Below are 113,700 nucleotides of genomic sequence, written 5' to 3' on the forward strand. Positions count from 1 at the left end.
CGTTGTTTTCATGGGGAGTGGTGCGGTAGGCACGATCCAGTTCCGTAAATTGTCCGCTGGGATCGACAGGAAAATCAAGTCCGCTGGAACATTCCTGGAGCACATGGGTATTACCGGAAGATCGATACATGCCACGAATTTTCACTACATCAGGAAAAAGGTCGACCCTCTCTGTTCGCCGCAGGTTATAGTCGATCAAGGCCGATGTTTGCGTACCCTCCAGATCGAGAAATTGAAGGGTATCCGCATCCTTGACCGCGTAGGTTTTCAAGGAGCCCCTTGTTTTGCCGAGGATGATGAGCTTTTCCTTGGGCTCATATTTCCACCGTCGCATCTGCGCTTCACTCTTGGTCGCACTGCCATCGCTATACCAGGTTTTGCGCAGCTGATAGAGTTGATCCGGACGAAGGGTGAGGTCCACCTGGACGTACTCACAGTCAGGACAGGCTATTTTACCGCTATAGGTTGCCGGTAGAGGAAAAGGTTTGTTGGCATCAACCTCGGCAGCATCTTCAGCCATCTCAACCTGTTTCTGTCCACAGCCGTACAGAAGCAGCAAAGAGAGAAAAATCACACTATACGTTGCCCATTGTCGTAGCATTGCAGACTCCATCAGCACCAGTTTCACCGGAAAATTCCTCAGCTGTCTTCCCTTTTCAATTTGCGTCCAAATAGATCATTGACAGCATCCCTACACGGTTTGTCCTCGTAGATTACCTGGTAGACCTGCTCGAGGATGGGCATGTCCACCTGTACATGCCTGGCCAGATTATAGCAGGATTTGGTGGTCTTGACCCCTTCGGCGACCATGGTCATTTCCGCCAGAATCTGGTCGAGTTTCTTGCCGGCTCCCAAAGCCAACCCGACGCTGCGGTTGCGACTGAGGTCGCCGGTACAGGTCAACACCAGGTCGCCCATTCCTCCAAGACCGGCAAAGGTCGCCTTATCCGCTCCTTTGGCTACCCCCATCCTGCCTATCTCGGCCAGGCCCCTGGTGATGAGCGCAGCCCTGGTGTTCAGCCCAAAACCAAGACCGTCAGATATACCGGCGGCAATGGCGATCACATTTTTCATTGCTCCACTTATTTCCAGGCCGACCACGTCGGAGGAGGTGTAGGTCCGAAAATAATCGGTGGAAAACAGTTGCTGCACCGTTTTGGCTGCCTCTTCATCGCTGAAGGCTACGGTTACGGCCGTGGGTTGCTCCTCTGCCACCTCGCGGGCAAAACTCGGTCCGCTCAATACACCGAAGTGAAAATTTGCAGACGCATCACCGCTCTCATCGATCATGATCTCATGCATGGTCATCCGGGTTCCTATCTCTATCCCCTTGACTGCAGAGACAACCAGCGCCTCTTTGGCAAGCAACGGAAATACCTGGCGGTACACTTCCCTGTAGGCATGGGAGGGAACCACCATCACCACGCATGTTGCACCGTCGAGAGCCTCGACAAGATCGCTGGTCAGCAGCAGGCTGTCAGGTAGCGGAAAACCGGACAGAAACAGGCTGTTTTCCCCCTCCCTGCGCAGAAGCTCAATGTGCTCCTGCTCATGTCCCCACAGGTACACCTGCTGCTCCTTTTTTTTCGCCAGAAGAATTGCCAGGGAAGTTCCCCAACTCCCGGCACCAATTACTGCGATTTTAGTCATCTTGTGCATCACCATCACTCACTTCTTCCTCAACAACCGCTTCTTCACGGGCCAGCATGGACATACCAACAACATACTCATCCTGATCAAGATTAATCAGGCGAACACCCTGGGTGTTCCTACCTATAATCCGCACGGCATCCATTGCCATGCGGATAACCTTTCCGGAGTTGGCGATCAGCATGACCTGATCTTCATCAACCACCGGAAGCACACCAACAACTTTCCCGTTCCGTTCACTGGCTTTTATGGCAAAGACGCCTTTGCCACCCCTGTTCTGTAGTTTATACTCCGAGACTTCTGTCCGCTTCCCATAACCATTTTCCGTGACCGTCAAAATAGATGCATCACCTTTGATCACCGCGACCCCAACGACTTCATCGTCCTCGCCAAGGGATATTCCTTTTACCCCAGCTGCTAAACGTCCCATGGTCCTCACGTTGGATTCATGAAAATGGATAGAGAGCCCATTTTTGGTGACAAGGAAAATTTCATCATCACCGGTGGTGAGCGCAGCTGTCAATATTTCATCATTGTCTTTAATCGTCAGACCGAGCTTTCCTTTTCGCAGCGGCCGTTTATATTCGGTAATGGATGTCTTTTTCACCCGACCCAGTTTGGTGACCGTTACCACGGTTGTCGAATCATCCATATTGGCCAGATCGGCTATGGGGAGAATAGCTGCAACCTTTTCCTCTTTTCCCAGCTCAAGCAGATTAACCACCGCTTTGCCCCTTGCCGCTCTTCCGGCAAGGGGAAGTTCATAGACCTTACGCCAGAACACCTTGCCAGTATTGGTGAAGAAGAGGAAGGTATCAAGGTTGGAAGCTGTATAGAGGCTGGTGACAAAATCGTCTTCCAGCGTGGTCATTCCCTTCACCCCTTTGCCGCCCCGACGCTGGGCCCGGTAAAGGTTAAGCGGATTGCGTTTGATGTATCCTGAGTGAGAAACGGTTACCACCATTTCCTCAGGAATTATCATATCTTCAGGCAGGATATCATCAGGGGCATCGATAATTTCGGTTCGACGCTCGTCACCATATTCTTCTCGGATCTGCTCCAGCTCTTCCTGTATAATCTTAACCACCAGCGCATCATCACCGAGAACCTGTCGCAACCAGGCTATCTTCTCCAAAATGGCTTCGTAATCACTTATAATTTTATCCCGTTCAAGACCGGTCAGACGCTGGAGCCGCATATCGAGAATCGTCTGTGCCTGTATTTCGGACAGCTCGAAGCGCCGAATGAGCTCTGCCTTTGCATGGGCCGGATTGGGTGAAGCTCTGATCAGCTCAACCACTTCGTCCAGGTTGGTTATGGCTATTTTCAACCCTTCAAGAATATGGGCTTTTTCTTCTGCTTTGCGCAGCTCAAAAGCGGTTCTGCGGTATACAACTGTTCGGCGATGAACAAGGAAATGTTCCAGAACCTGCTTGAGGTTGAGAATCTCCGGTTTATTATTGACAATACAGAGCAGGATGATGCCAAAGCTTTTCTGCATTGGCGTCATCTTGAACAGCTGATTGAGCACGATATCGGGAATCTCATCTTTTTTAAGGTCGAGCACAACCCGTACGCCTTGCCTATCGGATTCGTCCCGTATTTCCGCAATGGAGGTAATCCGCTTTTCCTTCATGAGCAGGGCAATTTTCTCGACCAGACTTGCCTTATTCTGCTGGTAGGGAATTTCCGTAATGACAATCGATTCACCACCCTTTGCCCGCTGTTCGATATGGGTGCATGAACGGATGGTCACCACTCCCCTTCCGGTTTCATAGGCTTCCCGGATACCTGCTCTGCCACATAGGAAACCACCTGTGGGAAAATCCGGGCCGGTAATCATTTTCATCAACTGATGAATGGTGATATTGGGATCATCGATCAGGGCAACCAACCCATTAATGATTTCCGTGAGGTTGTGTGGCGGTATCTTGGTCGCCATGCCAACAGCAATACCTTCCGAGCCATTGATGAGGATGTTGGGTATTTTCGACGGAAGGACTGAAGGTTCCTGAAGGGAATTGTCGTAGTTGGGAACGAAATCGACCGTTTCCTTGTCCAGGTCAGCAACAATTTCCTGGTCCAGCTTGGTCATCCGCGCCTCAGTGTAACGCATGGCTGCAGGGGAATCACCATCCATGGAGCCAAAGTTCCCCTGACCATCCACCAGAGGGTACCGCATGGAAAAATCCTGAGCCATACGGACTATGGTATCATACGCGGCAGTATCTCCATGGGGATGATACTTACCAATGACGTCACCGACAATACGGGCGGATTTTATATATGGTCTATTGTAGGTATTGCCCAGTTCACGCATAGCAAACAATGCCCTGCGGTGTACTGGTTTGAGCCCATCTCGGACATCCGGCAACGCCCTGCCGATGATCACCGACATTGCGTACTCCAGATAGGATTTTCGCAGCTCTTTTTCAATGGATATGTTCGGTTTTTCCATTTCTATGCTTTCAGACGAATCGGTCATTAGAGTAATCCTGCTTTACGTGCTTAGCGGCAAATGTTCATTGTATCCACGGTAGTTTCGAGGACCATTAAATATCGAGATCAGCAACTTCCAGAGCATGATTCTGGATAAATTCCCTTCTCGGTTCCACCTTGTCTCCCATAAGGGTGGAAAAAATGTCATCCGCGGATTCCGCATCTTCTATTTTTACCTGGACCAGGGTTCTGTTCACCGGATTCATGGTGGTTTCCCATAACTGCTCGGGATTCATCTCTCCAAGTCCTTTATATCGTTGGAGATGACTTCCTTTAAAGGTCTCTGTCCTGATCACCTCAATCAGCTCATGCCAGTCGGAAGCAAGCAGTTCCTTTTCCTGTCCGCCTGTGGAGCGGACTAATTGAAAGGTTACTTTCATAAACTTTCGAATCTTCTCATATACTTCCAAAGCCTGACGGTATTCACCTATGAGCGGGATATTTGGCCCCAGGGTAGACATCATCAGGGACTGCCCGCGGAAAGTCACATCCACCTCCCAGCAGGAAGGCCGCCATCTACACGGTCGTATATTGCCTATTACCGGTTTTAGCGGGGTCAGTTGCTGAACCAGATGTTCGACAAATTCCCGTTCCTTGAACTGATCGGCGGAATGAACCTTGTTTTCCAAAAGAAACAACGTCATCTTTTCCTGGATGTTTAATCGTTCAAGATGACTGATAATCTTCTCAAAATAGGAGAGGTATTGCAGTGCCTCAACCAGCTCAATCCCTTGCAGTTCTTCATCATTGCTGGTGGTAATGGTAAAAATTCCGCTTGCTTGGGAATATAAGTAGTTATTGAGGGTTTCTTCATCTATAAAGTACTTTTCTTTTTTTCCTCTTCCGAGGCGAAAAAGCGGCGGTTGTCCTATATAGACGTGTCCCTGTTCCACCAGGGGCAGCATCTGGCGATAGAAGAAAGTCAAAAGCAGCGTACGGATATGCGCCCCGTCCACATCAGCATCAGTCATGATGATAATTTTATGGTACCGCAATTTTTCCAGTTCAAACTCATCTTTACCGATACCGGTACCCAAAGAGGCTATCAGTTGTTTGATTTCTTCGGAGTTGAGTATCTTGTCGAACCTGGCTTTCTCCACGTTCATGATCTTGCCCCGGAGAGGAAGAATTGCCTGAACTGCCCTATCCCGCCCCTGTTTGGCCGATCCACCTGCCGAATCTCCCTCGACGATAAACAGTTCACGTTCCTCTGGTTTTTTGCTTTGGCACTCGGCAAGTTTTCCGGCCATCATCACTGACAGGCCTTCTTTCTTACGGGAAAGTTCTCGAGCCTTTCGCGCCGCCTCCCTGGCCCTTGCCGCTTCCACCGCCTTGCTTAAAATGCGTTTGGCGACAGCTGGATTCTGTTCCAGGTAGATGGAAAGCCGTTCATTGCATATGGATTCTACTATGGATTTAACCTCGGAATTGCCCAGCTTTGTTTTGGTCTGTCCTTCAAACTGCGGATCAGGAACCCGGGTGGAAATGATGCAGGTCAGCCCTTCGCGCACATCATCCCCTCCCATTTTTTCCTTGAGATTTTTTGGAACCAGGTCATCACTGGCGTACCTGTTGATACACTTGGTCAAGGAAGCCCGAAATCCGGCAACATGACTTCCTCCTTCCCGTGTGTTGATATTGTTGACAAACGAGAAGATACGTTCCGAATAGCCATCAAAATACTGAAAACAGACCTCCACCTGGACCTGATCTTTTTCACCGGTAATCAATATAGGCTCTCCATGAATGGGAGTCCTTTTGCGGTTGAGGTATTCCACGTAGGAAGAAATACCGCCTTCGAAGTGAAACTTATCTTCGGCACCGGAGCGTTCGTCCTTGAGATAAATACGGATGCCTTTATTGAGAAATGCAAGTTCACGCAGTCTATTGCGTATGATTTCGTATTTATAGGTGGTCGTTTCAGTGAATATGGTGGCATCCGGGATAAAAAAGATCGTTGTACCTGTCTTTTCACTGGACCCTATTATTTCCAGGTCGCTGGTACGATTGCCAAACGCATAGGTTTGTTTATATATTTTCCCTTCTCTACGCACTTCAGCAAAACACTGAGAGGACAAGGCGTTCACCACAGAGACCCCAACACCATGGAGTCCCCCGGAAACCTTATAGGTGGATTTATCAAATTTTCCCCCGGCATGGAGAGTTGTCAGCACCAGCTCGAGAGCGGACATATTTTCCGTAGGATGCATATCCACCGGAATTCCTCTCCCATTGTCGGTCACAGTGACTGAATTGTCCTGATGAATCGTCACCCATATCCGGTCGCAATGCCCTGCCAGGGCTTCGTCAATGGAGTTGTCCACCACTTCATAAATAAGGTGGTGCAGCCCCTCTTCAGCGGTGTTGCCGATATACATGGATGGACGTTTTCTTACAGCTTCAAGTCCATCAAGAACTTTTATCTGCTCAGCACCGTAGGACGAATGATTATTTTCGCTCACTTTTTTCCTTTTTCAGTAATTAACAAAGGGAAGAACCCCGCCGTATGGAAACGAGCAGGGTTTGCATTCAGATGGGTCAAAAATCAGGATTCAAACCTGTTTTCTTCCCTGTTTTTTGAGGTTATACGAGGATCGAATACCTTGCCGTTCATTGCAACATAGACCCCACTGGGAAGAAGCTGTACTGCTGCAATGGCGTAGCCTATGTTAAAGAAGGCATCACTTATCCGTAATTTTGCCGGCTGCATCGATCCGGTGAGAACTATGGTTTTTTCCTTTACAGCCAACAGGGTTTGGGCTGTTTCCACCATGGTATCCGTTCCATGGGTTATGAGTATCCTTTGACACCGATCAGCCTGCACCCGCTGAAGGATAATCTGCCGATCCTCGTCGGTCATATCGAGGCTGTCTTTTTTCATTACCGACTCCACCGCGTAGGAAAAAACAACATTCGCCTCTTCCAACACTTCCTGTATATGGGGGTCACCGACCTGGAACAGACTCTTTTCATCAAAGTAGATCTTATCGATAGTCCCACCGGTGGTCAGTATTTGTATATGCATGATTGCGGCTCAGTCCCTGTGCTCGGAATTACAATTTCATCGGCATGATAACGCTGATAAAGCCCGGATCATCCTCAGAGGTTATGAGGCATGGACTTTCATCAGAATTGATGCTGGCATTGATGACCTCTCCATCAACGACCTGCAGGGTGTCCATAAAATAGCGACAGTTAAATCCCAGGGACAGCGGGTCGCCTCCATATTCCACGGCAAATTCATCCTTTGCCGAACCGAAATCAGCATTTTGCGAAGTCAGGACCATTTGGCCGTTACTGATCTCCATTTTGATGGCATGGAACAAATCCTCGGTAAAGAGGTTTATTCGCTTCAGGCTTTCCAGAAAACGAATCCTCTCGATACGAATGATATTCTCTTCACGCAAACTGCTCAATATGGCCTTATAGTCAGGAAACTCGCCTTCCATCAGCCGTATGATCAACAGATCGTCACTGCTTTTGAGTACAGCCTGTTTCTGTTCAATGCCGAAGAGGAAGGTGTCGGTGGTATCGCAAAACTTGCGTATTTCCTGGACACCTCTGCGGGGAATAAGGGTCACTGGATTAAGCTGTAACGGTTCCAGGCTTTCGTCGATCTCTTTACTCATCATGGTAAGGCGATGGCCGTCTGAAGATATCATGCGTAACCATAACCGATCATCCTCACGTATTTTTTCCAGCAGGGCCGCTGTCAGACTAAACATATTTTCCTTGTCCTGGGCGATGGAATAACTGGTTTTATCGACCAGGTCGCCAATGATCGCACCATCAACGGAAAACATGGCGTCTTCGTTGTACTCGGGAAAATGAGGAAACTCATCGCTCACCATTCCTGCCAATCGATACACACTGGGACCAGCGGTAATCTTTACCCAGTTGTTGTCCTCTTCCTTGAACGAAATCGTAGGGGTCCCTGATTCTCTGGCAAGTTCGAATAATTTTTTTGCAGGGAGCGTTAATGTACCCTGAGCAAGTACTTCTGCAGGAACTTTCTGCTTTAAGCCTATCTCCAGGTCGGTGCCGGTGAAGGTGACCGAATCGTGACCTGTTTCCAAGAGAACATTGGATAAAATAGCAAGGGTGCCCTTCTTGCTGGTTATGTTCTGCTGGGCGCTTACGGCCCGGAGTAAATCATCCCTGTTTATGTTGAACTGAAAGGCCATAACAGTAATCCTTTATTTAAAAAAAAATTGTTGTTGTTATAAAAGGTGTTTATTTGTGGATAAGTGTAGTTAACTAATTAAATTAATTTATATTTTTTTGTTAATTTTCGTGTTTGATTGCTTGTTCTCAACCTGTGGAAAAGCGAAAATTCTGATTGTTGTCCACGTTATGAACAGTTTATAAACAGGGATATGCAAAAACTATCCGTAAAACGTGTAAAAATACCCTAAAAAAACTGAAATTTCAAATAAATAATCTCTTTGAGCCCATGCGTAAAAGCCCGAAAAACACCCTTGAACACCTTTTGAAAAAAGTCTCTCAATCCGGGGTCGACAACGGTGTTTTTTCCGGGTGTGCAGCAGCGGTAAGCAGCGGTTCCGGAAAGAGCAGGCAACGCTTCTTTTCGTATGCAGGAAAAAATGGATATTCACCTGTATATCCTCTTGTGGACAGCAGTACGTTTTTTGATCTGGCTTCACTGACAAAACCTCTCTGTACGGTTCTATCGCTGCTGGTGCTGTTGGAGCAGAAAAAAATTGATTGGGACACTCCCCTCTTTCACTGTCTTCAGGAGTGGGAAAAGGAAGGGGAGAAAGGCGCAATTCAGATCAGGCACCTGCTTTCCCATTGTTCCGGTTTGGCCGCCTATGCCCCTTATTATCGATTATTTGACCCCATCCTGGATCCGGCTAACAAGAAGAGACTGCTGCAACACCTGTATGGAGAAAAGCTTGTTTATGGGGTTGGAAGGCAGAATTTATATAGTGATTTAGGATATATTCTCCTTGGAGAAGTTATTGAGCGGTTGTCGGGTAGGCGATTAGATGCATTTTACAGGGAAAATGTTACTCGCCGGTTGAATCTTGAGCGGCACCTTTTTTTTCTGTCGCTGTTTGATTCCCCTGAAGTGAAACTGTCCGGAAAGATTGCCGCGACTGAGTATTGTGGGTGGCGGCAGCGGCTGATTGCAGGGGAGGTTCACGATGAGCACTGCTGGCTCATGGGCGGGGTGGCCGGTCACGCAGGTCTATTCGGTGATGCAGAAGGAGTGCTGGCGCTCTGTGAATATCTGTTGGATCTATGGAAGGGAAAGACAAGCAGTTGCCTCTGTTCAGCAACAGCGGTGGAACGGCTTTTCAGACGGCCTCCAGAGGGGTTGAGCTGGTACATGGGGTTTGATACCCCTACACCGGGAAAATCAAGCAGCGGGCAGTATTTTTCATCGTCAAGTGCAGGTCATTTGGGGTTCAGCGGCACGTCCTTTTGGATTGATCCGCAAAGGGAGGTGGTGGTGGTGCTTCTGACCAACCGCATTCATCCAACACGCACCAATGAAAAAATACGCCAATTCAGGCCCTATTTTCACAATCAAGTCATGGAATGTATCTGTCGTTAGGCTGGAGCGGTGGAGGTGCAGTCATGCTGCAGATGCTGGAATGAGCGGTACAAAAAATATTGGTGTGTCAGTAGGCCATATCCGCGAAGTTTGCGGTTACTGAGTAATTGGCAGGGTGGATGACTTTGTAACAGGTGCAAAGGATCGTTGTAGAAAATTATACGCCGACCGGTAGGTTATCCCATAGAGGGAGGAAAGCAACAAGCCCTGCCAACAATGGCAGGACTTGCACTTTCTCTTGACGCAAACACGTACAGGGTGGAATTACCACCAGCAAACGGTTTTGTCTGCAGCCCAGATTTTTTGGAGCAGGACATCGTAATTCGGCTGATTAATGTACAGTTTGAATTCATCAGCATCGCGATCGCGATTAAGAATTTCAACCAGTGTTTTGACATCATCAGTGGGCTCTGAACGATAAACCTGCAGTATTTTCATTTTTTCGTCGCTCATGGGAAAACCTCCTCAACCGCCGCATGCCGCTGGCGGCTCATGTGAACCTTTGGGCATGCCGAACGGGATAATAACATCTGCATCGCGCATTTTTTCGCCGAGTTCTTCCAAAGAAATATTTTCAATTTCAGAACCTTCCGGCATATCAGTGGGAGCATCTGCGCCACAGCTGTAAACCTGGCCTTCCATGTCCGCGATCCAGGCAATGTTTTCCGTCATGTATTCGGTCATGGTCGGAAATTCGCCATTCATGATAACCGGGTAGGCGTAATGGTTCTCAACAGCAAGCCCCAGGCCGGAGCGAATGCCATCGTTGTATACGCGATGGGCTACCAGGATATATACCTTTAATGATTCCATATCCGTATCTCCTTACATTACGATGTACTTGGCGCACTGCTCAAGCATGGCACCGTTAAAAGCCTGGGTCCGCATCTGCTTGTCAATAAGACCACGTGGAATATCTTTTTCATGATCAAACCCCTCACAGATGTAACTGTCAGTACAAATGGCGAGATTGTCAGTTTTGATCAGCTGTGCGAGTTCCCAAAATTCTGGGCTTTTTGTAAGGTGAACGGATTTAAAGGTAAAAAATACCATTACTTCCTTACCAGCGCGGATAGCAGCCTGGGTAAGTCCGAGAATATGACGCATATTCTGGGGGCAGGTAACGAAAATACCTAATTTATTCTCATCAGCAGCCATTAGCTTTTGCCTCCTTTAAAAGGATTTGTTGACGAATGAAATTATCCTTTCTTGATGAAGAAGCTAATATATCCACTCTCTTCTTTTTCGCCCAGATACTCATGGCCGGCTCGATCACACCACCCGGGGATGTCGTTTCTGGAGCCTGGATCGGTTCCCATGATGTGGAGAATATCACCGGAAGCAAGTTTGCCTATTTCTTTTTTGGTGCGCAGCAGAGGCATCGGACAACTCAGTCCTTTTGCATCGAGTACGGAAGTAGCTTCGATACCTTCAGGTGCAACTTTTACATCACTCATTTTTTCCTCCTGGTAAAATATCAGTTTCACTTGTCTATTTTGAGCATGAAAAAAGACAGCTAAACGTATAGAAGAAAGGAATCTTTGTCAAGGTGAATCAAAAAACAAACTGAATAGCTGTTCATGGCAGAAAATGGAGAGTTTTTACTGAATGAATGTTCAATGTTGAGTTATAATGGTCTGTTTCATTGAGGTTATTGACAAATTTTAGTGCTGCAGGTATTTTAACGGTTTTTTAGAGCTTCAACAGAAAAAGGAAGGAAATTCCACTGGGTTTAAGGAGGCAGTGAATGGAAGACATTAAGCTTTTTTGGGAAAAAGTAAAAAGGTTGTACAAGGCCTTGTGTCAGGATGAGTGGAACGCCACCACGACAGGTATTGTTGTGGCGCTCCTCACCATTCTGATTATGGCATGGTGGCGTCCATGGGGTGCTGTGGGTGCTATTCGCAACTGGGGCGACTGGATGCTGTATAGTGCGGGTATCTTCAGCGGCGAATTTGCCGAATTAACCGGATTTGTCGATGAGGATGGATACTTTCTGCTCAAGAAATCCATCTGGTTCAACACCGGCTCGGTCATAGGACTGGGACTGATTGGCGGTGCGTTTATCTCCGCTTGTCTGGGCGGTCAGTTCGCTTTTCGATTTCCGCCGCTTCGTGAATATGTCAAGGCCATGATAGCCGGTGTGCTCATGGGGCTCGGTGCTGCCATGGCCGGTGGGTGTAATGTCGGCGGGATGTACAACGCTATCGGCAACCTGGCTGCCAATGGATTTGCCATGTGGGTAGGCCTCATCCCCGGGGCGTTATTCGGACTGTGGCTTCTTTACAAGGAAATGGAGCATATTACTTGGGGAGGCGGCGGTTCCTTTACCATCAACATTCCTTATCCGGTACAGTGGGTGTTCGGTGTGGCCGGTATCGGCGTCCTCATCTGGGCTGCCGTCTGGTATGCCGGATTTGAGGGTGATGATTTTGAGGAATATATAAGCTCTCTTTCCGGTATAGTGCTGATAGCGACAGCAATCGGGTATGCCATGCAGCGCGGACGCTGGTGCATGATTCAGGGTTTTCGGGAGCCGCATATGACCGGTGATTCCACTATGGCGCGATCTGTTGCCCTCTCCATAGTTATTGTTGCTGTTGGAGCGGCTGTGCTTAAATACGGTGTTCCTATTCGTTTTGATGGCGATGCCGTACTGAACCCTGCCTACTATGTCCGGGGTACCTTTGGTCATGGGGCCCTGATTGGTGGTTTTATCTTCGGTGTAGGAGCAATGATGGCCGGTGGCTGCGGGTCGGGAACCCTCTGGCGGGTTGGCGAAGGGCAGATCAAATTGTGGCTGGTCGTTCCTTTCTTCTCCCTTTCCAATTCCATTTTCGATGCAGTCTTTAAATACTTTGAACTCGAAGCCAATGGCTGGTTGGGTGCCAAGATTTACCTGCCCGATGTTTTTGGCTACGGATACACCCTTGGATTGATTTTCCTCTTCGCTCTGGTGTGGTATCTGGTGGTTTCATGGAATGAAGACAGCAACAAGTTGCTGCTGCCTATGTAATTTTTTCTTTGTCAGCAGGGCCATAAAGGCGGTATCCTGAAGAGGATACCGCCTTTTTTATTGTTTGAGGGTGGGCTTAAAGGTAAACCGTAGACCGCAAATGAGCAAACTTACTGCAAATGAGCAGAAAAGAAAGCTGCGACAGGCGCTGACCCAGGCCCGGGATGCATTGACCCTGCAGCAGCGTGAACAAAAGAGCGGGCTGATACGTCGCCGTTTCTTTGAATATGCGCATGCGCATGAACCAACAACTTTTTGTGTTTATGCCCATTATCGGAGTGAAGTGCGGACTCGGGAACTCATTGAAATACTCCTTCAACGAGGAGGCAGGGTCTGTATGCCGGTGGTGGTTCCAGCAGCTAAAGAAATTTTTCCGGTACAGATAGAAAGCCATCAAGCGGATCTCCTCCCTGGATTCAGAAATATCCTTGAACCACGACCGGCCCTACACGAACCTGCAGCCCTTGATCCTGGAACAATAGATATGGTTATCGTTCCCGGGCTCGGTTTTGACAGGGCTGGAGCACGATTAGGGTATGGTGGCGGGTATTATGATCGTTTTTTGCAGCAGAGAGCACCGCAGGCTATACGGGTGGGTTTGGCCTTTGCCCTGCAAATAGTCGAGAAAATAAACACAGAGCAGCATGATATACCCATGGATGCTGTTATCTGTGAACAATGTATCATTCGGCCTGGTGTTTACCGGCAGATAAAACCTTGAGAACAACAGCTGTTTATCGTCACAGTTTTTTTCTTGCCCATTCAACGGGACGGGAGCATCCGGAATGCCCGGCACGACTCGCCGCAATATACCGGGACCTGCTTGGGGAAGAGACTGTCTCCGGTTTACAGTTCCCATTTTATTCTTGTGCCGGAAAAAAGGCCTTACATTTGGTGCACTCCCCTCACATGGTGAACAGGGTTGCGTCTACAGCACAAAAAAAAGCCGTTTACCTTGAGAGGGATACCAGGACATCCGCCTCCTCTTATCAGGCCGCCTGTCTGGCTGCCGGTGCAGTTATAGATGGCATTCAGAGTCTCTACGAAGGCCGATATGATAATGTGTTCTGTCTGGTCAGACCCCCCGGACATCACGCTGAGCACAACCGGTCAATGGGTTTTTGCCTGTTCAACAATGTCGCCATAGGTGCACAATGGGCGGTGTCTGAAGGTGGGGTGAGGAAAATCTTCATCTTCGACTGGGATCTGCATCATGGCAACGGTACCCAGAAAAGTTTTTATGCCACTGACCACATTTTTTACTGTTCCATCCATCAATTTCCCCATTATCCGGGGTCTGGTCGGCTGGAAGAGGGAGGGAGGGGTAAGGGAGAGGGACATACCCTGAATATTCCCCTGCCGGGTGGTCAAGGGGATATGGAATATGCCGCTATTATTAACCGCTGTGTACTCCCTTTGGTGCGCGCCTACCAGCCAGAGCTGTTGATGGTATCCTGTGGTTTTGATATTGATCGGAGAGATCCTCTGGGGGCAATGCAGGTTACACCAGCGGGTTTTGCCTACATGACGCGGAAGATGGTCGAATTGGCTGAAGAGGTGTGTGAAGGGAGATTACTTTTTACCCTGGAAGGCGGTTATGACCTTGACGCCATGCGGGAGGGGGTCACGGCTGTGCTGACAGAGCTTAGTGGTGGGCCACTATTGCCGTCACTGCCTACTGCTCTCAGCCTCGACGAAGCCCAGCGGCTGGAATCGGCCACCCCCTACGTCCCCATGCTTGATGCGGCTCTCGGCGTCGCGGGCAGGTATTGGGTCATGTAGGTTGCAGACAGTGAGCAACGTTTATTCATACTGGATTTATTTATGTCTTCAAAAATTCTCATAGCAGATGACGATACCCTGGTCAGGGTTGCAGTGAAAAAAATACTTACCATGTTCGGCCATGATGTCGTTGCCGCAGAGTCAGGGCAGGAGGCGCTGGCACTTATCGATGAGGACGTGGATGTCATTATTCTCGATATAAATATGCCGGACCTGGATGGATTTGAAACCCTGGAAATACTTAACCAACGCGAAATTAACATTCCCGTCCTGTTCCTTACCGGAGCAGGATCGATGGATTATGCGGTCAAGGCGATAAATCTCGGTGCCTACGACTTTTTAACCAAACCCATTGACGACCTGGAGCTGTTCCATGTCAAGGTGAAACGGGCTGTAGAAAAACGCCAGTTTCTGCGCAATGAATACCTGTACAAGCAGAATCTTGAAACAGAGGTGATTCATAAAACCAAGGAACTGGCGGAAAAAAACCTGCTGTTGGAAGAATACAGCGATCATCTCGAGCATGCCACCGTACAGATTATGTCCAGTTTGCAGGCAGCCATGGAGGAGAAAGACGAATATACAGCCGGCCACACCAACAGAGTAACCGAATATTCGATGATGCTGGCCGAAGCTGCCCTGCTTGATGAGGATGACAGACTTACCCTGAAAAGGGCTGCCCAGTTTCACGATATCGGCAAAATTGTCATTGACCTTTCCTGTATTCAAAAACCCGGCCCCCTGACCCTTGAGGAATGGGAACTGATAAAGAAACATCCTGAAGTGGGAGCAAGCATTATCGAGCCCCTGAACTTTATGAGTAAAGAGCGGGAAATCATCCTCCATCACCATGAAAAAATGGATGGGTCAGGATATCCTGATGGCTGTGCAGGCGGGGAGATCGATACGCTGACCAGAATCATTACCATTGCCGACAGTTATGATGCCATGACCTCGAAAAGGAATTACAGAAAAAACCTGACCAGAGTAGAGGCTGTGGCTGAGCTTCGGCGCTGCAGCGGGACGCATTTCGATAAGGAGCTGGTTGAAATTTTCGCCGGGGTTGTTCTTTCTGCAAGTTCACTGTATAAACAGTAGCTGTTTTGAGGCCCGTTTACTTTTCCCTGAATCAATGAGCGTTCAAAAACGGGAAAGGCTCGCGGCGGCAGCGTTATTGGCAGGTGTATAGCGTGGAGTAACACAATTGTTGCCAACCCGGCAGCGGTACGGTTTTGGAGCGCCCCGCAGGACGGCTGGCTGAGTGTGCTCTTTTTTCATTCCACCTCCACTTTTACCCCCAGAGAACAGATAAAGGAAAAAACGCTGACGCGAAGCTGTCACTGATTCAGTTTTCGTTTGAAGGACAGAGAGATCAATGAAAATTTCCCGCGAAGAAATTCAACATGTCGCCAATCTTGCGCGACTGCAGCTTAATGAAGACGAAATCGGACGTATGACCCGGCAACTCGATATGATTTTGAGTTACGTGGAAAAACTCGATGAGATAGATACCCAGGGGATAACTCCTACTACCCATACCCAGCAGGTAGTTAACGCCTTCAGGGAAGATGTGGTCAGACCTTCACTTGCACGAGAAGCTGCCCTTGCTAATGCCCCGGAAGACAACGGTGAATCGTTTACCGTTCCCCGGATAATCGGGTAGCCAGGTCGATTGCTCCTTCCCTTTTGAATGATTCGACTGGCGGGGCCAACGGCCCCGCTATCCTTTTTCACCCTACCAATACCCTACTACCATGGATTACTATTCGCTTACTCTCTGCGAGGCGCTCGAACTGCTGGAAAGTGGGAAGATAACATCGGTTGAACTCACCCGATCGGTTCTCTCACGCATTGATGCGGTTGAAGGCGCGGTGAAGGCGTATCTTTCGCTCAACAAAGAGCACGCACTCCGGCAGGCTGAACAGGCAGACACCCTCCGCAAGCGTGGTGAAGCCGGCTTGTTGTGCGGTATTCCACTTGCCGTGAAAGATGTCCTCTGTACCCGGGATTTTCCTACAACCTGCGGTTCCCGCATTCTTGAACACTTTATCCCGCCGTATAATGCTACGGTGATTGAAAAACTTGCGACTGCCGGTGCGGTTATGGTGGGCAAACTCTCCATGGATGAGTTTGCCATGGGTTCGACCAACGAAAATTGTGCCTTTGCAATACCGGAAAATCCCTGGCGACCTGGATATGTTACCGGAGGTTCCAGTGGCGGTTCGGCTGCAGCCGTTGCAGCAGACGAGTGTTTTGCCTCTTTGGGAACGGATACAGGCGGATCTGTCCGCCAGCCGGCATCGCTTTGTGGCGTTGTTGGCATGAAACCAACTTACGGCAGGGTCTCCCGTTACGGTTTGGTTGCTTTTGCATCTTCACTGGATCAGGTTGGTCCTTTGACCAAGGACGTGCGTGACTGTGCGCTTATGATGAACGTGATCGCAGGACACGATCCTCTCGACTCGACCTCCATCAATCATCCGGTACCGGATTATACCCTTTCGCTGCAGAACGGATTGCAAGGGGTTCGCATCGGCGTGCCCCGTGAATATTTCGGTGAAGGACTGGACAGCGAAGTCGAAACAGCCGTTCGTCAAGGGATTGAACAGCTTGCTGCGGCTGGAGCCGAGATCCGCGAAGTCACGCTTCCCCATACCGCCTACTGTGTTGCGGTCTATTATCTTATCGCTCCTGCGGAGGCCAGCTCCAACCTAGCCCGCTATGACGGTGTACGATACACCACCCGCCATGCCGGCGCAGAATCGTTGATGGAAATGTACAAAAAATCACGATCACAGGGGTTTGGAGACGAGGTAAAGCGACGTATTCTCATCGGTACTTATGCATTGTCGGCAGGATACTATGATGCCTATTACAAAAAGGCTTCCCAGGTTCGCACCCTGATAAAAAATGATTTTGAGAAGGTTTTTGAAGAATGCGACCTGATCGTCTCTCCGGTCACCCCGGGTCCGGCCTGGCCCATAGGGGAAAAATCCGATGACCCGCTGGCCATGTATCTTTCAGATATTCTCACCCTTTCAGCCAACCTTGCCGGGATTCCAGGCCTATCGGTACCGTGTGGTTTTACCGCTGCCGGTTTGCCCGTCGGCATGCAGATGCAGGCCGCCCATTTTCAGGAAGAGATGCTGCTCAAGGCAGCCTATACCCTCGAACAACGCGTCGGTGTCGTCCAGCGAAAACCCCAGATCATCAAGGGCAAATGAAAATTCAAGTTCCATCCTTTATAACTGAAATTGTTCCATATCCTCCCGGTAAGCCATTGGATGAGTTGGAGCGGGAATATGGCATAAGCGATTCTATCAAGCTGGCTTCCAATGAAAATCCGTGGGGGCCTTCCCCGCAAGCGGTTGAAGCCATAGCCGGCATGTTGAACGGTCTGCACCGCTATCCTGATGGATCTTCCTATTATCTGACAAGAGCCTTGGCTGCATGGACTGGGGCCGAACCGGAGGAGATCGTACTTGGCAACGGGTCCAATGAAGTGATTGAATTCCTGGTCAAGGCGTTTATTCAGCCCGGGGACGAGGTGATCACCTCCCATCCCTCTTTTTTAATGTACCAGAAGTTCGTCCAGGTTCGAGGGGGGGTGAATACCATTCTTCCGCTCAAGGGAATGGCCCATGATTTGGAGGCCATTATAACAGCGGTCAATCCCCAAACCAGGTTGATTTTTCTCGACAACCCCAATAATCCCACCGGTACCCTGATTACCAGCAAGCAGTTTGCTGATTTTATGGATGGCTTGCCCGAGGAAGTTGTTGTTGTCCTTGATGAGGCGTATGTCGATTTTGTCGCCTCTGAAGAGCGTATAGATATCCTCGATTATATCCATCAGCCTGCGGGGCATCCCGGTCTGGTGAGTCTGAGAACATTTTCCAAGGCGTTTGGTCTGGCAGGGCTGAGGGTAGGTTTTGGGATAATGGCCAAAGAGGTAGCCGCCCTCCTCCATCGGGTTCGCCAACCGTTTAATATAAACCTGCCTGCACAGGTCGGTGCGCTTGCTGCCCTGGAAGATAACAGCCATTACGCAATGACTCTGGAGGAAACAGCCAAAGGCCTTCGCTGGCTGTCTGAACAGGTACGTGCCCTGGGCTGTGTCCCCTACCCTTCCCACACCAATTTTTTCCTCATTGATGTGGGTGGTGATGCTACCGCGCTGTATGAGGCAATGCTGCACAAAGGGGTTATTGTTCGTTCAATGAAGGCCTATGGATACCCACAGTTTATCCGGATAACCGTTGGTACTGCCAAGGAGAATACCCGCTTTGTCGAGGCGCTGCAGGCGTGCCTGCAGGAGTTGAACTATGGCTGAGCTGTTTCAGGTCGTTACCATTGATGGACCCTCTGGAGTAGGCAAATCAACGGTTTCCAGGGGGCTGGCAGAGAAGCTAGGCTTCACCTATCTTGACACAGGGGCGATGTATAGAGCGGTTGCCTATGCCTGTCAGATATACCAGATCGATCCGGAGGCGGCAGATCCACTTGCTTCCCTGCTGGCACAGTTAACCATTGAACTGTTGCCGGCAGTGGATGGCACCGGTGATGCGCGGGTAATGGTTAACGGCAAGGAGGTAGGAGAGATTCTGCGTAGCCCGGAAATGGGAATGCTGGCCTCCAAGGTATCTGCCATTCCCATGGTGCGTCAACAGCTGACCAGGCTCCAGCAACAGATGGGCCATTCAGGGAAGATAGTGGCTGAAGGAAGAGACACCGGGACAGTGGTCTTCCCCCAGGCTGCCTGGAAATTCTACCTGGATGCCCAGCCGGAAATACGCATGCAGCGACGAGCCGCACAGCTCCGCAGCCAAGGAGTGGCGGTGGATGAGCAGGCGTTGCTGGCACAAATCAGGCAACGTGACCGTGATGATAGCGAGCGGGCTATCGCTCCGCTTCGAAAGGCATCGGACGCGCTGTATATTGATTCTTCGGTCTTGACGGCCGAAGAAGTTATCGCCCTGATGTATGACCGTGTTCATACCACCGGGCTGCCGTCGTAGATGCTAAGCATCCGCATGGGGATTTTTCCGGGATGGCTTGTTGCCACCATCCCGGAAAAGTGAAAGAGTCAGCGATCGAGCAGCCGGCGCTACACCACGGATTCCACAGCCTTGCCGGCTACATGGTCTTTGGTGCTTCTGGCAACCAGGCGACCAAGCTCCAGGCACGCCTCCAGGTCTTTTTCTTCAGGTACATATGGAATGCGAAGACCTTCGTGACACAAGGTTATTTTCATTTCTTGGAGGGCTTCATTCATCAATTTCACTGCCTCACCCGACCAGCCATAGGAGCCAAACGCGGCACCGATCTTATTGGTTGGCCGCAGGCCGCGCATATACATGAGGAAACCGGCCATTCTCGGCAATAACCCATTATTGAGCGTGGGGCTGCCAAGCACCACCGCACTGGACTCCAGGACATCGGTCATCACATCACTTCGATGATTTACCTGCAGGTCGATGAGTTTATAACTGACCCCCTCTTCCTGTAACCCTTCGGCCACTTTTTCGGCCATGAGGCGAGTGGATTTCCACATGGTATCGTAAATAACCACCGCCTTGCCATTGCCCTCATTATTGCACCAATGTGTATATGCTTCAATAATTTTGCCCGGGTTGCTGCGCCATACGACCCCATGGTCGGGTGCCAGCATTTTAATGGGCAGGTCCATTTCCGCTACTTTGGCCAGCAGTTTTTTGATCAACGGAGAGTAGAGCGTAAGGATATTGGCATAGTATTTGGTCGCCTCGTGCATGAGTACATCCTGATTGACCTCATCATCAAAGCGTTCGCTGGTCGCTAGGTGCTCACCGAAAGCGTCGCTGGTAAAGAGAATCTGATCCTCTTTGATATAGGTGAACATGGAGTCGGGCCAGTGCAGCATCCGGGTTTCAAGGAAACTGAGGGTCTTTTCACCAAGGCTTATTTCCTCGTTGGAGGAGATAACATGATAGGGCCATTCCTCATGGTGAAAGTGCTGGAGCAGCGCTTTATGACCCATTTTGGAACAGATTATCTTTTCCGGCTTAATGGCTTCCACTACCTCCGGTATGGAACCGGAATGGTCCATTTCCACGTGGTTGATGACCAGATAATCGATTTTTTCAGGATCAATAATGGTGCTGATATGGTGCATGAGGTCTTTATGGTATTCCCGCTTGACGGTGTCAATCAGGGTAACTTTTTCATCAATAATCAGAAAGGCGTTATAGGTGGTACCACGATTGGTGGAATAGCCGTGAAAATCGCGGGTCAGCCAGTCAATGGCGCCAACCCAGTATACATTTTTTGTCAGTTCAACAGGTTTCATCGAAAAATCCTCCAGGGAAGTATATAAAGATTTTAGAAAGGTATAACGGTATACCCCTTGGTAATGTATTCAGCCATCGCCGGGTGCCCCGACATTTCCCCTATCAGCTCTATCTGCTCGATTTCCATGGCCTCGACTGCATCAAGTTTATTGCTGCAGGCTTTGCAGGCCCCGATGATAAGGTCTTGTTCGCGAACCTTTTGGTAGAGTTGATGAAGAAAGTGATCAGGTTTACTCATTTCGGCAACAAGGGTGACCGATTCTCCTTCAAGTACAATTCCTCCACCCATGCCTTGTGCATGCATGTCCAGGCTGTTGAGCAGAACATGGATAAAGCATAAAGGATCGCCGCGGAAAGCGAAAAATACGGTTTGGTTCATATTGTTTTTCTCCTCTAGTTGTTTGATCTCTCTGGTATTGCAAATTGCATTCGCCGGCTTGCTGCCGTGCTATCCCGGGTAAAAAAGCAGGGAAAGGCGGTTATCGGTGGGAGGTGGCTGCCCGGCCTGGGGAGAGTGGTGAGGATAAACGGTAGAGTGGAAGTTTTCCTGTACAGTCTCTGCAACAACCGATCGGGTTGGAAGTATTGACCTTCCCTATTGGGCTAATGCACTTTGCAACAACGGAAAGCCCTCCGGTTTCCAATAGCGACCGGAGGGCTTTCGGATCATGCTTCCTCAAATTCGTCCTTACCTGCCCCGCAGACAGGACAAACCCAATCATCTGGGATATCTTCAAAAGCTGTTCCTGGAGCAACCCCATTATCCGGATCGCCTACGGCAGGGTCATACTCATACCCACAGATAACACATACGTATTTTTTCATTGCTACTCCGATTGCTAGAATTACGTGTAAATGGCCTCTAGGCTTTCCAGAGACCGTGAAGATTGCAGAATTCTCTTGCCGTTACCTCTGCGGCATCCACGCAAAAGAATGCTTCAGGCCTGTCGCCCGGATTGAGGTCCTGACGGTACACCTTTCCATCTGCAATCAGTTCGATAAATTCAATATAGTGCTTTTCTTCCATTGGGTGGGCGACGGAACCCACCGCGACCTTGTACCCATTGTCTACTTTCTCGATGACCGGCACATGTTTTTCCTGGGCTGCGTCGACGGTATTTTCAGCCAGCAGGTCCATTCCCTGTCCACAGCATACTAACTCGCCGGCGCCGACATGGAGCACCTCAACTATGTTTCCACACAGCGCGCATTTATATACTTCATTTTTTTTGGTCACAATTATCCTCCTTAGATAACGCTGAGATGTTCGGAATTCTTTCCGGATACCAAGAAACCACAACGATACTAAACTATCCTGTACATTGCATCAAAGGGATTTTTATTGAGGTTTCCTGGCGCTATCACCTACATATTGTATTTTGAGCTACTTGTTGTGCTTCGATAAATAATCCGCCACTCCCTCCCGGGTGGGTTGCATGGCATCTTCTCCCTCACTCCAGTTAGCAGGACAGACCTCACCGTGCTGCTCATGAAATTGCAGTGCATCAATCATTCGCAGCGCTTCATTGATATTCCGGCCGAGGGGCAGGTCGTTGACAACCGCATGCCGAACAACGCCGTCACGATCAATGAGAAAACTCCCGCGCAGGGCAATGCCGGAGTCGAGCAGGACCCCGTAGTTTCTGGATATTCTCTTGTCCAGGTCAGCAACGAGCGGAAATTGGATATTACCGATTCCTCCCTCCTCCACGGGCGTATTTTTCCAGGCCAGATGAGAGAACTGTGAATCGATGGAAACACCGATGACAGCACAGTTTTTGTCTGAAAATTTGCTCAGGAACTTATCGAAAGCCAGAATTTCCGAGGGACAGACAAAGGTAAAATCCAATGGGTAGAAAAAAAGAAAAACATATTTTCCCCGGTAATCAGCCAGGGTGAAATCATCTTTCATTGTGTTGTCCGGCATGACGGCCGTGGCAGTGAAACCTGGAGCCTGCCTGGTTACGAGTGTACTCATTGTTTTCCGTTCCTCTGAGATGGTAAGGGTGAGGGGGTGATCGTGTTCCAAGCAGCGTTCAGGAGAGGGCCTCCTTGCCTTCTTCGGTGATCTCGTATTTGCACCGCACCGGACTGGTTACATATCCTTTTTTCTTCAGGGCTGTGACCTGACAGCTGATCTGTTTCGGCTCCAGGCTGGTTACCCCGGCGATATCCTTACTGCCCCATGGTTCGCTGCTCTGCGCCAGGGCTTCAAGAACTGCTCTCTGCTTGTCACTCAAGCTTGTTGGTTTACAGGCCATTGATTCAACTCCTTTACTTGTCTGTTTGTTGCTGGCAATGCATTGGGGACAGAGGCCAAAAAATTCGATTCTGCAGCCGGATACCTTGTACCCTTTGCCATGTTCAGGCTGAACTGAAAGGGAGGGTGGCCGCTTCAGTTCAATATTATCGACCCGGTGGCATTGGACACAGTAGATATGATTATGCTCCTTCAGCTCCCAGTCAAATCGTTTCTGTCGTCCACTGATTTCCAGTTTACGAATAATTCCTGTTGCCGAGAGAATTTCCAGATTACGATAAACAGTGGCGAGACTGATGCGCGGCAGTATTTTTTTTACCTGCTCATACAGTTCGTCAGCCGTCGGGTGGTTCGTTGTTTTTCGTAGTTCAGCAAGAATAATTTCTCGCTGATGCGTCATCCTTAACTGTTCAACCATTGCTGCAGAGACCTCGATTTTGAGATTTGATCGCAAAAGTAATTGATAACTATTATCAGGTCAAGGGAAAAAGCAGAGTAAAGGCGGGAAAAAGCGGGCTGGGGAGAGAAGTAAAAAAAGGAAAAACAGGAGACAGGCTGTTCTTCGTCTGTTTCGACAGAGGAGCAAGCAGAGAAATGTCTGCGGCAATCACGCCACAGACATTTCTCTTGAAGGGGGAGGACTACTCAATGATAAAATCATCACGCCGGTTCAGGGACCAGTCAGCCTCATTCTGTCCGGTGAACAGGGGGCGCTCTTCACCATAGCTCACCGTTCGGATCCGGTATTCCTCGATCCCCAGTTCTATAAGGTAGTTTTTAGCCACCTGCGCCCTGCGTTCCCCCAGCGCGAGGTTGTATTCATTGGTTCCGCGTATATCGCAGTTGCCTTCAACAACGACGCTCGTTGCCGGATTTTGTCGCAGGTAGTCGGCATTGTGTTCCATCCGGGGAATCTGATCGTCACGGATGGTTGATTGATCAAAGTCAAAATAGATTGGCTGCATCTGTACCGAAGAACGGCCATAGGTACGTTTGTATTCGTCGCTGTTCTGATCGCTGCTGATGGCGAAACTGCCCATGGATTCGCCGGTGCGGCCAGCGGAATCCAGAGATTCCTCACTGGGACCGATTTCTTCAGTAATGGTGCCCTGGGCGCCGGAATAATCGATGGATTTTCCTTCAGGCATGTTGGTTTTTGGTTCCGTGGAGTAAGGGCTGATATTCTTGTCTCCGCACCCTCCCAGGAGCAGCAGTGTTCCCGTTATCGCACAGGCGATGACCAACCGTGTCGAAGTCTTCATGCAATTTCCCCTTTATTGTAGGCAGTTATCAAAAATTAAGGTGTATCTGTGTATACCGGTTTCTACGGTTAATCGTCAAGAGAAACCTCCTACCGTTCCGGTTGTCTTTCCAGTAAGGTTCTGCACGGCATTTTTTTGGTATCCATCGCTATTGCTGCCTTTTTATTTGCCTGCGGGCCACCTGAATGGTACATCAAGGCATTGCCCATCAATTTAACCAAAGGAGAAAACTATCATGAAAAGAATGTTGCTGGCTCTGGTTTGTCTGGCGGTCGTGTGTCCCTCTGCCTGGGCAGAGAAAAAAATCATATTCGCCACCGATGCCACCTGGCCTCCCATGGAATTTGTCAATGAAAGCAAAGAGGTTGTCGGGTACGCCATAGACTTTATGACTGCCGCCGGCAAGGAGGCCGGTTTTACACCTGTTTTCAAAAATACCGCTTGGGATGGTATTTTTGCCGGGCTTGCCGCCAACAAATATGATGCCATTGTCTCCTCGGTTTCGATTACGGAAGAGAGGAAAAAGGCTATGGACTTTTCCGAACCCTATTTCACCGTTCGCCAGGCCCTGATCGTGAATAAGGAGTCAGTAGCCACGAGCCTTGCCGACCTGAAAGGCCAGAAAGTGGGTGGACAGATAGGTACCACCGGCTACTTTGCCATCAAGGCTGCAGAGGGGGTAGAGGCAAAATCCTATGATGAGATCGGCCTGGCAATGGAAGACCTGAACGTGGGGAGGATAGCAGCCGTTGTCTGTGATGATCCAGTGGCAGCCAATTACGCATTGAATCAGTATAAGGAAACCATGAAAATTGCTGCTGTCATGGAAACCGGCGATGTGGAGAATTACGGGGTACCGGTAAAAAAAGGCAACACCGAGCTGCTTGAGCTGATCAACAAGGGAATTGCCGCTGTCAAGGCCAAGGGCCTTGATGTGGAGCTCAAAAAGAAATGGATCGGTCAATAATCGCAGGTCACTGAATATACCGGGCTTTTCCTCAGCCTGAGCGCGGCCAATAGCAGGTACAGGTGCCATAGGCCACCATGGCTGACACGGGATGCAAGATGTTGCTTCCGGCCGAGTTGTGCGTCTCCCCTGCTCTTTAGTGCGTTCTGTTTTTTTTCGGAACAAACAGTAGCATGGCTCGGTTTTGAGCGGTCACGGACTGAGGGTGTGAGCCCGGTGTTTACTTTGTAGAGAACGTTATGTCTGATCACGAAATTTCAAAAATTGATGTCGGTGATGGTGCGGCTATACCATCCCCTGAAGACAAGGGGCTTACTTCCGCCTGGTGGATTGCCATATTCGGTACTCTTACCGGCCTGATACTGCTGCCGCTTCTCCAGCCTGACCCCTACCTCAAGATTATCCGATTCGTTCCAGACGGTATCCTTGTGACCTTCCAGGTGACGGTTTTTTCCATTCTGCTGGCCATTGTTATCGGTCTGCTGACCGGACTGGGGCGGATTTCCAAAAATAGATTCATCAACCTGATAGCGTCGCTCTATGTCGAGGTCGTACGCGGTATTCCCTTACTGGTACAACTTTTCTATATTTATTTTGCCCTGGGGCGTTTTGTTCGAGTTCCGGATATAGTTGCTGCGATTATTGCTATGGCCTTTTGCTATGGCGCCTATATGGGGGAGGTCTTTCGGGCTGGGATCAAATCTATTGACTTCGGTCAGACGGAAGCCTCTCTTTCGCTTGGATTTAATCAGCGACAGACCATGATGTACGTCATTTTACCCCAGGCCTGGCGCACCATTCTTCCGCCGGTAGGCAATGAATTTATTGCCCTGTTAAAGGATACTTCGCTGGTGTCCATCCTGGCAGTTTCTGATATCCTTCGACGGGGCCGGGAGTTTGCGGCTGAGAGTTTCAACTATTTCGAAACCTATACGATGATCGCCCTGATCTACCTGCTGATCACGCTTATTTTGAGTAAACTTATCAGTGTCATGGAGTATAGACTAAGTCACTATGAACGTCGCTGACCCAATAATCAATATTTCTCACGTAACCAAGTTTTTTGGTTCGTTCAAGGCGCTTGACGATGTCAGCCTCAAGGTCAATTCAGGTGAAAAGGTGGTTGTGCTCGGCCCTTCCGGGTCGGGAAAATCAACCTTGCTTCGATCCATTAACCGGCTTGAAACGATTAATGCAGGTACCATCACCATTGATGGCCGAGACATCAACAATCCTGCTGAGGATATCAACCACATCCGTATGGAACTGGGGATGGTGTTTCAGAATTTTAATCTTTTTCGGCACAAAACTGTCCTGGAAAACCTGACCCTGGCTCCAATCAAGCTGAAGAATATGCCTCAACAAGAGGCGGAGAAGTTGGCCATGCGCCTGCTGAAAAAAGTCGACATCCTTGAACGGGCTCACCACTATCCTATACAGCTCTCCGGCGGACAGCAGCAGCGAGTGGCCATTGCCAGGGCGCTGGCCATGGAACCGAAAATAATGCTCTTTGATGAACCTACCTCAGCCCTGGACCCTGAAATGATCAACGAAGTCCTGGATGTCATGACCACTCTTGCCCGCGAAGGAATGACCATGGTGGTTGTGACCCACGAAATGGGGTTTGCCCGTGAAGTGGCCGACCATGTGGTTTTTATGGATCAGGGAGCGGTGGTGGAAAAGGCTTCCCCCGCGACCTTTTTCACCCACCCGCAACACCCTCGGAGCCGACTCTTCCTCGAACAGATTCTGTAGAGATGACACCCAGAGATGCTGCTGCCCACGATGGTGATGGGAGGGAAGGGCATAAAAAGCTTGCGATTACCCGCTCGCTGTCCATACCTTTGAGTGAACTGCATTTTCGATTTTCCCGTTCAGGCGGACCCGGCGGACAGAATGTCAACAAAGTCAACAGTAAAGTCACCCTGTGGTTTAACATTTCCGCGTCCCCTTCCCTCACACCGGAACAGAAGCATCTCCTTATCACCCGCCTTAGTGCACGGTTGACCAGGGAGGGCGACCTGCAGCTCAGCTCCAGCGAACAGAGGAGCCAGCAGGCCAATCGGCAGGCGGTTCTTGTTCGATTACAGGGACTGCTGCGTCAGGCACTCGTCGTGCGCAAGGTTCGTCGCCCGACCAAGCCATCGCGGGGGGCCAAAGAACGTCGATTGCACTCCAAAAAGCGTCGAGGAAACGTCAAACAGCAGCGACAAAAGGTGTCCCGGTCCAAATGGTAGGCAGGGGGGAGCTGATGTACATGGCTCCCGCATTTGCCGGGTAGGGCGCATCTGTTGGTATAATGGAGCGATAAGCAAGGAAATGGACCTATGGACAACGTAGAGAACACTCGCAATGGCTGGAAAGAGGTGGCTCCGGGGGTGAGGTTGCAGACCCTGGAGGTTGGCCGGCAAATGCACATGGTTGCCTTTCAATTGGGCGCCGGAGGGAAAATCCCCCCGCACATCCATCCCCATGAACAGTGCGGTTACCTCGTCTCCGGCAAGGTGGTGATGGAAAGGGGCAATGGTCCGGAAACCTTTTATCCTGGTGCCAGCTGGTCAATTCCAGGCGGTGTCGAACATGGGGTAGAAGTGGTGGAGGAGTCCCTGGTGGTGGAGGTATTTTCGCCTGTCAGGGAGGATTATCTCAACCTGTAGCGGTGTTCAGGAAAACTGCTTGAGCAACGGTTCCCAGTTAATGGCCAGGGTCTCTCCGGTATCTGGAAGGACGATCAGTGGAGCGTGCATTTCGTAGTCGCTGAGCGCCCTGCGGCACTCAAGCAGGGTGTCCTGCACAATGGGCGGTTCACTCGGGCTGTAAAGATTGTAGACGAGTCCGAGGACCGGTATATTCCGGCTTTTGAGTGCCTCCAGGCTCAAGCGGGTGTGGTTTATGGAACCCAGCTTGGACGAGGTGACCAGCACCACCGGATAGTGCTTTTCCTTGAAGTAGTCGATGAGCAGCGTCGTTTCGTTGAGCGGCACCAGCAATCCGCCGGCGCCTTCAACCAGTATCCATTCGTGGTCAGCAGCAAGGCTGGCTGTTGCCTGGTCCAGTACAGCGGTATCTATGGTTTTGCCCTGCATGCGGGCTGCCAGTCGGGGTGAGGCAGGGAAGGGAAACAGGTAAGGGCAGGAGGTTCCCTGTCTATCGTAATCAGCAAGGGGAATGTTCATAAGGCGGCGGTGCAGGAGGATGTCGTCAGACACCTCAGTGCATCCGGTCTGCACCAGTTTTACCGTGGTTGCCCCGCCCCTGCGCTCGTGAAGATATCTTGCCAGGAGGCCGGTTACCACCGACTTGCCCACATCGGTATCTATTCCTGCTACAGCAATTACCTTTGTGCTGCTGCTCATTGTTCTTTTTCCTTTTCCTGCTGTCTGCCGGTATCAGGCCAGACATAGTCGGTAAAAACGGCAGTTGCCCCTGATTTGAAGAGTTCTGTCTGGCGACGGGGATCATTGACCGTATAGACATTGACGAGAAACCCCGCCTCCCGCAGGCGGCGGATGGTGACCGCATCGATGTTGTCGCTGTTCGGGTGGTACGCGCAGACACCGAGTTGGCGAAGGTAGGCAAGGAGGTCAGTAGGGTGTGTGTGGTCCACCAGCGCCCCTGTGGCGAGCTCCGGAGCGATCGCTTTACATTGCTGCAGGTACTCATGGGCAAAAGAGGAAATCAGGACAGCATGCTTGAGCGGGGAGGATGCGACTGCTGCCACTACCTTTTCCACCACCATCAACCCTTGGTCCTGAGTGTCCGCTGGTTTTATCTCCAGATTAAGGGCGATGGCCTGCTCTTCACTCCACCGCAGGAGTTCTTCCAGGGTCAGCAGCTGTTGCGGCATCTGCAGGCGCAGGCCTGCCCTGGTAACCATACCCTCTGCAATGGTGCCAAACGGATCCTGTTCAATAAACCAGCTGCCCATGTCGAGTCTTTGCAGCTCTGCCACCGTGTAGTCGGCAACCTGTGTTGATCCCTTGAAAACGGGTGAAGTCAGGATGTCACTGGTCCTTTCCAGTGTCGGGTCATGGATGATAACCGGTTCGCCATCGCTGCTTAAGCGCACATCGCACTCGATAAAAGCACAACAGCCGATACTGGCATTGAATGCGGCCAGCGTATTTTCCGGGTAACAGGCCCTGAACCCACGGTGCGCACCGATCAGCTTCCAGTTGGTTCTCGGGTTGATCCATGCAAGGGGGGACTCCATGGAGGAGAGAGGGACGTGCTTCCTCATTGCGGGGTGGCTTGGGCAATGAAGTACATCGGGTGGTAGGTGAGGCTGTAACCGCCAGGGCCAGCGTAATTGGCTTCATATTGCCTGCAGAAAACCGAGAGTTCCCTGCGGGTCCACACCTTGGTGCCGATCGCATTGACCCCCGTCTGACGCAAATGCTGCAGGATAGCCATCGGGCTCGGAAACCAGAGCGTCTCACGGCTGTGATCTGCGGCGAGAATGGAAAAATTGGCCCTGACCTCATCAAGAATGGTGGGAAATTCCTTGTAAGGGAGCCCAACATGGGTGATGTTTCTTATCTCCTCGAGATTTTGCTCGCCGTATATGGAAAAAGCAAGGATTCCACCGGGGGAGAGATTAGATCGCAGTTTGGTAAAAAGCTGCGGCAGGTCGTGGATCCAGTGAAAGGTGGAGGAGGAGATGATCAGGTCATAGCGGTCACGGATAGCAAGAGACTCAATGTCACCGCTGATAAACCGTGCTCGGCCCTGCAGCGATCCTATTCTTTGCTGAATGTAAGGAGCAAATGCTCCGCACAGGTCACTGGCAACGAATTTGGAGACCCCTGGGAACCGGCGGACAAGCTTTTCTGTCAGCAGACCGGTACAGCATCCGATTTCCAGAACGGTCAAGGGATCCTGCGGCAGGCAGGGATCAAGCATGGCCAGCAGGGTGTCAGCAACGGTGTGCTGTACATCTGCCTGCTGCTCATAGGTTGCCGCGGCTTTGGAAAAGCGTTGCTCAATAAGCTGTTTATTTGGAATCATTGCCGGTTGCAGTACGTGGACGTCCATAAAAGGGGCTGAATATAACCGATGAATGAAAATTGTCAAACAACCAGATGAGCTGAGGGCACCACTTTCCTGTCTCCCCTGAAAGACCTGCGGCAGGCCTGGCGGGGCGGATGTCACCGCCAGGGGGAACTAATAGCCCCATACTAAACTGCGTTTGATCCAGCCGCGAATCCCTTTTTCGTGCTCCACCTGGACCCAGCCGCTTTTTTGTTGGAGCGTTCTGAACACCACCCCATAGTAGGCTTTGGCCACAATTCGGCTGTTGGTTCCCGGGCCGCTGCGAACGTTGATACGTTTATCCGAGTTCTTGAAGGCCTTGACAATCATATGTCCTTTATCGGTGGTTACGTTTCGGTGGACCCAGCCAATGGTTCCTTCAAAATCCTGAACCCGATACCAGCTGCCTTTCTGCCGCAGTACCTTCAGAGGAAAGCCGGAACCAAGCTTCCAGAGCACTTTGTACTTGGTGCCTGGCCCAGAGCGCATATTGATATCATCACCCTTTATGGAGACCATTTTCGCGCAGGCTGTCGTTGCACCGGCTAAAAGAAGAGCAAGTGTTACCAGTAGAAGGATGGCGTACGTGTTTTTCATGGAGAGTTGAGAATCGTTATGTTACCTGGGTGTAACTTTCGTTTTTTGGGGAAACATGGCGTACCCCGCTAAATCAATTGAAATGGCATTAAAACTACATGCTTCGTGCATACATTTCAAGCAATTGATACACTCCCCGCTGTTTGGTGTCTCGTTAAAGCGGATTTCCACCGGGCAGACACTGTGACAGGCGCCGCACTTGGTGCAGTTTTCCGGATGAAAGTGCAGCCTCACCAGGCTGTAGCGGTTAAACAGGGCATAAAATCCACCAAGGGGGCAGGCTGTCCGACAGAAGGGCCTGGAGGAGGTGATCGACCAGCCGACGAACCATAGGGCAATGGTGAGCTTGCCGGCAAACAGCCACCCAATGATGGAGCGTAGTTCAGGCTGCAGCAACAGCATGGGGATGCCCGCCTCCAGCGTTCCGGCAGGGCAGATATATTTACAGAACCAGGGATCTCCCATGCCGCTATCGGCTCCACTTGCCAGGGGCAGTAAAACGACGAAAAAGAGCAAAAAGAAATATTTTCCCCATCGCAACGGGCGTGCGATGGCGAACTTTGGAGATGGAATTTTGTATAATAACTCCTGCATCAGGCCAAAGGGACAGGCCCAGCCACAGATGAAGCGTCCGAAAAAGGTACCGAGCAGACCTGCTGAAGCGACCACATATGTGCCGACATAAAGTCCGCCGGTCTCCAGTGTAAAACGGATGCCAGCCAACAACTGCTGCAGCCCGCCAAGGAGGCAATAGGTGGTGGCTGCAGGACAGGAGTAGCAGTTCAAACCGGGAGAGCAGACAACCTTCAGCGGTCCCTGGTACAGGTTGCCGGTAAAAGGAAAGGCCAGGTAACTGTTGGTGAGCAGCAGCCAGAGCCACTGTATCCATCGACGAACAGCTTCCATACCCGTTAACCTATGCCGATGCATGCCAAACAGACGGTTTTGGCCTGTTCAAGTATACGGCTGGGCTCTCCCACATTCGTTCCCACCAGGAGCAGCAGGAGGAAAAAGCAGAGGAGCAACGCCTGGATTTTGCGAAGACGGCGGGGCGTAGTCATGGTTGATGCAGGGCTGTCAGGGGTATTTCTTTCGGTCCGGCCTATTGGGAAAGGAGGCTGACCAAACGGTCCAGGTCGTCATTGGAGTAATATTCAATCTCCAACTTGCCCCGTTTCCCCTGCTGCACTATCCGCACCTTGGTGTTGAGGTGGTTGGTGATCTGGGTCACGACTGTCGTACAGTAGGAAGAGGGGAGGGCGTCTGCCTTTTTTTGCGGAGGTCGCTGGACTGGCGCTGCCTGCTGTATCTTTTTGCAGAGCGCCTCTGTGGCCCGCACCGACAGCTCTTCAGAAATGATCCGATCGCGAACTTCGGTCAGCAGATCGGGGGTATCCTTCAGCCGCAGCAGGACTCGGGCATGACCCTCACTGAGGAGGCCGCTGATAACATCCTGCTGTATAGGTGAAGGCAGGTTGAGCAGACGCAAAACATTGGTAATGGTGGATCGTTTTTTTCCGACTCGACGGGCGACCTCTTCCTGGGTCAGGTTGAATTCATCGAGCAGTCGAGCATAGGCGGTGGCCTCTTCGATTGGGTTGAGGTCGTGGCGCTGGATGTTTTCAATCAGCGCCAATTCAAGCCCAGAGCTCTCGTTCTCGTTTTCCATGACCACAACCGGCACCTCTTCACGGCCGGCCATTTTCGCTGCACGGAGACGCCGTTCGCCGGCAATCAAGTCGTATCGGTTGCCTTTTTTACGGGTAACGAGCAGTGGTTGTATGACCCCTTTTTCCTTAATGGATTCGGATAGTTGTTCTAGTTTTGACTCGTCAAAATAACTCCGTGGCTGGTCAGGGTTTGGGTCAATTTTTTCAATATCGCACATGAAAAAACGATCTTCTTCCTCTGTCATGTCGGTCGGGAGAAGTGCCCCGACCCCGCGCCCTAGAACGTTTTTTTTCCCCATGGTGTTTGCCTACTGTAATCGTTGTAAAAATTCTTTGCCGAGCTTGGTGTACGCTTTGGCCCCGCTGCAGTTTTTGTCGTACTCAATGATCGTTTGACCATGGCTTGGACTTTCGCTGAGTCGGACATTGCGCGGAATAACAGTCTGGTATACCTGGGCCCCGAAATGATTTTTTATTTCGCTGGCCACAGAGTGAGTGAGTTTGTTTCTTCGATCATACATGGTCAGCAGGAGTCCTTCGATATACAGTTCCCGGTTTAGGGTCTTTTTGACCGTGCGGATAGTTGAAATGAGTTGTGCCAACCCCTCTAAGGCAAAATACTCGCATTGCAGGGGGATCAGGACCGAATCGGCGGCTGTCAGGCTGTTAACGGTCAGGAGTCCCAAAGACGGGGGACAGTCGATAATGATGAAGTCAAAGGTTTCTTTGAGAGGGCGCAGAACGGTTTTTAGCTTTTTTTCCCTGTTCTCCTGTGCAACCAACTCAACCTCCACTCCAACGAGGTCCATGGATGAGGGTAGGACGAACAGGTTTTTTTGTCCTGTTTTTTGAATACATTGCTCAGCGCTCGCACCGTTGGTGTAGCAGGTGTAGATGTTTTTACCGCCAGTGTCGTCGAACACCCCGACCCCGCTGGATGCGTTTCCCTGGGGATCCGAGTCGACAAGCAGCACCTTGTTTTTTTTGGTTGAGAGCACAGCAGCCAGGTTCATGGCGGTTGTGGTCTTGCCAACACCACCTTTCTGGTTGGCTATAGCTATGGTTTTTGCGTACAACGTTGCTCCTTTGTTGAATCTTACCGAATCAGGAACAGTTGAGACTGCGTTTTACCGAGGGGCTGTTCTGTAGAGAAAAGCACCGCAAAAGGACGGAAAAACTCAGGCTCGCCAAGCCGTCTGCGAACCTGCTCGAACGGCATAACTGCCCGGTTGGCAATGCGTTGTTATACGTAAGTATTACAATGACATTGCCGCGTGCGCCTGCACCGTTCTTCAATGTTCACTGAGTCAGGTCTTACTTTATTGACGAAAACAGCAAACAGTATACTATACTCAGCCGCATGAGCATACATTTCTCTTGCTGATATATTTAAAAAGTATGTTTCACGTGAAACATTGAGACACTGGAGAGGATGATGGGGTTTGATAGTGATGTGCTGATTATCGGCAGTGGTGTTTCCGGGCTGTCCTATGCGTTGAAGGTCGCTGCCTTTGCAACGGTAACGATTGTAACCAAAAAAACGAAAGCTGATACGGCAACCAATCTGGCGCAGGGTGGGATTGCTGCGGTATTGTCGGTGGAGGATTCAGTGGAAGCGCATGTGCAGGACACCCTTGTCTCTGGCGATGGGTTGTGCCGGGAGAGTATTGTGCGTATGGTTGCTGAGGAGGGGCCGGAGCGTGTCCGTGAGCTGGTGGAATTCGGGGTGGATTTCAAACGAGGAGTTGACGGAAGTTTTGACCTGGGTATGGAGGGGGGGCATTCGGCGCGAAGGGTGGCCCATGCCTACGACCTTACCGGCAAGGAGATCGAGCGTGCGTTGCTTGAGCAGGTAGCGGCTAATCCGCGCATCATGGTGCTGGAAAACCACCTTGCCATTGATTTGCTGGTGGAATCTCGGGCTGTTCGGGGTGGGGAGCGTATACGTCGGAAGGAGCGTTGTTTAGGGGCGTATGTACTCAACCGGGAGAGTGGGGCGGTGGAGGTGTACCAGTCGAGGGTGACGGTGCTGTGTACCGGGGGGTGTGGGAAAGTGTATCTCTATACCACCAACCCGGATATTGCCACGGGGGATGGAGTGGCAATGGCCTACCGGGCGGGAGCGCAGGTGGCTAACCTGGAATTCATCCAGTTCCATCCCACCTGTTTTTTTAATTGGGAGGCCAAAAATTTTCTTATATCCGAGGCGGTACGAGGGGAGGGGGGCGTCCTGATCAATGAGCAGGGCGAGCCATTTATGGAGAAATATGACCGGCGCGGCGACCTTGCCACCAGAGATGCCGTTGCTCGGGGGATAGATGCGGAAATGAAGTCCAGCGGTGCGGATTGCGTGTATCTGGATATTACCCATAAGTCCAAAGAGTTTTTGCAGGAAAGGTTTCCAACTATCTATCACACATGCGCCCGATACGGAGTGGATATCAGCGAGCGCCCCATACCGGTGGTGCCGGCGGCCCACTATATGTGCGGTGGGGTGGTGGTGGATGCATGGGGGCAGAGCTCGCTGGAGAATTTGCTCGCCTTTGGGGAAACCGCCTGTACCGGGCTGCACGGTGCCAATCGGCTGGCAAGTAATTCCCTTTTGGAGGCGGTGGTGTTTGCCCACAGGGGCGCGGAAATGCTGAGGGAGCGTATCGCTACCCTGCGTGCGCAGAAAAAGGTGGTTGTGGACCCATGGAAAACAGGGGGAGCTTCAGCGCTTGACGAGTGGATTCTGGTGAACCACAACTGGGACCAGCTGCGGCGCATGATGTGGAACTATGTAGGTATAGTAAGGAATACCAAGCGGTTGAACCTGATGCAGCGCCGACTCCAGTGGCTACTGGATGAGGTCAATGAGCACTTTTATGATTACCTGTTAACCCCGGACCTGGTGGAACTGCGCAACCTGGCTGTTGTGGCCGATCTCATTGTGCGTAGTGCAACCCACCGAGAGGAATCAAGGGGGCTGCACTATACGTTGGACTATCCGCATCGGGATGATGCGGAGTGGGCAAAGGATACAGTGCTTGTTCGTGAGTGGAAGGGTGGGGTTACTCGTTGAATAATCCTTTCAACATTTGTAACCCCTGTTCCATCTCTTTCATCATCTGTTCCTGGTCCTGCTGGGTTTGGTCTGGCGCAGCAGGTGTTTCGCCGGAAGGGAGAAAGGCCGGGCCGGTGGGGAAGGCTGTCAAAGGCTGATTTTGCAGCCTACTGGCTCCGTCCGGTTCTTTCAGGGTAGTAATGATCGAGTTGATCATCTGGCGCATCATGGAGTCAGCTTTCCGGTCATGAATAACCTCGATCTGTTCCGGGCCCGTAAATGCCGAGGCGGGTATGGCGGAGGTGGTGTCGATGGCGGTGGCTGTCATGGTGGTCCTCATCCCCATCACCGCGGTTTCGCTCCGCAGGGGTATATCTGTCTGGTGGATGGTGAGGATGGTGCTTACCCCAGCGATTTCCGTTCGGTCGCAGGAATACCCGAGCATGGAATCAGCGTTGGGGCTGGTGGTACCGCCCATGGTCATCATAGCCGTCCCCACCTCTTTGCTGTTGTTGAGGACATTCTGCCGCTCCTGTGGGGTGAGGGAGGCATAGGCCTCGGAGTATATTTTTGCCGGGTTGGTAATTTTCGTGGCCTCCTGGTCGCTCAGATTATAGGTGGTTATCCACTCAGGAGTCGTCAGTTCAATGGTAGCTGACTGTACCTCCATGCCCATCATGGACATGGAGGTAGTTCGATGCACCGCCCGATAGGCACCATGTTCTTTTATGTAGAGGGTTTCCGTTCCCTGCTCTGTGCCGCTCAGGGAATAGTGGATTGTCCCCTGTTCAAAAGGTGTTGACATCACCCAGGGGTGTTCTTCTGCAGCGAGGGGGAGGAAACTACAGAGAACGATGAGGCAAAGCAGGGAGAGTCGGGTGAGCAAATGTGGGTTCATGGGGTCCTCGTTTAATGGTTGCCTGGTAAAAAAACCGATGGTATCACTATGCTCAGGTGTCGCTCACCGAGGTCTCCAGGCGGTGAACGATGCATTGTTTATTCAACGTACCATTAGATTTATGCTCACTGCAATACACTTTATAGCCGAACGGCGTATCGAAAAGGCTATGGCCGAAGGGACTATGGCGGACCTCAGCCACTGGAAGAACAAACCCCTGCCAAAGGATGACATGGAACACGTGCCTTCTGATCTGCGAATGGGGTATCGGATTCTCAAAAACGCAGGGTATGTTCCTGAGGAAGTGGGGCTGCGTAAGGAAATCAGCTGTGCGGAAGAATTACTCCGACGGTGCACAGATGAGCAGGAGAAATACAAGCAGCTGAAGAAACTGGAGTACTTGCGCTTCAAGCTGGAGGTTCGCATGGGAAAGAAACTCCAGCTTGACGATCAGTCTGCATATTTCGACAAGGTGGTAGACACCTTGTCGGGTGATAAAAAATAACGTCTCTACGGCCAGGGTATTACAGGATAATGGTTTGGTCGAAGGTGGTTTGTGCGTTGCTGATTTTTTCCCCATTGCCAATGGTTGCCCGCATTGCCTGCTCCCGGAAACGGGAAAACAACGGCGCATAACCGCGCAGGGTAGCTGTTTTTGTGCGTATAACCTGTTCGATCCGTTGGCGTTTAAATTCCGGCGTGACTCCGGAGAGGTATTCATTGCGGGCAGTGGCCCCTTTGGCTGCCGGGCCCTGGTGAGGGGTAAGGTTACCGTAGGTGCCTATGATTAATTGACTGAGCATGTCGTCGCTGATCTCCAGCTTTTCAACGGTTTCTTCCAGCGCATCATAGGCCGCATAGGTTTTATCAATCTGCGGATCACGATAACTGACCACCCCGAAGTTACCGGTGAGGTGGTTGAACTGGATGAAGCAGCCATATGCCCCGCCCTTCTGGCGGACAGTATTCCACAGGTAATCTCTGGATATCCAGGTCTTCAAAACCTCAAAACCACCCTCGTACTGGGTGGGGTCAGGAAAGAGGGTACATCCCTGTACATTGTAGACGACTTCGGCCGACGTGTGAAAGGCATGACTGGTGGCGAGGCGATCAAAAACAGGGGGAGCGGCGGAGGGAAGTTGGGTGGGAAGGGCGTGAACCAGTGCCGGAGCCAGCTGCTGAAACTGGGCAATATCAGCCTGGTCGGCTGTAACGCAGAGAGTAAACCCATCCCGTCGCAGCAACCGATCTTTTATGACGGTGAGCGCTTGGAGGAACCGCTCCTCTTCCTCTTCATAGTGGAGGGCCAGTTGTCTGAGCTGCAGGTAGGCGTGTGATCCGTTGATGTATTCGTTATATTTTCCGGCCTGGCTTAACCCGGCAAAGACCCTGGTGGAGGCAAGGGTGTACCCCTCGCTTTGAATGGAGTGCTCGGCCCAGGCATATTCCCGTTGAACAATTTCTCTGATGCGCTGTCGATTTTCAAGGTTCACATCAGTGAGCACCTCGTGGAGAAGCGACAGTGCTTTTTCCAGGTTGGAGGAGAGGGTTTTGAGGTGAAGCCACTGCACGGGGCGGACATAATCCCGGGAACCGAATTGCAGATAGGTATTGAATGAGTGGGAAAAACCACCGGTGTAGAGGTTGATGTCCTTGGTGAACTGGATATAGTCCTTGGTGCTGGTGCCGATCTCCGTCAGGATGGTACCGAAGATATCCAGGTAGCCGAGCAGTTCCGCTGCCAGGGTTGAGCAATCAAATCCGAAATCCAGATAGCAGATACCATTGGTCGGGAGATCATTAATTAACAATTCGGCACCGGCAAGCTGGGAGGGGGTGACCGCGTGCATTCGCGGGGCAGGGTCGAGGTCATCAACGGTCAATCGCGGCAGCAGGCGCAGGCTGGATGCTGGGTTGGGAGTCGATTGGCGTTCTATGAGTTCACGGGTCCTGGTTGCAAGCGCCAGTCGCTGTTCCTCGTCCAGTTGGCGGGCGTGCGCCTCCAGCCGTTCCTGTTCCCTTCGGGTATTCTGCTGCAGTTTTTCCGGGTCCGGGAAAAGGGTGACCACCACTGTTGATGGATTGTCGAGCAGATGCTGTTGAATAAGGTGCTCAAAGTAGCGATTGTTCAAGGCATCGTGACGTATTTCAGCGAGCAGTGCTTCCGTCTGCAGTGCGGTGAAAGGGTCAAGGTCGTATTTCATTGCCGGCAGCACCTTGCCGACCAGATCAAGGCCACGTTGCGCCTTGTTCATCTCTTCGCGAACAGAGAATTCATACTTGTTGAGCTCGGAAAGGACCAACTCACGGTCAAGTGAATTGGTCACCATGCGGGCAAGGGTTGACCTGTACAGCTCCAGGAAGGTGTCGCGCTTGTCCTGGTCAGAGCCGATGAGGTATGTCATCATGATGCCGATGTAGGTCGAATTCCCGAGGAAAAGGCCGCCAAAATCGCGGCACAGCCCTGCTTCAATAATGGCCTTTTTCAACGGGGAGGCGTCGGAGTTGAACAGGATATGGGCAATGATCTGAAAGGCGGTGTTCTTCTTGCGTTCAGTAGCTGTCCCGACAATGGAGCTGACCGCATGGAAGGTTTTCTGGCCAAGGTCTCCGTCGGGCTGGACCGGGTAACCGGTTTCTTTAAATACCATATCCTTTGCCGGCTGTCCCGGCTCAATGGTCGCCTTGGGCACCGGTGTGGAGAAACGGCATAGGACCTGCTGGTCAAGAAATGCCAGCTCCTGATCGAGCGGGGCATTTCCGTAGAAAAAGAAGGTGGCATTGGAGGGGTGGTAATGATCACGATGAAAGCGAACGAACTGCTCATAGGAGAGATCCGGAATGTGCGCCGGATCACCACCTGATTCGTGGGCATAGGTTGAACCGGGAAGCAACCCTTTATAGGTTTGGTGAAAGAGCGCACGAATGGGATCGGAAAAAGCCCCTTTCATCTCGTTAAACACCACACCGGAGTATTCGATCCGGTCTTCGGGGTTTTCCAGGTGAAAGTGCCACCCTTCCTGTTCAAACGTGGTCTGGTCGAGCAACGGAAAAAAGGTCACATCACAGTAGACATCCATGATGTTGAAGTACTCTCGAAGGTTGCGGGTGGCAAACGGATACCAGGTGGTGTCAGCGCCGGTCATGGCATTGAGAAAGGTCATCAACCCGCCCTTGTTGATTTCCCCAAAAACGTCATGAACAGGATATTTTTCCGACCCCATGAGCACGGAGTGTTCCAGGATGTGGGCAACGCCGGTGGAGTCCTCTGGAACTGTCATGAACGAGACACAGAAGGTTTTATTGGGATCGTTATTTTTGATGGCCAGGGCTGTACAGCCAAGGCTTTGGTGTTGGAACTGATATACCGTGGATCGGATTTCTGCAATATTCTGGGTGTCGATCAGGGTGAAGTTGTTGTATGTCTTGCCTTGGATGAAGTCGGTCATGGTAAGTTGTGGGGTCAAAAGGTTTTATGGGAGTCCAGCAGCAGGGTTACCGGACCGTTATTGGTGAGGCGAACCTCCATTTCAGCCTGAAAAGTGCCGGTCTGAGGAGGAAAGCCGATGCGTGTACATTCTTCGATGAATTGGTCGTACAGCCGTTCAGCCTGATGGGGCGGCGCCGCCCCCGACCAAGACGGACGACGTCCTTTCCGACAGTCCCCATAGAGGGTGAACTGGGAGACAACAAGCAACTGACCTCCCACGGTGTGTAGGGAGTGGTTCATCACCCCCTTTTCGTCATCAAAAATGCGCAGATGAACGATTTTTTCAGCCAGCCACTGGATATCCTTAGCGGAATCAGCGGCATGAACACCCAGCAGGACAAGCAAGCCCTGGCCAATGGCACCGCTAACAGTACCGTTGACTGTCACCTGGGCCTGGGAAACACGCTGAATAACGGCTCTCATAGTTGGTAATGTACGGTGGTGGTTGCGTGTTGTCGGTGTTCCCTGCCGTCGTGTGAGCAGGGCGTGGTGTTAGCTGCGCAACGGATCAGCAGCCAGTAGGTGCTGGACGATAGCCACAGCGGCAATAGCAGCGGTTTCACCGCGGAGAATATTTTTTCCAAGGCTGAACGGTTGAAAGCCGGCTGCAACAAGCATGGAGATTTCCTCGTGGTGCCAACCGCCCTCGGGGCCGATGCACAGACAAATAGGCCCGGGTCTCCTGGTAGCGAGGTCAAGGGGAAGGGTGGCGGAATCCTCCTGTTCATAAGCAACAAATTTGTATGCATAGGGGGTGAAATCGATTTCCGACAAAAAGCTGATCGGCTGAATCTGCATGGGGCTGACGCGTTTGGATTGCTTGCAGGCTTCAATCATAATCCTTTGCCAGCGTTGCCGACGTTGGAGCGTGGTATCGCGTTGTTCGCAGAATCGTGAACAGAGGGGGAGGAGCTGGGCCACACCAAGCTCGGTTGCCTTCTGGATAACGACCTCCATTCGTTTCCCCTTCAGCAGGCCTTGCACGAGGGTGACTGGCATGGACGAGCCGGTTTCGACGCGAGAGGTGCGTTTGATCTGTGCCGTAACCTGCTTTCGGGTAATCGCTGTAAGCGTTGCATCATAAATGCGGCCTGAGCCATCGATGAATTCCACTTCAACCCCAGCGGAAAGGCGGAGTACTGTGGCCATATGGTGGGCTTCCGTACCGGTGAGGACCACTAAGTCGCCTGTAATTGAATCGGTTTCAATAAAAAATCGACGCATGGATATACGGGAATTCAAGACAATCAGACTCGCACGCTGCAGCCGCTGTATGCATAGTGGCGTATCCTACAGGTTTGGGGTATTTGGTGCAAGAAGAATGGAGCGTTGAAAGAGCGGACGAAAAAAGGGGGTTGCCCCTTCTGGAACAACCCCCTTTTTACCTTTATGGTACGTGCACCCTGCACGTATATTTAACCGCTTCAGCCACTTTTAGCGGCAGGTTTTTTCATCTGCTCACTGGCCTCGTCGATGGCTTTATCCGCTTCTTCCTTTGCGGCATCTCCAGCGGCATCAACAGCTTTGTCAGTAGCTTGCTTGACTTGTTCTTCAGCGCTCCCGGCGCTGGTGCTATGTCCGCTTCAGCCACTGCCTGCAGCAGGTTTCTTCACCTCGCTAGCGCTCCCGGCGCTAGGTTGTGAACCTCCTCAGCCGCTGGCGTGTGCGCCGGGAACGGCGACGCCACCGGCACCGATCAGCCCGGCTACACTGAGCCCGGCGAGCAGCTTATGCAATTCTTTTTTCTTCATAACATCCTCCCTGAAAGGAAATTAATCAGTGGAAAAGAAGAGAGGTAGAACCTATTATTCTCAACTTTCCAATAGGCTTAGTATATTCAATACTTCAGGGATGTCAAGTGGGATAGAGGGGCGGTACAGGAATGGAAGCTCGTCGGTACTTGGTGATTGTATAGGAAACCGGCCCCAGGCAACGGACGCTGCCGACGGCCGCAAAGGTGTGAAGCGGGATTTCTGGAAAATAGACGTCACCATCGACGTCCAGGTCTATAAGGGAAACAAGGAGGGTGTCGGCACGTTTCATCGCTTCCTGGTAAAGAAAAAAGCCGCCGATGATAAACACCTTTGGAGCCTGTCTGCATCGAAACAGGGCTTCCTCCAACGAAGAAACAACATGACAGGTGGAGGAGGGGAGGTCGAGCTGGCTGGAGACGATCAGGTTTGTCCGACCGGACAACGGGTGGCCGATGGATTGATAGGTTTTACGCCCCATGACCACAGGATGTCCCATGGTGATGTGTTTGAAAAAGCGTTGCTCAGAGGGAATGTCCCATGGTATGCGGTTTCCCTTGCCGATAATGCGCTGTGCCGTCATGGCGACGATGATGATAATTTCCACAGGGGTCCTATGTAACAGTGGAGAGGGCAGTGTACCCTTGCATTATTTGCACAATTTACTTTATGGTGCATATCCATTTCAGAGTAGAGCAAGCCGGGAAAACAAGCCAGGAAAATAAGGGGGTGAGGTGATGAAGGTGCTGATTTACGGAGCAGGGGCACTGGGACAGGCGATTGGAGCGATGCTGTGCGCAGACGGCCACAGGGTCCACCTGTTGCTGCGTGAGCGATTTAAGGAGGTGATTGTACACAGTGGATTACGAGTCCACGGTATTTTTGGCGAATACCAGGTCTCATCCGATGCATTGGGTCTCCTTACCAGGCTGGACCAGGTAGCTCTCCATGATTATGACTACATCCTGCTGACAACCAAGGCCTATGATACCGCTGCCGCTGTTCGCGAGTTGAACGACCTGGACGGGTTTTCAGGAGTAGTCGTGTCCATGCAGAACGGGTGTGGGAATGTGGAACAGGTAGAGGCTGTTTTCGGCCGTGAACGCACATTGGGAGCCAGGGTCATTACCGGCTTTGAGATAGAGTGTCCGGGCAGTGTCCGGATAACGGTCTCTGCCGACGATGTTCATGTGGGGGGATTTTGCGGAGGAACGATTCCGGCAACAGCGGTACGATTTGCCCAGGCCGTTGACCACGCCGGCCTGCCGTGCCGTGCGGTGAAGGATGTTCAGCAGGACCTGCTGGCAAAATTGCTCTACAACTGTGCGCTTAATCCCTTGGGAGCCATTTTGGAGGTGCCGTACGGGGCGCTGGCACAGAGCAGAGAGTGTCGTAAAATTATGGATCAGGTCATTGACGAAACCTTTGCCGTGATCAAGGCCATGGGGCAGAAAACCCTCTGGAAGGATGGTGATGCCTACCGGCCGGTCTTCTACGAGCGGTTGGTTCCGGTTACCGCCTCCCACCGCCCCTCTATGCTCCAGGATATTGAGCAGGGAAAGCCAACCGAGGTGGATGCGCTTGTTGGTTATGTGGAAGGGCAGGGAAAACTCCATGAAGTTGCCACCCCGATATGCTCAACCCTGTCCGCACTGGTTCGCTTCAAGGAAAGCGCAGCGCATGCGTAAAGGCTGTTGAGCGGTGGATCGACCGTGCCCCTCTGCCGGCAGGGGGACACGGTAGGGTACAAGACAAGGGATGGCTACGCTATCCCTTGGAAGGCTCGGCAGCCTGGATTGGTTGTTCCTCACCAGCGGCCATGCCCAGGCCGAGGCGAAGCTTGTGGCTTATGTCAGCCACCATCTCCGGGTGCTCTTTGAGAAAATTTTTGGCATTTTCTCTTCCCTGCCCGATCCGTTCATCCTGATAGGAGTACCAGGCCCCGCTTTTATCGACCAGGCTGTGCTCCACTCCAAGATCAAGGAGGTCACCGATCTTGGAGATACCCTCACCATAGACGATATCAAATTCCGCCATTTTAAACGGCGGGGCAACCTTATTTTTAACAACTTTGACTTTGGTGCGGTTGCCGATAATGTCCTGACCATCCTTGATCTGGTTCATCCGGCGTATATCGATGCGGATGGAGCTGTAAAATTTCAGTGCATTGCCGCCGGTGGTGGTTTCTGGATTGCCGAACATCACCCCGATCTTCATCCTGATCTGGTTGATGAAAATGAGAACCGTGTTGGTACGTTTGAGTACGCCGGTGAATTTTCGCATGGCATGGGACATAAGCCGTGCCTGAAGGCCAACGTGCTGGTCTCCAACATTACCGTCGATCTCAGCCCGGGGGACCAGGGCGGCCACCGAGTCGATAACAATGACGTCAATGCCGCCGCTACGCATGAGAATCTCGGTAATCTCCAGGGCCTGCTCTCCAAAGTCGGGTTGAGAAATCAGAAGGTTGTCCACATCAACCCCCAAACGCTCTGCATAGCTGGTGTCAAGGGCGTGTTCTGCATCGATAAAGGCGGCATTACCCCCCATTTTCTGGGCCTCGGCAATGACATGGAGCGCCAGGGTGGTCTTTCCCGAGGACTCAGGACCATAGATCTCTGTGACCCTGCCCCGAGGAAAACCGCCGACCCCCAGTGCGAGGTCGATAGAGAGTATCCCTGTGGGGATCGTAGGGATATTTTCTCGCTCATCAGAGCCAAGGCGCATGATGGCGCCCTTGCCGAATTGCCGTTGAATCTGCGTGATTGCATTGTCAACACTTTTTATTCTGCCCTCGGCAGCCGATTCTTTAGGTGCAGCCATTGGATCTCCTTAATGGGTGGTTCATCCCTCTAACAGGGCTCGGCGTACGGTATCGATAGCGGTGTACGCTGTGAGTTCTTGAATGTGGGTGCGGGTACCGGTGAACTGGTAGCGTTGGTCGTCCACCCGGTTGTCATGAAACAGGCCAATATACACCGTACCTACCGGTTTTTCCTTTGAGCCGCCTCCTGGACCGGCAATACCGGTGACAGAGACGGCTGTCGAGCAATGCAGGCGGGCGGCAAGACGGGCAGCCATCGCTCGAGCGGCCTGGGAGCTCACGGCACCATAATTGTTCAGCAGGTTGGAGTCAACCCGGAGGAGTTCTTCTTTCAAAGCGTTGGAGTAGGCGACAACCCCTCCGGCAAACCATCGTGAGCTGCCGGCCACCTGGGTCAATTTGCTGCCGATCAGGCCGCCGGTGCAGGATTCGGCCACACAGAGCATCCGACCTTTGCCGCTGTTGAGCATCAGGTTACCGACCGCCTCTGCCATGGAGATCTCGCCGACTCCGAAAAGGGCGCTGCCCAGCGACTCCCTGATGGCCTGGTCAGTGGTGGAAAACCGCGCATCGCACGATGCCTCATCCTCTGCTTGTACGGTCAGGCTGACATGCACTTCGCAGCCAACCGGGTAGTAACCGATCTGCACGCCTTCACTACGCTCCAGGGTGAGCAGGCGACGGTTGACTTCATTTTCATACAGCCCGAAGATGCGGTACAGTTCCTGACGGATACATCCGGAATGGTGGGGGAACCAGTCCTGAAGGACTGGAAGAACCTTGGTGGTGAGCAGGTGTTCCATCTGGGACGGGATGCCGGGAAGGAAAAACAACGGTTTACCGGCATGCGACAGGAGGTAGCCGGCCATTTGGTATCCTTCATCCAGAATGGTCGCCTTCTCCGGGAGCCAGGCGAGTTTTTCCACCGCCGCCCGCTGGTGCATGCTCAACTTTTTATGTCGCTTTTCTATCCCTTCAACAACCTGAGAGTGGAGCGCTCCGTTGAGCTGCAGGGCATCAATGACGGCTTGATTGGTCAGGTCATCGGTGGTTGAACCGAGTCCGCCGGTGATGATAACAAAGTCGGCGTGGGCAAGACTGTGGCGAATGGCGCTGCCTATAAGTTCAGGTGTGTCGCCAATGGTATGTATCGAGCGGATCGTGTGCCCGGCGGCATAGAGGTGACGGGCGGCATAGCCGCTGGTGGTGTTATTGATCCTGCCGTTAACCAACTCGTCGCCTATGGCGATGATCTCTCCTCTCATCGATCTCCTCTCTTGTTCACAGCAGGCGCACTGTACTTGGTAAGCTCTTTTTCCTCAAGCAACTCTTCATTGATGCGGCCGATAGGCTGGCCATTGTCCATGCGCATAAAGTTCACGGGGATTGTCCGGCGAATCAAGCTGTTGGGACCGTCAAAAAGGAGCGGAATGTAATTTTCCGAAAAGCCCTGCAGCAAGCCGGATTTTTTCTGCCGCCGTTCAACCAGGACATTGCAGGTTGTTCCTTGTTGCGCTGTATAAAAGGAAGTGCGGAGGGAGGTGTCCAACAGCCTCAGTCGTTTGACTCTTTTTTGTTTCACCGGTCCAGGGATCTGGTCGGCAAAGGAGGCGGCAAGGGTGCCGGGGCGATGGGAATAGGGAAAAACATGGAGGTAGCTGATCGGCAGGCTGCGAATGAGCTGATAGGTATTTTCAGCCTCTGCATCACTCTCTCCGGGGAACCCGCCCAGGACGTCACAACCGATAGCTGCATGGGGAATGGCCTGGTGAATAGTGAGGATCACTCGACGAAATGTTGCCGCAGTGTATTGCCGGTACATGCGGTGAAGGACGTTATCGTCGCCACTTTGCAGAGGGATGTGGAGGTGGGGCATAAAGTTGGCATGGGAGACCAGCAGGTCGAGCAGCAGCTCGTTGACTTCCGTGGGTTCAATGGAGCTGAGCCGGACGCGCAGCTTCGGAAAGGCTCTGCACAGTCTTGCGAGCAGTGAATAGATGGTTTCGCCTTCTTTGAGATCACGGCCGTATTTTCCAATGTTGATGCCGGTAATGACCAGCTCTCTGTATCCCTCTTCAACAAAGGTTGCCGCCTGGCCGAGGACAGCTTCAACCGGGAGGCTTCGGCTTGGTCCACGTGTATAGGGGACGATACAGTAGGTGCAGAAGTTATCGCACCCGTCCTGTATACGGAGATAGGCACGGGTCCGGCCGCCGAATCGTCGGACCGGCAGGTGACAGATCTGCTGCTGGTTGCTGATTTTTCCCATCAAGACAGTGACATCAGGAATAGTCTCGGTTAGAGCAGTGTCAACCACCAGGTGTTTGTAATCATTGCCTACCAGGCAGCCTTTGTCCCCGACAATGTCCAGGACCGTTGCCGGATCCATCTGGACGTAGCAGCCGGTGACGAGCACACGTGCCTCTGGATTGGTCTGCATGGCCCGCCGGATGAGTTGGCGTGATTGCTGCCCAGCTTTGGCGGTGACGGTGCAGGTGTTGATCACATAAATATCCGCTTTGCTGGAAAACGGTACCAGTTCGCCACCGGCATCCGTAAAGCCGGTGGCAAAGGAGGCGGACTCGAACTGGTTGACCTTGCAGCCAAGGGTGGTGATGGCGATTTTTTTCATGAAGAGATAGGGAATGAAAAGGCAGAAAAGTGACTATGCTTCTATTATACCGCTGCCGATTAACTTGTCACCCTCATAAAAGGCGGCAAATTGTCCGGGAGTGACGGCCCGCTGAGGGAGGGAGAAATAGACGCTGCCGCGCGTCTGTCCCAACGGTGTCAGCCTGGCACGGACAGGTGCGTGGCGGGAACGTATCTGGACCATCCCCCGCCAGGGAAAGAGGGTGGGGCGGTACTGCCACTGGAGGCTGTGCACCTTCATCATTGGCCGCAGCAATGTTTCGTTTTTGCCGACGATCAGCCGGTTGCTGTGGGTATCAATTCCTGTGACGTACCAGGGGGTTGCGTCGGGTATTCCAAGGCCTCTTCGCTGTCCCACGGTATAGTGAAATATGCCGCGATGACGCCCAACAGGGATACCGGCGGTGGTGACAATATCTCCCGACCTCCCCTTGAGTCCGTGCTCAGCAAGGAATGTGGAAAGCCCCTGGGCAAGAAAACAGACATCCTGACTCTCGCCATCGGCAAAGCGGAACCCCAGGGAGGAAGCCTTGCGGTAGGTGTGTTCCTTGGCCCATCCGGCAAGGGGAAACAGGTGGTTGCGCAGTTGTCGCGATCGCAGGCGGCAGAGGAAGTAGGATTGGTCCTTGCCGCTATCAAGCGAGCGGCAGATACGTGGCTGACCATTGGAGACGATGATGCGTGCATAATGACCGGAAGCTGTTTGCTGCATTCCTTTGGCATGCATTGCATCGAGCAATTGGCCAAACTTGATGAACCGGTTGCAATAGATGCAGGGGTTGGGGGTTACCCCTGCTCGGTAGGCGTCAAGAAAGTAGCGAATAACCGAATCGGTAAACTCCTGCCTGAGGTCCAGCAGATGAAGAGGGATGCCGAGCGCTGTCGCTACCCGGCGCACCTGTTCTTTTTGCTGCTCCAGGCCAGGGACCGGCAGCAGCATGAAAAAACCGTGGACAGTGTATCCTTGCTCCAGCAGAAGGGCGGCCGCAACGGTGGAATCAACGCCGCCGCTGACCGCAACCCCAATGGGTATGTTTGGCTTATCAGGCATACGGTTTTGCCGCTTGGCGGTGAAAGGCAGAGGAATGGATTTCCCGGGAGAACAGGTTGAGAGTTATATGTCCCAATGGGGCAGGAGGTTGGCTGCTGCGTGAATTATCGTTCACCGGGCAGGCTATCAGTGCGGCATGCAGAATAAAACCAGGTGAACGGGACTTGCCACTGCCCGATGGCAGAGAGAGCATACCCGAAGAGTTGCCTGCTACAAAATTGATTTCAGCACATCGCACTCACGGCAGATGGAAATTTTTTCTTTCCACGATTTATTTGCAGCACATTCACAGAGGGTGCCGGAGAGGAACCAGCAGAGGTGACCGGCCTGGAATTCCCACGCGGGACACTCTTTTTTCCGATCACATTTTTTTAGATTCCAGCAGTCCTTGCGCTTGGCAGCAGCGGATTTACGTTGGTTGACAAGGAGAAAATAGAGTTGCCGTTCAACGTGCGCCGGAATCGACCGCCAGCCCTGTTCATAGCTCTGAACAGCTTTTAGAGAGACCCCGAGTAAACTGGCGAGGGCTTTTTGTGTTTTACCTAACTTGGCTCTATACCTTGCAAATTCTTCACGCTTCATGACTATCCCCACCATATTTTGCTTCTCTCTGCTACACATACCACACCGTGCTTGAAGCGGCAAAGTATTTCTCAGAGGGGCGGTGTGTCCGGTTGGGTGATGGTAAAAAAGATGGCATTTTTTTATCGGGATTGTGTACCCTGATAGGGTGCGGCAATCGTTGATACCTCCTCAACCTTTCGGGTGTGCTCAATGTCGGATACGACGGATAATGAAAAACCTCATGGCGTGGGCTATACCCGCCTGTTCAGAGCTTTCTGGTGTTCTATGGCCGGAATCAGGGCAGCCTGGAACAATGAAGCGGCTTTTCGCCAGGAAGTGCTCCTGTGCATGCCCTTGATTCCACTGGCGGTGGTCTGTGCCTCCACAGGGCTGGAACTGGCACTCTTGCTGAGTAGCCTGTTGCTCATCCTGATGGTCGAGATACTGAATTCTGCCATTGAGGCCGCTATCGACAGGGTCGGGCCGGAGCGCCATCCCTTTTCCAAGCTGGCCAAGGACCTTGGGTCGGCTGCGGTCTTTTTCTCGCTGGTCAACGGAGGGGTCGTGTGGCTTTGCATCCTGCTCTGGTGATTATCCGGGGGGATTATTGCGTGATTAATTGACTCGTCAGAGTAAGTGGTTATAATAACTATAGGTCTGTGGACAGTAAGCTGCAGGTATGGGCTGCTGAAACCGTTTCACTACTGAGAGGAGGTGCAAATGGCAGTTAAAGTACTTATCAGAAGAAAAGTGTCCGAAGACAAACAGCAGGAACTCTCCACCTTGCTGCGTGAGCTCAGAACCTTGACCACCAATCGTAAAGGGTATATTTCCGGGGAGACATATGATCGCTTCGATAACCCCGGTGAGAGCCTTGTTGTCAGCACCTGGCAGTCTGCTGATGATTGGCGTGAATGGGTGCTCTCTCCCGAGCGACAGGTACTGCAGTCAAAAATTGACCAGCTGCTCGGCGAAGAAACAACCTATGAGATTTATCAATATTCATAGGGCTCATCTAGGGAGTGCGGTTATCCCGCAAAGGGAGAGGTAACCGCACGTAGCTAGATCCAGCAATGTAGGAATAAGCAGTGAGTTACCGTACGCGGTAGCTGACTGCTTTTTTTTTGCTTTTCTCTTCCGCTGGGAGAGTCGCTGTCCGCACCGTCCTTTTTTCTGTCGTGTGTCAGCTTTTTTTGCAGAGTGTAAAAGAAAAAGTGACACGAATAGGATTCTTCGCTGGGCGTCAATATTCTGCTGGCGTTCTTTTTTAGGCTAACCTTTCGGTATTACTACTCTTGCTGCGTTTGCTGTTTACTTGGGATAATGCGCTGATGGTGGCACGTGTCCTGCTCTCAGAAATACAGAGCGAGGGGACAGAGGAAAACGGCGAAAGCCTTTACCACCAAAGAGGACACCATCATGAGCGCAACTCGACAGGTCCAACAGAAAGCATCTGCAACGAATGTTCACTCAAAATTCGCTATCGCTGAATCGAGAGACGCTGCACATGGTGCAGCAAAGGGCATCCCGGGCAACACCCACGCCACACCGCAGGAATCATTGATCAGCATGGAAGCGTTGACAGAGCAGAGAAAAAATGAGTTTGTCTTTCTCTAACCTGGACCAGTGAGCGTTCACGCACTGACCATGGAAAACATTCCGAGTCTACGCTGATACCGATACAAGGTCCGGGCTTGTCGTTTCACACAGGACATGATGGTCCCCCAAGCCTTTGCAGCTTTGCAATCCAAGGGGGCCTGTCACCAACCGTCCCGTCCGTTGACTTCAGGATACGGTACCGTTAAGGTGCATGGTTTTTCCGTTGAGCTGATTTTGCCGTCAGCAACCTTGGCTCCTGCTGCCTTCATCCAAGCGTTTTCCAGGCACCTGAACGGAAATGATGCGCTTTTCCTCCTCTTTGCTGCAATGCAAAGCCCTTCCCTTTCCCGTGCCGCTCTTCATCGACTCCCCCTGTTGTTCCGCCTTCCTTGCTGCATTTCTTTTGGGCTGTGTTCTCTCTGCCGTGATGCGGGGGCTAACGCATCAACAGTCAACAGCACTGAAAGTCGCCGGTAGTTACCTGCTCCTACGGGAAACCAGTTCGCCGATGCTGAGCGGCTTTCCGCTAATGCATGAAGAAGAACCGCGCAGTGGGGAAGAGGAAAAAACTTTTACATTGAACTGAAATTCCTTATATTCTTAATACATAAAGGGGTGTCGTCCGGGGGATGTGCCGAGTTGACCGTTTTATAGGTCTGTGAGTCCTCCTTGAGCGGGAAAGGGCAGGCAGGCGCACATGGGTAAGTCCTGGCCGGCATTCATCAATGGGATGACCAATATTATTTTATGGGAGAGGGCGATATATGAGTGGAGATGAACGTTTGAAAAATACTGGGTTAAGAGGGGTCACCGTAGCGGATTCGGCCATTAGTTTTATCGACGGAGAGAAAGGTGTGCTCATCTATCGCGGTTATAGGATAGAGGATCTGGCGGATAAATCCTCGTTTATGGAGACCGCCTACCTATTACTCTACGGAACATTGCCCTCCACCCAGGAACTGCAGCAATTCAGCGACCGGGTGAAGGCTTCCCGCCAGGTTCCCGAATATGTGTACGCGAGCATGCAGCAGTGGCCGAAAACCGCAGCCCCCATGGATGTCCTGCAAGCGGTTGTTCCGCTACTGTCCATGGCAGACACCCATGGCGAAGGCATACATCGGGAAGCTTATCTGCAGCGCTCCATTGAGTTGATTGCCCGGCTGCCCACCCTGACGGCGGCTTGGCATCGGATTCGCAACGGACTTGATCCACTGCCTCCTGATGATCAACTCGGTCACGCGGCCAATTTTCTGTGGATGCTGCAGGGCGAAGTGCCGGATGCGGCAACCGCCAAAGATCTGGATGTGTGCCTGGTGCTCCATGCGGACCATACCTTTAATGCCTCGACCTTTGCCGCCAGAGAGGTGGTGTCCACTAGAGCTTCTCTGTATGCAGGGGTCGCTGCCGGCCTGGGCGCCCTTTCCGGCAGTTTGCACGGAGGGGCAAACGCCCGGGTTATGGAGATGCTCCTTGATCTCGAACATGAGCAGGATATTGAAGGTTGGGTACAAAAAAGGGTGGCCGAAGGGGAGAAGATCATGGGTTTTGGGCATGCCATCTATAAAACCGGCGACCCGCGTGCGGTATATTTGAAAAAAATGGGAACACGCCTGGGCGAGCAAAGCGGCCAACAGTGGTATTCCATTTCAGCAAAGGTGGAGCAGGCGACCTTGGCTGAGTTTGCAAAAAAAGGCAAAACCACCATTCTGCCCAATGTGGATTTTATGAGTGCGCCGGTCTATTACATGATGGGAATTCCCATGGATCTGATGACGCCGATTTTCGCCCTTTCCAGGGTTTCTGGTTGGTGTTCGCATATCATTGAAGAGCAGTTTGCCGATGCCCAGGACAAACCTGCTCTTTATCGCCCCAAGGCAGAGTATGTGGGAGAATATTGCGGTTTGATGGGGTGTGAGTATACCCCGCCGGATTCCCGACAGTAGTTTTCCTCCGCCTGGTAAACCGCCGGACCGGGTCCGGCGGTTTACCAGGTCTGCGAGGTCAGTTCAACCATGTTTTGCGCGACCAGGTGGAGGCATGCGTCAACCGCCGGAGCATAATAGCGGGTGCCCCGCCCCGAACGGATTTCTTCCAGTGCAGCTTCCATGCCCAGTGAGGGGCGATAGGGGCGGTGAGAGGAGATGGCTTCCACCACGTCGGCAACAGTGAGAATCTTTGCCTCCAGGATAATTTCATCTCCCTTGAGGCCGCGCGGGTAGCCGCTCCCGTCAAGCAGTTCATGGTGCTGGTAGACGATCTCTGCCACCGGCCAGGGGAATTGAATATTCTTTAAGATCTCAAAACCGACAGTGGCGTGGCATTTTATGACTGCCCGCTCCTCTTCCGAGAGTGCGGACGGTTTGGAAAGGTATTCGGCTGGGAGGGATATCTTGCCGATATCATGCAGCATGGCGGCAAAATGCAATCCTTCGATCCGATTGTCGCTCAGTTTCAACTGCCGCGCGATGGCGCATGCCAGTTCATCAACCCGCTGCTGGTGACCGGCGGTGTAGGGGTCCCGTTTTTCGGCTGCAGCGGCCAACGATTTTACCGTTTCTTCCAGGCTGGAACTTAACTTGTCTCGGCTCTGTTTGAGCTCCAGCATAACCGCTTTGCGCTCTGTCACATCGCGGGCCACGCCGCGAAAGAACGTCAGGCCTTCCCGGTCACTGATATCACAGATGGGGATGGCGTTGAACTCGACCACGACCCGTCGATTTTCTTTAGTGAGGCAGGTAGCCTCAAAACCATAAAATGGTTTTTCCTGCGCCAACAGATCGGCAAAGGTCTCGCGAATGGATTGCTGCTCAGCGGGCACGCACAGGTCGAGCAGGGTCCTGCCCATGATGTCATCGGAGGTGTAGCCGAGGATGTTGCGGACATTGGGGCTTGAATAGGTAAAATACCCGGTATGACTCATTTCCCATATCCAGTCACTGGTGGTTTCCACAAGTGAACGATACCGTTCCTTGCTTTTTTCGATATCCTTGATAAGACGGCCCCGTTCCTCCCAGATACGTATTCGGACCCGATCGGCGAGGATGGTGTGCCGTATGCTGTAAAGCGAAAGGAGAATAACGGCCACCAGAAAGAGGGTGGAGATGGCGGTCAGACGCTTGCGCAACTTGGCCACCTCTGCCTGTACATCCTCCAGGTAGACCCCTGTGCCCAGTACCCATCCCCATGGTTCAAATAATTTAATGTAGGAAAGCTTTGGCGAGATTTTTTCTGGTTTATCCAGCCACTGCCACATGTACTCGATATACCCGCTCCCTTCTTCCTGGGCGAGCCGGACAAATTCAACAAAAATCCGCTTTCCTTCAGGATCCTGGAAGGTTGAACTGTCCTCCCCTTCCATATCCGACCTGTAGGGGTGCACTACCAGGCGGTGTTGCAGGTCATTTATCCAGAAGTAATTCCCACTCTCTTGGCCATAACGAAAATGGCGGATCAGGGCGATGGCTTGCCGCTGAGCTTCTTCCCTGGTAACGGTGCCTTCCTCTTCCCATGAGTGGTAGACCGCAAGGACGTTCCAGGAGGTTTCGATCAGTTCTTTTATCATTTCCCGTTTTCCGGTCATAAAGCTCCTCTCCAGTGAGGGCAGAATGACCAGAAAAATAGAGACAATGAACAAGAGAAGGGTGAGCAGCGCAGGGAGGGCGATGCGGATGGAAATAGCTCGCGAAAGCTGTTTCATCCCTTTGTTTTCCATGGATCAAGTCCCTCCAAGCTGCTGCAATGCAATGCTAACAGGTGAGTTTTTCGAATGGTCGCTCCTCTTTCTTAGTATGTATCACCCCGGGAAGATAATCAATGGAAAGGAGAAAAAGAAATTCACTGGCCGAAGAAAAAGTGCCTATTGGTGAGGTGATATGCGCACTCAATGCAAAATGGTCTTGACAATTACCTGGCAGTTTTGTTTGTATACAGCTGGTTTCAGGTTCCAATTCGGATCAAAAGGGAACTCCGTGGAATTCGGAGACGGGCCCGCCGCTGTAACCGGGGACGAAAACTGTACAGAGCCACTGATGGATACTTTCTGTCGGGAAGGCGCAGTGAGTAGAATGAGCCGGAAGTCAGAAGACCTGCCTGAAATATATATCGTTGTCTTCTCGTGGCATGTGGAGACGCGGTCGATACGTGGAATACCAGGGCATCCCCGGATCAATAGAGTGGTCCGGGGATTTTTTTTTCCGGACGAGCAAGGCAGTTTCAGGCGATAAAAAAGGCTGGATCTGGTTGTGCTGCGTCAGTCAGTCTTTTGATGTATCCTTTCTTTTACTTCGCCCTGTGCATTGCGTTGTTCCCGTTTCCACAGTCCCCTGTCTGGGGCGGAAAGCGTCTGTGGATTATGGTCACTTGCCAATTCGTCTCCCTTGAGATCAGTCAGCACCGGCATCCTTCTTGCCATGTCCGCCGTTTACTGATGGTGTTTGCCGGCACTTTCAGTGCGGTAAGGATACCGTGATCGATTGGGGGGGATTTTTTATGCATACCGCAGGGATTCTCCCTGACTTTCTGAAGCACGGATCATTGTCGCACTGGCGCTGCTTGATAGAGCGCCATCCTTCCCCGGAATATCCCCGGAAACGATCTGCTTCCTCCGCTTTTTGCCACTTTCCCTGGTCGCTCTTGTGCTGAAGCTACACTTTTGTCGATATATGCTCCATTCTCTACATATTTGTTTGCATACAAAGAAAATTCCTCATCCATGCTCAGCCAATGCGTGAGCGAGGGCGCCGCTGTTGTTCGGCCTGTATGGCTGCTGTAGTGGGGGCCATAGCCATTTTCGCCTCCTGGGGAAGAATGAAAAACATATTGGCACAGGATTTGTTTAGAAAACCGGAGTGGTTGCGCCTTTCGTTATTCTTTTTGGGAACAACGAGGGGCAGGTGGCAAGCTCTGGGACGATTGGGGATAATGACCCCAATCCGGACGCGTTCAAGAACGGTACCGGGGCAAAGCGGTAATGGGCTGCCACATGCGGCGGCAATGTGCCGTTGCGGGACGGTTCTGCAGCGTGGTGCATTGACGATTTTCGTTCCATGGGCAGTTTCTCTCCCAACAGGCGAGGGGGAAAACACAGATGCTGCGCTGTCGATGGATACAGTTAGGAGGCAGGGATCGTGACAGGAAAGGCTGTTGAATCGGTAAAAGCTCTTCAGCGGATAATGGGATGGGAAAGCACCTCCTCTGCTGCCATTGATCTGCTGCGAATGCTTGAGGTGACCGGCTCCATTAACAGTGCAGCCAAGGCAAAGGGTATCAGCTACAAGTCAGCGTGGAGAAAACTGGATCAGCTGAACAATCTCGTTCCCTACCCATTAGTGGAGAAGCAGACTGGCGGCAGCGGCGGCGGGGGAACGGTCCTCACGGCTGAAGGGCGTCAATTGCTTCGCCAGGTTGAAATGCTGGAGCAGAAGTTACATCAATTTGTAACAACTTGCTCCAAAGGACCGGAAGAGGCGCTCAGTGCCATAACAACCCTCCGGAGGCTGGAGATGCAGCTCAGTGCACGTAATGTATGGGGTGGACAGGTGGAAAGTATCGAACAGGGAGCGGTGAATAGTGTGGTGACCGTTCAGCTGGGAGGTGGTGATGGTATCCGCGCCACCATAACCGACACTTCGGTCAGGCGGTTGGATCTTGCGCCGGGAAAAGCGGTGATGGCCATCGTCAAGGCTTCCTGTGTCCTTTTGGCAACGCACATCAACCCGCAACATATTTCGGCCCGTAACATACTTACCGGTACGATCACAGCCCTCCTTTCCGGAACCGTAAACGACGAAGTCACCCTTGAATTGTCGGGGGGGAGTACTGTCACCGCTATTGTCACCTCCGCCAGTGTCACCCATCTCGGGCTGCAGGAGGGCGATCAGGTCTCCGCCGTTATCAAGGCCTCCGATGTACTGTTGGCCCTTGGGTGAGACGGTCCCTGCATCCGTGGCGGTTTTGGAGCATACGGTTGGCACCATGTCGAAATGGTGCGTTTTACACTGCTGGTCGCTGTGCTGCAGCGGCGGGATCAGCGAACAATGAAAACCATATAACTTTTACGATAAGGAGGAAAACAAATGAATACAGGCAAGATACTGGTGCTGGCAGCACTGCTGTGGTGCCAGTGGTGTACGGCTGGTCGGTCTGAGACCCTGTACCTGGCTGTGGCGGCAAGCATGACCGATGCGCTCAAGGAGGTGATTACAGTGTACAGGCAGGAGCACCCGAAAACGACTATTCTGCCCAATTTTGCCTCCTCCGGTGCACTTGCCAAGCAGATAGACCAGGGTGCCCCGGCCGATCTCTACATATCGGCCAACCCGAAATGGATGCGGTTTTTGGCAGAAAGAAAAATGATAGCAGACTCAACGGAAAGAATCTTTGCCTTCAATACCCTGGTTTTTGTTGGCGGACCGGCGACGACAATTGCCTCGATAGAGGAGTTGGCTGAACTGGAAAAGATCGGTATCGGTGCCCCGCAAAGCGTACCGGCCGGTCAGTATGCCAAACAGGCGATGGAACATGCCGGTATTTATAGGCATCTTCAACAAGCCCGCAAACTGGTTATGGCCAAAGATGTACGGCAGGCACTGTTGTATGCCGATCGAGGAGAGGTGGACGGAGCGTTTGTCTACCGGACAGATGCATTACTCGCCCGCAAGGCAACCATTCGATTTACTGTCCCCGCCTCGCACTACAGCAGGGTGTCCTATCCCCTCGCCCTGACCGTCAGCGGTGCCGAGAAGCCGGAGGCTGCAACGCTGTATCGCTTCATGGTAAGTGAAAAGGCCATGAATATTCTCGAAAAATACGGCTTTGAGCCGGCAAGGTAACGGCAAATGATTGGTGAATGAAAGCGAGGTGACCATGATTTCTCTCACTCCAGACGACATGACCGCTATCCGCCTTTCCCTGCAGGTGGCCGCCAGCGCAACCATTATTGCCGTGCCGCTGGGGTATGCCGCAGCCTACCTGCTCGCCTTCAGCTCCATACGGGGGAAGAGCTTGATAGAGGGCGTGATCAACCTGCCCCTGGTACTGCCACCGGTGGTTATCGGCTACCTGCTGTTGCTTGCCTTGGGTAAAAACGGTATTTTTGGCGCATTGCTCGACCGGCTCGGTGTGCAGGTGATCTTCACCCTCAAGGGGGCAATCATTGCGTCCGCCGTAGTCGGCTTCCCGTTACTGGTACGATCCATCCGCATCGGCATGGAGAGTATCGATCAGCGATATATGCAGGCGTCAAGAACCCTTGGCGCCGGTTGGTGGGACACCCTGTTCAGCATTACCATTCCCCTGACGTACAGGGCGACCCTTGCCGGTATGACCCTGATGTTTGCGCGCAGCTTGGGAGAATTCGGAGCCACCATCATCCTTGCCGGCAATATTCCGGGAGTCACCCAGACCATTCCGCTGGCCATCTACCAGTATACGAGTACACCGGGAGGAGATGCAATGGCCCTGAATCTGTGTATGGTCTCCATCGGGCTCTCCTTTGCGGTGCTGCTGGTCAGCGAGGCCTCCGGCCGTGCAATATCCAGGAGGTAACCATGCTGCTTGAAGTTGATCTGTGTAAGCGGTTTCCCGGGTTCGACAGCTGGGTGAAGTTTTCCCTCACCTGCTCAAAGTGTGGGGTTTTTGGACCATCGGGCAGTGGCAAGTCGACCCTGATGAATATGCTTTCCGGTCTGCTTGCTCCTGACAGCGGGTATATCAGGCTCAATGGAAAACACCTGTTTGACAGTGACAAAAACATTAACCTGCCGCCGGAGAAACGAAAGATCGGTGTGGTCTTCCAGCAGGGTCACCTCTTTCCTCATATGAGTGTGGAGAAAAATCTCCTGTACGGGCGAAACAGAAGAGCCGTTAATGAACGTAAGATTGATCCCGAGCAGTTGATAGCAGTCCTCCAGCTGGAACGATTGCTTGACCGCCGGATATCCAAACTATCGGGAGGGGAGAAACAACGGGTTGCCCTTGGCAGGACTATTCTTGCCTGTCCGGAGCTGATCTTGATGGATGAGCCGCTAACCGGTTTAGACGGGCGCTTGAAATACCAGATCATGCCTCACCTCTCACGGGTATTTCAGGAATTTTCCATACCTATGCTCTTTATCAGTCATAGCCTCCAGGAGATGCGGATGATGACCGAAGAGGTCCTGGTTATGGAACAGGGCGTGATAGACCGGCAGCTCTCCAGTGAACAATTGGCCCGCTCGACCCTCGGTTCAGGCGGGAGAGGATACACAAACCTGCTGCAGCTTGAGGAGCCCAGAGATCTGGGTGACCTGCTCAGTTACCGCTGGGGCACCCTTGACCTCATGCTGGTAAAAACTCGCAACCCCCGAGGGGGGAGATTCTCTCTCAATGGACGCGATATCCTGTTGTTTAAGCAGCATCCCGAGGCTGCCAGCGCCAGAAATATGCTCTCCTGCACGGTTCGAGGGACCTATCAGACGGAGTGGCTGGTAGGAGTGGAACTCGATTGTCAGGGGAATCGTTTAATCGCGGAGATTGTACCTCAATCGGTCGAGGAGCTCGGTATCAGACCCGGCGCGGAGGTGGTTGCCGTGATTAAAGCCTCTGCTATTGAGCAGCTCTACTGACAGGTTGAGTATTTCGGGAAAGGGCTGGTTGCCCATCTTCCAGCACATAGAGAGAGGGAAGAGGAAAAAGAATCGTCTGCCGGCGGATAGATAACCCAGCCGATGCATCGTGGACTCCGTACCGCGTGTGATGTCGGCTTGATCCGCAACCAGGTGGAGAAAAACGTTACCTGCTGTAACGTTACCAGCATGTTACCGTAGGTGAAGGAACACTGCCCTACAGGTTCACGGAGGAAAAAAATAATATTTTCAAGCGGTCACGATTTTTTAGTTTTTGGCGCAAATTTTGAAAAAGAAGGGTGTCGTCACTTAATGCAACCAGCATGAGACCATGCTTTGCACTTCAGGAGGATACCATGTGGAACATACTGATGCGCTTGAATAAGAACCTGGTGTATGCCATTCCGACTTTAATGGTGGCCGGGGTGGTTTTTGGCTCCCTGGTGGACCGGTCCGGGGTAATTCGGCTGAAGCTGCTGATCATCCCTTTGACCTTTCTCATGGTATACCCCATGATGGTCACCCTGAACATCAAGCATCTCAAGCAGGGATTGCAGCCCAAAATACAGGGAAGCGCCATGTTGATTAATTTTGCCATTATTCCCTTTGTCGCCTACGGTCTGGGCAGGCTGTTTTTTGCCGACCAGCCGTATATGGCCCTCGGCCTCCTGTTGGCCTCACTGCTGCCCACCAGCGGCATGACTATTTCCTGGACAGGGTTTGCCAAAGGAAACATGGGCGCTGCCATCAACATGACCGTGCTCGGGCTCACCATTGGTTCCATGGCAACACCGTTGTATGTCAACTGGTTGCTTGGCGCAACGGTAGAGGTGGATTTTGCCCGGGTAATGCAGCAGATCGTGGTCATTGTTTTCCTGCCCATGGCCCTGGGGTTCGTAACCAGACAGTATTTAATGAAAAATTATGGCATGGATGTGTTCAAGGCACGCATTGCTCCTCGCTTTCCTGCCCTGTCAACCATCGGGGTCCTGGGCATCGTCTTTGTCGCTATGGCACTGAAGGCGAAAACCATCCTTGCCGATCCCGGTCAGCTGGCGATGATTTTTATCCCCTTACTGCTGCTCTACCTCTTTAATTTCACCCTTTCCACCCTTGCCGGACGGGGATTGTTCAATCGTGGGGATGGTATCGCCCTGGTCTACGGCACGGTGATGAGAAACCTCTCAATCGCCCTGGCCATAGCAATCAATGCCTTTGGTGAAGCTGGCGCGGACGCAGCCCTGGTCATTGCCCTGGCCTATATTATCCAGGTGCAGTCTGCGGCTTGGTACGTACGATTTACTGATTACTTCTTTGGACCGATGGCTGCCCCTCAGCAGGCAAAGGTGAGCTGATCAGGTAAGGCTCTACTGGAAGGAGAGGGAATACGAGGCTGGACAGGGCAGGGCAGGATCTTTACAGGATACGCCAGGAATCAGGGTTCTTTTTGTTCTGGACGATATGTCTCTCCTGGGTACAGATATCCCGCACCCGATTTTCCTCTATGCCTGTGCCTGAGGCGATGGCCCCAGTGGAGCGAAAAGCATATTTGGACTCCCGTATAAAGGCGATGATCCTGCGGGCATCCCTGCGAAAAGCATACTGGCTCTGCACCCAAGGCAGGACCAGGGTAACGGTAACGAGCACAATACAGATAAACAACACTTCCTGGTAGTCTGCGAACATATACTAGGCTCCTTGAGGAGAAAGAGACACGCTCAAGGGCGCATTGTAGTTGGTTGTCGGCTTTTGTCCATCAGTTTCTGCATCCCTGGCGGAGCTGCGCTTGCTCCTTTCTTTTCCCAGTAGCTCCGCTGCCTTTCTTTGCACCGCCGCGTTTCCATGATGCCCACGGGATTTCGCGCGGACCCTCCCTCTACGCAACCCCACATCCCATTGACGGATTGGTTCTCTTGTTTATTACTTATAGGGAACAGGCCGGGCGATTACCCTGTCGGTGAAAACCATGGGCAACAGCCGGTGGAACTGTGAGATGGCTAGGGAGGAGATCGTGCAGCCGGTTGAAGAACATCAGGAACCTGGGTATGTTGATGCCCACCTCCATCTGCAGGATCGTCGTTTGAGCGATCAGCTGGCATCGGTTGCCGCCAGGGCCGCCAAGCGGGGAGTAATACGGCTTTTCTGCAATGCAACCCACGAGGAGGACTGGTTTGCAGTACTGGAGGTGCAGCAGCGAGTGTCAGGGGTAGTGCCCTTTATTGGGGTACATCCCTGGTTTGCCGAGATGGTGAGCGCTGGTTGGGGTGAACGTTTGCAGGAGTTACTGGCACACAACAGCTGCGGTGTAGGTGAGGTTGGATTGGATAAAAAATGCCGGGTTGGGGTTGAACAGCAAATCAACGTTTTCACCCTCCAGGTTGAACTGGCCCTGGAATTCAGGCGTCCGCTGGTCATCCATTGCGTAAAGAGCTGGGACAACCTCTTCTCTGTGCTTGAGCCAAGGTATAAAAAACAGGATGCACCGCCGCTGATGCTCCATTCCTTTGTCGGTTCCATGGAGGTCATGGAGCGCCTGATGCGTCTGGGGGCCTATGTTTCGTTTTCCACCGGGCTGCAGCAGCCTGGGCAGGAAAAGCTGCGCAGGGTTTTCCAACAGGTACCATTAGAGCGTATACTGCTGGAAACCGATGCCCCGAACAGGGCAACAGGAGCGCATGACCAGGGATGCGCAGCGCGATCAAGTGAACCCATGGACGTTGCTGATCTCTACACTGAGGCGGCACAATTAAAAAATATAGATATCAGCGTGGTGAAAAGCGTTGTCTGGAACAATGGAAAGGTTTTTACGGACGCGGCAGCTGCTGGGCGATGAAGGGTTTGGGCGTCTCCAGAGCGCAGTGGTTACCGTGATCGGACTTGGTGCCGTTGGCGGCTATGTGGTCGAAGGGCTGGCCAGGGCAGGGGTGGGCAACCTGCGTCTGTATGATTTTGACACGATTCAACCCAGTAACATCAACCGACAGATCCTGGCTCTGGAGTCGACGCTGCAGCGGCCAAAAGCTGCAGTCGCCGCAGATCGGGTGCGCGGTATCAACCCTTCCTGTCGGGTGGATTCCCAGGTGGTTTTTGCCGATGAGCACACAATGGACGATATCCTCACCCCGGCACCCGATCTGGTGGTGGACGCTATCGACAGCCTAAATCCAAAAATCCAGCTGATTGCCGCAGTCCGTGAACGAGGAATTCCTTTGCTCTCCTCCATGGGGGCTGCCCTGCGCACAGATCCCGGTCAGGTCCATGTGGGAGACATCAGTGAAACCCGTGGCTGTCCCCTGGCCAAAAGAGTGCGCAAGCGATTGCGACGTATAGGGATCGAGCAGGGAGTTCGATGTGTCTACTCTACAGAGCAGGTCACTTTTTCCTATGGTGATCCTACCCGGGAAATCGGCACGTCTGCTGCCAACGGCTATGAGCATCGTGGCCGTCCGCGGGTGGTGCTGGGCAGTCTCCCCACCCTGACCGGCATTTTTGGTCTGACCCTGGCCAACGAGGCCATTCTTCACCTGATCAATCTTCCAGCACGATCGTAGCATGCAATCCGTGGCCGGTGACAGGCTTCGTGAACCGACCGGCCTGGATTGTGCACGAAAAGCCTATGCTCAGCCCTTCGTTGCAGAGAGCATGGGTTTCTTTCCATGAAAAAATTAAATGGTTATTGAAACGCAAACTCCCTGACAAAAGGAAGAACAGACTGCAGGAGAAGAACAACTGCCATGACCACCAGTAACCAGCGCAGCCACCGTATATACACCGACTCGTCCACTTGGATAAAGTGGTAAGCCGGCTTGCACCTGCCGATGCAGTATAGCCACCACGAGAGCGGTTTTCTGCGATGTGGACCGCCGTAATGACCCCATGACGTTTTCCGGCAAGTAGCGGGGCTGCCCCTTTACCAAAGCCTGAACCAGTTCCAGTATCTCCGTATTCAGGCTGAATGACAAAGAAAACTACAGCGCTTTCACCAGTATCTGACGTGATATTTTCGGAGTAACATCACCGTGTTCGGAAAGCTTGACCATTCCATGTTTTTCAAGAGATGCGACAATTTTGTCGATGTCATGTTCTTTGATATCATAGTCAGCTAAACGAGTGGGAATGGATAGGCTATGGAAGAACTCTTCTGTTTTGGCAATAGCCGCATCGATCTTTTCATCGTCGCTCCCTTCTCTTATCCCCCAGACACGCTCTGCATATTGCAACAGTTTTTCCTTTTTCTGTTCCTTACGGACTTTCCAGACCGCGGGCTGGACAACGGCCAGTGTCTTAGCGTGATCCACACCAAAGAGGGCGGTTATTTCATGCCCAATCATATGTGTGTTCCAGTCTTGGGGAACGCCGGCACCGATCAGACCGTTTAACGCCATGGTAGCGCACCAGACCAGATTGGCCCTGGCATGGTAATCTTCGGGGTTTTCAACAGTCTGTTTACCTACTTCTATCAGTGTTTGCAGAATACCTTCTGCGGTTCTGTCCTGGAAGCGGGCATCTACCGGAAAGGTGATGTACTGTTCCACCGTGTGAATGAAGGTGTCCACTACACCGTTTGCAACCTGGGTTGCCGGGAGGGTGAACGTGAGGGTTGGATCAAGGATCGAAAACTGGGGAAACGCGTTGAGGCTGAATACCGGCAATTTATCTTCCCCGTCACTGATCACGGCACCATTGTTCATTTCCGATCCTGTTGCAGGAAGTGTCATTACGGTACCGAGGGGAATGGCTCCTTCAACTGGTACCGGATTGAAACCGAAATTCATCAGCTCCCTCTCCTTGCCAGCATACTCATCGGCCACCGAAGCCACTGCGATGAACTTGGTTCCGTCCATGACCGAACCTCCGCCCACAGCCAGGAGGAAATCAACCTTTTCCCTGCGTACGATTTCCACTGCTCCCATGAGGGTGGCGAATTGCGGATTAGCTGTAATTCCCCCAAATTCAAGAATTTCACGAGAAGATTTACCAAGTTCTTTTTTCACCGTATCCAAAAGCCCACTCCTCTGCACGCTGCCGCCACCATAGGTGATAAGCACTTTTGCTTTGCCCGGCACCAGACTATCCAGCTGTTGGAGTTGATCCTTTCCGAATACGATTTTGGTGGGATTATAAAATTCAAAATTAAGCATTATGTTCGTCCTTATGTTTGGTTGTTCGTTCATTCCTCACAGGTGTCTCTGCGTACTGTTTACTGTAGTGCGGAAATTGGAAAAGAGAATACACAATCCTTGCAACTATCTGCCTATTTCTACTTTCCATACCTTGCTTTTACTGGATGTGTGATAGAGAGTGGATAAATCACCCACACATTGAAAGAGGTCTGCAGTGCGACGTATTGTTAAAGTAGTTGAGAAATTGGCTCGCAAAGAAGGATACAATGACACGGAACTGGACGGGGTTATTGTATTTAAAGCCAGTGAAGCAAGAGGAAGGGAACCTCTTTTCCACGAACAAAAGATCATTTTTGTTGTTCAAGGTTCGAAAAGGGTCTACCTGGGAGATGCCATCTACGAGTATAATCCGCAGAATTACCTGGTGTTGAGTGTGCCTATTCCTGCCGAATGTGAAACATTTGCAGAAAAAGACAAACCGCTGCTTGCTATTGGCGTCGATATCGACACGCTCTTTTTGAATCAGATCGTACACATGATGGATGAGTATGGTGATCGTCCCGCCCCAAAATCTGAATCGGTTCAGGGAGGACTTTTCTTGGGTGAAATGAGTGACACGATTGAGGACGTTCTTTTCAGGTTGGTCACGTTACTGCAATCACCGCTTGAAAGCGGCCTCCTCGGAGAAGGTATCATAAAGGAACTGTTACTCAGAGTTCTCCAGCAGGAGAACAGCGACATTCTCCACGCCTTGACCGTAAAGAACACGAACCTCTCCAGGATCGATAAAGCGCTTAAACATATCCACGCTAATTTCACCCAGACCATGGACGTGGATGAGCTTTCCTCTCTGGTCAACATGAGCCCTTCCGCATTTCATCGTGCGTTCAACGACGTTACGGCAACCTCTCCAATCCAGTATATAAAGAAAATGCGACTCACCAGGGCACGAGAGCTAATGATTGATAGACGGCTCAGGGTGAATGAGGCGGCAATAGAGGTCGGCTATGAAAGCCCAACCCAGTTTAGTCGTGAATTCAAGCGATATTATGGAAGCAGTCCAAGTGAGTATGTAAAAATGTGAACATATGTAAACATATACGAGAATTTTGAGGATCAATCTTTAATAGACTGTATCAACAACATGCGAGGACATCATCAGGAAGTTGTGCGGTATTGCCGTTTAACCTGGGGTTCCATTAATTTCCATTATATGCATGGCGCATCTCCTTGAGCTTACCTCAGCATACGATGAGTGGGTGTTGAAAAAATATTGCCGGCTACCTACTGGTAGGCTGATATGTGCGGTTTGTTTGATTAGTTTCCACGCTCAGAGTTAAGGGATTGTGCCCGTGAAGGGCATATGTATAGAGCTATTCTGCCATCTGGAAGGGAGAGCGGCTTTGTGCGAATAAACACCAAAGAGGAACGTATGGAATCCGCAAACAACCAAGGCATGGTAACACCTGATCAGACACGAGATGAAATAAAAAAGATTTTGGATTGGTGCCCAACTTGCTCCATGAAATGGCGAAAAGGCCTGCTGCACCACTTGTTTATACAAAACAGAAGCGATAATGAAAAACGCGTATCTTGATCAAAGAGAACAGCACGTGGTTCAACTGACGGTCTCGTTGTTTAATGATTGTCAATACTGTTCCAGCATGCATTCGAAATTTTCAAAAGAGGCGCCAGTTCTTGAAGCATAGTTCCTTGGATTGAGAGGCTGTCGAGACTCTTTTCAATGGCTTGAGCGAGTTGTGAAGAAAATAACATGCTATTCATCCAGAGGAGCACAGCAGCTCGGCGTTACCATAGATTTTGTATAGCTGCTCATGGTGGGATACCTGGTTTCCTGGCTGTTTCGGGGTGTTGAGGAAATCACCTCAGCCAAAGGATCGGAAGGGTGAGCGCATCAGCAGCGTGAACCCTGCAGACCTGCGATAACCGAACTGTAGTGTAGGAAGAATAATAGGTGGAGCAGAACCCTGAAAATCGGATACACTGCATACAGCGCCCCTCATCATCACCGTTGACCAGGAAAACGTGATGAACTCCAGGCATTGCAGAGGTTGTTCGGCAGGCAGTCTCTGTTATATGGTATGTGGAATACTCGACTGACTGCTCAAGAGCTGCAAGGAGAGTGGTCTAAACAGAGGAAACAGCCGGTGCCTGAAATGAAACAGAGAGGATGATCTTGAAGCACTCTTTTAACCATATGCTGCTTCCACTGCTGATTGCGGTCACCATTGGCGCCCTGGCCGGCTTTGCTGCAGTGGCTTTTCGCTGGTTGATTGGGTGGGAACAAGGCCTGTTGTGGCCAGCCGGTGGTGATTTTCTCCACCAGTACACCAGTGCACCGTGGTGGCTGAGAGTGGGTATTCCCGCCGGAGCTGGACTTTTCCTGGGCCCGTTGCTCATGTATGTCGCACCCGAAGCACGGGGTACCGGCGTGCCGGAAGTAATGGTGGCAATTAACCAGCACGATGGTATTATCCGTCATCGCATAACCGTCCTGAAAAGTCTGGTCACGTCGGCCTTTATTGCCGCAGGCAATTCCATCGGCCGGGAAGGTCCGACCGTGCAGATCGGGGCCTCCATCGGTTCATCGATAACTCAGCTTTTCGGTATGGGGCCAGAACAGCGGAAGCTGGCTTTAGCCTGCGGGGCGGCAGCAGGGATTGCCTCTATTTTTCAGGCACCCATTGCCGGAACGATGTTTGCCGTAGAAATTCTCTTGTTCGATCTGGAGGTGGGTTCTCTTTCCTCCATTGTTATTGCCGCGGTTACCGGCACCGTTGTTTCCAGGTTTTTCTGGGACAGGGAAACACTCTTTGAGATCCCTTTCTTTTCTATGGATCATCCGGTTGAGCTTGTTTTCTACTTCGGTCTTGGTATAGCAGCCGGTTTTATCAGCCTGCTGTTTCTTTGGGCTATCTCCAAGACCAGCCAAGTGTGGGAAAAACTGCGCGTTCCTCTGTGGTTGACGCCGTGCATCGGCGGTTTTATCGCAGGATGCATCGGTCTACTGGTTCCGGAAGCCCTTGGTCTGGGCAATGCAACCATGCTCCGGTCCTTGGATGGGTCCCTCCTGTTGTCCGCCGTGTTGATTTTTCTTCCGGCCAAAATGATCTGTACTGCGGTCTGTGTCGGCTCCGGCATGAGTGGTGGAATATTTGCACCTTCACTTTTCCAGGGAGCGATGCTTGGCTCTCTATTCGGGCACCTGGCGTCCTTTGTTCTGCCCCATGGGTCGCTTTCACCGAGCCATTTTGCCTTGGTAGGCATGGGAGCTGTGGTGGCCGGAACAACCCTGGCCCCGATTACCGCAATCATGACCATTTTTGAACTTACCTATAATTATGAAGTTGTTCTCCCGTTGATGACAGCCTGTATACCGGCAATTATCGTGGTCCGTCTGCTGCATGGCTATTCCATCTATGAAACCTCCTTGCTGAACAGGGGAATCCGGATTGTTCGCGGTCATGATGTCAATCGCCTGCGCGCCATCAGAATCAGTGATACCATGATCAGGGAATTTGAGACGATTCGAGCCGATATGCCACTACAGGATCTGATGGATCTGGTTTTAACCAGTTCCTTTCCCCATTTTGTTGTTCTGGACGCTGAAGACCGGTTGGCAGGAGTACTCAGTCTCCGGGATGTCCGTGCCGTGCTTCTTGCTGACAGTCCGGAACAGGAATGTATGGTTGCCGCTGATCTGATGAGTAAAAAGGTGGTGACGGTCAGCGAGGAACAAAACCTTGAGGATGCCTTTCACATCTTTTCCAGTAAAAGTTTTTCCTTTCTGCCAGTGGTTGCACGGGATGCGCCGGAGAGGGTGGTCGGCTACCTGAAAGAAGGCGATCTGCTGAACACTTATGATCAGTATATCTTAAGCCAACAGGTCAAGCCCTCGGCCAGGTGGATTTGCAATTTACCGAAGTGACTGTTCATCACGAAGAGCTGGACCAAGAAAGAGGCTTGATCTGTAGGAAAGCATTCCATGAACATGCTTCCTTGATGTCCCCTCTCCAGGCATCATGAGCAGTGTAGAGCCTGCGTGTTGCACATTGCCTGCTCTTGAGAGAGCAAACCGTACGTGGAAGGAGAAGGAAGAATCAACAGGTTGTCACTGCTGCGGGTTTGACCAAGTGACCTGTTTACGATGAATGGCTATGCCTCCAGCAAGTAGGGTATCGATGTTCCGCAATGTTGAGAAGATGCCGCGACCAATGGCGCGTATTTACATGTTGTTCACAGGGGCAATGGTCTGCTTGTTTTTGGTCTATTATTTTTTTGGATTCAAGCCACTTGCCACCCATTTGTTCGATATCCATAAAGAACGCATCGTATTTGACCTGGATCGAGTCGGCTGGACGTTTAATGCGGTCGTTGAGCGGCATTTGCAACTTGCGATGCAAACTGCCAGTAGAACAGCCATTCGAAAAAAGCAGATTGCCTATCTAGAAAAGCAGATATCGAAAGATGAACTGTTGCTTTTCAGTACAGCAAAATTAGCCGATGCAATCCATGCCAATGAGGAGATGCTCGGCATTGCTCGGTATGACTCGTCTGGAAATTTTCTGTTTCATGTTGGTGAGCAAATTTCCACTTCAGTTGTTCAGAGCTGCGTGCAGCGGGATGTGTCCACGGATCAACCGGTTGTTCCATTGGCTATTGATGTCCAGGGGCAGACATTTTTGTATTGTTCGGCCATTCTCGATCAGGATTATGGGATGGTTGGGATCGATGTGTTGATGATGAGCGATTGGAGTGTGCGAGATGTCATCAACGAACATGCCGGTCCAATGACTGTCTATGCGCTTGCCTCGGCCGCAGGAGAGATACTCTACTGGCCGGCCTCGCTCCGTGCTTCGACTTCGCTCGATGCGCTGAAAAACTTTCTGGTGAAAAAAGAAGCGAACGGTTCGTTTATCATCAGTCAGGTTGACCTTCCTCATTTCGATCTTGAACTCTATTCCATTGTGAATGAAAAAATTTTTAGCGCTCCTATCCATGGGCAATTTGCTGCATTACTCTCGGTGCTCGTTGTCATATCCATCGTCATTGTTGTACTCAGCATTATTATCACCCGGCCTGTTGTGCGATCTCTGCTTGAAGAACAGCGGATGCGTGATCTTTCCAGAAGAGATTTGCTGACCGGGCTATACAACAGAAGAGCGCTCAACGATTATTTTGCCAGTGAAGTTGCCCGTTCCAGGCGATATGGACATTCCCTTGCTGTGGTGATGTTTGACATTGATCACTTCAAAAAGGTAAACGACACGTATGGACATTCTGTCGGTGATGAAGTCATCCAAGAGATAGGCAACTACTGCACGACGATTTCAAGGCACAATGATTTCTGGGTCCGTTATGGCGGGGAGGAGTTTCTTGGTGTCCTACCTGAGACTGACGGAGAGGCTGTGGCTATATATGCCGAGCGTCTGCGATCAGGCTTGGAACAGATAACCATTGAAACCAGACAAGGTGCGGTTTCCATAACGGTTAGCGGCGGATTTGCCTCCTTTAACCTGGCTGATAATCAGCAACTAGAGGCCAGGGAAATGATTGATGGTGTTGACCAGGCACTTTACCAGGCTAAGCGCCGTGGGCGAAACAGGATGGTACGGTACGAACCTCGCCACGATGGGTGAGACCGGGATTGAAGAGATATCAGCTGTACACCTTCCCTCAAGCAACAAGGGAGCAGGAATCAGAGTCAGGAGAAGTTGCATGGGCTCTGCTTCGCCTACTCGTATCTCCGCATGGCCCAACAACATTCATCGGCTGCGGTTAACGCATGAGCGACGAGGACCGCATTGCTGACGGGATGGGAGGTGTTTGTTGAACGATGGGGTTTGGGGTCCACAGGACAGCGTTCATTGCTCAGGTGTAGTCTTATTCATATTAAACGGTAGACTGGCATTTCAACACCGATAAAACAAAGGGATGAGCGCTTCACCGAGCTTGGGGAGCAGAATGAGGTATGTCTCCCAACCATTTGTTCCGAGATTCCGCGCCCTTTTTTCGCTATTTCTTAAACAAGAGCGTAAAACGGCTGCCGCCCAATGATGATTCGCTAACGTTGACCGATCCCCGGTGTAGAGTCATTATCTGTTTGACGATGGACAGCCCAAGGCCGTATCCTCCCAGGTCCCGGCTCCGGCTTGCATCAAGACGGGTAAAGACCTCAAATACCTGCTCGCGATCCTCAGGCGCTATTCCAGGTCCATCATCATCAACGTGAATAGCTACCTCCGTTTTGTTCCACTGCGCTGTTACCATGACTTGGCCATGACCATATTTTGCGGCGTTGCGTACAAGGTTACCCAAAGCCCGGTACAGTAATGCGGGGTCGGCGCAAAGTGTTTCCTGTGCGTGGTTTGACCTTTCATTCAGCCAGAGTTCTGCCTCGATCTCGCCTGCAAGTTCGGTTATTTTTTGTTCGAGCCAGGTGGTCAGTTCAATATCCTCCGCTTGGAGTTCAATCGTGCCGGTGTCGAATCTGGCAAAGGTGAGTAGTTCACTCACCAGCGTATCCATCTCGCCGAGGTCTCTATATATTCCTTGAGTAAATCGTTTTTTTTCGCTTTCGTCCTCTGCCTTTGTCAGCATCTCCATACCAAGGCGCATGCGGAAAAGAGGCGTGCGTAACTCATGGGAGACCGCGTTGGTCAAAGACTTATGTGAAGTGATCAAGTATTGAATTTGATCGGCCATCCGATTGAAGGTATCTGCCAGTGGGGCTAAAGGAGAACGGCGCGGAACACTGACGCGTGCAGTCAGATCGCCTTCCCCGAAATCTGCGGTGCTACGATTAATTTTTTTGATCTGACGCCAGAAGGGAACAGTCCAGAAAAAAACCACACAGCTGACCAAAAGTAGTACTGTACCCCAAACCAAAATGTCAGCTGATCGTCCAACACCGGGAGAGGGAAAAGGACCCATGACCAGTACCTGGTCTGATTGACCGATGCGTCGCCAGAACTGATCATAGCGGTTCCCTACGAGAATTTTTCCTTTCCGTAACTCTTGATATTCTTCCGAGGTGGCGGAAAACGATTCCAGGGGAACAATTTCTAGTGGATAGCCAAATTGTGACTCGAGTTCAGTCAGCCGAATGGTCCATTCATTCTTGGGGTATTGGCCCAGGTGGCTAGATACTAAGAAATAGGATCCTTTGGTTAGTTCCTGATAATATGTGATAAAATCTTTTCTAAATGGAGCAGCGGCCAATAATTCGACCATTGGTATGGCAACAAACCGAGCCAGCAGAACAATAACGATGACCAATAGGTAATAATTAAAAAAGAGCCTTCTCATGGCGTAATGTCCTGCCATGCATCACCGATAAAAAGGTAGCCCTGACGCCATATAATCTTTATACGTTTTGGCCGGGATGGGTCAATTTCAAGCTTTTTCCTTAACCGCAGTATGTTTACGTCGACAAAACGGTCAAGTCCGTCATAGGGGATGCCCCGTAATTCGCGGGAAATTTGGTGACGGTCAAGCACAACCCCGGAATTTTTTGCGAGGAGAAGGAGCAGGTCAAACTCAGAGGTCCCAAGCTTGACCTCCTTGCCGCGAAGGGTAACCGTATGAGAGGCGGTGCAGATTGTGAGGTCGCCGAAAATATGTTTTTCTGCAGAGTTGGCATTCTGGCTGCTAATATCACTTTTGGGCGCATGATTGAACCGCCTGAGCAAAGCGCGAATTCGGGCCAATAATACCCTCGGCTCGATTGGTTTTTTGACATAATCATCAGCGCCCATTTCCAGGCCTGCCACCTGATCCATGTCATCTTCGCGGGCGGTCAGGATCAAAATGGGACCCGAATAGGTTGGCCGCACACATTGGCACACACTAAGGCCATCTTTGCCGGGCAGCATCAGGTCCAGGAGCAGCAAGTCTGGCTTTTCTAAAAGCACCCTCTCGGGCGCGGCATCTCCGCGAGCCTCAATAAGCACTTCGAAATCATGACCCTGCAGGTACTCCGCCATCAGTCCAGCCAGATACTTATCGTCCTCGACCAGCAATATGCGAGTTTTGGGCTCCATGTAATTACCTTGTGAGACTGGTACCTTATCACTTCATGATACCTTTTTTTGAAAAGAAAAAAGCGTTCTGGCTCCATTGCAACAGTTTGTAACAAAAAAAAACAAATGCCAAACAGTTTCACCGCCTAAGGTGAGTTACCATCGCGCCTCAGAGATTGCGAGTGAGCTCGCTTCTCTTTGTAGCATTGCATTGAATAGAATAACACACACAAATGAGGTTAATAGTATGAAATTAAATGGATTTGTGGTTGCATTGGTCGCGCTGGTAATCACTTGTGGCACAACCCATGCCGCCAATACATGGAATCTGGAAATGCGTGTTGGTACTGCTTTTCCCCTTGAGGATATGGGTAATCTCAATATACATCAGGGCATTGGCCTAGAGGCAACAGTCGCTTACTGTCTTACAGAGCATGTCGGCCTTTATGCGGGATGGGGATGGCAGCATTTCCCAACAGAAAGTGAGCATGGTCTTGAATCGCTGGATATTGAGGAGACTGGGTACCGTTTCGGCCTGCAGTTCGTGCATCCCATTGCAGGAACCAGTTTGAGTTACCTTATCAGCGTTGGTGGGGTGTTCAATCACATTGAGTTGGAATATTCTGATGACAAGATTGAAGACACAGGCCACGGGTTCGGTGGGGAAATCGGTGCGGGGTTCATTTATCATGTACATGACAACCTGGGGATCAAGGCAGACATCCGCTACCATTACTTACCGAGAGATTTGACGATAGAAGGAACAAACAAAGACTTAAACCTCAATTATCTCACATGCGGCATGAGTTTTTTATGGTCGTTTTAATAGTGACGAAAATACTTCGGTGTCAGAGTGTATTAGGAGGTCAGGCATAGCTTGACTCTAGCGCACCCCCCTGTAAAGAGATGTTGAAGGCCCCGAAAACTCGCCTACCTGTTTCTCTTGCGCTGTTGCTGCTTGAGAAAAGATAAGAAGCAGCCTTTTTTACTCTGAAAGGCTGTCAGCTATTCATTCATGCAGTGGCAAACCGAATTTCACATGAACTTTTTGATTAAAAAGGTAAACAGTTGATATCATGTGTTAAAGTTGAAGAGTACAGCGAACAGTCTGTTTTTCGTTTTCAATCAAAAAGTTCTTCCTTCGGGGCAACGGATTATTTCGCAGGATCTGCATTGCAAACCACTTGTGGTGGTTTACTCCGGCTGCCTGGCTCCTGCCTTGCCCAACGAAAAACGTTATTGACGGGGAATTCCGGATAATATTCAACAGCCATTGGTAAGATTGCCGGGAATGCCGCCATACAGGTGATAGGTCTCTCATTTAGAATGTTATCTGATCATCTCCATTCTATTCGAGCTTGGTTGAGGTTGCAATGCTGGGTAGGCTTTGCGCTTTCAAACTGAAGACCAAAAAAAGTCTGGAAGCAATAAATCGGGCACATTTCAGTGGTACAAGGGTCGATCAGTAAATGGATATTATTTGTCCAACCGCAGGTGCTTGCGTTGCCTTTTTCCGGGGCCTGCGAGGATCTGTTGCTGGCCTTTGTGCAGGTGAAGAGAGGTGTGTTCCCTAATGTTCGACGGCAGACGCCGCCCCTGAACCTTGAGAAGGTCACCGGCAATGGTGTCGGCAACCGTGCTCGGGGCCTGCTGTTTTTTTTCCACCAGAAAGCGAAACAGGTACTCAGCCAGACGCTGGAGCGATATCTGCCAGGTTGCCCGGGTAGCATCATAGAGCCAGGAGGAAAAGGCGGCAAAACCTGAATAGGTATCCGTGTCGAGCCAGAGGAGTTGAACACTCTGCTGGAAGTTGCCGCTGTTGAAGAGCAGATCCCAGTAGCGGGCAAATCGTTTGAATGCCTGCATATCCGCAAAGGGGATGCTGGCGTTGGCCAGCAGTTCGTAAGGAGGGAAGGGCGAGTAGCACATGGAGTACGCCTGATCGTGACGATCGATGGTGGTGCCGGATAATTTTTTCAGCACTCCCAGCTGAATTTCACCGGAGGTCATTGAGACCAGGGTGTTGAGGTTGTCGCCAAAGCCTGTCAATGATTCGCCGGGCAAACCGGCGATCAGGTCCAAGTGGAGGTGCGCACTGGTCTCGTGCTCGAGGAAATGGAGATTTTCCTGGATCCGCTTCATATCCAGGCGGCGATAGATGGTGGCAGCAACCGTCGGATCAAGGGTCTGGATGCCAACCTCGAGCTGCAGGGTGCCGGGGGAAAACCGGCTGAGGGCTTTTTTCAGGACTGGCGGGAAATGGTCGGGAACCACTTCGAAGTGGACCAGGTACGGGGGCTGTCGAGCGAGAAAAAAGTCGAGGATGCGCACCACCCGGTTGATGTCGAGATTAAAGGTCCGGTCAATGAATTTGATGTTCCGGGCACCACGCTGCCAGAGATCATCCAGGGCATTGAGAAAAGGTTCAAGGGGAAAATAACGGACCTGACGATCAATGGAGGAAAGACAAAATTCGCACCTGTAGGGGCATCCACGGGAAGCTTCGACGTAGATAGTGCGTTGGGCGATGTCCGCATCCGTATAATGAGCATAGGGCAGGCAGAGAGTGTCTGGGTCTGCCGGTTGGCAGGAGATATGCTTTGGCGGTGCTGTTCCTCCGCCAAGCACTGTCCTGCACAGCATAAGGAAACTGCGCTCTCCTTCCCCTTCAACCACATAATCGGCCTGTTCCAGGTTGATCCGATAGGGAGGATGGCTGACCTCCGGACCGCCGAGAACGATAATGGTATCAGGGGAGAGCGTGCGAAGCAGGCGTACCAGCTGCTCGACCTGGGCCGCATTCCAGATATAAGTGCCTATGCCGATAATGCGCGGCTGGAGGAGAAGCAGCTGCTCAGCCACATCCGTGAGGCGATCGGCGATGGTGAACTCGATGAGGGTTGTCGAAGTCTGCAATTCATGCAGGTTGGCATAGAGCGAACGAAGCCCGATAGAGGCATGGATATAACGGGCATTGAGCGTGGTTAAAACGATTGGTGGCATCAGTTCAGCAACCGTGAATTGGGGTCGATAAAGGGCAGGGTGCCATGCTGTCGACCCCGATTAGCCTGATCAGCCGTTGGCCAGTATCTGGCGCAATACCTTGTGCAGGATACCACCGTTGTGGAAGTAATCGATCTCCATTCGGTTATCCAGACGAAGGATGACCGGAACCGTGTGTGTCGTTCCATCAGGCCGGATCAGCTCCAATTGAAGGGTGCCGTTGGGGATGAGTTCTTCTTCCAGACCGAGAATGGAGACCTCCTCTGCGCCTGTAAGGTGCAGGCTGACCGCATCGGTGCCCGGTTCAAATTGCAGGGGCAGGACCCCCATGCCGACCAGGTTGGAGCGGTGGATGCGTTCAAAGGAGGAAACAATCACCGCCTTGACGCCCAGCAGCATGGTGCCCTTGGCAGCCCAATCCCTGGAACTGCCGGTACCGTAATCATTGCCGCCGAAAACCACAAGAGGGGTGCCGTTTGCCTGATAGTGCATGGCAGCGTCATAGATAGGCACCTCCAGGCCTTCGGGCATCAGCCGGGTATATCCGCCCTCCCGCTCCACCATGGTGTTACGGATGCGGATATTGCCGAATGTACCACGAATCATAACCTCGTGATTGCCGCGTCGCGAACCAAAGGAGTTGAAATCCTCAGGAGCGATACCCAGGCTCTGCAGATACGTGCCTGCCGGACTGTCGGCAGGAATGGCTCCAGCCGGCGAGATATGATCCGTGGTGATGGTATCGCCGAAGATGGCCAGTATTCTTGCTCGATTGATATTGTGGAGCGGGGGGAGTTCGCTGCTGATCTCCTGGAAAAAGGGCGGTTCCCGGATATAGCCGGACTCCGGGTCCCAGGGAAAGAGGCTGGACTCGTCTCCATCGCCGGCGAGCTGATCCCACCGGGCATCTCCATCAAAGACCGTGGCATAGCTTGCTGTAAACAGAGCAGGGGACACCGCCTCTTGGACGGTTTGCCGAATTTCCTCCCTGGTCGGCCAGATATCCCGCAGGTATACCGGCTTGCCGGAGCTGTCTGTTCCCAGAGGGTCGGATGTCAAGTCGGTGAGTACTGTTCCTGCCAGGGCATAGGCGATCACCATCAGGGGGGATCCCAGGTAATTTGCCTGAATCTGCGGGTGAATCCTCGCCTCAAAGTTGCGGTTACCGCTCAGGACCGCCGCGGTGACAAGCTTTTTGTCCCGGATGGTATCAGCCACCTTTTTATCCAGCGGTCCGCTGTTTCCGATACAGGTGGTGCAGCCATAGCCCACCAGATGAAAACCAAGGGCCTCCAGGGGGGCCATAAGCTCACTCTGTTCCAGGTAACGGGTCACAACCTTGGAACCCGGAGCAAGGCTTGTCTTGACCCAAGGCTTGCAGCGAAGGCCTCGTTCAACTGCCTTGCGGGCGAGCAAACCGGCGCCGATCATCACATCTGGATTAGAGGTGTTGGTGCAGCTGGTAATGGCGGCGATCACCACCGATCCATTGGTGAGCGCTGAGCAGCTGGTATCGGGCAGGTTGCCCTCTACCGGAGTAGTGTTGCAGGTGGGGCAGCCATCCATATTGCTGGCTTCGATTGCTGACTGATCGGTATCGAGATGCTGGGAAAACTGGAGTGAGAAATCGCGGCTCACCTCGGTGATGGGGAGGAGATCCTGGGGACGGCGCGGACCGGATAAGGAGGGGACAACCGTGTCCAGTACAAGGTCGTATACGGTGGTGTACTCCGGTTCAGGCGCATCGATGGTATACATCAGGTCAGCCGCCCGATAATAGTCTTCCACCAACTGGACCAGCTCAGGTTTTCTGCCGCTGCCAAGCAGGTAGCGGAGAGTTTCTTTGTCCACCGGAAAAAAGCCCATGGTCGCCCCATACTCCGGAGCCATGTTGGCAATGGTAGCACGGTCCGGAAGACTGAGGCTCTCAAGCCCTGGGCCGAAAAATTCAACAAACCGCCCGACCACGCCCTGTTTCCGGAGGAACTGGGTGATGGTCAGAACCAGGTCGGTAGCAGTTGTTCCCGGAGGCAGCGAACCGCTCAGGCGCATACCGATAACCTCGGGTATCTGCAGAGTATACGGTTGGCCGAGCAGGACAGCTTCCGCCTCTATTCCGCCAACACCCCATCCCATGACCCCGATGCCGTTGATCATGGTGGTATGGGAATCGGTTCCGAGGACGCTGTCAGGGTAGACATACGCTTCTCCGTTTTCGGCTGCCGAGCAGGCCACTGTGGCCAGGTATTCCAGGTTGACCTGATGGACAATGCCGGTTCCCGGAGGGACCACTCGAAAATTATCAAAGGCCTTTTGACCCCAGCGGAGCATGACATACCGCTCACGGTTGCGTTCCATCTCCTTGTTCACGTTGAAGGCAAATGCATCCGATGTACCGTACCTGTCTACCTGGATGGAGTGGTCAATGACCAGGTCCACCGGAATAAAAGGGTTCATGACCGAAGGATCGCCGCCATTGCGGGCCACCGCCGAACGCAGTGCAGCCAGGTCAACCAGGGCGGGCACCCCGGTGAAGTCCTGGAGGACCACCCGGCTCGGCATGAAGGGGACGCCGATAGCGGGAAGGGCGTCAGGGCGCCATGAGGCCATGGCAAGCAGCTGGTCACCGGTAGCCGTGCCTTGGTGAGCGTAGCGAAGGAGGTTTTCCAGCAGGATGCGGATTGAGTAGGGGTACCTGGCAGGGGGGCCGAATTCCAGGTTACTGAGGGCCTGTACCGCATAATGGGTGTAGGTCTTCCCCTGGGAGGTGAATTGCTGTCGAGCGTCAAATTGTGATAAATCAACCTGTTGCGTCATATGATCTCCTGCATGGCCGTCTGGCGGAAGTGACGGCGAGCGATATGTCGGTGCCTGAAGGAAGAAATATGCCTATATCAAGAAAGCCGGTGTCAGGGACACCGGCTTGAGCATAGAGAGAACTATTCGTTGCGTAAAACAACATACTGGCTGGCCTTGCCTGCTCGAACACGCAGCAGTACCTGTTGGCTACTTGCCGAAGCCAACGCCTGCTGCAGCTCTTCAAGGGTCCGTACCCGCTGTCTGTTGACCTCCTCGATGAGTTGACCGGGCTGCAGGCCGACTCGGGCGGCCGGGCTTCCCTGTTCCACATCAGCAATGAGGACGCCCTGGTCCTTGGTGTAACCGAACTGTTCAGCCACTTCGGGAGTCAGATCCTGGAGGGAGAGTCCGAACTCCTGCAGCGGGGTTTCCTGACTGTCCGAGGACCGGTGCATACTCGTCATATCCGCCGGCTGTTCACCAATAGTGACGGTGATTGTCTTTTCTTTGCCATCCCTGATTACTTTCAGCCGCACCTTGGAGTCGGGAGGGGTCATGGCAATTTTATTGCGCAAGTCAGCCACATCGACAAGCGGGGCTCCATCAAGGGTGACCAGAACGTCTCCCTGTTCCAGCCCGGCTTTTTCCGCTGGCGAGTCATCGGTGACTTCGGCGATCAGTACTCCGCTGGTGGCGTCAAGGTCAAAGGATTTGGCCAGGTCTTCGTTCACATCCTGGATCATCACCCCTAACCAGCCCCGGGTTACTTTACCTTGATCAAGCAGCTGCTGTTTGATGGATTTTGCCATATTGATGGGAATGGCGAAGCCGATACCCATGTATCCACCGCTGCGGGAGAAAATGGCGGTATTGATCCCTATCACTTCTCCATGAATATTCAGCAGCGGCCCGCCTGAGTTGCCGGGGTTGATGGCGGCATCGGTTTGGATGAAATTTTCATAATCCGTGATGCCCATCCGGTTGCGTCCCTTGGCGCTGACCACACCGACGGTTACCGTTTGGTTGAGCTCAAAGGGGCTGCCGATAGCGATCACCCATTCACCAACTTCCAACTGCTCAGAGTTGCCAAGCGGCAGAGTGGGAAGATTGGAACCGTCAATCTTGATTATGGCCACATCAGACTGGGGGTCGGTGCCGATAACCTCGGCCTTGAATTCCCGCTTATCATCCAGGCGAACGGTGATGGTGTCGGCATCTTCCACCACATGGTTGTTAGTGAGGATGTAGCCGTCATCGGCAAAGATAAATCCGGAACCGGCACCCTGTTGCCGGTACTGACGCGGCTGTTTTCGCTGATTACGCGGTGATTTGAATTGCGGGCCGAAAAAACGCTCGAAAAACGGATCGTTAAAAAAATCGTAGGGGCTGGGATGCGTTCCCCGGCGGCTGTTGACGGATTTTTCCACCGACACATGGACCACTGCCGGGCTTGCTTTTTTTACCACCGAAGCAAAGGCCTTGGCGGAGCGATCAAGTAAGGCAATGTCGGCTTCGTCCTGGGCCCAGGCATGGGTACTGGTCACCAGCAGGGCCAGGAAGCAGAGGATCAAGGATGTGCAAAAGGCTTTCCTTGTGGCATATCGATATGCTTGCATGAAAAACTTCTCCTTAAGGTACATGATTGTTTCAGGAGGGATGACAATTCGATCAGTGTCCTCCCTCGGATGAATTCAAAACGTTGGCAACAGGCGTTTAAAATCCACTGAATATAATTATACGTGCTTCCCGGTTCGTCAAGAAGAGAGGTTACTTCCTTAACCGGGAGCAGGGGTCGCTGGGAGGACCTTTGAGCTGAAAGAAAAACTGTAAGCCCTTCTTCACGGTACTGGAAAAAATTTTCGGGGAAATATAGGAACCAGCCACCCGCTTGTTGATTTCTCCCAGGGTGGGATAGGGGTGAACCATCCCGGCTAGACTGGAGAGTTTTACACCGCCGCCGACAATGGCCACCCATTCGCCCAGGAGGTCGCCTGCGCGGGGGCCGACAATCTGGACGCCGATGGGTTTTTCTCTGGCATTAAGGAGCAGTTTCAGGCGACCGGTAGTCTCCCCTTCAGCCTGGGCTCGATCATTAGTGGAAAACTCTTCTGTCCACACGGTGTACTCGATTCCGGCGGCACGCGCTCTTTTTTCGTTCATTCCCAGGGAAGCCAGCTCAGGGTCGCAATAGGTGCACCACGGCATCCAGGTGTAGTCGGATTTACGGGGGAGACGAAAAAGCGCATTGGAAACAACAATACCGCCCTCGTATCCGGCGGCGTGAGTGAATGGAAATCGACCTGTCACATCACCGGCACCGAAAATATGCCGGTGGCTGGTGCGCATTCGTTCATCAACCACCAGGCCTTTATCCGTATATTCCAAACCAATATGATCCAATCCCAAATCGTGGACGTTGGGGGAACGCCCCTGGGCCAAGAGAACGGTGTCCGCCACCAGGGTGGTCCGCCCTCCCTCCTGTTCAATGACCAACTGCGTGTGGTGGTCGCCCTGCTCGGCCTTGACTACCGTGGCGTTGAGGTGGACGGTTACCCCTTCCTGTACCAGGGCCTCCATGACTGTATCAGCCATGTCTTTATCCTCTTTGCTGAGGATCTGTTGTGACCGCTGGACAATGGTGACCTTGGTGCCCAGCCGGCAAAAGGCCTGCGCCATTTCTACGGCTACAGGCCCTGCACCCAGAACAAGCATGGAGTGGGGCAGGCTATCGAGGGAAAAAATATCCTTATTCGTGAGATACTCAATACCACGTAGCGCTTCCACCGTGGGTGGCGCCGGTTCTGATCCGGTGGCTAAGACCCAGAATTTGGCCGAGTGCCTTGTGCCATCCAGGTCAACGGAATGTTCGTCAATGAATCGTGGGCGGCCGAAGGCAACCTGGGCTCCAAGGCGACAGAAACGTTCCACTGAATCATGGACTTGAATAGTGCTGATAACCTGTTGGATTCGTGCGGCGATATCACGAAAATCTACCGGACCGACCGCAGCTTCGGGCAGGCCGAAGCTGCGGCTGTTACGGATAGTATGATACACATGGGCTGATTTTATCAGGGTCTTGCTTGGTACACATCCGTAATGGAGACAATCGCCTCCCAGTTGTGGTTCCCGTTCAATCAGCAGGGTGCGTGCGCCCAGTTGTGCCGCACCGGCGGCAACAGTCAGTCCTGCCGCGCCGCCGCCGATGATGCCTATGTCAAAATCATATGTATGCATGGTGCGTTCTCCGGTCGATGAGGAGCCTACCAGGTTTTCCTTGCCGTGTATATGGCGAGCAGTTTTTTGGTGACAATGGGCAGCAGCCCGAGAAGGGCAAAGGAAAATAAGAGTCCGGGAGAGAGGATGCCTGCCAGGCTGTCGACCTCGGCCAGTTCCTTGCCTGCGTTGACATATACGATGGTTGCCGGCAGCATGCCGAGCTGGGAAACCCAGTAATAGGTCACCAGTCGAATGGAGGTCAGCCCCATTACCAGGTTGATGACAAAAAAAGGAAAGATGGGAACAAGACGAAGGCTAAAGAGGTAAAATCCCCCCTCCCTGGCCATTCCCTGGTTGATATAACGCAGTTTTTGACCAAACTTTTTCTGCACCCACTCCCGAAGCAGGTAGCGAGCTACCAGGCAGGCCAGTGTGGCCCCGATAGTTGAGGCAAAGGAGACTGCCAATGTGCCGACCACCAGTCCGAAAAGGCCGCCGCCAGCCAGGGTCATCACTGCCGCACCGGGAAGGGAAAGGGCGGTTACCCCGATATACACGGCGATAAAGAGCGCCAGGGTGTAGACGGGTTGCTGAGCATAAAAGTTCTGCAGCTCAACCTGTTGCTGCTTGAGGAAGTCAAGGGTCATGTATTGGCCAAGCCCCAGGAGCTGGAACAGGAGAAAAACAAGGGCTATCACGCCAAGAATAATAATTTTTTTTCTTGTACCTTTGTTCATGTGCGCTCCGCAGCGGTGCTGGTGTATCCCTGACCGCACACCCTTTCCCACCCATAGGCCGCTGCACCAAGGCAGGCGGTCTGTGGATTGCGAATAAGAAGAATGGGCACCCTGGAGAGCATTTCCCCATAGATCCCTCTGGTGAAAATGGAAATAAAACGTTGGTGATCTATGAAGGGGAGGACTCGGGGTGCCAATCCTCCGCCCAGGTACACGCCGCCAAGCGCCATGGTGGTGAGCGCCAGGTTGGCCGCCTGATCGGCGAGGATATCGGTAAAGAGACCAACGGATTGCAGGGCCGGGTGCTGGAAATCTTTGCGATGGAGCGCGTCGGCGGCAGCCCGGATAATCACCGGGGTCTGGTCAACCGCTGCCTCCAGTTCGGCTTGAAAAGCGGAAGGTGTTGCTGTCCTGGTCTGCACAAAGGCCAGCAGATTGGGCATAGCGCTGCCCGAGCACACCTGCTCCACTGAAACATGCCCCTGCAGATCCATCATGTGGGAAAGCAAACCACATTGAAGTTTTCCGCGCGGAGCAAAACTGATGTGCCCTCCTTCCGACGGGTGAGGGGTCGGGAGTGCGTTTTCCCACGTGAGAAAGGCCTGTCCCAGCCCTGTTCCCGGCGCGATAATCGCTACCGGTGCATCTGGTTGCGGTTGTCCCTGGTTGATATGGAGCAGGTCTGCAGGAGGCAGATGAATGGCTCCCATGACAGTGGCCACCAGGTCGTTGATGAGCTGGACCTTGCGCCAGCCGAAGGTGCGGGCAATGGCAGCGCCGTCAATGGTCCAGTCTCGATTGGTCATTTCTACCGTATTGCCGAGGACCGGTCCGGCCACGCCGAAACAGGCTGCCACAGGTTCACAGGGATGTTGACGGAGAAACTTCCGGATCAGGTCGTCCAAGGAGGTGGCTGCTGCGTTGCGATAAGTATGCTGCACCATTGGTGGCCCGGGCCAGTCGCTCTTTCGGTAGAGAGCCAGGGTGGTTTTGGTGCCGCCGATGTCACCGGCGAGCAGGACAGTTTCCTGAATCATTGAGGGCACAATTCCTTATTTTTCATGGTAAATTCAATAACGGTAGCAACATAGGTGGCATGGCTCCAGGTCAGCGGGCTGACAGAAAGAGGGCTGTTGTCGTAGGGATGAACCTGTTCGGCCATCACCCCGGACGGCAGGGTACGGTCGCTGGCCCATTCGATCAGTTCCATGGCCGGATCAAGGTCTTCCGGTCGGCGGGCACAGGCAATGTACCATTGCGCCATCCATAGGGTACAGATAAACCAGGGGTTGCCAGGAACCTGGTTGATATCGTTGCTCACCTGATGGTAATAGTCATTTTCATAGCGAGCCATGCCCCCAACCGGTGTTTTAACCATGAGCTTTTCCTGCATGGTCTGCATGGTTTTTAGAATGTGTGGATCGCGGGCATCAAACATCCCAAAATACCAGAGACCGCAGAGGGAGGCATCCATGATCAGATCCGGCTGATTGCCTCCTGAACTGTGCAGGAGGGAGCGGAGAAAAGCCTGGCGTTGTGTATCCCAGAGGTGAGTGGCGGCCGCTTTTTTCATATCAGCCGCCGCGCGCTGGTAGCGGAGGGCGTGATCATTTTCACCAAATGCTTCGGCAAAATACGCGGCAGCCCTGAGACCGGCCCAGGTGGCAGCAACGGTCCAGCTGTGAATGCCGTATCGTTCCTCCCACAGGTCCCAGGAGGGGTGAGGAAGTCCGGTATCCTGGTCAACATAGGCGCACAACCACTCGGCTGCTCTGATGATCAGGCCCCGGTAATGATTTTTTACAAACTCCACATCGCGAAATCGTTGGAAATGTCGCCACAGCGCCCACAGAACCAGCGCGGTTTCATCCTCCTGAATGGGCAGGCGGCGACTGCCGCCCATGTACCAGCCATGCCAGGAAGAGGCCAGTGACCCATCCGGATTGTATTTATGCAGAAAATACCCGTCTGTAGTGATAATCCGGTGGCAAAAATCAAAGAAACGGCGAGAGATTTCCGAGTATCCCGCTTCGATCAGGGCCGCAGTGACCAGCGCTCCGTCTCTTGGCCACATGTACGAGTAGGTATCCCGGTTGAATTGGGCTATGTCATAGTCATTGGCGGCAATAATGGCTCCATTGTTGTCGATCTGGGTGCGCAGGGTAAGCAGGCTTCGCTTGTAGAGCTCGGTCACCCGTTCCGGCAGGGCCTGATCTGCCACATGGTTGTTGTTGGCCCACAGGCGCCAGTAGGCATCGGTCCGGTGCAGAAATACGACGGGCCCTTTATGGAGAATAACCTTGTTGCTGGTGCAGACCGCATCGTGATCATAGCCCACAGCCATGGTATACCAGAAGGTTGTGTGTTGCCGGGGGGAAAGTTCACAGTGTACCCCGGCCACCGAATCTACCCTCCCCTGGGCCACGGCATTGCCGGAGAGTTGTCCGTCTTCTGCGTCCCTCCAGGCCCCTTCCAGGTTTTTTCCGTCGATGATGCCGACGGCCCATTGGTCCATGGCCTGGGTCCAGTTGCCAGGCCATCCCTTGATGATGCTGCAGGCGAACCAGCGCTTGCCTTTGTAGTGAAAAAGCGATTGATTCGCCGGATCATAGTAGGCGCAGTCGCCGACCTCGGTGCCACTGATGGAAAGGTCCTGACAAAAAAACAGTCTTACCCTGAGCGGGCTGGAGCCGAGGTTGGTCAGGGTACACTGGCGAAGAAATATATTTTCATGAAAATCCACACCATCCCGAAAAATGAGCTTGATCCCGAGCCGATGGTGGGTAAGGGTGGAGGAGCTGATAAGTGAATCCCGAGCGTACTGTAATTCCCGCTCCCATCCTGTTTCTCCAAGCCAGGCGAAGTGGCCGTTCACCCACACTCCGACACGACACACCCGGCCGTTGGTGTGATTTTCCTGACCGACGTACGGCCAGTATATATCCCTGATCTGAGCGGTGTGATCAACATTGACAAGCAGTGACCCGTTACCGGTGGGCAGGTCGCGCGGCATGGGCAGTTACCTCGTGTACCGGGAATGTTCCTGAAGGAGGTGGTAGACTCTCCATGAGATGGCGGAACGGAAGCAGGATCCGTCAGTCACCACAGTAACATGCGAAAACCATTGGCTAAAGAATAACCACGGGTTGCTATGGATTCAATGGCGGAAAAGAGATAGGCGCAGAAAAGGCCTCACAGAGCAATGGCAAGGTGGCTGTTTTCAGTTTTCCTTGACCAGTCTGATGTCCCAGGCTTCGGAGCGGTTTTCGTTGGCAGGATTCTCAACAATCCGAAATTCAAAAATTTTTCCCTGGTCCAAAAAGTGCTGGTCAGAACCGAGCGTGGACTTGGAAAGATGAAAAAAGACCGTGTCAGGGATGAGGGCGTTGTTTTCGAGACGATAGTATCTAAAAAAACCGAATCCCCGCTCCATGTTGAAATTGGCCACTGTTCCCCGCTGCCACTGTTCCTGGGAGGAAGCGTGGCCGTTGATGGGCAGGAGTCCGGGAATGAGAAAGCCGGAAAGGTAGGCATCGGCAGCTTCCCGCAAGGCGCTGCTGACATTGTGAAAACCAATCACCTCGACTCGGCAGCCCATGTTCTGCAGGGCTATCACCAGGCGAATAAAATCCCCGTCACCGGTGAGCAGGATTATCCGATCAAGGTTGCGTGCCTGCAGCAGGGCGTCGATGGCAAGGTCCATATCCGCGTTGGCTTTGGTGGTCAGGTTGCCCTCATCATCCTGAAAGCGTCGAACGAATTTTTTAATGACCTTGAATCCATACTGGCGCAGGACATTATGGTAGGAGTGGACCTTGTGGCGGTAGTCCTGATCGCGCTGGGTACGTTCGCGATCTTCAGCAAGGTAGCAGTTGGCTCTGAGCAGGGCGGAATGGCTGCCTGTGGCAATGTCCACGAGGACATCGTAGCGCATGCCGTATCCGCCGCTCATTTTGATATTTTCAGCATCAACATAGATGCCTGTTTTTAGCATATTATACGCTCAGTGCGGTGATGGGTCTGTACAATTGTACGCTTCGTGGTTCGGAAATCACTCCCATTCAATGGTGGAAGGCGGCTTGGAAGAAATATCATAGACCACCCGATTGACTCCACGGACCTCATTGATTATCCGATTGGAAATCTTTCCGAGGATGTCATAGGGGAGACGCGACCAGTCGGCGGTCATGGCATCGAGAGAGTCAACGCATCGCAAGGCGATAACGTGTTCATAGGTGCGGCCGTCGCCCATAACCCCCACGGTCTGGATGGGCAGCAGGACGGCGAAAGACTGCCATACCTTGCGGTACCAGCCAGCATCCTTCATCTCCTCAAGCACAATAACATCTGCCTGGCGCAGGATGCGCAACCGATCGGCGGAAATTTCTCCCATGATCCGTATGCCCAGACCGGGACCGGGAAAGGGTTGCCGATAAATGGCTTCTTCTGGCAGCCCTAGTTCCAGCCCAAGCTCACGGACCTCATCTTTGAACAGTTCCCGCAATGGTTCAATCAGGTCGAGGTCCATGCGTTCAGGTAATCCACCGACATTATGGTGGGATTTGATCGGGGCCTTACCCCGAAAAACCACGGATTCGATCACATCGGGGTACAGCGTGCCTTGAGCAAGAAAACGGACGTCTCCCAGCTTCTTGGCTTCTTTTTCAAAAATTTCGATGAACCCGAAACCAATACGTTTGCGCTTTTCTTCAGGATCAGCAATTCCCTGAAGACGTTCCAGGAAAAAATCCTCAGCATCAACGTCAATAACCCGGAGCTCAGTCTTTTGACTGAAAAAATTGAGAAGACTTTCTGTCTCGCCACTGCGCATCAGGCCGTTATTCACGTAAATGCAGGTGAGCTGGTCGCCGATGGCCCGGTGAATCAGGGCAGCGACCACCGAAGAGTCCACGCCGCCGGAAAGAGCGCAGATAACCTTGTTGCTGCCTACCTTTTGCTGGATTTCGCTTACCGTGGCATCAATGAAGGAGTGCATGGTCCATGCCGGTTTGCAGCCGCAGATGCCGAAGATAAAGTTGCGTAGTATGTCGTTTCCAATCAGGGTGTGAGCGACCTCGGGATGAAACTGGACGGCGACGAACGGCAACTCCTGGTGACGAAGAGCGGCATAGGGAGAATGGCTGCTGGTGGCCGTGACCTCAAAACCGGGTGCAAGCTCCTCTATGCGGTCGCCATGACTCATCCATACCTGGTAATGGGCCGGGGTGGTTTCCATCCCGGCGAAGAGGCCGCCGGTATAGTCAACACGCAGTTCAGCCTTGCCGAATTCACGTTTATCGGCTCGTTCAACCCGTCCACCATTCTGCACCATCATCAGCTGCGCCCCGTAACAGATCCCCAGGATCGGAATACCGAGTTGGAAGATCGCCGGATCGCTGATCGGGGCGTCTTCATCGTACACGCTTGCCGGACCACCGGAAAGGACGATTCCTGTCGGCTTCATGGCCTGCAGCTGGTCAAGGGGCAGGGTATAGGGATGGATTTCACTGTATACCTTCTGCTCCCGGATACGGCGGGCAATGAGCTGGGTAGTTTGGGAACCAAAGTCAAGGATGATAATTTTTTCTGGGTGCGTGGTCATATCGGTCTGTAGGTCAGGGGTTATTCGATTGGCATCCATTCGTGGGATACAGCCTACTCGGTGCGGTAGTTGGGGGCTTCCTTGGTGATGATAACGTCATGAACATGGGATTCGCGTAGCCCGGCAGTGGAAATCTGTACAAAACGGGCGCGTTTGTGCAACTCTTCAATGGATGCCGCCCCTGTGTACCCCATGCCCGAGCGAAGCCCTCCCAGCAACTGATAAATCATTTCGGCAATGGGACCGCGATAAGGGACCTTGCCCTCAATACCTTCCGGAACGAGCTTGCTGCTCTCCTGTTCCTCCTGAAAATAACGGTCGCTCGACCCTTTTTTCATGGCGCCGATGGAGCCCATCCCGCGATAGCCTTTATATTTACGTCCCTGATAGAGAAAGGTCTCACCAGGGGTTTCATCGGTTCCGGCAAACAGCGAGCCTATCATGACTGCATGGGCGCCGATGCCGATGGCCTTACAGATATCGCCCGAGTATTTGATGCCGCCGTCAGCGATGATCGGGACACCATGCTTGGATGCCTCGGCAACGCAGTTCTGCAGGGCGGTCAACTGGGGAACGCCGACACCGGCAACTATGCGGGTGGTGCAGATGGACCCGGGACCGACGCCTATTTTGACACTGTCTGCACCGGCTTTGATCAGTGCGGCAGTGCCCTCGGCCGTGGCCACGTTGCCGGCAATAACCTGGAGGTCGGGAAAATTGGCTTTCACTTCCGCTACGCCCTGCAGGACTCCTTCGGAATGACCATGAGCCGAATCGAGGGTGACGACGTCGACATTGGCATTCACCAGCGCCTGGGTCCGCTCGAGTAACTCCGGACCGACGCCAATGGCTGCTCCGGCGAGTAAACGGCCCATACTGTCCTTGGCGGCCTGGGGATATTTTTTTATTTTTTCTATATCCTTGATGGTGATTAACCCCTTGAGCTTTCCGGTGTCGTCAACAACCAGCAGTTTTTCAATACGATGCTCATGGAGCAGGGCTTTGGAGTGTTCCAGAGAAATGCCGACAGGGGCGGTGACCAGGTTCTTGCTTGTCATGACATCGCTTACCCGCAGACCGTCATCGGAAACAAAGCGGAGATCACGATTGGTCACGATACCGACCAGTTTATCGCCATCCAGTACCGGAAGGCCTGAGATCCTGTAGGTTTTCATTATGGCCTGTACTTCCGCCACACTTTGGTGCTTGCTGACCGTAACAGGGTCAAGGATCATTCCGGATTCGGATTTTTTTACCTTCTCCACTTCCCTGGCCTGACTTTGAATACTCATGTTTTTGTGAATGATACCAAGTCCGCCTTCGCGGGCCATGGCGATAGCGGTCTGGTGTTCAGTAACCGTATCCATGGCTGCACTGACCAGTGGAGAGCAGAGCTTGACATTGTTGGTCAGCCGGGTGTGGAGGGAAACGGTGGACGGAAGAACCTCTGAATGACCGGGAACGAGGAGGACATCGTCAAAGGTCAGTGCGAGGGGGATATCTTTACTGGGAAGCATGCTGTCTCCTGATCATAAAGCGCTTTCGGCGCTGCAGTATTTGGGAGGAAAAACGTACGTCTCATTCTTTCCGCCGGACCGTGTTGCTGAGCAGCGGATACCTTGGTGAGGAAAGGATATGACGAATATACCTGGGTCTACCGGAGTGTGGTCGGCGACCGTTGAACTCTTGACATACACCTGAACCAGCCTTGGTCCAAGCCAGGTCATGTTGGTTGTTTGTTCTTGAGCGATACACCGGCAATTGAGTGATCAACACCTATCAATTGCACAGCCGTTCAGGGCCTGCACTGTTCTTAATCGCTCGTGGATTCAAAATATAGAAAAAGGAAAAATCCTATCTGGTTATGGAAGTAGGGGCAGAAATTTACCATGTTGCGGCGGAAAAGGAAACACATGGCATGGAAAAAATCCCTGGATTTTTCTTACTGATCCTGCTTTACTTCTCAGCCGTTCGCCTGGAGCAACATCCAGGAAATTCTCTTTGCTTTCACCACATGTGTAATGGCCAAAATACTTGAAATAAATCCGTATAACCCTCAACCGCGGTTAATCAAGCAGGTCGTCGAGGTACTCCATAAGGGCGGAGTGATCTGTTATCCCACCGATACCATGTACGGTATCGGCTGCGACATCTTTAACAAAAAAGCGGTTCAGCGGGTCTACCAGATCAAGCGGCGTCCCAAGCATAAACCGTTCAGTTTCATGTGTTCCTCATTGACCAACATCAGTGAATACGGACATGTGGGCAACACCGCCTATCGATTAATGCGCAAAAACCTCCCTGGCGCCTACACCTTTGTCCTTCCAGGCACCAAACTGGTACCGAAAATCATGCTGACAAAGCAGAAAACGGTCGGTATCCGTGTGCCGGACAACCCTATCTGTCTCGCTCTGCTGGAAGAACTGGGAAATCCGGTGCTCAATACCAGTGCCACCTCGGAAGCCGATGATGTCTCCACCGATGATCCCTCCGCTCTTATCTGCGATGCCTATGATGTCGATGAACTGTTCGGCAAACTGGTGGACGTCATTATTGATGGTGGCGAGGTCTATCCCAACCCCTCAACAGTTGTTTCCCTGACCACGGATTACCCGGAGATTCTGCGCGAAGGCAAAGGCGACATTGAACCTTTTCTCTAGTTCGCCCAGGGAACCCGTTTCCTGACAGGAAAATAAAAAAGCCGGTAACTGGTTGCAGGTACCGGCTTTTTTCATTGTCCATCATGCCAGTCATTCAGCTTTAATCAACACCTCTTTCAACGATTTGCTCATTGTGAAATGCAGAGTTTTTCGTGCTGGGATGTCCATCATTTTTCCGGTTTTCGGATTCTTGGTTGTCCGTGGTTTTCTTGTACGGACAGAAAAACTGCCGAAACCGCGAATTTCAACTCTTCTCTCTTCTGCAAGCGCTTGAGCTATTTCTTCAAGTATTATTTCAACGGCCTGGGCAATGTCCTGTTTGTAATAATCACTGAGCTGCGTAGACACCGCATTGACCAGTTCACGCTTAAGCATGGTCATTCATCCTTTTGTTACTTATTCCGCAATGTTAGAAAAGGAGTAACCTATCCTGCCGGTGCGGTAGAATAGAAAAGGATGTTTCAGTACCATACAAAATGGTACCAAAACATCCTGTAGCTGCCTGTCTAGATGTTCGCTGTCAATCAGGACTTGTTCTCGTCGTCCTCTCCTGCAGCGGCGATTAAGAGGTCACCAAAGGTAGATGGCCCTGTAGATTGCTTCTGGGTGTATTCTTCTGGAACTTCACCGTTATTGTCATCTTTCTCCTCAAGTGCCTTGAGAGAAAGCCCAATCTTGCGATCATCAGCTGAGACATTGATGACCATGGCCTGGAGCGTATCGCCGACGTTGAACATGCCGACCGGGGTTTTGACTTTCTCCCGAGAAATCTCCGAGACATGCACCAGTCCTTCAATACCCTCTTCCAGCTGCACAAAGACACCGAAATCGGTGACATTGGTTATGGTGCCTTCAACCGTTGACCCGATCGGGTAATTATTGGCTGCAGCCTGCCATGGATCCGGCTCGAGCTGCTTGACACCAAGGGAGAACCGCTCGTTTTCCTTGTCGATCTTGAGGACAACGGCTTGAATGGTCTCGCCTTTGGAATATTTTTCCGACGGATGCTTGATGCGCTCGGTCCAGGAGAGATCAGAGACGTGTATGAGGCCGTCAATACCCTCTTCAATACCGATAAAGATACCAAAGTCAGTGATGTTCTTGATTTTACCTTCAATAACAGCGCCTACCGGATAGCTCTCTTCAACCACATCCCACGGATTGGGCTGCAGCTGTTTCATGCCAAGAGAAATCCGCTTGGTTTCGGCTTCGACGTTGAGCACCTGTACATCGATCTCGTCACCGACAGCAACGACTTTGGATGGATGACGGGGCTTCTTGGACCAACTCATCTCGGAGATGTGTACAAGACCTTCAACGCCTTCTTCCAGCTCAACAAACACACCGTAATCGGTGATGGAAACAACCTTACCCTTAACCTGTTCGCCTGCGGGATACTTCTGGGGAACTTCTTCCCACGGATCAGACTTCAGCTGCTTGACGCCGAGAGAAACACGGTCGGAATCCTTGTCGTATTTGAGGATTTTGACTTCGATTTCTTCGCCTACATTGTACAGCTTGGAAGGGTGGGAAACACGACCCCAGGAAAGATCGGTGATGTGGCAGAGACCGTCCATCCCGCCCAGGTCGATGAACAGACCGTAGTCGGTGATATTGGTGATGGCCCCGCGAATGATCTGTCCTTCCTCGAGGGTAGTGCGCATTTTTTCGCGCATTGCCGCGCGCTGCTCTTCAAGAATAGCCCGTCGTGAAATAACCACATTATTGCGTTTGCGGTTGAACTTGAGGATCTTGAACTCAAATGTCTGGCCGATGAGGGCATCAAGGTCCTTGACTGGACGCAGATCAATTTGCGAGTAGGGCAGAAAGGCCGGTACACCGATGTCAACCGACATGCCGCCTTTAACGCGGTTGTCAATTCGTCCTTCAATGGTCCCGTCCGCTTCCTGGATTTGTGCAATCTGCTCCCAGACTTTGATGGCAATAGCCTTTTCTCTTGAGAGAAGCAGGCCGCCTTCGTCCTTCCGTTTTTCAATGAATACTTCAAATTCGTCGCCGATCTTAATTTCCCTGTCAGGGTCTTCGTGACGAAATTCGGAAAGAGCAATGTAGCTTTCCGCTTTGTCTCCGACATCAATGAGTACTGCATCGTTGTTGATGTCAACAACAGCACCGATAGCGACTTCGCCAACGTTGATTACGGTGTTGTTTTCTTCCTGCTCGAAGAGTTCGGCAAAGCTCATTTCTTCAAAGCCACTGTCATCAGCCGCTGATGCGGGTTGAGTTCGGTTGTCAGTCATGGGTTGTTGTTCCTGTTCTGACCGGATAAACCGGCCGGTTAAGTGGTTTATGGTTGGTAAGGTACAAGAACGGAGATCTTTTCCGTTCTTCGCTGCAAGGAAGCATAAATAACAGAGAAACAGTCGAAAAACAACTGTTTCTTGTTGAAAAACTGTATTTTTTCATCCACCGGAAAGAGGCTGGAATTTATGCAGAAGCAGCCTGCGACATCAACGTGAAGGCAGGAAAGGAGAGGTCGCGGGCGACCGGATAGCTGGGACAGGTGCCAGTCCGGTTCGCCCGGGAAAGAAGAGATGCTCAGCGTTTGCCGTGCGCGCCGAGTTCCTCGAGCAGGGGGCCAAAAAGTTCTTCGTAATCAGGGATGGCTTTGTAGAGAATACGGTCCAGGTGTTTGATGTCCTGCACGTTGACCGTGAGGTTGGCACTGTATGCCAGGGCATCCAGGTTATAGAGGGTGTGAAAATGAGCTCCCAGCAGGATATAGAAAATGTACCGCCTTCTTTCCATGGGCAGCTGGCAGAGGTAACGGTGAAAGGTGGATTTTTCGATGGGGCCTTCCAGGTCTGACTGATAGGCGACGCAGGCAAAGTTGACAAAGCGCATCCGTTCAATGGCTTCTTCCGGGGAGGTTGCGCGAACAACCTGATAGCCCACGGCCTCGATGGCGGCACAGGTATTGTCGCACAGGTCAGATGGACCGACCAGCACCAGGGCCATAGGCACATCCTCCACCTTTTCTTCCCCCTGGTAGGCCCCGTTGGTCAGCCATTCAAGGTTAGGCGGTTCCGGAGGCTGAACCATACTGTCGCCGGAAGGGCTTTGGCCGGATTGATCGATTTTGATAGCCTGCTTGCAGTGGGGGCATTTGAGGGTGAGGAGTTTTCCCGGTTCCAGCTGGGTCAACGCCTGATCGAGTTTGCTTTTGTGCTCAGGAGAGAAACGGATACTTCCCTGACAATGAGGACATTGGTGAATCATGGTGGGTACCTGGGGGTTGTCGACGAACAGCGGCCCTTTACGACCAGCTGTCAAAAAGGTCTTTTTCCTGCTCTTCCATATGGAGATCGGTAATGTCGGAAGTGCGTTCTCCGCGGGAGGCCTTAAGGGTATCCATACCGCGTTTGATTTCACTGCGGTGCGAGGCGTAGGAGAGCGCCGATTCCTCGGATACCAGTCCGGTTTCGTAGAGTTCCAGCAGGTGCTGGTCAAAGGTGCGCATATCCCGCGTCGACCCTTCCTGAACCACATTATAGAAGGTTTTGTCTTCGGTCTCGCCGTTGATGATCAGGTCTTTGATACGCAGGCTGGTGCACATTATTTCCAGGGCGGCAACGCGACCACCGCCGATGCGGGGCAGGAGGCGCTGGCTGACGACCCAACGTATGGTGTCGGCCAATCGGTTGCGAATCTGGGGTTGTTCATCCTGTTCAAACATCCCGAGGATACGGTTGATGGTCTGGCCGGTATCGATGGTATGCAGGGTAGAGAATACAACATGTCCGGTCTCTGCCGCGGTCAGGGCAATTTCAAGGGTTTCCCTGTCTCTGATTTCGCCGACGAGGATGACTTTGGGTGCCTGGCGGAGGGCAGCCCGTAACCCATTGGCAAAATTGTCGAAGTCGTCTCCCTGTTCCCGCTGGTTAAAGGTGGCTTGCTTATGGGGATGGACGTATTCGATCGGGTCCTCCAGGGTCACGATATGGACAGGCCGGGTCTCATTGATCCGGTTGAGGATGGCGGCCATGGAGGTAGTCTTCCCCGTACCTGTAGCCCCGGTAAAGAGGATAAGCCCGTTGACCTCCTGGCTCATCTTGGCAAAGGCGTCAGGAAACTGGAATCCCTTAATGGTCGGAATGGTGGTTTCCAGCTTTCGCAGCACGGTCGAATAGAAGCCGCGCTGAGAAAAAATATTAACCCTGAAGCGAACCTTATCATCCAGGGAATAGGAAAGGTCGCATGAACCCTTGGTGACCAGGTCTCTCAGCAGCCGCCTGTTGCCACCGATGAGATTGAGGGCAAATACCTCACTCTGAAAGGGGGTCAGTTCGGCAACCGGAGGCTGTACATCCACGGGTACCAGTTTACCGTCACTTTCGACCTGGAGCGACTTGCCAACGGTTATATTGAGGTCGGATACCCGTTCATGCTTTTTCAGCATGGAGGTGATCCAGTAATTGATCTCCTGCTGTTTCATTGTGTATTTACCAGTATGGAATTGACAAAGGTATCTATTAAGGTACTATCGCGGACGAACAACAAAATACAAGAAAAAAATAAAAAAGCGGACTTGCCTGTATCGCGCACCGCAATAAACAGCAGGTTCCTTGGTTGCCCTCCAACAGCGGCATCAGCAGAAAAACAGGGCGTCGGTAGCGAACAGTATCGCTTTATTCAGGGCTTCGTTCCGCCGGTTGAGAAAAGGTCTATACAGCTCGAGAACACCCACCACGTGAAAGGAGAAAGGATTATGGCAACGCGATTGCGAAGTGCTGAAACAACAAGCGGGCGCCGAATGGCGGGAGCACGAGCCCTCTGGCGGGCTAACGGCATGCGGGAGGAACAGATCGGTAAACCGGTTATTGCGGTTGTCAACTCTTTTACCCAGTTCGTGCCCGGGCACGTGCACCTGCATGAGATTGGCCAGCAGGTGAAGCAAATGATCGAAGCCCAGGGATGCTTTGCCGCGGAGTTCAACTCCATCGCCATTGATGACGGCATCGCCATGGGACATGACGGCATGCTCTATTCACTGCCTTCTCGGGAGCTTATTGCCGATTCGGTGGAGTATATGTGCAATGCGCACAAAGTGGACGCCATGGTCTGTATTTCCAACTGCGACAAGATAACCCCCGGTATGCTGATGGCCGCCATGCGGCTGAATATTCCGGCTGTATTTGTTTCGGGTGGTCCCATGGAGGCAGGGAAGGCCGGGGAAAAGGCGCTGGATCTGGTGGATGCCATGGTCATGGCCGCTGACGATACGGTGAGCGATGAAGAGGTAGCCGTCATCGAACGCTCGGCCTGCCCCACCTGCGGTTCCTGTTCGGGGATGTTTACCGCCAACTCCATGAACTGTCTCAATGAGGCGCTGGGCCTGGCCCTTCCCGGGAACGGGACGGTGGTTGCCACCCATGCTGCCCGGCTGCGCCTTTTTGAGCAGGCGGCCGAGCGGATCGTGGCCATGTGTACGGCCTGGTATGAACAGGGGGATGATTCGGTCCTGCCCCGTTCCATTGCAACCAGGGCTGCCTTCGATAATGCCATGTCGCTCGATATTGCCATGGGCGGGTCAACCAACACCGTCCTTCATCTCCTGGCCATTGCCCATGAAGCGGGTGTTGAGTACACCATGGCCGATATGAACGAACTTTCCAAACAGGTGCCCTGCCTGTGCAAGGTGGCGCCCAACTCGGATTATCACATCGAAGATGTGAACCGGGCTGGTGGAATTCTGGGTATTCTCGGCGAACTTGATCGGGGTGGCCTGGTGGATACAACCGTGCATCGTGCCGACGGCCTGACCCTTGGAGAGGCCCTTGACCGGTTCGATATCATGCGGCCTACTGTGACCGAGGCAGCCAAAATCCTGTATTTCAGCGCCCCCGGCGGTGAACGGAACCTGGTGATGGGGTCCCAGGAGGCCACGTACAGCGAGCTGGATACGGACCGGGCAGCAGGGTGCATACGTGCCATGGAGCATGCCTATTCACAAGATGGGGGACTGGCGGTGCTCTACGGCAATATTGCCGTCAACGGCTGCATTGTCAAAACAGCCGGGGTGGATCCCTCCATCCTCCATTTCAAAGGACAAGCCAAGGTCTTTCACTCCCAGGAAGCCGCCTGTGACGGCATCCTCGGCGGTGCGGTGAGTGCAGGGGATGTGGTGTTCATCCTCTACGAAGGGCCCAAGGGCGGTCCAGGGATGCAGGAGATGCTCTATCCGACCTCCTATCTCAAATCAATGCATCTGGGCGCGGCCTGCGCACTTGTGACCGATGGACGTTTTTCCGGCGGGACTTCCGGACTGTCCATCGGTCATGTCTCGCCAGAGGCTGCCGGCGGAGGGGCCATCGCCCTGGTTCGCGACGGCGACGGAGTGGATATCAATATCCCGGAGCGGACCATCAATCTCCTGATAAGTGAAGAGGAGCTGACCGAGCGCAGGGTCGAAGAAGAGCGGCGCGGGGCCGCGGCCTATACCCCTGACCGGCAACGTGAAGTCTCAACCGCATTGAAGGTGTATGCCCACTTTGCCGCTTCCGCCGACAAGGGGGCAGTTCGCCAACTCCCTGAATAACCAGCCAGGGCCCTCCGCACCCACAGGGAGCCTGCTGATCGACATGTCGAGAGTGCAGGTTCCCCGCATAGCCCGTTGCCCTCCCTGGGCGGAATCAGGGCTCTTCCTTGACCGGGTTGCGCAAAATTCCGATATTTTCAATTTCCACTTCGACCACATCTCCCGGTCGCAGCGGGCCCACTCCGCTCGGGGTACCGGTTATGAGGATATCGCCGGCTTCAAGGGTGAAATTTCTTGACACAAAAGCGATAATCTCGGGGATAGAGAAAAGCATGTGGCGGGTATTGGAGTGTTGGACGACCCGACCGTTCAGGCGACAGATGATGTCAAGGTGCTGTGGATCGCCCACTGCCTCCGGCGGAACGATCACCGGGCCTATGGGACCGAAGGTATCCAATGATTTACCTCGAAACCACCCTCCTTTATCGGTTTTTTGCAAGTTACGCTGGCTGATATCGTTAAAACAGGTAAATCCGAGCACATGGTCCATGGCACGATTCCGGTCGACATTTTTCACCCGGTCTTTGATGATCAGAGCCAGTTCCGCCTCATAATCGGTCCGCACTTCTTGAAAACCGTAGTCGTACACAAAACGCGGCAGAACGATTGCCTCCCTCGGACCGATGAGGACATTGGGTGTCTTGGGAAACAGGACCGGTTCGTCAGGAATTTCGTTGGTGAAATTCTGGACATCCACCGATTGGCTCTCTTGGATATGCTCTGCATAATTGAGACCAAGGGCGATGATTTTTGTGGGCTTGAGCGTGTACTCTCCGCCATGGAGAAAAGGGAGGATGACGGGCATGGTAAGGCTCACAGAGAGGGGAATGAAAGGGGCCTAGTCATCTTCAGGGTATTCATCCATATCCATGTCGTGGTACATCATTTCCGAGGCAAAGGAAAAAAAGACGCCGATGGAGTCGGTAAGATTCTTGATCAGCTCACTGAGTTTGATCCGCTCATCGAGGTCAGTTGCTGAGGCAAGGTTTTTAATGGCTTTATTGAGTTCTTTCTGCAGTTCTTCCATGTTGAGCATCAGTTCTTCCATGGTATCTCCCTTGGTGACGAAAAAAAGAGTTCGGGACGGCTGGAAACCTCTGGTACGGCAGTAGTAGTCAATTTCCATCATCCGGTCAACCGTGAGGAAGCACGAGGAAGAGAAAAATTCCTGCGCCCCAGGGGTGTTGTCCTTCAATAGCTTGTAACTCCTTGGTATGGTTATTCTTCGAGTCGTACCTGTCCTCAGGTGCTTCAGATGTGCCAGACAAAATGCTTGGCCGGAGATGGGGTGCCTGTGATCCGTATACCTTTACTGTATACTTACTTGCGTTTGCTCTGATAGATCATATATTTTGCACAGTTGGAAAAAACAACAATCCAAAATCATCAGCACAGAGGAGACGATCTATGAGCACATTTTACCGTTTGCAATCCGCTGCATTGATACTGGCTGTATGTTTGCTGACAGTACCTGTGGCCGTAACAGCGGCAACAGACCTTGGAAAAACTGCCGGTTCCATGGCGGAACAGGCTACCTCAGTGGTAGAGAAACTCAACATCAATACGGCCAGTGTCGATGCATTGGCTGGCATTCCGGGAATCGGACCGAAGGTCGGTGAGGCCATTACCGCCTATCGTGATGCCCACGGGGCCTTTACCAGTCTCAGCGATCTGGTAAATGTGGAAGGGATAGATGCCGCCCTGCTGGAAAAAATCAAGCCTTTCCTCACCCTGTAGCACTCTTCCTCCCTTCTGCAGCAGGTCGGGCGCCAACGATCATACCTGGTTTTGGCGGGCGACCTGCTGTCTTTTCCACCACTCACCCTGCAGGAGCTCGTTGTTCACCTGCTCCTACCTTGCCCGCCACCGAAACACGCGAGAGAGGCGTGTGATCAGCCATTGTTTAACCCCTGTTGGCAGCGCGTTACGCGAAGTCGCCGGTTCCTGCGGTCGAGTTTTCTCTGCATCGGTCTGTTCTGTCGGCAAAAGTACGGGCTTGGGAGTACCAGGGTGAACCTCAGGCGCAGAGGCATCTTCTTCTTCCGGTACCTGTATGCACATCCAGCAGGGAGCCATGGTTTTCCTCAACCAGGTGACAGCGCAGGGCTACTTGCCCGCTCCTGCTGGGAACGAGGACTGTCTGGCTTTGAGCCGTTTTTGCATTTCTGTCCTGGAAAAAGGTTCCCAACCGTTGATCACCTTCTGTTCGCACCACGGCTTGAGCACAGAAACATCTGGATTGTCGCTGAGAAGCATGTACTGGTCTATGCATTCGTTTGTCAGGTGGATGACGGCACTGGCATTGTATTTGGGGCCGTATTGCTGCTTGATCCGCCGTTCCTCGGCGGTAAGTGCATAGGCGAGAGGGGCGGTCAGCAGCATGGCGGTGCAGAGGAAAATGACTTTCATGCCTGATTATCCTTGGCAAAGGAGGTGAAAGAGGCGATTTGCAGTTACTATATGTCGCTGAGGATGAGAATGCAATCGTTCGTCACCATTCACAGGCCTCTGCGCAGTTCTTCTTGTTGCACTGGATGCCGGTTGCCACCGATCAACTGCTTCCTGTGGCACTGGCCGGAGAAAAAACTGGCACATTCCTCACCATGGTCTACAATAGCGGTATAGGTCATTTTTCCTATCTTCTCAGGTATATGCTATGGATGATCACTATGCACTTCCTGTGACCGAGGTTCTGGGGCTCCTTGATTCATCGCCAGCTGGACTTTCCCGAGCGGAGGTCAAGCAGCGGCAACAGCATTATGGCCTCAACCGTTTCCACCGCCAGCCACCGGTACCGGCGTGGCATATCCTGCTCCGCCAGTTCAGTGGCGGGATCATCTATCTCCTCCTTTTTGCCGTGTTGTTTTCTCTGCTGCTGGGTGAATGGACCGATGCGGCGGTTATTCTGGCCATCCTGATCATGAACGGGATGATCGGATTCGTTCAGGAACTCAAAGCGAACCGTTCGCTGGAAGCGTTGCGGAAGATGGCACGTATTCGAACGACAGTCATCCGTGAGGGCCTACAAGAGCGGGTAGACAGCGAGCAGCTGGTGCCTGGAGATGTGATCTGCCTTGAATCCGGGGATAAGATTCCAGCCGATGGTCGATTGCTCAGCGTGACCCGCTTGGAGATCGAGGAGTCGGTACTTACCGGCGAGAGCCAGGCCGTCGACAAATGCGCAGAGACACTGTCCGACTCCCTGCCGTTGGCTGATCGGCGCAATATGATATTTTCCACGGCGTCGGTGGTCAGTGGGCGAGGGGTGGCGGTTGTCACCGCCACGGGCATGGAAACAGAAGTCGGCAGAATTTCCGAAATGATCGCCGCTGCCGCCCTCGAAAGTACGCCGCTCCAGCGCCGTCTCGACGTTTTTGGGCGCAAGCTGGGCATGGTCATTACCGCTGTCTGTCTGTTTGTCTTTTTCCTTCTGCTTGGCAGAAAACTCCTGGCTGGACAGCAGCTGGACATGCGGGTCTTCATTGATTTTTCTTTTGTGGTCATTAGCCTGGCGGTTGCTGCGGTGCCTACTGCCCTGCCGGCCGTGGTCACGATTGCACTCTCCATTGGCACCAGAACCCTGCTCAAGAAAAAGATGCTGGTGCGGCGGTTGACCTCGGTGGAAACTCTTGGCAGCTGCGATGTGATCTGTTCGGACAAAACCGGGACATTGACCAGAAACCAGATGACCGTACGCAGCGGGTGGACCCTGTCAGGAGAGTTTTCCATCAGTCAGGCTGCGACCAATGCAACGTCATCGCTTGCAGTGCGTCTGTTGTTTGAAATAGGGTCGGCCTGCAACAATGCAGGCTACAGTTGCAGGGGAGATGGCGACCAGGCAGAGGGAAGCCCCACCGAATGCGCTTTGCTCAACAGTGCGAAGGAGGCGGGGGTCACCTTTACCGGCGAACGGCTGGAGGAACTGCCCTTTGACACAAGCCGCAAATGCATGAGTGTGCTGGTACGTACGGGCAGCGAGGTGCTTGTCTACACCAAGGGGGCGCCCGATCATCTGTTACGCCGTTGTTCCCGTGTGCTCCAGGCCGATGGCCGTGTCGTTCCGCTCACAGGCAATGAGCAGAAGCGGATAGCCGGGGCCATCGATCATTTCGCCGGGCTATCCATGCGCGTCATTGCCTGTGGATTTGGTCAGCCGGCAGACGGCGAAACGCTTATCGAGAGTGAGCTGGTGTTTGTTGGGCTGCAGGCCATGATTGATCCACCACGGGCCGACGTCGCACGATCGATTGACCGGGCGCGCGCGGCCTGCATCCGTTCGATAATGATCACCGGTGATCACCGGGAGACGGCCAGGGCTATCGGCGAACAGGTAGGCATCCGTGGCGGGGTGCTTACCGGCAGCGAACTAGATGCGATGGATGATGCCACCCTCACATCGGCCCTCGAGACTACCGATATCTTTGCCCGGGTCGTCCCGCAGCATAAGTTACGCATCGTCTCTCTGCTGCAAGAGGGGGGGCATGTGGTGGCCATGACCGGCGATGGGGTCAACGATGCCCCGGCATTGAAAAAAGCGGATATCGGTATAGCCGTAGGCAGCGGAACCGAGGTGGCTAAAGAGGCGGCAGACTTCGTGGTGCTTGATGATTCCTTTACCAGTATTGTTGACGCCGTGGAGGAGGGAAGAGGCATCTACGACAATATCCAGAAGTCGATCATGCTGCTTTTGTCCGGTAATCTGATGGAGGTCCTGCTGGTGCTGCTGGCGGTGCTTTTCGGGTGGAACCTGCCTCTTACCGCTTTACTGCTGTTGTGGATAAACCTCATCACCGACGGTGCACCCGCTCTTGCCTACACCGTTGACCCCTATGGCGCCCGAATCATGCGCCGGCCACCGATTGACAAGTTCGCACCCATCCTTTCCGGCAACCATTTGCGTCTTCTTTTGTTTCTGGGGATGGCCGGTGCCTTGCTTGGCCTGTGGTGTTTTCAAGCAGCAGGCGGCATCGACGGCACGGGTACTGAACTGGAGACGGCACGGACCGTTGCCTTCAGTTACGTGGTGCTGTTTGAAATGGTGCTGGTTTTCGTTATCCGCAGCAGTTACCGAGTGCCGCTCAGGAGCAATCCCTGGCTCTGGACTGCGGTCGGCCTCTCCTTACTGCTTCAGGGGGTGATTCTCTATACACCGGTCAATGGCCTGTTTAAGGTGACTCCGCTGGGCGCAGGAGAGCTGCTCCTGCTGGGGCAGGCCGGATTCGGGTTCGGGGCCTGTTGTCTGCTTGCCCTCCTGTGGGTGCGGCGTCAGGCGGAACAGGGTGGTGGTTGAACGGTTTTCTTCCTGCTTCACTGCACCTTGCACTCCAGAAGCCACTGTTCGACGAGTGACGGGGTGAGGGTGGAGAAAGTGGCGTTCTGGTCGGGGGCAAACCGTTGCGAATACTGCAGGAGGGAGGTGAGTTGGCCCGTATTCAGGCGGTCATTGCCGGGCATGGTCTGGTTGTATGAACCGTCGGGCAGCAGGATGTCGCCCCTGCGGCCAAGCTGGATGAGGCAGGGGAGGTGCGACAGCCTTTCGGAAAAATATGGTGAGCCGTTTAACGGGGGATAGAGTTGGCGAAACCCTTTACCTTCAGGTCCGTGACATTGACCACAGTGCTCTAGGTATAACTGGCGCCCTTGTTCACCTGTGACCCCGAACGGGGTGAGGAGCAGCAGCACGCCGGCCAAAAAGATTGTACGGTTGAGCCGTTGCATTGTCTATTGCTGCAGCAGAAAGCGGATATCCTCGATCAGTCTGTCCACTTCCTGGCTGTCGGTGCCGTTGTAGTATCCGCGGATGTTGCCCTGGCGATCAACCAGGCAGAAACTGCCGCTATGGATAAAGCCGCCTGGTGCCTGGTCGGATTCAACCACGCCGAGCATGTACTGCTTGGCAAGCGGATAGATGATGTTTTTCGGGGCCGTGACCATATGCCATTTTGCGCTGTTGATGTCCATCCTCGAGGCATAATCATGGAGGACTGCAACCGTATCATGCTCAGGGTCAATGGTGTGGGAAAGGAGGAGCACCCCCGGATCATCTTGAAAGGTCTCGTAGACCCTTGCCATCTGTACGGTCATGATCGGGCAGATGGTGGGACAGGTGGTGAAAAAAAAGTCTGTCACGTAAATTTTCCCGGTAAACAGTTCCGGGGTTACCGCTTCACCATCCTGGTTCAGTAAAGAAAAATCAGCGGCAAAGGTGCCCAGAATCGGGAGCCGCTCAGTATCACGACCGCAGGAGCTGGTGAGGGTGACGATAAGCAGGGCCGCAACAATGGCGGAGAGCAGTCGAAGGTGCATGGTGATTATTTTGATAAAAGAGAATCAGGTCCTCTCCAGATACCCTAAATCCAACGGTCTGTAAAGGTAGCACACTGAAAAGAATACAATCTTTAAAGCAGTTCAGCGCCACTTGCCTGCACCGCTCCACAGTGGTTCAGCTTTTTTCAGCCGTCACCGATGGCTGCAGACCCTGTATCTCCTGGCTGCAGGCGTTTTTGTATGTGTAATCCAAACCATTGACCGCCTGCAGCCGATCATCGGCAATGAATTCGTGGGTGGGGTAATCCCTGACGATTCGCCCCTGGTGCATAACCACCGTCCGGGTTGTCAGTTCATGGATAAAGAAGAGGTCGTGGGTGATGATTACCTTGGTGATGGTCAGCCGGTCCAGCAATGCCATAAGCAGTCGTTCGCTGCTGGGATCCAGACTGATGGTCGGCTCATCAAGGATCAGTATTTCCGGTTCCATAGCCAGAACAGCGGCTATGGCCAGTCGTTTTCGTTCGCCTCCACTCAGATGGAGGGGAACTCGGTCTGCATATGCTTCCAAATGCATGGCGGAAAGGGCCACTTGCACCCGCTGGGCGACTGTCTCGGGCGGCAACTGCATCTGCCGGGGGCCAAAGGCGACCTCTTCCCAGCAGGAAGGACAAAAGAGCTGATCTGCAGTATGCTGAAAGACCATCCCGATGTGGCGTCCAAGGCGTTTATGCGCAGGAGGCGAGAGCAAAGCGTCTCGAAAAAAGAGATACCCTTCCCCTTGGTGCAACCCAAGCAGACAATGGGCCAGCGTCGATTTTCCCGCACCGTTTTCGCCGACCAGAGCAAGGGTCTCCCCTTCCCTAATACAGAGGTTGATATCTATCACACCTGGTGAAGCATCAGGATAGGCAAAGGTATAGTGCTGGAGCTCGAGGATCGGTTTAGCCTCTTGTGCAGGCGACGGCAGATGCCTGCCTTTTGTGGCATGATCATGGGTATGCGTATGGTGATGATGGTGGTGGCTCTCTGGAGGGTGATGACCGCAACAGGTGAAGCGAAAGGTGAAATCCAGGCCATGTGCACGCAGGTGCTGCGGCTGGGAAACTAACTCCGCTAAGGGACAATCATGCTCTATCTTGCCCTGATTCATGACCAACGCGCGCGTGCAGACGCTGTAGAGAAAGAGCAGGTCATGGTCAATGATGATTAAAGTCCCGCTATACTCACGCAGAATGCGGGTAAAGACCTTTTCCTGTCTGGGATCCAGGCCGGCTGTAGGTTCGTCCAGGATGAGGATTTCCGGTTCCATGGCCAATACGGCGGCAAAGGCTGCCCGTTTTCGTTGTCCATAGCTGAGGAGATGGGCCGGTTTGTGGCGGTGCTGTTCCAGTCCAACCCGGGCTAGGCTCTCGGTGACCAGCCGTTCCACCTCCTGTGGATTTTTTCCCTGATTAAGGGGGCCAAAAGCAACATCTTCACCCACGGTAGTACAGAACAGGTGGTTATCGGGATCCTGAAAAAGCACCCCCATCCGCATTCGCAGATGGTGTAGGTTGTATTCCTTAAACGATTGGCCCTCGAAAAAAAGGGATCCCTGCTGGAGCGGTAAAAGACCATTGAAATGACGGATGAGGGTCGATTTTCCTGAACCGTTTCTACCGATCAGGGCGATCCGATCACGGGGGTAGACATTCAGATGGATGGAACGGAGCGCTTTATTCCCGTTGGGATAGGCATAGGCGAGTCCCTCTAAGGCCAAAAGCGGGGGCTTGTCGGTATGCTGAAGAGAGGGAGAATGCAGCTGGTCGGTAAACATAGGGGCGCGGGCGGTTCAGTAGTGAGGAAAGGGTATCAGGCCGTGCACCGGTTACAGTTTCCAGGCATCGAGCAGGAGCAGGACTACTCCGAGAGCGAACCAAAGACCGGCTTTGGCCCAATCGCTGCCCCGGGGACGTTGTCCGGTAGAGACCGGTAATGCGCCATTATAGCCTCTACAGAGCATGGCGGCATAGACGTGTTCGGTTCGCTCATAGGAGCGGATAAATAACATGCCCAGGAAATTCCCGATAATCCGCATGGTCGCAAGGTTGGTTCTCGGGACAAACCCCCGCAGATGCATGCTGCGGAGCATGCGGGTAGCCTCCTGTTGAAAGAGGAAAAGGTAGCGATGGGTCAGCAGAAGCATCTGAATAATAGTGGATGGCATCCCGACCTGCTGTAAGGCCTGGAGTGAGGAAGTCAGCGGCGCGGTACCGAACATCGGTTCCATGAACAGCGCCACGGTGCAGGCTTTGCAGACAATGGTCGCTGCCAAGAGCAGCCCGGAGAGGCGAAAGGGGAGTCCGGGTAACCCAGGAAAGAGCAGTACTGTTTCACCGGTGGACGGTGTCCCGGAAAAAGGCAGAATCAGGAGCAACATAGCCAGAAAACCGGTGAGCGCCAGCAGACGTCTTCTGATCCGCCTCCAGGAACTTCGGCTGAGGTGCACCGATGCCACGGAGAGGAGGAGTGCCGCGAGACAGGCGGTGATCGAATCAAGAGAAACGACCAGAAAACAGAGGGCAAACAGGGTTATCAGTTTGCAACGGGGCTCCCAGGTGTGGAAGAAGGAAGTCTCCCTCTTTTCCGCTGATGAAGGAGCCGGTGGGAGGGAAGGCCAGATTCCCCGGTCCTCCGGCCTTGGACGCTTCACTTTACTGCGCAGGAAGTATGCCGGCAGGCCAAAGAAAAGAATCAGCAGGACAACGGTCACCCAGAGGGGGACGTGGATAGTTTCAACCGGTGGAGTCATGGGCGGCAGGGGAAAGGGAGCGCGACCAGACGAGCATTTCCGGCTTTACCCGGTGAATAAAAGACACCGTCGAGGCCGAAACAATCGCCTCGATCAGAGCCACCGGGAGGTGGGCGACCAGTGCCAGCCGGGCGACCCCAAAAAAATGCTCGCCGCTCGCCGCGAGCCAGCCGGCCAGAACCAGGGCTGCCAGCAGCGTACCGCACCCTCCGGCAACAGCACTGGCTGCAACCCTGCTCCGTACAGTACTCCCTTGGAATAAGGAGAAAAACAGACCGCAGGCAATGGCTGGTACGCCCATCATAAGGCTGTTGGCGCCCAGGGCGGTAAGGCCGCCGAACTGAAACAGGATGGACTGCAGTACCACACCAACGGTAATACTGAGAAAGGCTGCGGCCGGCCCCAGCAGAATCCCTACCAGGCCGGGCAGGAGGAGGTGGACACTGGTCGGCCCCAATGGCAGGTGGATGAGCGAGGCCACAAAAAAGGCAGCGGTCACCACAGCGATTTTGGGTAGTTCCTCGGGGGGTATTTTTCGCAGGCTGTAGGCTACGCCTGCCCCGGTAAGGGCAAAGGTGGAGAAAATGAGCGTGGCGGGCAGAACACCGTCGGAGATGTGCATATTAAGACCGGTCGGAAGGAGAAGAGGTGCGCCGGCGAGCGGCTACAAAAGCCGCTGCTCCAAAAAGACCCAGAATATAGCCGATGCCGGCAAGGATATCCCTGGGACCGGGGCGATTGAGTGCATGGTGCAGGGCTGCGATCTCCCGTTTTAGTTCACGATTGTTGCGAGCATTTTCCTGGCGGAGACTACGCAGTTCCTCGGTGACTTCGGTGCATAGCTGCTGCCGGAGAGGTTCGGTAGATTCGGGCAGGGAGTTGGCGGCCTGTACGGGCAGGCAGAGAAGCAGCGTCAGCAGCACCAGTAACAGACTGCCGGTGGTGGACAACCGAGTGCGCCGGAGGGGATGGTCAATTCCACTCATCATTGCTTGGCTTGTCTTAGGGTAAAGGTGTGTCGGTGGCCCAACGAAGCATCAAGGGTGATAACCAACGGAAGTGCACCGGAAAGCGGAAAGGACCACAGACCCTGCTTATCTGTCTCTCCGTGAATCAGCGGCTTTTGGTGACGGTCAGCTACAGTGACCTTGCCACCGACTACCGGCCTGCCATCGGAAAAATAACTTTCGGTGTACACCATTCCATTGTCAAGGTAGGCGAACAGGCTGACGCCATGCGCATGAGCTGGACGAATGGGCGTCCCTGCCAGCAGCATCAGCAGCAGGTAAGCAGCAATGATGTGGACAATTGGACGCCTTATCATCGCATATCAGCGGTGTGCACCCAGTATACCGCCCCCAGTTCCACCGCTTTGTCCTTGCCGTCATGGGGCAGGGTCCACTCCGCAGGACTGAGGGCTGCAAACCCCCACCAGCCCTGTCGCGGCATGGCATAGGAAAAGATACCATTGCTGTCAGCCTTGACAACCTGGGTGACGTACGGAGCGCTTGGCGGTTGGATGGGGGATGGGTTGTCGGGCGAGCTGTTGAGGTATTCCACTTCCACTTCGGCAAAAGGTGCCGGCTGGCCGTTCACCAGAACCTGCCCGGTGAACAGGTTGGCAGTCCACAGGCCGTACGGCCGAGTCAGAGGAACGATCTCGGTGGGCAACCCTACGGGTGTGTCCCACCCCAGTTCCAGACCGAAGCCATGGACGCACACCTTGGTGTAATGAAGGATAAAGCTATCTTCGGCCTCTTCCCAGTAAGGCTGGGGTTGAACAAAGAAGGTGTAATCTCCCGGACGACTGATGGCGTACTCGGCCTCCCAGCGGGTGAACCAATTGTTCTGGCCAGGGCCTTTGGCCTTGACTGGCCGCAGGGACGCGGTCAAATCGGTCTGTTTTCCCCGATGGAGCACCCCGAATTGCTTGGGTCTGGCCATTTCCATATATTGTTGTTCCAGGGGATGGAGAAAGGCGATGTCGAGGGTGAGGTTCCCCTCCTCGCTCTGGGTGACAATGTCGGCACGTGGAATGATTGCCCCAAAGTGGGCGTGGGCAGGCATAACGGGGATTGTAAAGAGAGCCGTCAGGCCCAGAATCGACGTACGAAGGAGAGCAGATACACGGTGCATATTTCCCTGTAGGTAGAAGGTGTGGTGTGAAAAGAGGCCAGTATGAAAAAAAAAATATTCGTAACACTTTCTACCCTGGAACCACCGACGGTGTCAATATGAAAAAGCTGAGTGGTCCGGGGGCAAAATCCGATCCTCAGGGTGCTGCGCTCAATGCCGGTGAATGTACCTGTTTTCAACCGATGCGGAAGCGGTGGTACGGTCGACAAACGCGGGGGCGGGCTCAGCGACGAGGCTGGTTTGAATGCGCTTTGCAACGCACGATTTCCTGTTCACGGGCGCGCAGAATTTCCTTGTTGGTTCGGGTTCCCAGAGGATCACGGTAGGGTGTACCCCGGACGGTCTCCATCAGGTACTGGTCTCGTTCCGGCAGCGGTTGACCGATACCCTGTACAGTAGCTGCGGCAATGGTGCCACCCCGTTGTCTGCCGAAAGCGGCTGTCTCGCCTACCTGAAAACCGGCCGCTAACAGACCGGAGCGAACCGGTATGGCGGCGCAGTAGGTCAAAAGGGCGCCGTCAGGCTTGAGCAGCGGCCGAAGGCGTGAAAAGAAATCAACGGTCCACAGTTCGCTGTTTCTCTGGGTGGAAAAGGCATCCAGCCAAATCAGGTCAAAGAGGCCACTCACCTGGCTGAGCGTGTGGCGGGCATCTCCCCACAGCAGGCGGATCGAGCACCCTTCCTCCTGCCAGCAACCGGTCTGAAAGAGCTGCTCCAGGCAAGCGTTCCAGTCAAAGGCCGTTCCGCTCTCCTGCAGCTGCCGGGCAGCTGCCTCCACGGTTCGTTTGTCCATTTCCAGTCCAATGATCTCCACCTGCCCTCCGATGCCAAGCGCCTGTTCGCAGGAGCTGAGGCTGTTGTAGCCAAGGCCGAAACAGATATCGAGGATACGCACAGGTCCCTGCGCCAGGCGTTGCTGCAACCTTCCGGGAATGCAATACTTTTGCTCCGCTTCCGAGCGTGCACCGGCAAGGGTGTGATAGTGTTCCTTGAACTGGGCATTCCAGAAAGTGATGCTGCCGTCTTCGGTGGCAACAGGCGGTGGCAGAGGTGCGGGCGCCTGCTCGTGCTCACCCGGGGAACAATTCCCTTCTACCTCCTGGCCCTGGTAGATCTGTCGTTGTTCCATCTGCTGCAGCAGGTAGCGAAGAAACTGGCCCTTGGACATGGACCACCGGGGCGCGAGCAGTTGCTCGGGTGGCGTATCGGTGGTGAGCCGGATAATCGGACGGTCGGCGGGAATCATCGGCAGGAGGTTGAGCAGGATTTCTGCATAGGCATGTTCGCTGTATACTGGAAAAGGCGAGCGGCCATAGGAGGCTGCAAGCTCGGTATGGCGAATAACGTGGAGGTTATGCAGTTTGATCGCATCGATAGGCAGCGGGGCCAGAGTTGCCATGGTTTGCTGAAAATGGGCAGGGGTTTCACCGGGCAGCCCGATGATGAGGTGCACCCCGACATGGAGTCCGGCCTGATGGAGCCTGTTGATGGCAATGTGCCCACAGGCCCAGTCGTGTCCACGACGAATGCGCTTGAGACTCTGGTCATGGGTCGTCTGGATACCGAGTTCTACCCACACGTCCAGGTGCTGGTTCAATTCCTGCAAATAGGCAATGATCTGCGTGGAGAGGCAATCGGGCCTTGTGCCGAAGGTGATGGCGTGGAAGGGGTATTCCTTTCGGATGGTTTGAACCAGTTCTTCCAGGAGTTCCAGCGAGGTAAAGGTGGCGGTAAAGGCCTGGAGATAGGCCATGAAGGCGGTGGCCTTGTACCGTTTTCGGGCAAAGGCGACTCCGGCCTGTATCTGGTGACGAATATCCTGCAGTGATCCTATCTGCACCGCCCGGGCACCGTCTGGCGGACAGAAGGTACAGCCTCCGGAGCCGTCTGCCCGGCGGTGAGGACAACGGAACCCGGCGTCCAGGGGAACCCGGTGGAGGATAGCTCCGTACTGCTGCCGCAGATAATCGCGGTAGTGAAAAATGCGTGGTCGCTGCATGGTGATGGGTCGTGCGGTCGGGGGAATTCGAGCGTGCACCGGCAGGATAGCCGACAGGTCAGGGAAAGCAAGCAGGAAAAAATGGTGGATAGGGCTTTTTTTAACAGAATACTAATACAGGTAGAGTAGAGTAGCCGCCTTCAGGTTTCCTGCTACCCTCGATTGCTCTCACAATAACTCATTCCAAGGCCCTGCCAATCAATTGCTAATGGACGCAAAAACCCCTGCCAACAGTATTGAAGAAGCCCTGAAAAGTCTCGATCATCAGTCCGGTCAGCCCGAAGTGGACAGCTATTATCATGAGCAGCTCTATTCGATTTTGCAGGAACGGCAGAAGGAGGAAATCGTCAAGTCGGCCCTGATAAAATATTTCAAAGCAGAAGAGTTGAAAACCTATCAGGCGGAACTCATCAAGATGCAGGAGCACCTGGAGCGGACCGGGAAAAAAATGATCATTCTTTTTGATGGTCGCGATGCCTCGGGAAAAGGGGGAACGATTCGTCGGGTGACCAGGTACATGAACGAAAAACATTACCGGGTGGTGGCTCTGGGGAAACCCAATCCAGTGCAGCAGACGGAACTGCACATGAAGCGGTATATCGAACAGTTTCCCCGTGCCGGGGAGATCGTACTGTTTGACCGCTCCTGGTACAACCGGGCCATGGTTGAACCGGTAATGGGATTCTGCAGTCGTGCGCAGTATCATCGCTTTTTGAAAAAAGTCACCCTGTATGAAAATAATTTCATCCTTGATGCAGGGAAGACGATCCTGCTCAAGCTCTACTATTCAGTCTCCAAGGAGGAGCAGGCCAAACGATTCGAACGGCGTCGCAATGACCCGCTTCGGCAATGGAAACTGTCAGAGGTCGACCTCCAGGCTCAGGACCTGTGGGATGAATTCACCCAAAAAAAAATGGTGATGCTGCAGAAGACCCATACCAGGGATTGTCCATGGTGGGTGATCAAGTCCGATGACAAGCATCGGGCGCGTCTGGAGACCATGAAACTCATCCTGAGTTCGGTCAAGTACCGGGGGCGAAGAAGAAATCTGGACTATACCCCTGATCACGAGGTGGTGGTTCCCGGGGATACCGAACTGCAGCGAATGAAAAGCCAGATCAGGCAGTTCGGAAAACCGCTCAGGTAAGCCCTGTTGCCCAAGCGGTAGCAGCGAGGAGAATGCTTAGTTGTCTATGATACTGGAGGAAAAGTTACAGATGAAAGGCATAAAGGCTAAACAGATAATCACTGCAGGGGTGCTGTTGATGCTCCAGGCGGGTGCAGGCTGCAGCAGTCTGGAAACGCCCCCGCAATTCGATCCCAAAACCTGCTTGGAGGAACCTCCCACGCCGGTAGAAGGAATGCAGGTTATCCATGGGCCGCGTACCCCTCAGAGCGTGCTGGCTGATATGCGCTTTGTCTCCTGCAACGGGCAGGTCCTGTTCAAGCAATTGAATGAACGAGGCGAGCCACTGGTTCCGGGCGAGGTAGTATTCCGTGTACAGGTCGAGTATACCGGCGAGGTGATCGCCGCAGAAGTAATCGAATCGACCATTGTTTCCCGAAAGTTTGAGCGGAGACTATCCGATATGATCATGGACACCGATTTCTCTCCCTGGCAGCGCCATGACGAGGATGCGGTGTTCGTCTATCCGATGCGCTTTTCCCGTTGGTGGGAATAAAAAAGGAGAGCGGAGGATTCCGCTCTCCTTTTAAGATCCTCGTCGGGCGTCAGGCCTAGAGGAGTCCCTTTTTACGCAATCTTTTCTTCTTGGCGAGCTTCAACTGCAATATCGCCTTTTGGGAAAGGTAGACTTTGCCGGTGGCAGGTGCATAGACAGTCAGACCGGGAAGCTGGACCATCTCGCCATCCTGGATCATATAGTCCTTGCTGACCGGCAGCTCCACTTTACCGATTTTGACTACCGGGTTTTCCGGGTCAGTGGTGGTATCAACAGTATAATCGGTGGTCACTTCATCCAGATCAATAAACAAATCATTGGTGGTTTTTTCCAGATCAACCTTGATGGCGTCCGCTGCCATGGTGGCCAGATCGGTGTTGTCCACTACATGGGCAGGCGCGGGGGAGCCGTACATCCACAGGGGAACGGTCTCACCAGTGTGCCCATGAGTGGTCCAGCCGATGATGGTGTACATTTCACTGACCAGCCTGGCAAGCGCATAGCTTTCACTCAGGCCGGCATCCTGTAACGCCCTGATGTCAGCAACATCGTCAACGGTCAGATCAATGCCCCAGTTGGCCGAGACGCTGTCGATAAGGTCCTGGTCGGTATCACCTGCCTTACTGGCAATAACCCCGTTGGCTGACATGAGCATCCCTTTGAGGGGATTGACCAGATCTTCAATGGTGGTTTCGGTGTAGCCCACGGCCGCGTTGTAATGACCGATTTTCATACCACCGGTGTTGTGATCCGGGTAGGCCATAACCGCTGTCTTTCCATCGTTCATGGCAAAATTATTGGCCACTTTGACCGCATCGTCAAAGGCAAGGAAGTCAGTGACCATGTAAATCGGGTCATTGTTGTGGCCGGCCCAGTCAACTTGAGAGCCTTCCACCATCAGCACGAATCCGTCGGGATCCTGGGAGAGAATTTCGATGGCCTTTTTCACCATCTCTGCTAGTGACGGCTCATGTTCCGCAAAATGCTGCCGGTCCATATCCGGCTGCATGTGGCTGTCGTCAAACATGCCCCAGACCTTGTTGGAGGTGATGGTTGCCAGTTGTTCCTTGCTGTCGATAAATTCATAGCCACGCTCTTCAAGGACCTGGATCAGGTTTTCCCCGTCAGTCCGTTTGCCGTACCAGGTATCACCAAAGCTGGTGGTGTAGGAGGCATCCGAGGGAATCAGGTGGCGGGCTCCGCCACCAAAGACAACGTCCACATTGTTGTAGACCATGTGCTCCATGATTTCATTGTCCCAGCCACGATCTTCGATATGAACGGCAAAGGCGGCCGGGGTGGCATGGGTCACCCGGCTGGTGGCCACGATTCCGGTAGCCTTGCCGGCTCGCTGGGCGGCTTCGATGATGGATGCCACCGGTGCATAGGGAGCAGCGGTCGGTTCGAAACCGGTGAGCATATCATCTGTTCGCGGTCCTACCCCGAGAAAGCGGACCGTGGTTTTGTGACCGGTTGCAAACGCCGTGGCAGCAGCGGCTGAACCGGTGATGATAGAATTGGCCATATGGGTTTTGACGGTACCTGTCTGCATATGGTCAACAGCCAGGTCCTCTCCTTTGTACCATCTGGCCACTGTTTGAATGGTCTCGTCACATCCATCCGGAATCATGACGATGATGCTGTCCACATTCTTTTTCCCATGGGCGTAGCGGTCCCATTTTTTTTCCCATTGTCGTCCTGCAGTCGCATTGCTCGCAGCCAGCGCAACGCAACCGGCAACAATACCGGCTTGTACGATGCGGTGTAAATATACCTGCATGTCTTCCCTCCGTTTTTAATAAATCTTTTCTACAAACGTGTAACAGGCATACCCCGTTACAGTGAACAGTACCTAACTACAAGGCGTGTGATAGCAAAGCGTTAGGAACGGATTAGAAAACGAAAAGCGATTGCACTTCAATGGGAAGAATGGTGATGCTCACTTGCCTGCACCTTGGC

General features: G+C 52.7%; 112 protein-coding genes and 1 riboswitch (1 of these 113 running past the window's edge). Of the genes, 42 read left to right on the forward strand and 70 right to left on the reverse strand.

Annotated features, from left to right (window positions below):
- The 6 genes from ACZ52Z_RS14560 to dnaN form a co-directional block, all read right to left on the reverse strand.
- Nucleotides 1-601 carry the 5' portion of an META domain-containing protein gene (locus ACZ52Z_RS14560; RefSeq protein ID WP_464267499.1) on the reverse strand. It extends 482 nt beyond the left edge of the window, so only the first 601 of its 1,083 coding nucleotides appear in the window; it begins with the start codon at nt 599-601; its stop codon lies off the left edge, out of view.
- 38 nt (nt 602-639) lie between these two features.
- The gene (locus tag ACZ52Z_RS14565; RefSeq protein ID WP_464270801.1) at nt 640-1,659 is read right to left on the reverse strand and encodes an NAD(P)H-dependent glycerol-3-phosphate dehydrogenase; all 1,020 of its coding nucleotides are present in this window, start codon (nt 1,657-1,659) and stop codon (nt 640-642) included.
- Nucleotides 1,643-4,135 carry a DNA gyrase subunit A gene (gyrA, locus tag ACZ52Z_RS14570; protein WP_464267500.1) on the reverse strand — a complete coding sequence of 831 codons (2,493 nt, stop codon included), beginning with the start codon at nt 4,133-4,135 and terminating at the stop codon, nt 1,643-1,645. The genes ACZ52Z_RS14565 and gyrA overlap by 17 nt, the downstream gene beginning before the upstream one ends.
- Nucleotides 4,136-4,202: 67 nt before the next feature.
- Entirely contained in the window at nt 4,203-6,611 is a 2,409-nt protein-coding gene (gyrB, locus tag ACZ52Z_RS14575) for a DNA topoisomerase (ATP-hydrolyzing) subunit B (protein WP_464267501.1), read from the reverse strand.
- Nucleotides 6,612-6,694: 83 nt separating this feature from the next.
- Complete coding sequence (locus tag ACZ52Z_RS14580) at nt 6,695-7,174, reverse strand: asparaginase domain-containing protein (RefSeq protein ID WP_464267502.1); 480 nt, start codon at nt 7,172-7,174, stop codon at nt 6,695-6,697.
- Nucleotides 7,175-7,202: 28 nt separating this feature from the next.
- Nucleotides 7,203-8,333: a DNA polymerase III subunit beta gene (dnaN, locus tag ACZ52Z_RS14585; protein WP_464267503.1), complete on the reverse strand. Its 1,131-nt coding sequence runs from the start codon at nt 8,331-8,333 to the stop codon at nt 7,203-7,205.
- Nucleotides 8,334-8,602: 269 nt separating this feature from the next.
- Between dnaN and ACZ52Z_RS14590 the strand changes: the two genes are divergently transcribed.
- Nucleotides 8,603-9,730 (forward strand): serine hydrolase domain-containing protein, encoded by a 1,128-nt coding sequence (locus tag ACZ52Z_RS14590; protein WP_464267504.1) that lies wholly within the window; start codon nt 8,603-8,605, stop codon nt 9,728-9,730.
- Nucleotides 9,731-9,994: 264 nt separating this feature from the next.
- Here ACZ52Z_RS14590 and ACZ52Z_RS14595 read toward each other — a convergent pair whose 3' ends face one another.
- From ACZ52Z_RS14595 to ACZ52Z_RS14610, 4 genes are read right to left on the reverse strand one after another with little or no spacing between them, the layout of a single operon-like run.
- Nucleotides 9,995-10,183 carry a hypothetical protein gene (locus ACZ52Z_RS14595; protein WP_464267505.1) on the reverse strand — a complete coding sequence of 63 codons (189 nt, stop codon included), beginning with the start codon at nt 10,181-10,183 and terminating at the stop codon, nt 9,995-9,997.
- A gap of 12 nt (nt 10,184-10,195) precedes the next feature.
- Nucleotides 10,196-10,543 carry a hypothetical protein gene (locus ACZ52Z_RS14600; protein ID WP_464267506.1) on the reverse strand — a complete coding sequence of 116 codons (348 nt, stop codon included), beginning with the start codon at nt 10,541-10,543 and terminating at the stop codon, nt 10,196-10,198.
- Nucleotides 10,544-10,555: 12 nt separating this feature from the next.
- Nucleotides 10,556-10,888, reverse strand: a complete 333-nt coding sequence (locus ACZ52Z_RS14605; RefSeq protein ID WP_464267507.1) for a hypothetical protein — start codon at nt 10,886-10,888, stop codon at nt 10,556-10,558.
- A gap of 41 nt (nt 10,889-10,929) precedes the next feature.
- Nucleotides 10,930-11,187, reverse strand: coding sequence for a sulfurtransferase TusA family protein (locus ACZ52Z_RS14610; RefSeq protein WP_464267508.1), 258 nt, complete (start codon nt 11,185-11,187; stop codon nt 10,930-10,932).
- A 290-nt stretch (nt 11,188-11,477) separates the two neighbouring features.
- Here ACZ52Z_RS14610 and ACZ52Z_RS14615 point away from each other — a divergent pair, with 290 nt between their 5' ends.
- The 8 genes from ACZ52Z_RS14615 (at nt 11,478) to cmk (ending at nt 19,546) form a co-directional block, all read left to right on the forward strand.
- A complete protein-coding gene (locus tag ACZ52Z_RS14615) occupies nt 11,478-12,746 on the forward strand; it encodes a YeeE/YedE thiosulfate transporter family protein (protein WP_464267509.1) in 1,269 nt (422 codons plus the stop codon).
- Between the two features lie 100 nt (nt 12,747-12,846).
- Entirely contained in the window at nt 12,847-13,467 is a 621-nt protein-coding gene (locus ACZ52Z_RS14620) for a 5-formyltetrahydrofolate cyclo-ligase (protein WP_464267510.1), read from the forward strand.
- Entirely contained in the window at nt 13,464-14,528 is a 1,065-nt protein-coding gene (locus tag ACZ52Z_RS14625) for a histone deacetylase family protein (protein ID WP_464267511.1), read from the forward strand. Before ACZ52Z_RS14620 ends, ACZ52Z_RS14625 begins: the two co-directional genes overlap by 4 nt.
- 42 nt (nt 14,529-14,570) lie before the next feature.
- On the forward strand, nt 14,571-15,626 hold the full coding sequence (locus ACZ52Z_RS14630) for an HD domain-containing phosphohydrolase (protein WP_464267512.1): 1,056 nt from the start codon (nt 14,571-14,573) through the stop codon (nt 15,624-15,626).
- Between the two features lie 277 nt (nt 15,627-15,903).
- The gene (gene gatC / locus ACZ52Z_RS14635; protein ID WP_464267513.1) at nt 15,904-16,191 is read left to right on the forward strand and encodes an Asp-tRNA(Asn)/Glu-tRNA(Gln) amidotransferase subunit GatC; all 288 of its coding nucleotides are present in this window, start codon (nt 15,904-15,906) and stop codon (nt 16,189-16,191) included.
- Nucleotides 16,192-16,282: 91 nt separating this feature from the next.
- Nucleotides 16,283-17,752, forward strand: coding sequence for an Asp-tRNA(Asn)/Glu-tRNA(Gln) amidotransferase subunit GatA (gene gatA, locus ACZ52Z_RS14640; protein WP_464267514.1), 1,470 nt, complete (start codon nt 16,283-16,285; stop codon nt 17,750-17,752).
- Nucleotides 17,749-18,861 (forward strand): histidinol-phosphate transaminase, encoded by a 1,113-nt coding sequence (hisC, locus tag ACZ52Z_RS14645; RefSeq protein WP_464267515.1) that lies wholly within the window; start codon nt 17,749-17,751, stop codon nt 18,859-18,861. Before gatA ends, hisC begins: the two co-directional genes overlap by 4 nt.
- Nucleotides 18,854-19,546, forward strand: coding sequence for a (d)CMP kinase (gene cmk / locus ACZ52Z_RS14650; protein ID WP_464267516.1), 693 nt, complete (start codon nt 18,854-18,856; stop codon nt 19,544-19,546). Before hisC ends, cmk begins: the two co-directional genes overlap by 8 nt.
- A gap of 89 nt (nt 19,547-19,635) precedes the next feature.
- On the opposite strand, the gene ACZ52Z_RS14655 is transcribed toward cmk, so the two are convergent.
- The 7 genes from ACZ52Z_RS14655 to pal form a co-directional block, all read right to left on the reverse strand.
- Nucleotides 19,636-20,856, reverse strand: a complete 1,221-nt coding sequence (locus ACZ52Z_RS14655) for an FprA family A-type flavoprotein (RefSeq protein ID WP_464267517.1) — start codon at nt 20,854-20,856, stop codon at nt 19,636-19,638.
- Between the two features lie 32 nt (nt 20,857-20,888).
- On the reverse strand, nt 20,889-21,236 hold the full coding sequence (locus ACZ52Z_RS14660; RefSeq protein WP_464267518.1) for a cytoplasmic protein: 348 nt from the start codon (nt 21,234-21,236) through the stop codon (nt 20,889-20,891).
- Between the two features lie 287 nt (nt 21,237-21,523).
- The gene (gene rd / locus ACZ52Z_RS14665; RefSeq protein ID WP_464267519.1) at nt 21,524-21,682 is read right to left on the reverse strand and encodes a rubredoxin; all 159 of its coding nucleotides are present in this window, start codon (nt 21,680-21,682) and stop codon (nt 21,524-21,526) included.
- A gap of 37 nt (nt 21,683-21,719) precedes the next feature.
- A complete protein-coding gene (locus ACZ52Z_RS14670) occupies nt 21,720-22,094 on the reverse strand; it encodes a desulfoferrodoxin (RefSeq protein WP_464267520.1) in 375 nt (124 codons plus the stop codon).
- Between the two features lie 147 nt (nt 22,095-22,241).
- Entirely contained in the window at nt 22,242-22,835 is a 594-nt protein-coding gene (locus tag ACZ52Z_RS14675; RefSeq protein WP_464267521.1) for a peroxiredoxin, read from the reverse strand.
- Nucleotides 22,836-22,893: 58 nt separating this feature from the next.
- Complete coding sequence (locus ACZ52Z_RS14680) at nt 22,894-23,517, reverse strand: Fur family transcriptional regulator (RefSeq protein WP_464267522.1); 624 nt, start codon at nt 23,515-23,517, stop codon at nt 22,894-22,896.
- Nucleotides 23,518-23,758: 241 nt separating this feature from the next.
- Entirely contained in the window at nt 23,759-24,379 is a 621-nt protein-coding gene (gene pal / locus ACZ52Z_RS14685) for a peptidoglycan-associated lipoprotein Pal (RefSeq protein ID WP_464267523.1), read from the reverse strand.
- A gap of 232 nt (nt 24,380-24,611) precedes the next feature.
- On the opposite strand from pal, the gene ACZ52Z_RS14690 reads away from it, so the two are divergent.
- The 5 genes from ACZ52Z_RS14690 to ACZ52Z_RS14710 all read left to right on the forward strand — a co-directional run bounded on the left by ACZ52Z_RS14690 (nt 24,612) and on the right by ACZ52Z_RS14710 (nt 28,003).
- A complete protein-coding gene (locus ACZ52Z_RS14690; protein WP_464270802.1) occupies nt 24,612-25,346 on the forward strand; it encodes a basic amino acid ABC transporter substrate-binding protein in 735 nt (244 codons plus the stop codon).
- A 239-nt stretch (nt 25,347-25,585) separates the two neighbouring features.
- On the forward strand, nt 25,586-26,374 hold the full coding sequence (locus ACZ52Z_RS14695) for an amino acid ABC transporter permease (protein ID WP_464267524.1): 789 nt from the start codon (nt 25,586-25,588) through the stop codon (nt 26,372-26,374).
- Nucleotides 26,361-27,101 carry an amino acid ABC transporter ATP-binding protein gene (locus ACZ52Z_RS14700; protein ID WP_464267525.1) on the forward strand — a complete coding sequence of 247 codons (741 nt, stop codon included), beginning with the start codon at nt 26,361-26,363 and terminating at the stop codon, nt 27,099-27,101. The genes ACZ52Z_RS14695 and ACZ52Z_RS14700 overlap by 14 nt, the downstream gene beginning before the upstream one ends.
- Nucleotides 27,102-27,103: 2 nt before the next feature.
- Nucleotides 27,104-27,583, forward strand: coding sequence for an alternative ribosome rescue aminoacyl-tRNA hydrolase ArfB (gene arfB / locus ACZ52Z_RS14705; RefSeq protein WP_464267526.1), 480 nt, complete (start codon nt 27,104-27,106; stop codon nt 27,581-27,583).
- Between the two features lie 90 nt (nt 27,584-27,673).
- Entirely contained in the window at nt 27,674-28,003 is a 330-nt protein-coding gene (locus ACZ52Z_RS14710; protein WP_464267527.1) for a cupin domain-containing protein, read from the forward strand.
- A 6-nt stretch (nt 28,004-28,009) separates the two neighbouring features.
- Here ACZ52Z_RS14710 and bioD read toward each other — a convergent pair whose 3' ends face one another.
- The 8 genes from bioD to ACZ52Z_RS14750 all read right to left on the reverse strand — a co-directional run bounded on the left by bioD (nt 28,010) and on the right by ACZ52Z_RS14750 (nt 33,720).
- On the reverse strand, nt 28,010-28,702 hold the full coding sequence (bioD, locus tag ACZ52Z_RS14715; protein WP_464267528.1) for a dethiobiotin synthase: 693 nt from the start codon (nt 28,700-28,702) through the stop codon (nt 28,010-28,012).
- Complete coding sequence (locus ACZ52Z_RS14720; protein ID WP_464267529.1) at nt 28,699-29,586, reverse strand: glycerophosphodiester phosphodiesterase family protein; 888 nt, start codon at nt 29,584-29,586, stop codon at nt 28,699-28,701. Before ACZ52Z_RS14720 ends, bioD begins: the two co-directional genes overlap by 4 nt.
- Nucleotides 29,583-30,353 (reverse strand): malonyl-ACP O-methyltransferase BioC, encoded by a 771-nt coding sequence (gene bioC, locus ACZ52Z_RS14725; RefSeq protein WP_464267530.1) that lies wholly within the window; start codon nt 30,351-30,353, stop codon nt 29,583-29,585. Before bioC ends, ACZ52Z_RS14720 begins: the two co-directional genes overlap by 4 nt.
- Nucleotides 30,354-30,509: 156 nt before the next feature.
- Nucleotides 30,510-30,974 (reverse strand): SH3 domain-containing protein, encoded by a 465-nt coding sequence (locus tag ACZ52Z_RS14730; RefSeq protein WP_464267531.1) that lies wholly within the window; start codon nt 30,972-30,974, stop codon nt 30,510-30,512.
- A 21-nt stretch (nt 30,975-30,995) separates the two neighbouring features.
- A complete protein-coding gene (locus ACZ52Z_RS14735) occupies nt 30,996-31,880 on the reverse strand; it encodes a 4Fe-4S binding protein (protein ID WP_464267532.1) in 885 nt (294 codons plus the stop codon).
- A gap of 5 nt (nt 31,881-31,885) precedes the next feature.
- The gene (locus ACZ52Z_RS14740) at nt 31,886-32,035 is read right to left on the reverse strand and encodes a hypothetical protein (RefSeq protein ID WP_464267533.1); all 150 of its coding nucleotides are present in this window, start codon (nt 32,033-32,035) and stop codon (nt 31,886-31,888) included.
- A 41-nt stretch (nt 32,036-32,076) separates the two neighbouring features.
- Nucleotides 32,077-32,943 carry a ParB/RepB/Spo0J family partition protein gene (locus ACZ52Z_RS14745; RefSeq protein WP_464267534.1) on the reverse strand — a complete coding sequence of 289 codons (867 nt, stop codon included), beginning with the start codon at nt 32,941-32,943 and terminating at the stop codon, nt 32,077-32,079.
- Between the two features lie 9 nt (nt 32,944-32,952).
- Entirely contained in the window at nt 32,953-33,720 is a 768-nt protein-coding gene (locus tag ACZ52Z_RS14750; protein ID WP_464267535.1) for a ParA family protein, read from the reverse strand.
- A 359-nt stretch (nt 33,721-34,079) separates the two neighbouring features.
- Between ACZ52Z_RS14750 and nadB the strand changes: the two genes are divergently transcribed.
- Entirely contained in the window at nt 34,080-35,708 is a 1,629-nt protein-coding gene (gene nadB, locus ACZ52Z_RS14755) for an L-aspartate oxidase (RefSeq protein ID WP_464270803.1), read from the forward strand.
- Here nadB and ACZ52Z_RS14760 read toward each other — a convergent pair.
- The gene (locus ACZ52Z_RS14760) at nt 35,698-36,588 is read right to left on the reverse strand and encodes a hypothetical protein (RefSeq protein ID WP_464267536.1); all 891 of its coding nucleotides are present in this window, start codon (nt 36,586-36,588) and stop codon (nt 35,698-35,700) included. The two genes, nadB and ACZ52Z_RS14760, sit on opposite strands and share 11 nt — an antisense overlap.
- A gap of 121 nt (nt 36,589-36,709) precedes the next feature.
- Between ACZ52Z_RS14760 and ACZ52Z_RS14765 the strand changes: the two genes are divergently transcribed.
- Complete coding sequence (locus ACZ52Z_RS14765; RefSeq protein ID WP_464267537.1) at nt 36,710-37,093, forward strand: DnaJ family domain-containing protein; 384 nt, start codon at nt 36,710-36,712, stop codon at nt 37,091-37,093.
- Between the two features lie 19 nt (nt 37,094-37,112).
- On the opposite strand, the gene ACZ52Z_RS14770 is transcribed toward ACZ52Z_RS14765, so the two are convergent.
- The 5 genes from ACZ52Z_RS14770 to ACZ52Z_RS14790 all read right to left on the reverse strand — a co-directional run bounded on the left by ACZ52Z_RS14770 (nt 37,113) and on the right by ACZ52Z_RS14790 (nt 42,436).
- On the reverse strand, nt 37,113-40,055 hold the full coding sequence (locus ACZ52Z_RS14770; RefSeq protein ID WP_464267538.1) for an insulinase family protein: 2,943 nt from the start codon (nt 40,053-40,055) through the stop codon (nt 37,113-37,115).
- A complete protein-coding gene (dtd, locus tag ACZ52Z_RS14775; RefSeq protein WP_464267539.1) occupies nt 40,052-40,501 on the reverse strand; it encodes a D-aminoacyl-tRNA deacylase in 450 nt (149 codons plus the stop codon). Before dtd ends, ACZ52Z_RS14770 begins: the two co-directional genes overlap by 4 nt.
- A gap of 69 nt (nt 40,502-40,570) precedes the next feature.
- Complete coding sequence (locus ACZ52Z_RS14780) at nt 40,571-41,320, reverse strand: 16S rRNA (uracil(1498)-N(3))-methyltransferase (protein ID WP_464267540.1); 750 nt, start codon at nt 41,318-41,320, stop codon at nt 40,571-40,573.
- 182 nt (nt 41,321-41,502) lie between these two features.
- The gene (sbtA, locus tag ACZ52Z_RS14785; RefSeq protein ID WP_464267541.1) at nt 41,503-41,829 is read right to left on the reverse strand and encodes an SbtA family thio(seleno)oxazole RiPP natural product precursor; all 327 of its coding nucleotides are present in this window, start codon (nt 41,827-41,829) and stop codon (nt 41,503-41,505) included.
- Between the two features lie 103 nt (nt 41,830-41,932).
- Nucleotides 41,933-42,436, reverse strand: coding sequence for a dihydrofolate reductase (locus ACZ52Z_RS14790; protein WP_464267542.1), 504 nt, complete (start codon nt 42,434-42,436; stop codon nt 41,933-41,935).
- A gap of 130 nt (nt 42,437-42,566) precedes the next feature.
- Between ACZ52Z_RS14790 and ACZ52Z_RS14795 the strand changes: the two genes are divergently transcribed.
- Nucleotides 42,567-43,517 carry a ketopantoate reductase family protein gene (locus ACZ52Z_RS14795; RefSeq protein ID WP_464267543.1) on the forward strand — a complete coding sequence of 317 codons (951 nt, stop codon included), beginning with the start codon at nt 42,567-42,569 and terminating at the stop codon, nt 43,515-43,517.
- A gap of 79 nt (nt 43,518-43,596) precedes the next feature.
- On the opposite strand, the gene recA is transcribed toward ACZ52Z_RS14795, so the two are convergent.
- The 5 genes from recA to ACZ52Z_RS14820 form a co-directional block, all read right to left on the reverse strand.
- Nucleotides 43,597-44,652: a recombinase RecA gene (gene recA, locus ACZ52Z_RS14800; protein WP_464267544.1), complete on the reverse strand. Its 1,056-nt coding sequence runs from the start codon at nt 44,650-44,652 to the stop codon at nt 43,597-43,599.
- 21 nt (nt 44,653-44,673) lie between these two features.
- A complete protein-coding gene (locus tag ACZ52Z_RS14805; protein WP_464267545.1) occupies nt 44,674-45,918 on the reverse strand; it encodes a CinA family nicotinamide mononucleotide deamidase-related protein in 1,245 nt (414 codons plus the stop codon).
- The gene (gene mtaB / locus ACZ52Z_RS14810) at nt 45,915-47,285 is read right to left on the reverse strand and encodes a tRNA (N(6)-L-threonylcarbamoyladenosine(37)-C(2))-methylthiotransferase MtaB (RefSeq protein ID WP_464267546.1); all 1,371 of its coding nucleotides are present in this window, start codon (nt 47,283-47,285) and stop codon (nt 45,915-45,917) included. Before mtaB ends, ACZ52Z_RS14805 begins: the two co-directional genes overlap by 4 nt.
- Nucleotides 47,286-47,318: 33 nt before the next feature.
- Nucleotides 47,319-48,356: a tRNA 2-thiouridine(34) synthase MnmA gene (gene mnmA / locus ACZ52Z_RS14815; RefSeq protein ID WP_464267547.1), complete on the reverse strand. Its 1,038-nt coding sequence runs from the start codon at nt 48,354-48,356 to the stop codon at nt 47,319-47,321.
- Nucleotides 48,357-48,566: 210 nt separating this feature from the next.
- Complete coding sequence (locus ACZ52Z_RS14820) at nt 48,567-48,938, reverse strand: helix-turn-helix domain-containing protein (RefSeq protein WP_464267548.1); 372 nt, start codon at nt 48,936-48,938, stop codon at nt 48,567-48,569.
- Nucleotides 48,939-49,130: 192 nt separating this feature from the next.
- Between ACZ52Z_RS14820 and ACZ52Z_RS14825 the strand changes: the two genes are divergently transcribed.
- The 4 genes from ACZ52Z_RS14825 (at nt 49,131) to ACZ52Z_RS14840 (ending at nt 52,462) form a co-directional block, all read left to right on the forward strand.
- Nucleotides 49,131-49,511, forward strand: coding sequence for a diacylglycerol kinase (locus tag ACZ52Z_RS14825; RefSeq protein WP_464267549.1), 381 nt, complete (start codon nt 49,131-49,133; stop codon nt 49,509-49,511).
- Nucleotides 49,512-49,640: 129 nt separating this feature from the next.
- On the forward strand, nt 49,641-49,928 hold the full coding sequence (locus ACZ52Z_RS14830) for an antibiotic biosynthesis monooxygenase family protein (protein WP_464267550.1): 288 nt from the start codon (nt 49,641-49,643) through the stop codon (nt 49,926-49,928).
- Nucleotides 49,929-50,339: 411 nt separating this feature from the next.
- Nucleotides 50,340-50,537: a hypothetical protein gene (locus ACZ52Z_RS14835; RefSeq protein ID WP_464267551.1), complete on the forward strand. Its 198-nt coding sequence runs from the start codon at nt 50,340-50,342 to the stop codon at nt 50,535-50,537.
- A gap of 746 nt (nt 50,538-51,283) precedes the next feature.
- Nucleotides 51,284-52,462, forward strand: coding sequence for a citrate/2-methylcitrate synthase (locus tag ACZ52Z_RS14840; RefSeq protein ID WP_464267552.1), 1,179 nt, complete (start codon nt 51,284-51,286; stop codon nt 52,460-52,462).
- Nucleotides 52,463-52,503: 41 nt separating this feature from the next.
- Here ACZ52Z_RS14840 and ACZ52Z_RS14845 read toward each other — a convergent pair whose 3' ends face one another.
- From ACZ52Z_RS14845 to ACZ52Z_RS14855, 3 genes are all read right to left on the reverse strand, one after another.
- Nucleotides 52,504-54,231: an HD domain-containing phosphohydrolase gene (locus ACZ52Z_RS14845; RefSeq protein ID WP_464267553.1), complete on the reverse strand. Its 1,728-nt coding sequence runs from the start codon at nt 54,229-54,231 to the stop codon at nt 52,504-52,506.
- Nucleotides 54,232-54,440: 209 nt separating this feature from the next.
- A riboswitch (cobalamin riboswitch) is annotated at nt 54,441-54,626 on the forward strand.
- A 142-nt stretch (nt 54,627-54,768) separates the two neighbouring features.
- A complete protein-coding gene (locus tag ACZ52Z_RS14850; RefSeq protein WP_464267554.1) occupies nt 54,769-54,930 on the reverse strand; it encodes a hypothetical protein in 162 nt (53 codons plus the stop codon).
- A gap of 304 nt (nt 54,931-55,234) precedes the next feature.
- Nucleotides 55,235-55,603, reverse strand: a complete 369-nt coding sequence (locus ACZ52Z_RS14855; protein ID WP_464267555.1) for a hypothetical protein — start codon at nt 55,601-55,603, stop codon at nt 55,235-55,237.
- A gap of 42 nt (nt 55,604-55,645) precedes the next feature.
- Between ACZ52Z_RS14855 and ACZ52Z_RS14860 the strand changes: the two genes are divergently transcribed.
- From ACZ52Z_RS14860 to ACZ52Z_RS14880, 5 genes are all read left to right on the forward strand, one after another.
- On the forward strand, nt 55,646-56,446 hold the full coding sequence (locus ACZ52Z_RS14860) for a TOBE domain-containing protein (protein WP_464267556.1): 801 nt from the start codon (nt 55,646-55,648) through the stop codon (nt 56,444-56,446).
- Between the two features lie 147 nt (nt 56,447-56,593).
- On the forward strand, nt 56,594-57,349 hold the full coding sequence (gene modA, locus ACZ52Z_RS14865; RefSeq protein WP_464267557.1) for a molybdate ABC transporter substrate-binding protein: 756 nt from the start codon (nt 56,594-56,596) through the stop codon (nt 57,347-57,349).
- A 34-nt stretch (nt 57,350-57,383) separates the two neighbouring features.
- Nucleotides 57,384-58,064 carry a molybdate ABC transporter permease subunit gene (modB, locus tag ACZ52Z_RS14870; protein WP_464267558.1) on the forward strand — a complete coding sequence of 227 codons (681 nt, stop codon included), beginning with the start codon at nt 57,384-57,386 and terminating at the stop codon, nt 58,062-58,064.
- Nucleotides 58,065-58,066: 2 nt separating this feature from the next.
- Entirely contained in the window at nt 58,067-59,122 is a 1,056-nt protein-coding gene (gene modC, locus ACZ52Z_RS14875; protein WP_464267559.1) for a molybdenum ABC transporter ATP-binding protein, read from the forward strand.
- A 356-nt stretch (nt 59,123-59,478) separates the two neighbouring features.
- A complete protein-coding gene (locus ACZ52Z_RS14880; RefSeq protein ID WP_464267560.1) occupies nt 59,479-60,477 on the forward strand; it encodes an arsenic resistance protein in 999 nt (332 codons plus the stop codon).
- A gap of 61 nt (nt 60,478-60,538) precedes the next feature.
- Here ACZ52Z_RS14880 and ACZ52Z_RS14885 read toward each other — a convergent pair whose 3' ends face one another.
- Nucleotides 60,539-60,808, reverse strand: a complete 270-nt coding sequence (locus ACZ52Z_RS14885; protein ID WP_464267561.1) for a hypothetical protein — start codon at nt 60,806-60,808, stop codon at nt 60,539-60,541.
- A gap of 280 nt (nt 60,809-61,088) precedes the next feature.
- Between ACZ52Z_RS14885 and ACZ52Z_RS14890 the strand changes: the two genes are divergently transcribed.
- Together ACZ52Z_RS14890 and ACZ52Z_RS14895 are read left to right on the forward strand one after the other, a co-directional pair.
- Nucleotides 61,089-61,955, forward strand: coding sequence for a TatD family hydrolase (locus ACZ52Z_RS14890; protein WP_464267562.1), 867 nt, complete (start codon nt 61,089-61,091; stop codon nt 61,953-61,955).
- Nucleotides 61,915-62,673 carry a tRNA threonylcarbamoyladenosine dehydratase gene (locus ACZ52Z_RS14895; RefSeq protein WP_464267563.1) on the forward strand — a complete coding sequence of 253 codons (759 nt, stop codon included), beginning with the start codon at nt 61,915-61,917 and terminating at the stop codon, nt 62,671-62,673. Before ACZ52Z_RS14890 ends, ACZ52Z_RS14895 begins: the two co-directional genes overlap by 41 nt.
- Before the next feature lie 417 nt (nt 62,674-63,090).
- Here the strand turns inward: ACZ52Z_RS14895 and ACZ52Z_RS14900 are convergent, their stop codons facing one another.
- Nucleotides 63,091-64,263 carry an iron-containing alcohol dehydrogenase gene (locus ACZ52Z_RS14900; RefSeq protein WP_464267564.1) on the reverse strand — a complete coding sequence of 391 codons (1,173 nt, stop codon included), beginning with the start codon at nt 64,261-64,263 and terminating at the stop codon, nt 63,091-63,093.
- A gap of 196 nt (nt 64,264-64,459) precedes the next feature.
- On the opposite strand from ACZ52Z_RS14900, the gene ACZ52Z_RS14905 reads away from it, so the two are divergent.
- The 5 genes from ACZ52Z_RS14905 (at nt 64,460) to ACZ52Z_RS14925 (ending at nt 69,905) form a co-directional block, all read left to right on the forward strand.
- Complete coding sequence (locus tag ACZ52Z_RS14905) at nt 64,460-65,329, forward strand: AraC family transcriptional regulator (RefSeq protein ID WP_464267565.1); 870 nt, start codon at nt 64,460-64,462, stop codon at nt 65,327-65,329.
- Between the two features lie 348 nt (nt 65,330-65,677).
- On the forward strand, nt 65,678-65,842 hold the full coding sequence (locus ACZ52Z_RS14910) for a hypothetical protein (protein WP_464270835.1): 165 nt from the start codon (nt 65,678-65,680) through the stop codon (nt 65,840-65,842).
- Nucleotides 65,823-65,954, forward strand: coding sequence for a carboxymuconolactone decarboxylase family protein (locus tag ACZ52Z_RS14915; RefSeq protein WP_464267566.1), 132 nt, complete (start codon nt 65,823-65,825; stop codon nt 65,952-65,954). The genes ACZ52Z_RS14910 and ACZ52Z_RS14915 overlap by 20 nt, the downstream gene beginning before the upstream one ends.
- A 482-nt stretch (nt 65,955-66,436) precedes the next feature.
- The gene (locus ACZ52Z_RS14920; protein WP_464267567.1) at nt 66,437-68,194 is read left to right on the forward strand and encodes a chloride channel protein; all 1,758 of its coding nucleotides are present in this window, start codon (nt 66,437-66,439) and stop codon (nt 68,192-68,194) included.
- Nucleotides 68,195-68,480: 286 nt separating this feature from the next.
- Nucleotides 68,481-69,905: a GGDEF domain-containing protein gene (locus tag ACZ52Z_RS14925; RefSeq protein ID WP_464267568.1), complete on the forward strand. Its 1,425-nt coding sequence runs from the start codon at nt 68,481-68,483 to the stop codon at nt 69,903-69,905.
- Nucleotides 69,906-70,281: 376 nt separating this feature from the next.
- On the opposite strand, the gene ACZ52Z_RS14930 is transcribed toward ACZ52Z_RS14925, so the two are convergent.
- Both ACZ52Z_RS14930 and ACZ52Z_RS14935 read right to left on the reverse strand, forming a co-directional pair.
- Entirely contained in the window at nt 70,282-71,544 is a 1,263-nt protein-coding gene (locus ACZ52Z_RS14930; protein ID WP_464267569.1) for an ATP-binding protein, read from the reverse strand.
- A 26-nt stretch (nt 71,545-71,570) separates the two neighbouring features.
- On the reverse strand, nt 71,571-72,308 hold the full coding sequence (locus ACZ52Z_RS14935; protein ID WP_464267570.1) for a response regulator: 738 nt from the start codon (nt 72,306-72,308) through the stop codon (nt 71,571-71,573).
- A 226-nt stretch (nt 72,309-72,534) separates the two neighbouring features.
- Between ACZ52Z_RS14935 and ACZ52Z_RS14940 the strand changes: the two genes are divergently transcribed.
- A complete protein-coding gene (locus ACZ52Z_RS14940; RefSeq protein ID WP_464267571.1) occupies nt 72,535-73,113 on the forward strand; it encodes an outer membrane beta-barrel protein in 579 nt (192 codons plus the stop codon).
- A gap of 650 nt (nt 73,114-73,763) precedes the next feature.
- Here the strand turns inward: ACZ52Z_RS14940 and ACZ52Z_RS14945 are convergent.
- The 10 genes from ACZ52Z_RS14945 to guaB form a co-directional block, all read right to left on the reverse strand.
- Nucleotides 73,764-75,290: a B12-binding domain-containing radical SAM protein gene (locus tag ACZ52Z_RS14945; protein WP_464267572.1), complete on the reverse strand. Its 1,527-nt coding sequence runs from the start codon at nt 75,288-75,290 to the stop codon at nt 73,764-73,766.
- A 69-nt stretch (nt 75,291-75,359) separates the two neighbouring features.
- Nucleotides 75,360-78,107: an aconitate hydratase AcnA gene (acnA, locus tag ACZ52Z_RS14950; RefSeq protein ID WP_464267573.1), complete on the reverse strand. Its 2,748-nt coding sequence runs from the start codon at nt 78,105-78,107 to the stop codon at nt 75,360-75,362.
- Nucleotides 78,108-78,229: 122 nt separating this feature from the next.
- On the reverse strand, nt 78,230-79,705 hold the full coding sequence (locus tag ACZ52Z_RS14955) for a DegQ family serine endoprotease (protein ID WP_464267574.1): 1,476 nt from the start codon (nt 79,703-79,705) through the stop codon (nt 78,230-78,232).
- A 151-nt stretch (nt 79,706-79,856) separates the two neighbouring features.
- Nucleotides 79,857-81,323: a dihydrolipoyl dehydrogenase family protein gene (locus ACZ52Z_RS14960; protein WP_464267575.1), complete on the reverse strand. Its 1,467-nt coding sequence runs from the start codon at nt 81,321-81,323 to the stop codon at nt 79,857-79,859.
- Nucleotides 81,324-81,349: 26 nt separating this feature from the next.
- The gene (locus ACZ52Z_RS14965) at nt 81,350-82,042 is read right to left on the reverse strand and encodes a TVP38/TMEM64 family protein (RefSeq protein WP_464267576.1); all 693 of its coding nucleotides are present in this window, start codon (nt 82,040-82,042) and stop codon (nt 81,350-81,352) included.
- Nucleotides 82,039-83,079: a glucokinase gene (locus tag ACZ52Z_RS14970; RefSeq protein WP_464267577.1), complete on the reverse strand. Its 1,041-nt coding sequence runs from the start codon at nt 83,077-83,079 to the stop codon at nt 82,039-82,041. The genes ACZ52Z_RS14965 and ACZ52Z_RS14970 overlap by 4 nt, the downstream gene beginning before the upstream one ends.
- A complete protein-coding gene (locus ACZ52Z_RS14975) occupies nt 83,076-85,055 on the reverse strand; it encodes a glycoside hydrolase family 15 protein (RefSeq protein WP_464267578.1) in 1,980 nt (659 codons plus the stop codon). The genes ACZ52Z_RS14970 and ACZ52Z_RS14975 overlap by 4 nt, the downstream gene beginning before the upstream one ends.
- 207 nt (nt 85,056-85,262) lie before the next feature.
- Nucleotides 85,263-86,036, reverse strand: a complete 774-nt coding sequence (locus ACZ52Z_RS14980) for a LabA-like NYN domain-containing protein (RefSeq protein ID WP_464267579.1) — start codon at nt 86,034-86,036, stop codon at nt 85,263-85,265.
- 57 nt (nt 86,037-86,093) lie between these two features.
- Nucleotides 86,094-87,644: a glutamine-hydrolyzing GMP synthase gene (gene guaA, locus ACZ52Z_RS14985; RefSeq protein WP_464267580.1), complete on the reverse strand. Its 1,551-nt coding sequence runs from the start codon at nt 87,642-87,644 to the stop codon at nt 86,094-86,096.
- A gap of 53 nt (nt 87,645-87,697) precedes the next feature.
- A complete protein-coding gene (guaB, locus tag ACZ52Z_RS14990) occupies nt 87,698-89,161 on the reverse strand; it encodes an IMP dehydrogenase (protein WP_464267581.1) in 1,464 nt (487 codons plus the stop codon).
- Between the two features lie 347 nt (nt 89,162-89,508).
- Here guaB and ACZ52Z_RS14995 point away from each other — a divergent pair, with 347 nt between their 5' ends.
- Together ACZ52Z_RS14995 and ACZ52Z_RS15000 are read left to right on the forward strand one after the other, a co-directional pair.
- Nucleotides 89,509-89,682: a hypothetical protein gene (locus ACZ52Z_RS14995; RefSeq protein ID WP_464267582.1), complete on the forward strand. Its 174-nt coding sequence runs from the start codon at nt 89,509-89,511 to the stop codon at nt 89,680-89,682.
- The gene (locus tag ACZ52Z_RS15000) at nt 89,666-90,304 is read left to right on the forward strand and encodes an L-threonylcarbamoyladenylate synthase (RefSeq protein ID WP_464267583.1); all 639 of its coding nucleotides are present in this window, start codon (nt 89,666-89,668) and stop codon (nt 90,302-90,304) included. The genes ACZ52Z_RS14995 and ACZ52Z_RS15000 overlap by 17 nt, the downstream gene beginning before the upstream one ends.
- A gap of 90 nt (nt 90,305-90,394) precedes the next feature.
- On the opposite strand, the gene ACZ52Z_RS15005 is transcribed toward ACZ52Z_RS15000, so the two are convergent.
- From ACZ52Z_RS15005 to ACZ52Z_RS15020, 4 genes are all read right to left on the reverse strand, one after another.
- Complete coding sequence (locus tag ACZ52Z_RS15005; protein WP_464267584.1) at nt 90,395-90,679, reverse strand: HU family DNA-binding protein; 285 nt, start codon at nt 90,677-90,679, stop codon at nt 90,395-90,397.
- Between the two features lie 149 nt (nt 90,680-90,828).
- Nucleotides 90,829-92,565, reverse strand: coding sequence for a 30S ribosomal protein S1 (locus tag ACZ52Z_RS15010; RefSeq protein WP_464267585.1), 1,737 nt, complete (start codon nt 92,563-92,565; stop codon nt 90,829-90,831).
- Nucleotides 92,566-92,863: 298 nt separating this feature from the next.
- Entirely contained in the window at nt 92,864-93,598 is a 735-nt protein-coding gene (locus ACZ52Z_RS15015; RefSeq protein ID WP_464267586.1) for a hypothetical protein, read from the reverse strand.
- Complete coding sequence (locus tag ACZ52Z_RS15020) at nt 93,582-94,760, reverse strand: type IV pilus twitching motility protein PilT (RefSeq protein WP_464267587.1); 1,179 nt, start codon at nt 94,758-94,760, stop codon at nt 93,582-93,584. The genes ACZ52Z_RS15015 and ACZ52Z_RS15020 overlap by 17 nt, the downstream gene beginning before the upstream one ends.
- A gap of 273 nt (nt 94,761-95,033) precedes the next feature.
- Here ACZ52Z_RS15020 and ilvD point away from each other — a divergent pair, with 273 nt between their 5' ends.
- Nucleotides 95,034-96,863, forward strand: coding sequence for a dihydroxy-acid dehydratase (ilvD, locus tag ACZ52Z_RS15025; RefSeq protein ID WP_464267588.1), 1,830 nt, complete (start codon nt 95,034-95,036; stop codon nt 96,861-96,863).
- A 94-nt stretch (nt 96,864-96,957) separates the two neighbouring features.
- Here the strand turns inward: ilvD and ACZ52Z_RS15030 are convergent, their stop codons facing one another.
- Nucleotides 96,958-97,668 (reverse strand): fumarylacetoacetate hydrolase family protein, encoded by a 711-nt coding sequence (locus tag ACZ52Z_RS15030; RefSeq protein ID WP_464267589.1) that lies wholly within the window; start codon nt 97,666-97,668, stop codon nt 96,958-96,960.
- Between the two features lie 33 nt (nt 97,669-97,701).
- On the reverse strand, nt 97,702-98,058 hold the full coding sequence (locus ACZ52Z_RS15035; RefSeq protein WP_464267590.1) for a hypothetical protein: 357 nt from the start codon (nt 98,056-98,058) through the stop codon (nt 97,702-97,704).
- Nucleotides 98,059-98,270: 212 nt separating this feature from the next.
- On the opposite strand from ACZ52Z_RS15035, the gene ACZ52Z_RS15040 reads away from it, so the two are divergent.
- Nucleotides 98,271-98,600 carry a ComEA family DNA-binding protein gene (locus ACZ52Z_RS15040; RefSeq protein ID WP_464267591.1) on the forward strand — a complete coding sequence of 110 codons (330 nt, stop codon included), beginning with the start codon at nt 98,271-98,273 and terminating at the stop codon, nt 98,598-98,600.
- A gap of 369 nt (nt 98,601-98,969) precedes the next feature.
- On the opposite strand, the gene ACZ52Z_RS15045 is transcribed toward ACZ52Z_RS15040, so the two are convergent.
- Nucleotides 98,970-99,272, reverse strand: a complete 303-nt coding sequence (locus tag ACZ52Z_RS15045; RefSeq protein WP_464267592.1) for a hypothetical protein — start codon at nt 99,270-99,272, stop codon at nt 98,970-98,972.
- Nucleotides 99,273-99,310: 38 nt separating this feature from the next.
- Between ACZ52Z_RS15045 and ACZ52Z_RS15050 the strand changes: the two genes are divergently transcribed.
- Nucleotides 99,311-99,547 (forward strand): hypothetical protein, encoded by a 237-nt coding sequence (locus ACZ52Z_RS15050; protein ID WP_464267593.1) that lies wholly within the window; start codon nt 99,311-99,313, stop codon nt 99,545-99,547.
- The gene (locus tag ACZ52Z_RS15055; protein ID WP_464267594.1) at nt 99,520-102,153 is read left to right on the forward strand and encodes a cation-translocating P-type ATPase; all 2,634 of its coding nucleotides are present in this window, start codon (nt 99,520-99,522) and stop codon (nt 102,151-102,153) included. The genes ACZ52Z_RS15050 and ACZ52Z_RS15055 overlap by 28 nt, the downstream gene beginning before the upstream one ends.
- A gap of 17 nt (nt 102,154-102,170) precedes the next feature.
- Here ACZ52Z_RS15055 and ACZ52Z_RS15060 read toward each other — a convergent pair whose 3' ends face one another.
- From ACZ52Z_RS15060 to mnmL, 9 genes are all read right to left on the reverse strand, one after another.
- Nucleotides 102,171-102,581: a c-type cytochrome gene (locus ACZ52Z_RS15060; RefSeq protein WP_464267595.1), complete on the reverse strand. Its 411-nt coding sequence runs from the start codon at nt 102,579-102,581 to the stop codon at nt 102,171-102,173.
- A gap of 3 nt (nt 102,582-102,584) precedes the next feature.
- The gene (locus ACZ52Z_RS15065) at nt 102,585-103,169 is read right to left on the reverse strand and encodes an SCO family protein (protein ID WP_464267596.1); all 585 of its coding nucleotides are present in this window, start codon (nt 103,167-103,169) and stop codon (nt 102,585-102,587) included.
- 136 nt (nt 103,170-103,305) lie between these two features.
- Nucleotides 103,306-104,949 (reverse strand): ABC transporter ATP-binding protein, encoded by a 1,644-nt coding sequence (locus ACZ52Z_RS15070; protein ID WP_464267597.1) that lies wholly within the window; start codon nt 104,947-104,949, stop codon nt 103,306-103,308.
- Between the two features lie 51 nt (nt 104,950-105,000).
- The gene (cbiQ, locus tag ACZ52Z_RS15075) at nt 105,001-105,924 is read right to left on the reverse strand and encodes a cobalt ECF transporter T component CbiQ (RefSeq protein WP_464267598.1); all 924 of its coding nucleotides are present in this window, start codon (nt 105,922-105,924) and stop codon (nt 105,001-105,003) included.
- Nucleotides 105,908-106,546, reverse strand: coding sequence for a cobalt transporter CbiM (gene cbiM, locus ACZ52Z_RS15080; protein ID WP_464267599.1), 639 nt, complete (start codon nt 106,544-106,546; stop codon nt 105,908-105,910). The genes cbiQ and cbiM overlap by 17 nt, the downstream gene beginning before the upstream one ends.
- 1 nt (nt 106,547) lies before the next feature.
- Complete coding sequence (locus ACZ52Z_RS15085) at nt 106,548-106,913, reverse strand: hypothetical protein (RefSeq protein WP_464267600.1); 366 nt, start codon at nt 106,911-106,913, stop codon at nt 106,548-106,550.
- Complete coding sequence (locus ACZ52Z_RS15090; RefSeq protein ID WP_464267601.1) at nt 106,910-107,248, reverse strand: carboxypeptidase regulatory-like domain-containing protein; 339 nt, start codon at nt 107,246-107,248, stop codon at nt 106,910-106,912. Before ACZ52Z_RS15090 ends, ACZ52Z_RS15085 begins: the two co-directional genes overlap by 4 nt.
- The gene (locus ACZ52Z_RS15095) at nt 107,245-108,060 is read right to left on the reverse strand and encodes a DUF4198 domain-containing protein (RefSeq protein WP_464267602.1); all 816 of its coding nucleotides are present in this window, start codon (nt 108,058-108,060) and stop codon (nt 107,245-107,247) included. The genes ACZ52Z_RS15090 and ACZ52Z_RS15095 overlap by 4 nt, the downstream gene beginning before the upstream one ends.
- 223 nt (nt 108,061-108,283) lie before the next feature.
- Nucleotides 108,284-110,059, reverse strand: coding sequence for a tRNA modification radical SAM protein MnmL/YtqA (gene mnmL, locus ACZ52Z_RS15100; protein WP_464267603.1), 1,776 nt, complete (start codon nt 110,057-110,059; stop codon nt 108,284-108,286).
- 208 nt (nt 110,060-110,267) lie between these two features.
- Between mnmL and ACZ52Z_RS15105 the strand changes: the two genes are divergently transcribed.
- Together ACZ52Z_RS15105 and ACZ52Z_RS15110 are read left to right on the forward strand one after the other, a co-directional pair.
- Entirely contained in the window at nt 110,268-111,206 is a 939-nt protein-coding gene (locus ACZ52Z_RS15105) for a polyphosphate kinase 2 family protein (protein WP_464267604.1), read from the forward strand.
- A 40-nt stretch (nt 111,207-111,246) separates the two neighbouring features.
- Complete coding sequence (locus ACZ52Z_RS15110) at nt 111,247-111,741, forward strand: hypothetical protein (RefSeq protein WP_464267605.1); 495 nt, start codon at nt 111,247-111,249, stop codon at nt 111,739-111,741.
- A 55-nt stretch (nt 111,742-111,796) separates the two neighbouring features.
- Here ACZ52Z_RS15110 and ACZ52Z_RS15115 read toward each other — a convergent pair whose 3' ends face one another.
- Entirely contained in the window at nt 111,797-113,521 is a 1,725-nt protein-coding gene (locus ACZ52Z_RS15115) for an alkaline phosphatase (RefSeq protein WP_464267606.1), read from the reverse strand.
- Nucleotides 113,522-113,700: the final 179 nt, after the last annotated feature.

The organism is Desulfogranum aggregans (assembly GCF_055398265.1).

Bases quoted from the DNA above. Each gene is read 5' to 3' on its own strand.
- ACZ52Z_RS14565 (WP_464270801.1), bottom strand. From the start codon at position 1,659: ATGCACAAGATGACTAAAATCGCAGTAATTGGTGCCGGGAGTTGGGGA.
- gyrA (WP_464267500.1), bottom strand. From the start codon at position 4,135: ATGACCGATTCGTCTGAAAGCATAGAAATGGAAAAACCGAACATATCC.
- ACZ52Z_RS14580 (WP_464267502.1), bottom strand. From the start codon at position 7,174: ATGCATATACAAATACTGACCACCGGTGGGACTATCGATAAGATCTAC.
- dnaN (WP_464267503.1), bottom strand. From the start codon at position 8,333: ATGGCCTTTCAGTTCAACATAAACAGGGATGATTTACTCCGGGCCGTA.
- ACZ52Z_RS14590 (WP_464267504.1), top strand. From the start codon at position 8,603: ATGCGTAAAAGCCCGAAAAACACCCTTGAACACCTTTTGAAAAAAGTC.
- ACZ52Z_RS14595 (WP_464267505.1), bottom strand. From the start codon at position 10,183: ATGAGCGACGAAAAAATGAAAATACTGCAGGTTTATCGTTCAGAGCCC.
- ACZ52Z_RS14600 (WP_464267506.1), bottom strand. From the start codon at position 10,543: ATGGAATCATTAAAGGTATATATCCTGGTAGCCCATCGCGTATACAAC.
- ACZ52Z_RS14605 (WP_464267507.1), bottom strand. From the start codon at position 10,888: ATGGCTGCTGATGAGAATAAATTAGGTATTTTCGTTACCTGCCCCCAG.
- ACZ52Z_RS14610 (WP_464267508.1), bottom strand. From the start codon at position 11,187: ATGAGTGATGTAAAAGTTGCACCTGAAGGTATCGAAGCTACTTCCGTA.
- ACZ52Z_RS14615 (WP_464267509.1), top strand. From the start codon at position 11,478: ATGGAAGACATTAAGCTTTTTTGGGAAAAAGTAAAAAGGTTGTACAAG.
- ACZ52Z_RS14620 (WP_464267510.1), top strand. From the start codon at position 12,847: ATGAGCAAACTTACTGCAAATGAGCAGAAAAGAAAGCTGCGACAGGCG.
- ACZ52Z_RS14630 (WP_464267512.1), top strand. From the start codon at position 14,571: ATGTCTTCAAAAATTCTCATAGCAGATGACGATACCCTGGTCAGGGTT.
- gatC (WP_464267513.1), top strand. From the start codon at position 15,904: ATGAAAATTTCCCGCGAAGAAATTCAACATGTCGCCAATCTTGCGCGA.
- gatA (WP_464267514.1), top strand. From the start codon at position 16,283: ATGGATTACTATTCGCTTACTCTCTGCGAGGCGCTCGAACTGCTGGAA.
- hisC (WP_464267515.1), top strand. From the start codon at position 17,749: ATGAAAATTCAAGTTCCATCCTTTATAACTGAAATTGTTCCATATCCT.
- cmk (WP_464267516.1), top strand. From the start codon at position 18,854: ATGGCTGAGCTGTTTCAGGTCGTTACCATTGATGGACCCTCTGGAGTA.
- ACZ52Z_RS14655 (WP_464267517.1), bottom strand. From the start codon at position 20,856: ATGAAACCTGTTGAACTGACAAAAAATGTATACTGGGTTGGCGCCATT.
- ACZ52Z_RS14660 (WP_464267518.1), bottom strand. From the start codon at position 21,236: ATGAACCAAACCGTATTTTTCGCTTTCCGCGGCGATCCTTTATGCTTT.
- rd (WP_464267519.1), bottom strand. From the start codon at position 21,682: ATGAAAAAATACGTATGTGTTATCTGTGGGTATGAGTATGACCCTGCC.
- ACZ52Z_RS14675 (WP_464267521.1), bottom strand. From the start codon at position 22,835: ATGAGTACACTCGTAACCAGGCAGGCTCCAGGTTTCACTGCCACGGCC.
- ACZ52Z_RS14680 (WP_464267522.1), bottom strand. From the start codon at position 23,517: ATGACGCATCAGCGAGAAATTATTCTTGCTGAACTACGAAAAACAACG.
- pal (WP_464267523.1), bottom strand. From the start codon at position 24,379: ATGAAGACTTCGACACGGTTGGTCATCGCCTGTGCGATAACGGGAACA.
- ACZ52Z_RS14695 (WP_464267524.1), top strand. From the start codon at position 25,586: ATGTCTGATCACGAAATTTCAAAAATTGATGTCGGTGATGGTGCGGCT.
- ACZ52Z_RS14700 (WP_464267525.1), top strand. From the start codon at position 26,361: ATGAACGTCGCTGACCCAATAATCAATATTTCTCACGTAACCAAGTTT.
- arfB (WP_464267526.1), top strand. From the start codon at position 27,104: ATGACACCCAGAGATGCTGCTGCCCACGATGGTGATGGGAGGGAAGGG.
- ACZ52Z_RS14710 (WP_464267527.1), top strand. From the start codon at position 27,674: ATGGACAACGTAGAGAACACTCGCAATGGCTGGAAAGAGGTGGCTCCG.
- bioD (WP_464267528.1), bottom strand. From the start codon at position 28,702: ATGAGCAGCAGCACAAAGGTAATTGCTGTAGCAGGAATAGATACCGAT.
- ACZ52Z_RS14720 (WP_464267529.1), bottom strand. From the start codon at position 29,586: ATGAGGAAGCACGTCCCTCTCTCCTCCATGGAGTCCCCCCTTGCATGG.
- bioC (WP_464267530.1), bottom strand. From the start codon at position 30,353: ATGATTCCAAATAAACAGCTTATTGAGCAACGCTTTTCCAAAGCCGCG.
- ACZ52Z_RS14730 (WP_464267531.1), bottom strand. From the start codon at position 30,974: ATGAAAAACACGTACGCCATCCTTCTACTGGTAACACTTGCTCTTCTT.
- ACZ52Z_RS14735 (WP_464267532.1), bottom strand. From the start codon at position 31,880: ATGGAAGCTGTTCGTCGATGGATACAGTGGCTCTGGCTGCTGCTCACC.
- ACZ52Z_RS14740 (WP_464267533.1), bottom strand. From the start codon at position 32,035: ATGACTACGCCCCGCCGTCTTCGCAAAATCCAGGCGTTGCTCCTCTGC.
- ACZ52Z_RS14745 (WP_464267534.1), bottom strand. From the start codon at position 32,943: ATGGGGAAAAAAAACGTTCTAGGGCGCGGGGTCGGGGCACTTCTCCCG.
- nadB (WP_464270803.1), top strand. From the start codon at position 34,080: ATGGGGTTTGATAGTGATGTGCTGATTATCGGCAGTGGTGTTTCCGGG.
- ACZ52Z_RS14760 (WP_464267536.1), bottom strand. From the start codon at position 36,588: ATGAACCCACATTTGCTCACCCGACTCTCCCTGCTTTGCCTCATCGTT.
- ACZ52Z_RS14765 (WP_464267537.1), top strand. From the start codon at position 36,710: ATGCTCACTGCAATACACTTTATAGCCGAACGGCGTATCGAAAAGGCT.
- dtd (WP_464267539.1), bottom strand. From the start codon at position 40,501: ATGAGAGCCGTTATTCAGCGTGTTTCCCAGGCCCAGGTGACAGTCAAC.
- ACZ52Z_RS14795 (WP_464267543.1), top strand. From the start codon at position 42,567: ATGAAGGTGCTGATTTACGGAGCAGGGGCACTGGGACAGGCGATTGGA.
- recA (WP_464267544.1), bottom strand. From the start codon at position 44,652: ATGGCTGCACCTAAAGAATCGGCTGCCGAGGGCAGAATAAAAAGTGTT.
- ACZ52Z_RS14805 (WP_464267545.1), bottom strand. From the start codon at position 45,918: ATGAGAGGAGAGATCATCGCCATAGGCGACGAGTTGGTTAACGGCAGG.
- mtaB (WP_464267546.1), bottom strand. From the start codon at position 47,285: ATGAAAAAAATCGCCATCACCACCCTTGGCTGCAAGGTCAACCAGTTC.
- mnmA (WP_464267547.1), bottom strand. From the start codon at position 48,356: ATGCCTGATAAGCCAAACATACCCATTGGGGTTGCGGTCAGCGGCGGC.
- ACZ52Z_RS14820 (WP_464267548.1), bottom strand. From the start codon at position 48,938: ATGAAGCGTGAAGAATTTGCAAGGTATAGAGCCAAGTTAGGTAAAACA.
- ACZ52Z_RS14825 (WP_464267549.1), top strand. From the start codon at position 49,131: ATGTCGGATACGACGGATAATGAAAAACCTCATGGCGTGGGCTATACC.
- ACZ52Z_RS14830 (WP_464267550.1), top strand. From the start codon at position 49,641: ATGGCAGTTAAAGTACTTATCAGAAGAAAAGTGTCCGAAGACAAACAG.
- ACZ52Z_RS14835 (WP_464267551.1), top strand. From the start codon at position 50,340: ATGAGCGCAACTCGACAGGTCCAACAGAAAGCATCTGCAACGAATGTT.
- ACZ52Z_RS14840 (WP_464267552.1), top strand. From the start codon at position 51,284: ATGAGTGGAGATGAACGTTTGAAAAATACTGGGTTAAGAGGGGTCACC.
- ACZ52Z_RS14845 (WP_464267553.1), bottom strand. From the start codon at position 54,231: ATGGAAAACAAAGGGATGAAACAGCTTTCGCGAGCTATTTCCATCCGC.
- ACZ52Z_RS14850 (WP_464267554.1), bottom strand. From the start codon at position 54,930: ATGGCAAGAAGGATGCCGGTGCTGACTGATCTCAAGGGAGACGAATTG.
- modA (WP_464267557.1), top strand. From the start codon at position 56,594: ATGAATACAGGCAAGATACTGGTGCTGGCAGCACTGCTGTGGTGCCAG.
- modB (WP_464267558.1), top strand. From the start codon at position 57,384: ATGATTTCTCTCACTCCAGACGACATGACCGCTATCCGCCTTTCCCTG.
- modC (WP_464267559.1), top strand. From the start codon at position 58,067: ATGCTGCTTGAAGTTGATCTGTGTAAGCGGTTTCCCGGGTTCGACAGC.
- ACZ52Z_RS14880 (WP_464267560.1), top strand. From the start codon at position 59,479: ATGTGGAACATACTGATGCGCTTGAATAAGAACCTGGTGTATGCCATT.
- ACZ52Z_RS14885 (WP_464267561.1), bottom strand. From the start codon at position 60,808: ATGTTCGCAGACTACCAGGAAGTGTTGTTTATCTGTATTGTGCTCGTT.
- ACZ52Z_RS14890 (WP_464267562.1), top strand. From the start codon at position 61,089: ATGGGCAACAGCCGGTGGAACTGTGAGATGGCTAGGGAGGAGATCGTG.
- ACZ52Z_RS14895 (WP_464267563.1), top strand. From the start codon at position 61,915: ATGGAAAGGTTTTTACGGACGCGGCAGCTGCTGGGCGATGAAGGGTTT.
- ACZ52Z_RS14900 (WP_464267564.1), bottom strand. From the start codon at position 64,263: ATGCTTAATTTTGAATTTTATAATCCCACCAAAATCGTATTCGGAAAG.
- ACZ52Z_RS14910 (WP_464270835.1), top strand. From the start codon at position 65,678: ATGGAATCCGCAAACAACCAAGGCATGGTAACACCTGATCAGACACGA.
- ACZ52Z_RS14915 (WP_464267566.1), top strand. From the start codon at position 65,823: ATGAAAAACGCGTATCTTGATCAAAGAGAACAGCACGTGGTTCAACTG.
- ACZ52Z_RS14920 (WP_464267567.1), top strand. From the start codon at position 66,437: ATGATCTTGAAGCACTCTTTTAACCATATGCTGCTTCCACTGCTGATT.
- ACZ52Z_RS14925 (WP_464267568.1), top strand. From the start codon at position 68,481: ATGGCGCGTATTTACATGTTGTTCACAGGGGCAATGGTCTGCTTGTTT.
- ACZ52Z_RS14935 (WP_464267570.1), bottom strand. From the start codon at position 72,308: ATGGAGCCCAAAACTCGCATATTGCTGGTCGAGGACGATAAGTATCTG.
- ACZ52Z_RS14940 (WP_464267571.1), top strand. From the start codon at position 72,535: ATGAAATTAAATGGATTTGTGGTTGCATTGGTCGCGCTGGTAATCACT.
- ACZ52Z_RS14945 (WP_464267572.1), bottom strand. From the start codon at position 75,290: ATGCCACCAATCGTTTTAACCACGCTCAATGCCCGTTATATCCATGCC.
- acnA (WP_464267573.1), bottom strand. From the start codon at position 78,107: ATGACGCAACAGGTTGATTTATCACAATTTGACGCTCGACAGCAATTC.
- ACZ52Z_RS14955 (WP_464267574.1), bottom strand. From the start codon at position 79,705: ATGCAAGCATATCGATATGCCACAAGGAAAGCCTTTTGCACATCCTTG.
- ACZ52Z_RS14960 (WP_464267575.1), bottom strand. From the start codon at position 81,323: ATGCATACATATGATTTTGACATAGGCATCATCGGCGGCGGCGCGGCA.
- ACZ52Z_RS14965 (WP_464267576.1), bottom strand. From the start codon at position 82,042: ATGAACAAAGGTACAAGAAAAAAAATTATTATTCTTGGCGTGATAGCC.
- ACZ52Z_RS14970 (WP_464267577.1), bottom strand. From the start codon at position 83,079: ATGATTCAGGAAACTGTCCTGCTCGCCGGTGACATCGGCGGCACCAAA.
- ACZ52Z_RS14975 (WP_464267578.1), bottom strand. From the start codon at position 85,055: ATGCCGCGCGACCTGCCCACCGGTAACGGGTCACTGCTTGTCAATGTT.
- ACZ52Z_RS14980 (WP_464267579.1), bottom strand. From the start codon at position 86,036: ATGCTAAAAACAGGCATCTATGTTGATGCTGAAAATATCAAAATGAGC.
- guaA (WP_464267580.1), bottom strand. From the start codon at position 87,644: ATGACCACGCACCCAGAAAAAATTATCATCCTTGACTTTGGTTCCCAA.
- guaB (WP_464267581.1), bottom strand. From the start codon at position 89,161: ATGCTTCCCAGTAAAGATATCCCCCTCGCACTGACCTTTGACGATGTC.
- ACZ52Z_RS14995 (WP_464267582.1), top strand. From the start codon at position 89,509: ATGGAAGTAGGGGCAGAAATTTACCATGTTGCGGCGGAAAAGGAAACA.
- ACZ52Z_RS15000 (WP_464267583.1), top strand. From the start codon at position 89,666: ATGGCCAAAATACTTGAAATAAATCCGTATAACCCTCAACCGCGGTTA.
- ACZ52Z_RS15005 (WP_464267584.1), bottom strand. From the start codon at position 90,679: ATGCTTAAGCGTGAACTGGTCAATGCGGTGTCTACGCAGCTCAGTGAT.
- ACZ52Z_RS15010 (WP_464267585.1), bottom strand. From the start codon at position 92,565: ATGACTGACAACCGAACTCAACCCGCATCAGCGGCTGATGACAGTGGC.
- ACZ52Z_RS15020 (WP_464267587.1), bottom strand. From the start codon at position 94,760: ATGAAACAGCAGGAGATCAATTACTGGATCACCTCCATGCTGAAAAAG.
- ilvD (WP_464267588.1), top strand. From the start codon at position 95,034: ATGGCAACGCGATTGCGAAGTGCTGAAACAACAAGCGGGCGCCGAATG.
- ACZ52Z_RS15030 (WP_464267589.1), bottom strand. From the start codon at position 97,668: ATGCCCGTCATCCTCCCTTTTCTCCATGGCGGAGAGTACACGCTCAAG.
- ACZ52Z_RS15040 (WP_464267591.1), top strand. From the start codon at position 98,271: ATGAGCACATTTTACCGTTTGCAATCCGCTGCATTGATACTGGCTGTA.
- ACZ52Z_RS15045 (WP_464267592.1), bottom strand. From the start codon at position 99,272: ATGAAAGTCATTTTCCTCTGCACCGCCATGCTGCTGACCGCCCCTCTC.
- ACZ52Z_RS15055 (WP_464267594.1), top strand. From the start codon at position 99,520: ATGGATGATCACTATGCACTTCCTGTGACCGAGGTTCTGGGGCTCCTT.
- ACZ52Z_RS15060 (WP_464267595.1), bottom strand. From the start codon at position 102,581: ATGCAACGGCTCAACCGTACAATCTTTTTGGCCGGCGTGCTGCTGCTC.
- ACZ52Z_RS15065 (WP_464267596.1), bottom strand. From the start codon at position 103,169: ATGCACCTTCGACTGCTCTCCGCCATTGTTGCGGCCCTGCTTATCGTC.
- ACZ52Z_RS15070 (WP_464267597.1), bottom strand. From the start codon at position 104,949: ATGTTTACCGACCAGCTGCATTCTCCCTCTCTTCAGCATACCGACAAG.
- cbiQ (WP_464267598.1), bottom strand. From the start codon at position 105,924: ATGACTCCACCGGTTGAAACTATCCACGTCCCCCTCTGGGTGACCGTT.
- cbiM (WP_464267599.1), bottom strand. From the start codon at position 106,546: ATGCACATCTCCGACGGTGTTCTGCCCGCCACGCTCATTTTCTCCACC.
- ACZ52Z_RS15085 (WP_464267600.1), bottom strand. From the start codon at position 106,913: ATGATGAGTGGAATTGACCATCCCCTCCGGCGCACTCGGTTGTCCACC.
- ACZ52Z_RS15090 (WP_464267601.1), bottom strand. From the start codon at position 107,248: ATGATAAGGCGTCCAATTGTCCACATCATTGCTGCTTACCTGCTGCTG.
- ACZ52Z_RS15095 (WP_464267602.1), bottom strand. From the start codon at position 108,060: ATGCACCGTGTATCTGCTCTCCTTCGTACGTCGATTCTGGGCCTGACG.
- mnmL (WP_464267603.1), bottom strand. From the start codon at position 110,059: ATGCAGCGACCACGCATTTTTCACTACCGCGATTATCTGCGGCAGCAG.
- ACZ52Z_RS15105 (WP_464267604.1), top strand. From the start codon at position 110,268: ATGGACGCAAAAACCCCTGCCAACAGTATTGAAGAAGCCCTGAAAAGT.
- ACZ52Z_RS15115 (WP_464267606.1), bottom strand. From the start codon at position 113,521: ATGCAGGTATATTTACACCGCATCGTACAAGCCGGTATTGTTGCCGGT.